The sequence below is a fragment of the Segatella baroniae DSM 16972 = JCM 13447 genome, from assembly GCF_000426585.1.
GTDB lineage: Bacteria > Bacteroidota > Bacteroidia > Bacteroidales > Bacteroidaceae > Prevotella > Prevotella baroniae.
Genome location: NZ_AUFQ01000001.1, coordinates 57,672 through 173,014 on the forward strand (window position 1 = coordinate 57,672; position 115,343 = coordinate 173,014).

Annotated in this window: 104 protein-coding genes and 2 tRNA genes (2 of these 106 cut by a window edge); 53 read left to right on the forward strand and 53 right to left on the reverse strand. The window is 50.6% G+C overall.

All coding sequences use genetic code 11. From position 1 onward, the window contains the following. Nucleotides 1-751: the 3' portion of a serine hydroxymethyltransferase gene (glyA, locus tag K334_RS0100290; protein ID WP_021590624.1), read on the forward strand. 530 nt of this gene lie to the left of the window's left edge; 751 of the gene's 1,281 nt are visible here — the last part of the coding sequence; its start codon lies beyond the left edge, outside the window; its stop codon occupies nt 749-751. A gap of 32 nt (nt 752-783) precedes the next feature. Continuing rightward, nucleotides 784-942 (forward strand): FeoB-associated Cys-rich membrane protein, encoded by a 159-nt coding sequence (locus K334_RS14260; protein ID WP_021590580.1) that lies wholly within the window; start codon nt 784-786, stop codon nt 940-942. Nucleotides 943-988: 46 nt separating this feature from the next. Here K334_RS14260 and K334_RS0100300 read toward each other — a convergent pair whose 3' ends face one another. From K334_RS0100300 to aspS, 12 genes are all read right to left on the reverse strand, one after another. Continuing rightward, nucleotides 989-1,435, reverse strand: a complete 447-nt coding sequence (locus tag K334_RS0100300) for a hypothetical protein (RefSeq protein ID WP_025881091.1) — start codon at nt 1,433-1,435, stop codon at nt 989-991. Between the two features lie 268 nt (nt 1,436-1,703). Continuing rightward, nucleotides 1,704-2,765: a 3-isopropylmalate dehydrogenase gene (gene leuB, locus K334_RS0100305; RefSeq protein WP_027444348.1), complete on the reverse strand. Its 1,062-nt coding sequence runs from the start codon at nt 2,763-2,765 to the stop codon at nt 1,704-1,706. A gap of 341 nt (nt 2,766-3,106) precedes the next feature. Further along, nucleotides 3,107-4,666 carry a hydroxymethylglutaryl-CoA lyase-like TIM-barrel protein gene (locus K334_RS0100310; protein WP_027444349.1) on the reverse strand — a complete coding sequence of 520 codons (1,560 nt, stop codon included), beginning with the start codon at nt 4,664-4,666 and terminating at the stop codon, nt 3,107-3,109. After that, nucleotides 4,645-5,235, reverse strand: coding sequence for a 3-isopropylmalate dehydratase small subunit (gene leuD / locus K334_RS0100315; RefSeq protein WP_025881089.1), 591 nt, complete (start codon nt 5,233-5,235; stop codon nt 4,645-4,647). The genes K334_RS0100310 and leuD overlap by 22 nt, the downstream gene beginning before the upstream one ends. A 10-nt stretch (nt 5,236-5,245) precedes the next feature. Next, a complete protein-coding gene (leuC, locus tag K334_RS0100320) occupies nt 5,246-6,637 on the reverse strand; it encodes a 3-isopropylmalate dehydratase large subunit (protein WP_027444350.1) in 1,392 nt (463 codons plus the stop codon). 25 nt (nt 6,638-6,662) lie between these two features. After that, complete coding sequence (locus K334_RS0100325) at nt 6,663-8,162, reverse strand: 2-isopropylmalate synthase (protein ID WP_021590660.1); 1,500 nt, start codon at nt 8,160-8,162, stop codon at nt 6,663-6,665. A gap of 303 nt (nt 8,163-8,465) precedes the next feature. After that, on the reverse strand, nt 8,466-9,980 hold the full coding sequence (dnaB, locus tag K334_RS0100330; RefSeq protein ID WP_025881087.1) for a replicative DNA helicase: 1,515 nt from the start codon (nt 9,978-9,980) through the stop codon (nt 8,466-8,468). Between the two features lie 225 nt (nt 9,981-10,205). Continuing rightward, complete coding sequence (xylA, locus tag K334_RS0100335) at nt 10,206-11,525, reverse strand: xylose isomerase (protein WP_025881085.1); 1,320 nt, start codon at nt 11,523-11,525, stop codon at nt 10,206-10,208. A gap of 37 nt (nt 11,526-11,562) precedes the next feature. Beyond that, a complete protein-coding gene (locus tag K334_RS0100340; RefSeq protein WP_025881083.1) occupies nt 11,563-13,062 on the reverse strand; it encodes a xylulokinase in 1,500 nt (499 codons plus the stop codon). 53 nt (nt 13,063-13,115) lie between these two features. Continuing rightward, on the reverse strand, nt 13,116-13,448 hold the full coding sequence (locus K334_RS0100345; protein ID WP_036889695.1) for a hypothetical protein: 333 nt from the start codon (nt 13,446-13,448) through the stop codon (nt 13,116-13,118). A gap of 80 nt (nt 13,449-13,528) precedes the next feature. Continuing rightward, on the reverse strand, nt 13,529-13,819 hold the full coding sequence (locus K334_RS0100350; RefSeq protein WP_021590620.1) for a winged helix-turn-helix domain-containing protein: 291 nt from the start codon (nt 13,817-13,819) through the stop codon (nt 13,529-13,531). Between the two features lie 134 nt (nt 13,820-13,953). Then, on the reverse strand, nt 13,954-15,720 hold the full coding sequence (gene aspS / locus K334_RS0100355) for an aspartate--tRNA ligase (protein WP_027444352.1): 1,767 nt from the start codon (nt 15,718-15,720) through the stop codon (nt 13,954-13,956). Nucleotides 15,721-15,892: 172 nt separating this feature from the next. Between aspS and K334_RS0100360 the strand changes: the two genes are divergently transcribed. From K334_RS0100360 to K334_RS0100370, 3 genes are all read left to right on the forward strand, one after another. After that, nucleotides 15,893-16,288, forward strand: a complete 396-nt coding sequence (locus tag K334_RS0100360; protein ID WP_021590600.1) for a DUF1573 domain-containing protein — start codon at nt 15,893-15,895, stop codon at nt 16,286-16,288. Between the two features lie 13 nt (nt 16,289-16,301). Next, nucleotides 16,302-17,078 (forward strand): EFR1 family ferrodoxin, encoded by a 777-nt coding sequence (locus K334_RS0100365; RefSeq protein WP_025881076.1) that lies wholly within the window; start codon nt 16,302-16,304, stop codon nt 17,076-17,078. A 189-nt stretch (nt 17,079-17,267) separates the two neighbouring features. Then, nucleotides 17,268-18,758 (forward strand): M6 family metalloprotease domain-containing protein, encoded by a 1,491-nt coding sequence (locus tag K334_RS0100370; RefSeq protein WP_238318998.1) that lies wholly within the window; start codon nt 17,268-17,270, stop codon nt 18,756-18,758. A 113-nt stretch (nt 18,759-18,871) separates the two neighbouring features. On the opposite strand, the gene K334_RS0100375 is transcribed toward K334_RS0100370, so the two are convergent. From K334_RS0100375 to K334_RS0100425, 11 genes are all read right to left on the reverse strand, one after another. After that, a tRNA-Lys gene (locus K334_RS0100375) sits at nt 18,872-18,944 on the reverse strand. A 28-nt stretch (nt 18,945-18,972) separates the two neighbouring features. Further along, nucleotides 18,973-19,045: transfer RNA gene (locus tag K334_RS0100380), tRNA-Lys, on the reverse strand. Between the two features lie 1,751 nt (nt 19,046-20,796). Continuing rightward, complete coding sequence (locus tag K334_RS14650; RefSeq protein ID WP_154655509.1) at nt 20,797-20,934, reverse strand: hypothetical protein; 138 nt, start codon at nt 20,932-20,934, stop codon at nt 20,797-20,799. Between the two features lie 112 nt (nt 20,935-21,046). After that, nucleotides 21,047-22,102 (reverse strand): mannose-1-phosphate guanylyltransferase, encoded by a 1,056-nt coding sequence (locus K334_RS0100390; RefSeq protein ID WP_025880673.1) that lies wholly within the window; start codon nt 22,100-22,102, stop codon nt 21,047-21,049. A 420-nt stretch (nt 22,103-22,522) separates the two neighbouring features. After that, complete coding sequence (locus K334_RS0100395) at nt 22,523-24,058, reverse strand: calcineurin-like phosphoesterase C-terminal domain-containing protein (RefSeq protein ID WP_027444354.1); 1,536 nt, start codon at nt 24,056-24,058, stop codon at nt 22,523-22,525. Between the two features lie 8 nt (nt 24,059-24,066). Further along, nucleotides 24,067-25,314, reverse strand: a complete 1,248-nt coding sequence (locus tag K334_RS0100400; protein ID WP_025880675.1) for a BACON domain-containing protein — start codon at nt 25,312-25,314, stop codon at nt 24,067-24,069. Nucleotides 25,315-25,385: 71 nt separating this feature from the next. Next, nucleotides 25,386-27,161 (reverse strand): RagB/SusD family nutrient uptake outer membrane protein, encoded by a 1,776-nt coding sequence (locus K334_RS0100405; protein ID WP_025880677.1) that lies wholly within the window; start codon nt 27,159-27,161, stop codon nt 25,386-25,388. A 26-nt stretch (nt 27,162-27,187) separates the two neighbouring features. Then, nucleotides 27,188-30,445, reverse strand: coding sequence for a SusC/RagA family TonB-linked outer membrane protein (locus K334_RS0100410; RefSeq protein WP_238318955.1), 3,258 nt, complete (start codon nt 30,443-30,445; stop codon nt 27,188-27,190). An 81-nt stretch (nt 30,446-30,526) separates the two neighbouring features. Then, a complete protein-coding gene (locus K334_RS0100415) occupies nt 30,527-31,885 on the reverse strand; it encodes a sn-glycerol-1-phosphate dehydrogenase (RefSeq protein ID WP_025880679.1) in 1,359 nt (452 codons plus the stop codon). A 65-nt stretch (nt 31,886-31,950) separates the two neighbouring features. Further along, nucleotides 31,951-32,961 (reverse strand): hypothetical protein, encoded by a 1,011-nt coding sequence (locus K334_RS13170; RefSeq protein ID WP_238318956.1) that lies wholly within the window; start codon nt 32,959-32,961, stop codon nt 31,951-31,953. Nucleotides 32,962-33,695: 734 nt separating this feature from the next. Beyond that, complete coding sequence (locus tag K334_RS0100425; RefSeq protein ID WP_051218607.1) at nt 33,696-34,514, reverse strand: DUF4738 domain-containing protein; 819 nt, start codon at nt 34,512-34,514, stop codon at nt 33,696-33,698. Nucleotides 34,515-34,872: 358 nt separating this feature from the next. Here K334_RS0100425 and K334_RS0100430 point away from each other — a divergent pair, with 358 nt between their 5' ends. The 13 genes from K334_RS0100430 to K334_RS13180 all read left to right on the forward strand — a co-directional run bounded on the left by K334_RS0100430 (nt 34,873) and on the right by K334_RS13180 (nt 47,766). Further along, entirely contained in the window at nt 34,873-35,907 is a 1,035-nt protein-coding gene (locus tag K334_RS0100430) for an HU domain-containing protein (protein WP_154655510.1), read from the forward strand. 26 nt (nt 35,908-35,933) lie between these two features. Next, a complete protein-coding gene (locus tag K334_RS0100435) occupies nt 35,934-36,461 on the forward strand; it encodes an FHA domain-containing protein (RefSeq protein ID WP_021590605.1) in 528 nt (175 codons plus the stop codon). A 93-nt stretch (nt 36,462-36,554) separates the two neighbouring features. Continuing rightward, on the forward strand, nt 36,555-37,145 hold the full coding sequence (gene hisH / locus K334_RS0100440; RefSeq protein WP_021590558.1) for an imidazole glycerol phosphate synthase subunit HisH: 591 nt from the start codon (nt 36,555-36,557) through the stop codon (nt 37,143-37,145). Further along, nucleotides 37,142-37,858, forward strand: coding sequence for a 1-(5-phosphoribosyl)-5-[(5-phosphoribosylamino)methylideneamino]imidazole-4-carboxamide isomerase (hisA, locus tag K334_RS0100445; RefSeq protein WP_027444355.1), 717 nt, complete (start codon nt 37,142-37,144; stop codon nt 37,856-37,858). Before hisH ends, hisA begins: the two co-directional genes overlap by 4 nt. Next, nucleotides 37,855-38,622 (forward strand): imidazole glycerol phosphate synthase subunit HisF, encoded by a 768-nt coding sequence (hisF, locus tag K334_RS0100450; RefSeq protein ID WP_027444356.1) that lies wholly within the window; start codon nt 37,855-37,857, stop codon nt 38,620-38,622. Before hisA ends, hisF begins: the two co-directional genes overlap by 4 nt. 22 nt (nt 38,623-38,644) lie before the next feature. Beyond that, the gene (hisIE, locus tag K334_RS0100455; RefSeq protein WP_025880686.1) at nt 38,645-39,292 is read left to right on the forward strand and encodes a bifunctional phosphoribosyl-AMP cyclohydrolase/phosphoribosyl-ATP diphosphatase HisIE; all 648 of its coding nucleotides are present in this window, start codon (nt 38,645-38,647) and stop codon (nt 39,290-39,292) included. 19 nt (nt 39,293-39,311) lie between these two features. After that, nucleotides 39,312-40,031 carry a cell division ATP-binding protein FtsE gene (locus K334_RS0100460; RefSeq protein ID WP_027444357.1) on the forward strand — a complete coding sequence of 240 codons (720 nt, stop codon included), beginning with the start codon at nt 39,312-39,314 and terminating at the stop codon, nt 40,029-40,031. A 31-nt stretch (nt 40,032-40,062) separates the two neighbouring features. After that, nucleotides 40,063-41,397 carry an aspartate kinase gene (locus K334_RS0100465; RefSeq protein WP_025880688.1) on the forward strand — a complete coding sequence of 445 codons (1,335 nt, stop codon included), beginning with the start codon at nt 40,063-40,065 and terminating at the stop codon, nt 41,395-41,397. Continuing rightward, a complete protein-coding gene (lysA, locus tag K334_RS0100470) occupies nt 41,387-42,544 on the forward strand; it encodes a diaminopimelate decarboxylase (RefSeq protein WP_021590689.1) in 1,158 nt (385 codons plus the stop codon). Before K334_RS0100465 ends, lysA begins: the two co-directional genes overlap by 11 nt. After that, nucleotides 42,541-43,683, forward strand: coding sequence for a glycosyltransferase (locus K334_RS13175; RefSeq protein WP_081657994.1), 1,143 nt, complete (start codon nt 42,541-42,543; stop codon nt 43,681-43,683). Before lysA ends, K334_RS13175 begins: the two co-directional genes overlap by 4 nt. Before the next feature lie 73 nt (nt 43,684-43,756). Continuing rightward, complete coding sequence (locus K334_RS0100480; RefSeq protein ID WP_025880692.1) at nt 43,757-44,530, forward strand: glycosyltransferase; 774 nt, start codon at nt 43,757-43,759, stop codon at nt 44,528-44,530. 59 nt (nt 44,531-44,589) lie between these two features. Beyond that, nucleotides 44,590-46,569, forward strand: coding sequence for a fructose-bisphosphatase class III (locus tag K334_RS0100485; protein WP_025880694.1), 1,980 nt, complete (start codon nt 44,590-44,592; stop codon nt 46,567-46,569). An 81-nt stretch (nt 46,570-46,650) separates the two neighbouring features. Further along, nucleotides 46,651-47,766: a helix-turn-helix transcriptional regulator gene (locus K334_RS13180; RefSeq protein WP_021590655.1), complete on the forward strand. Its 1,116-nt coding sequence runs from the start codon at nt 46,651-46,653 to the stop codon at nt 47,764-47,766. A 1,488-nt stretch (nt 47,767-49,254) separates the two neighbouring features. Here K334_RS13180 and K334_RS0100495 read toward each other — a convergent pair. From K334_RS0100495 to K334_RS13185, 12 genes are all read right to left on the reverse strand, one after another. Next, nucleotides 49,255-50,712, reverse strand: a complete 1,458-nt coding sequence (locus tag K334_RS0100495; protein WP_025880697.1) for an NADH-quinone oxidoreductase subunit N — start codon at nt 50,710-50,712, stop codon at nt 49,255-49,257. A 26-nt stretch (nt 50,713-50,738) separates the two neighbouring features. Next, nucleotides 50,739-52,247, reverse strand: coding sequence for a complex I subunit 4 family protein (locus tag K334_RS0100500; RefSeq protein ID WP_025880699.1), 1,509 nt, complete (start codon nt 52,245-52,247; stop codon nt 50,739-50,741). A gap of 30 nt (nt 52,248-52,277) precedes the next feature. Further along, the gene (gene nuoL / locus K334_RS0100505) at nt 52,278-54,245 is read right to left on the reverse strand and encodes an NADH-quinone oxidoreductase subunit L (RefSeq protein ID WP_025880701.1); all 1,968 of its coding nucleotides are present in this window, start codon (nt 54,243-54,245) and stop codon (nt 52,278-52,280) included. Between the two features lie 6 nt (nt 54,246-54,251). Beyond that, the gene (gene nuoK / locus K334_RS0100510; RefSeq protein ID WP_021590574.1) at nt 54,252-54,563 is read right to left on the reverse strand and encodes an NADH-quinone oxidoreductase subunit NuoK; all 312 of its coding nucleotides are present in this window, start codon (nt 54,561-54,563) and stop codon (nt 54,252-54,254) included. Next, nucleotides 54,560-55,081 (reverse strand): NADH-quinone oxidoreductase subunit J family protein, encoded by a 522-nt coding sequence (locus K334_RS0100515; protein WP_027444358.1) that lies wholly within the window; start codon nt 55,079-55,081, stop codon nt 54,560-54,562. Before K334_RS0100515 ends, nuoK begins: the two co-directional genes overlap by 4 nt. Nucleotides 55,082-55,087: 6 nt before the next feature. Next, nucleotides 55,088-55,621 carry a NuoI/complex I 23 kDa subunit family protein gene (locus tag K334_RS0100520; RefSeq protein WP_025880704.1) on the reverse strand — a complete coding sequence of 178 codons (534 nt, stop codon included), beginning with the start codon at nt 55,619-55,621 and terminating at the stop codon, nt 55,088-55,090. A gap of 24 nt (nt 55,622-55,645) precedes the next feature. Then, nucleotides 55,646-56,719, reverse strand: coding sequence for an NADH-quinone oxidoreductase subunit NuoH (gene nuoH / locus K334_RS0100525; RefSeq protein ID WP_025880707.1), 1,074 nt, complete (start codon nt 56,717-56,719; stop codon nt 55,646-55,648). Nucleotides 56,720-56,755: 36 nt separating this feature from the next. Then, nucleotides 56,756-58,327: an NADH-quinone oxidoreductase subunit D-related protein gene (locus tag K334_RS0100530; protein ID WP_027444359.1), complete on the reverse strand. Its 1,572-nt coding sequence runs from the start codon at nt 58,325-58,327 to the stop codon at nt 56,756-56,758. A 19-nt stretch (nt 58,328-58,346) separates the two neighbouring features. After that, the gene (locus tag K334_RS0100535; RefSeq protein WP_027444360.1) at nt 58,347-59,069 is read right to left on the reverse strand and encodes an NADH-quinone oxidoreductase subunit B; all 723 of its coding nucleotides are present in this window, start codon (nt 59,067-59,069) and stop codon (nt 58,347-58,349) included. After that, nucleotides 59,060-59,410, reverse strand: a complete 351-nt coding sequence (locus K334_RS0100540) for an NADH-quinone oxidoreductase subunit A (protein WP_021590634.1) — start codon at nt 59,408-59,410, stop codon at nt 59,060-59,062. Before K334_RS0100540 ends, K334_RS0100535 begins: the two co-directional genes overlap by 10 nt. A gap of 182 nt (nt 59,411-59,592) precedes the next feature. Next, nucleotides 59,593-60,774: an AGE family epimerase/isomerase gene (locus K334_RS0100545; RefSeq protein WP_025880708.1), complete on the reverse strand. Its 1,182-nt coding sequence runs from the start codon at nt 60,772-60,774 to the stop codon at nt 59,593-59,595. 6 nt (nt 60,775-60,780) lie between these two features. Next, a complete protein-coding gene (locus tag K334_RS13185; protein WP_025880709.1) occupies nt 60,781-62,130 on the reverse strand; it encodes an MFS transporter in 1,350 nt (449 codons plus the stop codon). Nucleotides 62,131-62,490: 360 nt separating this feature from the next. On the opposite strand from K334_RS13185, the gene K334_RS0100555 reads away from it, so the two are divergent. After that, nucleotides 62,491-63,726: a site-specific integrase gene (locus tag K334_RS0100555; RefSeq protein WP_002561011.1), complete on the forward strand. Its 1,236-nt coding sequence runs from the start codon at nt 62,491-62,493 to the stop codon at nt 63,724-63,726. Between the two features lie 12 nt (nt 63,727-63,738). Continuing rightward, entirely contained in the window at nt 63,739-64,101 is a 363-nt protein-coding gene (locus K334_RS0100560; RefSeq protein WP_002561010.1) for a hypothetical protein, read from the forward strand. 102 nt (nt 64,102-64,203) lie between these two features. Here K334_RS0100560 and K334_RS0100565 read toward each other — a convergent pair whose 3' ends face one another. The 5 genes from K334_RS0100565 to K334_RS0100585 all read right to left on the reverse strand — a co-directional run bounded on the left by K334_RS0100565 (nt 64,204) and on the right by K334_RS0100585 (nt 68,335). Continuing rightward, nucleotides 64,204-66,327, reverse strand: coding sequence for a DEAD/DEAH box helicase (locus K334_RS0100565; protein WP_004355287.1), 2,124 nt, complete (start codon nt 66,325-66,327; stop codon nt 64,204-64,206). Further along, nucleotides 66,311-67,252 (reverse strand): HamA C-terminal domain-containing protein, encoded by a 942-nt coding sequence (locus K334_RS0100570; RefSeq protein ID WP_002561007.1) that lies wholly within the window; start codon nt 67,250-67,252, stop codon nt 66,311-66,313. Before K334_RS0100570 ends, K334_RS0100565 begins: the two co-directional genes overlap by 17 nt. Nucleotides 67,253-67,304: 52 nt before the next feature. Next, nucleotides 67,305-67,508, reverse strand: coding sequence for a helix-turn-helix transcriptional regulator (locus K334_RS14265; protein ID WP_002561006.1), 204 nt, complete (start codon nt 67,506-67,508; stop codon nt 67,305-67,307). Nucleotides 67,509-67,698: 190 nt separating this feature from the next. Beyond that, complete coding sequence (locus K334_RS0100580) at nt 67,699-68,004, reverse strand: helix-turn-helix domain-containing protein (RefSeq protein WP_002561005.1); 306 nt, start codon at nt 68,002-68,004, stop codon at nt 67,699-67,701. 31 nt (nt 68,005-68,035) lie between these two features. Continuing rightward, nucleotides 68,036-68,335: a helix-turn-helix domain-containing protein gene (locus tag K334_RS0100585; RefSeq protein ID WP_019131010.1), complete on the reverse strand. Its 300-nt coding sequence runs from the start codon at nt 68,333-68,335 to the stop codon at nt 68,036-68,038. 280 nt (nt 68,336-68,615) lie between these two features. Between K334_RS0100585 and K334_RS0100590 the strand changes: the two genes are divergently transcribed. The 14 genes from K334_RS0100590 (at nt 68,616) to K334_RS0100655 (ending at nt 90,695) form a co-directional block, all read left to right on the forward strand. Further along, complete coding sequence (locus K334_RS0100590; RefSeq protein ID WP_002561004.1) at nt 68,616-68,972, forward strand: helix-turn-helix domain-containing protein; 357 nt, start codon at nt 68,616-68,618, stop codon at nt 68,970-68,972. A 3-nt stretch (nt 68,973-68,975) separates the two neighbouring features. Next, nucleotides 68,976-69,326, forward strand: coding sequence for a helix-turn-helix domain-containing protein (locus K334_RS0100595; RefSeq protein ID WP_004291454.1), 351 nt, complete (start codon nt 68,976-68,978; stop codon nt 69,324-69,326). A 20-nt stretch (nt 69,327-69,346) separates the two neighbouring features. Further along, nucleotides 69,347-70,915 carry a DUF3945 domain-containing protein gene (locus K334_RS0100600; RefSeq protein WP_002561002.1) on the forward strand — a complete coding sequence of 523 codons (1,569 nt, stop codon included), beginning with the start codon at nt 69,347-69,349 and terminating at the stop codon, nt 70,913-70,915. A 61-nt stretch (nt 70,916-70,976) separates the two neighbouring features. Further along, the gene (gene topB / locus K334_RS0100605) at nt 70,977-73,064 is read left to right on the forward strand and encodes a type IA DNA topoisomerase (protein ID WP_002561001.1); all 2,088 of its coding nucleotides are present in this window, start codon (nt 70,977-70,979) and stop codon (nt 73,062-73,064) included. A gap of 239 nt (nt 73,065-73,303) precedes the next feature. Next, nucleotides 73,304-73,756, forward strand: coding sequence for a DUF1896 domain-containing protein (locus K334_RS0100610; RefSeq protein ID WP_002561000.1), 453 nt, complete (start codon nt 73,304-73,306; stop codon nt 73,754-73,756). After that, on the forward strand, nt 73,746-79,586 hold the full coding sequence (locus K334_RS0100615; protein WP_002560999.1) for a helicase-like domain-containing protein: 5,841 nt from the start codon (nt 73,746-73,748) through the stop codon (nt 79,584-79,586). The genes K334_RS0100610 and K334_RS0100615 overlap by 11 nt, the downstream gene beginning before the upstream one ends. 659 nt (nt 79,587-80,245) lie before the next feature. Then, the gene (gene tet(Q) / locus K334_RS0100620; RefSeq protein ID WP_002560998.1) at nt 80,246-82,171 is read left to right on the forward strand and encodes a tetracycline resistance ribosomal protection protein Tet(Q); all 1,926 of its coding nucleotides are present in this window, start codon (nt 80,246-80,248) and stop codon (nt 82,169-82,171) included. After that, on the forward strand, nt 82,171-84,489 hold the full coding sequence (locus tag K334_RS0100625; protein ID WP_002560997.1) for a hybrid sensor histidine kinase/response regulator: 2,319 nt from the start codon (nt 82,171-82,173) through the stop codon (nt 84,487-84,489). Before tet(Q) ends, K334_RS0100625 begins: the two co-directional genes overlap by 1 nt. Beyond that, nucleotides 84,482-85,804, forward strand: a complete 1,323-nt coding sequence (locus K334_RS0100630) for a sigma-54-dependent transcriptional regulator (protein ID WP_002560996.1) — start codon at nt 84,482-84,484, stop codon at nt 85,802-85,804. The genes K334_RS0100625 and K334_RS0100630 overlap by 8 nt, the downstream gene beginning before the upstream one ends. A gap of 279 nt (nt 85,805-86,083) precedes the next feature. After that, nucleotides 86,084-86,506 carry a dihydrofolate reductase family protein gene (locus tag K334_RS0100635; protein WP_002560995.1) on the forward strand — a complete coding sequence of 141 codons (423 nt, stop codon included), beginning with the start codon at nt 86,084-86,086 and terminating at the stop codon, nt 86,504-86,506. A 238-nt stretch (nt 86,507-86,744) separates the two neighbouring features. Further along, entirely contained in the window at nt 86,745-87,347 is a 603-nt protein-coding gene (locus K334_RS0100640; protein ID WP_002560994.1) for an RteC domain-containing protein, read from the forward strand. A 140-nt stretch (nt 87,348-87,487) separates the two neighbouring features. After that, nucleotides 87,488-88,939, forward strand: a complete 1,452-nt coding sequence (locus tag K334_RS0100645) for an ATP-binding protein (RefSeq protein ID WP_002560993.1) — start codon at nt 87,488-87,490, stop codon at nt 88,937-88,939. Nucleotides 88,940-88,948: 9 nt separating this feature from the next. Continuing rightward, complete coding sequence (locus tag K334_RS14275) at nt 88,949-90,112, forward strand: GNAT family N-acetyltransferase (protein WP_002560992.1); 1,164 nt, start codon at nt 88,949-88,951, stop codon at nt 90,110-90,112. 16 nt (nt 90,113-90,128) lie between these two features. Further along, on the forward strand, nt 90,129-90,695 hold the full coding sequence (locus K334_RS0100655; RefSeq protein WP_002560991.1) for a hypothetical protein: 567 nt from the start codon (nt 90,129-90,131) through the stop codon (nt 90,693-90,695). 41 nt (nt 90,696-90,736) lie between these two features. Here the strand turns inward: K334_RS0100655 and mobC are convergent, their stop codons facing one another. Genes mobC through mobA form a run of 3 tightly spaced genes read right to left on the reverse strand, consistent with a single transcriptional unit; the run spans nt 90,737 to nt 94,431 of the window. Beyond that, on the reverse strand, nt 90,737-92,746 hold the full coding sequence (gene mobC, locus K334_RS0100660) for a conjugal transfer protein MobC (protein WP_002560990.1): 2,010 nt from the start codon (nt 92,744-92,746) through the stop codon (nt 90,737-90,739). Nucleotides 92,747-92,776: 30 nt separating this feature from the next. Beyond that, entirely contained in the window at nt 92,777-94,024 is a 1,248-nt protein-coding gene (gene mobB, locus K334_RS0100665) for a conjugal transfer protein MobB (RefSeq protein WP_002560989.1), read from the reverse strand. Next, nucleotides 94,003-94,431: a conjugal transfer protein MobA gene (gene mobA, locus K334_RS0100670; protein WP_002560988.1), complete on the reverse strand. Its 429-nt coding sequence runs from the start codon at nt 94,429-94,431 to the stop codon at nt 94,003-94,005. Before mobA ends, mobB begins: the two co-directional genes overlap by 22 nt. 709 nt (nt 94,432-95,140) lie before the next feature. Here mobA and K334_RS0100675 point away from each other — a divergent pair. From K334_RS0100675 to K334_RS0100765, 19 genes are all read left to right on the forward strand, one after another. Next, the gene (locus K334_RS0100675) at nt 95,141-95,902 is read left to right on the forward strand and encodes a ParA family protein (RefSeq protein ID WP_002560987.1); all 762 of its coding nucleotides are present in this window, start codon (nt 95,141-95,143) and stop codon (nt 95,900-95,902) included. Between the two features lie 2 nt (nt 95,903-95,904). Then, nucleotides 95,905-96,345, forward strand: coding sequence for a DUF3408 domain-containing protein (locus K334_RS0100680; protein ID WP_002560986.1), 441 nt, complete (start codon nt 95,905-95,907; stop codon nt 96,343-96,345). Nucleotides 96,346-96,347: 2 nt separating this feature from the next. Next, nucleotides 96,348-96,701 (forward strand): DUF3408 domain-containing protein, encoded by a 354-nt coding sequence (locus tag K334_RS0100685; protein ID WP_025880727.1) that lies wholly within the window; start codon nt 96,348-96,350, stop codon nt 96,699-96,701. Nucleotides 96,702-96,717: 16 nt separating this feature from the next. Beyond that, nucleotides 96,718-97,446: a hypothetical protein gene (locus K334_RS0100690; RefSeq protein ID WP_008764732.1), complete on the forward strand. Its 729-nt coding sequence runs from the start codon at nt 96,718-96,720 to the stop codon at nt 97,444-97,446. A 201-nt stretch (nt 97,447-97,647) separates the two neighbouring features. Further along, nucleotides 97,648-97,965: a DUF4134 domain-containing protein gene (locus K334_RS0100695; protein WP_002560983.1), complete on the forward strand. Its 318-nt coding sequence runs from the start codon at nt 97,648-97,650 to the stop codon at nt 97,963-97,965. A gap of 10 nt (nt 97,966-97,975) precedes the next feature. Then, nucleotides 97,976-98,308, forward strand: coding sequence for a DUF4133 domain-containing protein (locus K334_RS0100700; RefSeq protein ID WP_008764731.1), 333 nt, complete (start codon nt 97,976-97,978; stop codon nt 98,306-98,308). Beyond that, nucleotides 98,305-100,809, forward strand: coding sequence for a TraG family conjugative transposon ATPase (locus K334_RS0100705; RefSeq protein WP_004356142.1), 2,505 nt, complete (start codon nt 98,305-98,307; stop codon nt 100,807-100,809). The genes K334_RS0100700 and K334_RS0100705 overlap by 4 nt, the downstream gene beginning before the upstream one ends. 34 nt (nt 100,810-100,843) lie before the next feature. Further along, complete coding sequence (locus tag K334_RS0100710) at nt 100,844-101,224, forward strand: DUF3876 domain-containing protein (protein WP_002560979.1); 381 nt, start codon at nt 100,844-100,846, stop codon at nt 101,222-101,224. Nucleotides 101,225-101,247: 23 nt separating this feature from the next. After that, on the forward strand, nt 101,248-101,877 hold the full coding sequence (locus K334_RS0100715) for a DUF4141 domain-containing protein (protein ID WP_002560978.1): 630 nt from the start codon (nt 101,248-101,250) through the stop codon (nt 101,875-101,877). A gap of 4 nt (nt 101,878-101,881) precedes the next feature. Continuing rightward, on the forward strand, nt 101,882-102,886 hold the full coding sequence (traJ, locus tag K334_RS0100720; RefSeq protein ID WP_002560977.1) for a conjugative transposon protein TraJ: 1,005 nt from the start codon (nt 101,882-101,884) through the stop codon (nt 102,884-102,886). Nucleotides 102,887-102,917: 31 nt separating this feature from the next. After that, nucleotides 102,918-103,541: a conjugative transposon protein TraK gene (gene traK, locus K334_RS0100725; protein WP_002560976.1), complete on the forward strand. Its 624-nt coding sequence runs from the start codon at nt 102,918-102,920 to the stop codon at nt 103,539-103,541. A 39-nt stretch (nt 103,542-103,580) separates the two neighbouring features. Next, complete coding sequence (locus K334_RS0100730; protein WP_002560975.1) at nt 103,581-103,868, forward strand: TraL conjugative transposon family protein; 288 nt, start codon at nt 103,581-103,583, stop codon at nt 103,866-103,868. Further along, nucleotides 103,849-105,195, forward strand: a complete 1,347-nt coding sequence (gene traM / locus K334_RS0100735) for a conjugative transposon protein TraM (protein ID WP_002560974.1) — start codon at nt 103,849-103,851, stop codon at nt 105,193-105,195. Before K334_RS0100730 ends, traM begins: the two co-directional genes overlap by 20 nt. Before the next feature lie 47 nt (nt 105,196-105,242). Further along, the gene (gene traN / locus K334_RS0100740) at nt 105,243-106,229 is read left to right on the forward strand and encodes a conjugative transposon protein TraN (RefSeq protein WP_002560973.1); all 987 of its coding nucleotides are present in this window, start codon (nt 105,243-105,245) and stop codon (nt 106,227-106,229) included. A 2-nt stretch (nt 106,230-106,231) separates the two neighbouring features. Beyond that, entirely contained in the window at nt 106,232-106,807 is a 576-nt protein-coding gene (locus K334_RS0100745; RefSeq protein ID WP_008764729.1) for a conjugal transfer protein TraO, read from the forward strand. A gap of 7 nt (nt 106,808-106,814) precedes the next feature. Beyond that, nucleotides 106,815-107,717 carry a DUF8464 domain-containing protein gene (locus K334_RS0100750; RefSeq protein WP_002560971.1) on the forward strand — a complete coding sequence of 301 codons (903 nt, stop codon included), beginning with the start codon at nt 106,815-106,817 and terminating at the stop codon, nt 107,715-107,717. Further along, on the forward strand, nt 107,714-108,217 hold the full coding sequence (locus tag K334_RS0100755; RefSeq protein WP_002560970.1) for a DUF3872 domain-containing protein: 504 nt from the start codon (nt 107,714-107,716) through the stop codon (nt 108,215-108,217). The genes K334_RS0100750 and K334_RS0100755 overlap by 4 nt, the downstream gene beginning before the upstream one ends. Further along, complete coding sequence (locus K334_RS0100760; RefSeq protein ID WP_002560969.1) at nt 108,214-108,741, forward strand: glycoside hydrolase family protein; 528 nt, start codon at nt 108,214-108,216, stop codon at nt 108,739-108,741. The genes K334_RS0100755 and K334_RS0100760 overlap by 4 nt, the downstream gene beginning before the upstream one ends. 161 nt (nt 108,742-108,902) lie before the next feature. After that, entirely contained in the window at nt 108,903-110,360 is a 1,458-nt protein-coding gene (locus tag K334_RS0100765) for an ATP-dependent nuclease (RefSeq protein ID WP_002560968.1), read from the forward strand. Between the two features lie 64 nt (nt 110,361-110,424). Here K334_RS0100765 and K334_RS0100770 read toward each other — a convergent pair whose 3' ends face one another. From K334_RS0100770 to K334_RS0100820, 10 genes are all read right to left on the reverse strand, one after another. Continuing rightward, a complete protein-coding gene (locus K334_RS0100770; RefSeq protein ID WP_004356138.1) occupies nt 110,425-110,646 on the reverse strand; it encodes a DUF7688 family protein in 222 nt (73 codons plus the stop codon). A gap of 122 nt (nt 110,647-110,768) precedes the next feature. Next, the gene (locus K334_RS0100775; protein WP_002560966.1) at nt 110,769-111,077 is read right to left on the reverse strand and encodes a hypothetical protein; all 309 of its coding nucleotides are present in this window, start codon (nt 111,075-111,077) and stop codon (nt 110,769-110,771) included. Between the two features lie 53 nt (nt 111,078-111,130). After that, the gene (locus K334_RS0100780) at nt 111,131-111,376 is read right to left on the reverse strand and encodes a DUF6956 domain-containing protein (protein ID WP_002560965.1); all 246 of its coding nucleotides are present in this window, start codon (nt 111,374-111,376) and stop codon (nt 111,131-111,133) included. Continuing rightward, complete coding sequence (locus tag K334_RS0100785; protein WP_002560964.1) at nt 111,373-111,603, reverse strand: DUF3873 domain-containing protein; 231 nt, start codon at nt 111,601-111,603, stop codon at nt 111,373-111,375. Before K334_RS0100785 ends, K334_RS0100780 begins: the two co-directional genes overlap by 4 nt. Nucleotides 111,604-111,622: 19 nt before the next feature. Next, entirely contained in the window at nt 111,623-111,880 is a 258-nt protein-coding gene (locus K334_RS0100790; protein WP_002560963.1) for a DUF8466 domain-containing protein, read from the reverse strand. Nucleotides 111,881-111,904: 24 nt separating this feature from the next. Next, entirely contained in the window at nt 111,905-113,236 is a 1,332-nt protein-coding gene (locus K334_RS0100795; RefSeq protein WP_002560962.1) for a PcfJ domain-containing protein, read from the reverse strand. Further along, nucleotides 113,233-113,649, reverse strand: coding sequence for a PcfK-like family protein (locus K334_RS0100800; RefSeq protein WP_002560961.1), 417 nt, complete (start codon nt 113,647-113,649; stop codon nt 113,233-113,235). The genes K334_RS0100795 and K334_RS0100800 overlap by 4 nt, the downstream gene beginning before the upstream one ends. A gap of 13 nt (nt 113,650-113,662) precedes the next feature. Next, complete coding sequence (locus tag K334_RS0100805; RefSeq protein WP_002560960.1) at nt 113,663-113,884, reverse strand: hypothetical protein; 222 nt, start codon at nt 113,882-113,884, stop codon at nt 113,663-113,665. Between the two features lie 11 nt (nt 113,885-113,895). Continuing rightward, nucleotides 113,896-114,111: a hypothetical protein gene (locus tag K334_RS0100810; protein WP_002560959.1), complete on the reverse strand. Its 216-nt coding sequence runs from the start codon at nt 114,109-114,111 to the stop codon at nt 113,896-113,898. A 1,061-nt stretch (nt 114,112-115,172) separates the two neighbouring features. After that, nucleotides 115,173-115,343, reverse strand: the 3' portion of a protein-coding gene (locus K334_RS0100820) for a glycoside hydrolase family 130 protein (RefSeq protein WP_025880737.1). It continues 993 nt past the right edge of the window; the window shows 171 of its 1,164 coding nt (coding positions 994-1,164); the start codon falls outside the window, past its right edge — the gene reads right to left on this strand; it ends in the stop codon at nt 115,173-115,175.

Below are 115,343 nucleotides of genomic sequence, written 5' to 3' on the forward strand. Positions count from 1 at the left end.
GAGAATGCGCAAAATCGCCGACGAAGTGGGAGCCTTGCTGATGATCGACATGGCCCACCCCGCAGGATTGATTGCGGCCGGTCTGCTCGACAATCCGCTGAAATACGCCCATGTCGTGACGACAACCACCCACAAGACGTTGCGCGGCCCGCGCGGTGGCGTGATTCTCATGGGCAAAGACTTCGACAACCCGTGGGGATATGTGACGAAAAAGGGCGTCGTCAAGAAAATGAGCATGCTCCTCAACTCGGCTGTATTCCCTGGCAACCAAGGTGGCCCGCTTGAGCATGTCATCGCCGCCAAAGCCGTCGCCTTTGGAGAGAACTTGACTCCTTCGTGGGTAGAATACGCGACACAGGTGAAGACCAACGCCGCCGTTCTGGCCGACGCGCTCATCGACCACGGCTTCAGCATTGTCAGTGGCGGCACGGACAACCATTCCATGTTGCTGGACTTGCGACAGAAATATCCCGACCTGACCGGAAAGGTGGCTGAAAACGCCCTCGTCGCCGCAGACATCACCGTGAACAAGAACAAGGTTCCCTACGACGAGCGGTCGGCTTTCCAGACTTCAGGCATTCGACTCGGCACCGCTGCCATGACAACGCGCGGCGCCAAGGAAGACATGATGCGACTGATAGCTGATTTGATAGACGAAGTGTTGGCCGATCCTGAGAACGAGCAGGTCATCTCCAAGGTTCGCCAGAAGGTGAACGACACGATGAAGGCCTATCCGTTGTTTGCCTACTAATCTTTTGCAAGACCATACTTCAAAAGCAGCTTATGCAGACCTTCATCATCGCCGTCATTCTATTGCTTTGCCTTTTGTATGTGGGCTATCGGACAAGAGAAGCCATCAAGCATGCAAATGACAAGTGCCATGGGTGCTCGGGCTGTGCCTTGAAGGATTTGAAAGACCTGAAAAACTGCAAAAAGAAGTAGCCGGCAGACGGTCAGCAACCATCTGCCATCATAAAAAGCCATATCATTACGCAACGTAACGATATGGCTTTTTTCCATCCATTTGGCGACTGCTGTTCCCCGATAGGTGTTTTTTATCGAAAAGCATGCCGTTATGCCGTTTGTTTTTATCTCCCGACAGCCTTGCCGGACTGGTTTTGCGCAATTTTGCGTAGCTTTTTTTGCCTTCAACACCATTTTGCGCAATTTTGCGTAGCCTCTTGATTTGCATTTTTCTTGCTTTTGGTGTAAGTTTGCATCCAATTCTTCGTACAATCAGACATCTCATAAACAGACAGAGATAGGATGAAGTACGAACAATTGCTTTCGCGTCTGCATCGGCAACGGCAAGAAGATTGCGCATCGACGTGCATGGCAACGACATCAAACAACCATTAAAATTATAAAAGGATTCTTTGATGACGACGATGATGAAAGCGTGTGAGACGATTAACCGTCGGGCTACAGGCACCATCAACCGCTTCTGTTGAATCCACTTATAAAAAGGTATTCAGTAAATGTAAAATGTTTATGTAGAAAAGCTTCGTGAGAAGCCGAACTTGACGGGAGGGCCAAAGCGTTGGCCCTCCTTTATTTTCATGGAGCCGCATAGCATCCGTATGGACAGCATTCGCCCCAAACCAGTCATAGGGGCTTCCCCGCGCCGTGGGGCGGCGAGAAAGCCTGACGACCAATCTGGGGTTGTTCTGTCGCGGGCCCACAGACCTACTACAGAACAGCAATCAATGGGCGGCTATCCAATTGACAATCCACTCTCCCACCTCTTTCGTTCCGTAAGTCTCGCCGCCTTCCACCTGGATTTCCGGCGTTCTGACATTCGTCCGCAGGCTGGCCTCCACAGCTTCCCTGACGAGTGCCCCCTCGACGGTCAGGCCGAAATGCTCCAACAGCATGGCCGCGGAAAGTATCTGGGCCACGGGATTGGCCACATTCTTCCCGGCTGCCTGCGGCCACGAGCCGTGTACAGGTTCGAACAAAGGCGTGTGCTCGCCCAAGGAGGACGACGGTTGCAGGCCCATGGAGCCGGTGATGCACGACGTTTCGTCCGTCAGGATGTCGCCGAAGGTGTTTTCCGTGACGATGACATCGAAGAAGCGCGGCTCTGTCAGCACCCGCATGGCCGCGTTGTCGATGAACATATAATCCGTGGTCACATCCGGATAGCGCGGCTCCATCTCCTTGGCTATCTGGCGCCACAGGCGCGAACTGGCCAGCACGTTCGCCTTGTCCACGACCGTGAGGTGCTTCTTCCTTTTCCTGGCGCACTCGAACGCGACCTTGAGAATGCGCTCTATCTCCGGGCGGGTGTAGATGTCCGTATCATAGGCCTTGTCGTTGTCTTGGTATTTTTCGCCAAAATACATCCCACCCGTCAGTTCGCGAATCACGATGAAGTCGGCGCCTTTCAGCAGTTCCTCCTTGAGCGGACTCTTGTGGAGCAGACTTTCGAATGTCGCCACAGGCCTGATGTTGGCGAAAAGGCCCAACTTCTTGCGCATGGCCAAGAGTCCCTGCTCCGGTCTGACTTTGGCCGTCGGGTCGTTGTCGAACTCCGGGTCGCCGACGGCCGCAAACAACACGGCGTCAGCCTCCATGCACACTTGGAAAGTCTGCTCGGGGAAAGGGTCTCCCACAGTCCTGATGGCGTGAGCGCCACAAATGGCTTCGCGATAAGTGAATCGGTGGTTGTACTTTTCAGCCACCGCACTGAGGACATTCAGTCCCTGCTTCATGATCTCCGGTCCGATACCGTCACCAGATAAGACGGCGATTTTCAATTCCATATCATCCAATCATTGTGATTGCGCCCGCCGAACCCAAGCCCGAAGCCCCACATGCCTCCATTTTCCAGCATGCACAGAAGCACAGGTCTGCGCCTGCTCTGCAACACTCACCTACAGCCGACCAAAAGAGGCTTTTTCGAGACCTCATCAGGCCGCGGTTACACTGTAAACAGGCCATGATTACATTGTAAACAGGCTGCGGTTACACCGTAAACAGGCTCCGGTTATCCGATAACCGGCACGTGATAATATCATTACCGCACATCGATTATAGTCCATTAAAACGTGAACACCGGCCTTGTTTTCAACAGGGGAGCAATCATTTGGTTACTATTTTGTATTTAAACATTTCTCAAGTTTGGTGGGAGACTGTCGTTTTCGACCTGGTTCAACATCTTGAACGTGGCCTTGATTGCGGCCTCCGTCTGGTCTGCGTCCAGGCCTCTGGTTCGCCAAATCCTATTTCCGTCACGCCAGGTGATGATTGTTTGGACGAGCGCGTCCGTCCGTCCGCCGGGCGGAATGCTGACAGCATAGTTGTCCAAGAGCGGAAACTCCTTGTTCAGCTTCTCACGATAGATCTTGCGGAGCGCCTTCACGAAGGCGTCATACTGGCCATCGCCGGTGGAATCGGCTTCATACTCCACGCCTCGGATGTTGACCTTGATACTGGCAAGGGGCTTCAGTCCATACGACGTGAGGACCATGTAGCTGACCAACTTCACCTTGTCTTCCAGGATGTTGTGCTTCAGCACGTCGTTGACGATGTAGGGCAAGTCCTCCTGCGTGACCAGTTCCTTCTTGTCTCCCAGCTCCGTGATACGCTTGGTGACGGCCTTGGTCTGCTCTGAAGTCAATTCCAAGCCAAGGTCTTCCAGGTTCTTGACGATGTTCGCCTTGCCCGAATTTTTGCCCAAAGCATATTCCCGGTGCCTTCCAAAACGCTCCGGCAACAGTCTGTTGCAATATAGATTGTCCTTGTTGTCGCCATCCGCGTGAACCCCCGCAACCTGGGTGAACACATAGTCCCCCACAACGGGCGTGTTGGGCGCGACGGGGATTCCGCTATAGCCCTCCACAAGATGGCTGATTTCGTTCAGCCTGTCCTCATGGATGTTTGTGACCGCATGGTACATGTCTTTCAGAATGACCTGGACGGACGCCAACGGAGCGTTGCCACACCGCTCGCCCAAGCCATTGACGGTGACATGGATTCCCTTGACGCCGCACAAGACCGCCGCAAGCGAATTGCTGACGGCCAGGTCGTAATCGTTGTGGGCATGGAAATCGAAATGGGTGTCGGGATAGCGCTTGATCATTTTCCTCAGAAACTCGACACATTGCAGCGGATGCAATATGCCCAATGTGTCGGGAAGCAGGAACCTTCGGATTCCGGCATTCGCCAGATGGTCCATCATGTAATATACATATTCCGGTGAATCCTGCATGCCCGAAGACCAATCCTCCAAATACAGATTGACCGTCATCCCCCGGGAGCGTGCATATTCCACCTCTTCCAAGATGTCGGCGACATGCTCGTCCGCAGTTTTGTGCAGCTGCTGCGTGCAATGCTTCAACGACCCTTTGGCCAAAAGGTTGACCACCTTGCACCCACATTCATGAATCCAGTCGACAGATTGATGGCCGTCGACGAACCCGAGCACTTCCACCCGTTCGAGAATGCCACGCGATGCGGCGTATCGGCAAATCATCTTCACCGCGTCCTTCTCACCGGCGGACACCCGTGCGGAAGCCACTTCCACTCTGTCTACGTTCACGTCGGACAGGAGTTTGCGGGCGATCACCAGCTTCTCATGCGGCAAGAAGGACACTCCGCTCGTCTGTTCTCCGTCACGGAGGGTGCTGTCCATGATCTCTACTACGACCTTCTCTTCTCCCATGCGACTACCTTCTCTTTGTTTTCCACCAAGAAATCGACGTCGTCCAGGCCATTCATCAGGCAGTGTTTCTTGTAGGAATTGATTTCAAAATGTTCACTCTCACCCGTCGCCAGATTGGTGATGGTCTGATTGGGCAAGTCCACTTTGACCTGCGTTTGATGGTCGTTCTCAATGCTCTCGAACAGCTTCTGAAGGAACGGTTCGGTCACGACGACGGGCAAAACGAAATTGTTCAATTCGTTGTTCTTGTGTATGTCGGCGAAGAAAGAGCTGACAACCACCCTGAAACCGGCACCGGCAATGGCCCATGCAGCATGCTCGCGGGACGAGCCCGAGCCGAAGTTCTTTCCCGCAACCAGTATGACGCCCGAATAGGAGGGGTCGTTCATCACGAAACTCTTGTTCGGCTTTCCATCCGCGTCATACCGCCAATCCCGAAACAGGTTGTCTCCCATCCCCTTCTTGTCGGTTGCCTTCAGGAAGCGGGCCGGTATGATCTGGTCGGTGTCGATGTTCTCGAAAGGTAGTGGAACACATGTGGAGACTATGATGTCAAATTTTTGTTTCATTGTTTCAATATTATAAAGTTCGTGGATCCGTGATTCTGCCCGTCAGGGCACAGGCTGCCGCCACCAATGGGCTGGCTAGTATCGTTCTCGCGCCAGGCCCTTGCCGTCCCTCGAAGTTTCTGTTGCTGGTCGAAACGGCATACTTGCCCGCCGGAATCTTGTCGTCGTTCATGGCAAGGCAGGCCGAACAACCCGGCTGGCGAATCTCGAAGCCGGCATCGGCCAAGACTTTGTCCAGCCCTTCCTCGTGAATCTGCTCCTGGACTTTCCATGAGCCTGGAACCAACCACGCCGTCACGCCGGCAGCTTTCTTCTTGCCGCTTACGACAGAGGCAAAAGCCCTGAAGTCTTCTATGCGGCCGTTGGTGCAGGCTCCCAAGAAAACATAGTCCACAGGATGGCCCAAGAGACATTGCCCCGGTTCGAACCCCATATACTGAAGGCTCTTGAGAAAACTGTCGCGCCCCGTCTCGGCGACCTCATCGACCGCCGGTATGCTTTCCGTTATTCCGATTCCCATGCCGGGATTCGTTCCATAAGTGATTCTCGGCTCGATGTCTTCAGACTTGAAATGCAACTCCTTGTCGAACACCGCGTCGTCATCGCTCCACAATGTTTTCCAATAGGCCATCGCCTTGTCCCACGCCTCGCCCACAGGAGCATACTCGCGACCTTTGAGATATTCGAAAGTCGTCTCGTCAGGAGCGACGAAGCCTCCCCTTGCTCCCATTTCTATGCTGAGGTTGCACAAGGTCAGACGGCCTTCCATGGACAGATGGCGCACCACTTCGCCCGCATATTCGATGAAATAGCCGGTCGCCCCGCTGGTGGTCAGCTGGCTCATCAGATATAAAGCCACGTCTTTCGCCGTCATGCCTGCGGCCAATTCCCCATCTATGTTGATGCGCATGGACTTGGGCTTGGACTGTAGAATGCACTGCGAGGCCAGCACCATCTCCACTTCCGACGTCCCTATGCCGAAGGCGATGGCACCCACCGCGCCATGGGTGGACGTGTGGGAGTCGCCACACACGATGGTCATCCCTGGCAACGACAACCCCTTCTCCGGTCCGACGACATGGATGATTCCATTGTCTTTGGAGTTCATCTTGAACTCCGTAAGCCCAAACTGACGGCAGTTGGCGCTCAGCGTTTCCACCTGCTTTCTTCCGACCGAGTCTTCAATCGGCTTGTCTTGGTCATGGGTTGGAATGTTGTGGTCGGGCATGCAGAAGACCTGATTGGGCCGGAAGACCGGCAAATTGCGCTCCCTCAGCCCGTTGAAAGCCTGGGGTGAGGTCACTTCATGGCAATACAACCGGTCTATATATAGCTGGGTAGGCCCGTCTTCAACGACTTGGACAACATGCTCGTCCCAGATTTTGTCAAATAAGGTGTTCATGATTACAGAATGATAATATAGTAAATTACAATTTGAATTTGTTTATACAGTCGATGTATGCCTCGACAGAAGCCGTTACAATATCCGTATTGGCGCCGAAGCCGTAATAGACATGCCCGTCATATTCCACCTGCATGTGGACTTTGCCCACATCGTCAGAACCTTTGTCAATCGCTTGTATCGTAAATTCCTTCAAGACCATCTCCTTGCGGATGATGCGCTTCAACGCTTTTATGGCCGCATCCACCGGACCGTTGCCCGAAGAAGCCTCTTCAAACATCTGTCCGCTGATATTCAGCCCTATGCTCGCTACGCTCTTGACGCCCTTGCCGGTGGTCACTTGCAGGTAATCGAGCTTGACATTGCGCGTTTCTGCGCAATCCGCTCCCGCCAAAACCAAGATGTCCGCGTCCGAAACTTCTTTTTTCTTATCCGCCAACTCCAGGAACTTCTTGTAGAGACTGTCCAACTTGTCTTCGTCATCCACGTCAATGCCGTTCACATGCAGCCTGTATTTAAGGGCAGCACGCCCCGACCTGGCTGTCAGCACGATGGAATTGTCGTCCAGTCCGACGTCTTTGGGATTGATGATTTCGTAGGTTTGCACATTCTTCAGCACCCCGTCCTGGTGGATTCCGCTGGAATGGGCGAACGCGTTTCTGCCGACGATGGCCTTGTTGGGCTGGACAGGCATGTTCATCAGGCTCGAAACCATTCGACTGGTGGGGCATATCTTTTCCGTATTGATGTTCGTGTCGATTCCCAGCCCTTTGTGGCACTTCAGAATCATGGCAATCTCTTCCAAGGAAGTGTTGCCTGCCCGCTCGCCAATGCCGTTGACCGTGACCTCCACTTGCCTGGCCCCGTTCAGCACTCCCTGGAAGGTGTTGGCCGTGGCCATTCCCAAATCGTTGTGGCAATGGGTCGAGATGACGGCCCGGTCTATGCCGTCCACATGGTCTTTCAGATACTTGATTTTCGCTCCATATTCTTCCGGCAAACAATAACCGGTCGTATCCGGAATGTTCACGACGGTGGCTCCGGCCTTGATGACGGCCTCTACGATTCGAGTCAGGAAGGCGTTGTCCGTCCGTCCGGCGTCTTCCGCGTAGAACTCCACGTCTTCCACATACTTCTTCGCGTATTTGACAGCTTCCACCGCACGCTCAAGTATTTCTTCCCTTGTCGAGTTGAACTTGTATTTTATATGCGAATCACTTGTACCGATACCCGTATGTATTCTTTTACGCTTTGCGTATTTCAACGCTTCGGCCGCGCAATCTATATCCTTCTGCACTGCCCTGGTCAGCGCGCAGATCGTCGGCCACGTCACAGCCTTGGATATTTCTATCACGGAATTGAAGTCGCCGGGACTGCTTATGGGAAACCCCGCTTCTATCACGTCGACTCCCAACGTCTCAAGCGCCTTGGCTACTTGAATCTTCTCCACCGTGTTCAACTGGCACCCCGGCACTTGTTCCCCGTCTCTCAAGGTCGTGTCGAAAATAAATAATCTTTCATCCATATTTGTATTCTTAAATTCTCTGTTTTAAAACAACGAGTATCCGGACAATGAAAAAGCCTTTCACACTCTCTTGGAAAGTGGAAAGGCTCTTCAATGATAATTGAAATATTCGACATGTACACCTTTACACTCTACCATATATGTAGAAGAATAGAAGATATAATATGTAGAATACTCAGCGTTATCATATAACTTCAATTATAATTCGACTGCAAAGTTATAAATTTACACGAACACAAACAAAATAATCGTAAGTATTTTGTTGTTTTTATTGCAAATCTGCAACATCACGGCAACATATTACTAAAAAGGAACCGTATTGTCGACCATCGGGACGGGTGGAATGTCGAACGGGGCGTCGCTGTTCATCTTGGAACCGATGATTTCACCCTCCGGATTCCCCGCCATTGGAGACATGCTGCTCTCCTCTGGATTCTGGAAACGGGTGAACTCCCCTTTGAAGGTCAACAGAACATCTCCCGTCGCTCCCTTTCTATGCTTGGCGATGATGATTTGGGCCATGCCATGAAGATCGTTTCCACGTTCATCCGTAAATATGTGGTAATACTCCGGCCTATGGACGAACAACACCATGTCCGCATCCTGCTCTATCGCCCCCGACTCGCGCAAGTCCGAAAGCTGCGGACGCTTCCCTTCAAGTCCCTCACGGTTCTCCACCGTTCTGTTCAGCTGCGACAGGGCCAGGATAGGGATGTCCAATTCCTTGGCCAAGCCCTTCAACGACCGCGAAATCGTCGAGACCTCCTCCTGGCGGCTCCCGAACTTCATGCCGTTCGCGTTCATCAGCTGCAAATAGTCTATCATGATGATCTTGACCCCCTTTTCCCTTACCAACCGGCGGGCCTTGGTTCGCAATTCAAACACGGACAATCCCGGGGTGTCATCAACATACAACGGTGCTCCTATCAGTCTTCGCAGGTTCTTATCCAACCTTTCCCACTCGTCAGGGGTCAATTGCCCATTGAGAATCTTGCTTCCCGCAATTTCACAAGTGTTGGAAATCAGACGGTTGACCAACTGCACATTGTTCATTTCCAAGGAAAAAAATGCAATCGGTTCATGATAATCCACCGCTATGTTCTTGGCCACACTCAACGCAAACGAGGTCTTTCCCATGGCCGGGCGTCCGGCTATAATGACCAAATCGCTTTTCTGCCAGCCCGAAGTCTTTTCGTCCAATCCCGTGTAACCGGTAGGAATGCCGGTCATGCCACCTGAATTTTGTGCGGCATTTTGCAATATCTCGACAGCTTGCTGAATGACGGGGTCAATCTGGGTGTAATCCTGCTTCATGTTCCGCTGGGAGATTTCAAACAGGCTTCCCTCCGCTTCCTGCATCAACTCGTCGACATCGACCGTTTCGTCAAAAGCCTTCGTCTCGACTCTGCTGGAGAAACTGATGAGCTGGCGGGCCAGATACTTTTGCGCCAAAATGTGGGCGTGGTATTCGATATGGGCAGAACTCGCAACATGCGAGGACAACTCGACCAGATAAGCCGGGCCACCCACGTCTTCCAACGTTCCGTTTTTTTGAAGCTGATTAATGACCGTGGCCACGTCGACAGGGTTTTCATTCATGTTAAGCGTCCTTATCGCTTCGTATATCTTCTGATTGCGAGGCTCATAGAACGTTTCTGGAACCAGCAGTTCCGAAACGATGGAAAAGGCGTCCTTGTCAATCATCAACGCACCCAGCACAATCCTTTCTATCTCTGGTGCCTGGGGTTGAAGGTGCCCATAGGTCGAATCAATCTTTATCTCACGTTTACTATTTGGTTTTGTATTGTTTTCTGCCATTTCTGCTTTTCTTTTCTGCAAAAATATGAAGAAATAACCGAACATCAAAGTATCGGATGGAAAATAAGCAGGTTATCAAACTCATTGCGGCCTGGCACAACCGCAATTCATCAAAAGATACGGTAGGAAAAAGGGCTGAATCCCTTCCATGGAATTCAGCCCTGACTTCGCTTGTCCCCATAAAGAATTGGCGGACATCCGTTTCCGGCAATAGACTTCGAACAACTATTTCGTGTACCAGGCCACTATTGTCTCATAAAGTTCCTGTTTTCCTGAAGTTTGCTTCGGCTCGCCCTGTTTTTTGGCGTAGTCGACAATCTGCTCCAGTGAAAGTCTCCCCTCTTCAAACTCCTTGCCGATTCCAGAGTCAAAGCTTGCATAGCGACTTTTCAGCATGCCGGGGATTTCACTTTCTGTAAGGATTGCGGCTGCATTTTCCAAGGCACGGGCCATTGCGTCCATTCCACTGATATGAGCGATGAAGATGTCTTCGGGATCCGTAGAGTTTCTTCTCAGCTTGGCGTCAAAATTCGAACCGCCATTGCCTAACCCACCATTGCGGATAACCTGCATCATGGCTTGTGTCAGTTCAAAATTATCAATCGGGAATTGGTCGGTGTCCCATCCGTTCTGTGCATCGCCTCGATTGGCGTCGATGGAACCGAGCATGTTGTTGTCGACGGCGACACAAAGTTCGTGTTCAAACGTATGCCCGGCGAGGGTGGCGTGATTGACTTCGATATTCACCTTGAAATCCTTGTCCAAACCATGCGCCTTCAAGAATCCAATGACAGTCTCCGTATCGACATCATATTGATGCTTCGTCGGCTCCATGGGCTTGGGTTCGATGAGGAATGTTCCTGTGAAGCCTTTTGAACGGGCGTAGTCGCGGGCGGCGGTGAGCATTGTTGCCAAATGTTCCTTTTCCCTTTTCTGGTCAGTATTCAACAAAGACATATAGCCTTCACGGCCACCCCAAAACACATAGTTGGTTCCACCCAATGCGATTGTCGCGTCGATTGCATTCTTTATCTGCACACAAGCCCGTGCAACCACATCGAAATCAGGATTGGTAGCGGCACCGTTCATGTAGCGCTTGTTCCCGAAGACGTTCGCAGTGCCCCACAGTAAGTGTTTTTCAGGGTTTTGCGCGAGTTTTTCCTTCAAATATTCTGTAATCGCTTGCATGCGCGCCTCGTACTCCTCAATCGTAGAAGCCTCATCGACAAGATCTGTATCGTGGAAGCAGAAATAGTCTATTCCAAGCTTCTCCATGATTTCAAATCCTGCGTCGGCTTTATCCTTGGCTCTCTGTATGGCGTCGGAAGCTGCGTCCCACTCGTAGTGCCGTGTCTGTCCACCAAACTGATCGCTCGAAGCCTGCCCCAAGGTATGCCACCAGGCTATTGCAAACTTCAACCAGTCTTTCATTTTCTTGCCAAGAATCTCTTTCTCTGCATCATAATAATGGAATGTCAGTGGATTCTTACTTTCCATGCCCTCAAAAGGTATCTTACCTATTTGAGGAAAAAATTCTTTTGCCATAGTTTGTAATTAAATAGGTTTTAATAATATGTTAATTTTATTGCTTGATAAGCCTTTCCAATATGTCTTTCCATTCAGAATATGCCTCCAGATAGCGTCCGCGCAAAGAGTCGTCAGGGGTGATCTCATCGATTTTCCGCAAAGTGGAGAATGCTTCTTCACAATTCTTATATATCCCGGCACCAACCCCTGCACCTCTGGCTGCTCCAATGCTGCCATCCGTATTGTATAATTCTATGCTGGCACCACTTACACCCACCAACGTACTGCGAAAGAGAGGACTGAGAAACATATTCGCGTCACCTGCATGAATCCGACGTATGTCCATGCCCATCTGTCGCATGACCTCCATACCATAGCAAAAGCTAAAAGCTACGCCCTCCTGGGCTGCCCGCAGCAAATGAGGTAGGCCGTGAACATTGAAATTCAAGCCATGAACAGAACAACCGAGTTCTCTGTTTTGGACAACTCTTTCCGCCCCATTCCCAAAAGGAACGATCTTCAAGCCTTCACTACCGATGGGTGCTTGTTCCGCCTGTTCATTCATCTGGTCGTAACTGAGCGCGGGAACAATGTTTCTATGTACCCATGAGTTGAGAATCCCGGTGCCATTGATACACAACAAGACGCCCAACCTGGTCAAATCCGGCTGATAATTGACATGCGCAAACGTATTGACTCTTCCCTTTTCGTCATAATTGTTCTGGCCCAAAATACCATAAACGACGCCTGAAGTCCCTGCCGTTCCGGCTATTTCTCCCGGATTGAGCACATTAAGGCTCAACGCGTTATTCGGCTGGTCGCCTGCCCTGTAGGAAATGGGCGTGCCCGCTTTCAATCCCAACTCTGCCGCAGCAGCGTCGGACACGACACTTTGTATTGAAAAAGTCGAAACAATATCAGGAATGACGGAGTGAGGAAATCCAAAGTAGTCCATCAAAAAAGTTGCAGGAGCCTTTTCCTTGAAATCCCAAAGCATTCCCTCCGACAACCCGCTGATGGTCGTATTGGCAACACCGCTCAATTTCATGGCAATGTAATCGCCTGGAAGCAATATCTTGTCGATTTTTTCAAAAAGTTCCGGCTCGTTTTCTTTCACCCATTTCAATTTGGATGCCGTAAAATTGCCAGGAGAGTTCAAGAGATGGGCAAGGCATTTTTGAGTCCCAATGTCATGAAAAGCCTGGTCGCCGTATGGCACGGCCCGCGAGTCACACCAGATAATGGAAGGGCGCAAAACATTCTGTTGCTTGTCAACGCATACGAGACCGTGCATTTGATAAGAAATTCCAATGGCCAAAATGTCATTTCCCTTTACTCCAGAGTCGTGCATGACTTGAGCCAACCCCTGTTTTAAGCTTTCCAACCATGTCTGTGGGTCCTGCTCCGCCCATCCCATTTTCGGTGAGATGATTACAGCCTCTGACTTTGGAAAAAACGTAGAGCCTGCAACGGCTCCACTTTCGACGTCGACCAGTGAGGTTTTAACGGAACTGCTACCGATGTCAAACCCTAAAATATAATTATGTGCAGCCATATAGATAGATAGTTGATTAATTAGTTCGTTCGTTTTTTAAGGTATCAATGTCCTTAGAAGAGAGACAATTCTGTGGTTGTCGATTCCTTCGGCGTAGAAGGCTCATCGGTGTCATGCTTGCCGAAAATTATCATCAGCTGTTGCCCGGCATCAATTTCCGCATTAATCTTATAAACGCCCCGCCCTTTTCCATGCACGATGACGGACGTCTTGGATTTGGCGTTGGACTTCAAATACTGCGACACGCTCGAATAGATATCCGTGTACGAAACGCTGCAAAACAAACTGTTCACCGCATTATATACATGCTGAGCAATTTTCTTCACACTCAATCCCTTGTCACCGGCTTCCACCAAGATTTTGATTATCTCGTTCTCGTAAGTCATTATTCATAAAGAAAAAAGAGTCGTAATTCGTTTTGCGAATCACAACTCTTTCCGTAGTTTCTATTAATAAGGGTTAGCTCTTATGCAAGAGCGATAAGTCCATTTTCGTCTTTTACTTTTCCCTCTTTGAAAAGCCATCCTATTCCAAGATAAGCTTCTTCCAAAGTAATGCCAGCCGACTTTGCAATTTCGGCTACGCTCAAAGCCTTTTCTGCCGCAGCGAGAGCTTGGTAGACATCGCCTGCGCGGAAGCCGACGCTCTCCGCATTCACTACAGTTTCAACCTTTTTCGTCGCAGCTTTCTTTGGTGCAGCTTTCTTTGAAGTGGACTTTGTAGCCACAGCCTTCGTTGTTACTTTTTTTTCTGCCATAATTCAGTAATATATTAATCAATCTAATGTTATTAGAATATTCCTCTATTACGGCTACAAAATTACCACATAAATTCTTAAATGTTAGCTTTTTTGTTTAAAAAGTAATGGTTTAAAAGACCGATTGGCACGTTTTAAGCGTTTTCTTGACTTAAATCAACCTTTATTTGTAACTCGTCGAGTTGTTTCTGATCCAATGTTCCTGGTGCATCGAGCATGACGTCGCGCCCATTGTTGTTCTTCGGGAAAGCAATGCAATCACGAATGCTGTCAAGCCCAGCCATAATGCTGACGAAACGATCCAGGCCGAAAGCCAGCCCTGCGTGGGGTGGCGCCCCATATTTAAAAGCATTCATCAGGAAGCCAAATTGCGCTTCGGCACGCTCTTTGGTGAAACCAAGAACCTCAAACATTCGCTCTTGCAACTGCGTGTCGTGGATTCGGAGCGAACCGCCACCGACTTCTATGCCGTTGCATACGAAATCATAGGCTTTAGCCCTGACTTTCTCCGGATGGTCATCCAGCAAGGGGAGGTCATCCATGTTAGGCATGGTGAAGGGATGATGCGTCGCCATCAAGCGGTTTTCCTCTTCGCTCCATTCAAACAACGGAAAGTCGACTATCCAAAGACATTTGAATGTGTTTTTATCACGGAGCCCAAGCCTGTCACCCATTTCCAAACGAAGAGAACAAAGCTGTCCCCTTGTTTTGTTGACATTGTCGCCACTCAAAACCAACACCAAATCGCCGTCCTTCGCATTCATGGCCTGCTTGACAGCCAAGAGGTCGTCCTGCGTATAGAACTTGTCCAAACTACTCTTGACGGTACCGTCGGCATTGTACTTAATATAGACAAGTCCCTTGGCACCAATTTGAGGACGTTTTACGAAATCGGTCAATTCATTGAGTTGCTTTCTGCTGTATTCGGCACATCCGGGGACGCAGATACCGCCAATATACTTGGCTTCATCGAATACAGAGAAAGAGCCACGACCGGCAAAGGTTTCTTTCAATTCGACAAATTCCATGCCGAAACGCAAATCGGGCTTGTCACTTCCGAAGCGTTTCATAGCCTCGACCCATGTCATCTGCTGCAACTTCGGCAATTCCACTCCCCTGATTTCCTTGAAGAGATGTCGTGCCATATCCTCAAACAAGTCAATGACGTCATCCTGGTCAACAAAGCTCATTTCGCAATCGATCTGCGTAAACTCAGGTTGCCTGTCGGCACGCAAGTCCTCATCCCTAAAGCACTTGGCAATCTGGAAGTAACGATCGAAGCCCGCCACCATCAGAAGTTGCTTCAAAGTTTGTGGACTCTGGGGCAAAGCGTAGAATTGACCCGGATTCATTCTGCTGGGCACCACGAAATCACGGGCCCCCTCGGGCGTACTGCCTATAAGAATAGGTGTTTCCACCTCCATGAAGTGACGAGTGTCAAGGAAATTACGTATAAGGATTGTCATGCGATGGCGCAACTCCAGATTCTTTCTTACGGGCGAGCGGCGCAAATCCAGATAACGATACTTCATCCTGATATCGTCGCCACCATCGGAATCGTCTTCTATTGTGAAAGGAGGCGTCAAGCTACTTGAAAGAACAACCAGTTTGTCCACAATAATTTCAATATCACCGGTAGGGAGCTTGGCATTCTTGTTAGACCGTTCGTTCACCTGTCCCGTAACTTGGACGCAAAACTCCCGACCCAATCTATTCGCCTTGTCACAAAGCTCTTTGTCCACCGCTTCATTGAAGACCAATTGCGTAATGCCGTACCTATCGCGTAAATCGACAAAAGTCATGCCCCCCATCTTTCTGGTGCGCTGGACCCACCCTGCCAATGTAACGGTCTTGCCGTTGTCGGAGAGGCGCAACTCACCACAAGTATTCGTTCTATACATTATTCCATTTAAATTGATTTAACGCAAAAGTAATATAAAATTCCCGAACGGTAAAAGAATGCCGTGGAAATAATACAAAATAATGTTAAGCCTTAACAATGCTTTTAAATTAAATATTATCTTTGCAATCAAATACTTACGAGAACATTGTGTAAAATAAATTGAATTGATTATGAAAAAGGTAATTATATTTATTGTCGTTTTTTGCGCATCCATCGTTTATGGTTTTGCCCAGCAGCCACAAGCAGAGATTAAGTTTGACAAACTTGTCATCAACTTGGGAACATTCTCTGAAACCAATCCCGTACAGAAATGCACCTTTACGTTCACAAACGTTGGAACCGCCCCGCTGGTCATCAACCAGGCCATGGCCAGTTGCGGCTGTACAATCCCCTCTTATACAAAGTCACCGATAAAGCCGGGGGAGAAAGGCAAGATTGATGTCACATACAATGGGAAAGGGAAATTCCCCGGACATTTCAAGAAGAGCATTACAATCCGCACGAACGGCGCTACCGAAATGACCAGGATTTATATAGAAGGCACGATGAACGAAGCTGCCAAATAAAGCAAATCCAATAATGATATTTTATTTTTCAGCCACAGGAAACTCTCGTTGGGCGGCTAATAAACTATCACAACTCCTGCACGACACCAATATCATATCGATACCTGCAGCCCTCAAAGGAGACTGTAGGTTTCATGTTTCAGAGGGTGAACCCATAGGTTTCATATTCCCAGTGCATGGTTGGCGGCCGCCTAAGATTGTTAGAGGTTTTATAGAAAGGTTCCAAATCATATCCGAAGAGAAGTCCTTTCGCTACACCTACTCTGTCATTACGGCAGGAGATGATATCGGCATGACTGTCAACTATCTACAGAAAGACATTTCACGCAAAGGTTTGAAGCTTGACAGTGCTTTTTCGCTGATTATGCCGGAGTCATACGTCGGTCTTCCCTTCATGGATGTGGACACCAAAGAAACGGCGAATCGAAAGAAACGCGAAGCCTTGAAACAGCTGGTTGCCGCCGCCGAATCCATATCAAGCCATCAGAATGTATTCCATGTCAAGCGAGGCCGCTGTCCCCGACTCAAGAGTCATGTCATAGGCTGGTTCTTCGTGAAGCAACTGATTACCGACAAACGTTTTTGGGTAGACAAGGACAAATGTGTCAAATGCGGAATCTGTGCCAATGTCTGCCCTGTCGACGACATCCAAGGAGGGCATGGCAAAATGCCCACATGGTTGCACAACCAGGCTTGCCTCACTTGCTTCAACTGCTATCACCATTGTCCGCATCACGCTATCGAGTTTGGACGGTTCACCAAAAACAAAGGACAATATTATTTCACCTAACCTTATTATATATCACACATGCGCAGACTTCTTTTCCTCGCCTTCCTTTGCTCCGTAGCATTGTCCGCCTTTGCCAATCACCCACTGAAGGTTGTTGACAAATATAACAAAACGGTACTCCCCCCAGTATTGGGAACAAAAGATTGTGGAGACATTCTCCCCAGAAGATGTCTGACCGGCAGTCAACTCATGTCTACAAGGGCCATAAAAACAGACGGAACAGCATGTATACCAACCGGCCTGGGTAGCGGCAAAGTGATTCGCATCCCTGTTGTATTAGCCGAATTTACCGATCGTAAATTCACAGTCAAGCAAACTCGAAAGGCTTTTGCCCAATTTTTCAACGCACAGACAGCATTGGAAGACCTGGGCAACGGCAACCACAAGAACCATGGCAGCGTGAAGACTTATTTTCACGACATGAGCCAAGGCGAGTTTGTGCTGCAATTCGACATTTACGGTACGGTGGAACTGCCTCACACAATGGGCTACTATGGTGGCCAGCACCCAAATGACAACAAAGATGAAAGAAGCGCAGAGATGGTGCTTGACGCCACAAGGCTCATCAAAGACTCGATTTCAGACGCTTCCATCTACGACGCCAACGGCGACGGCTTCATAGATTGCGTCTACGTGATTTATGCAGGATTGGGACAAAACCACGGAGGCGAAGCCAACACGGTGTGGGCATGCACTTCTCGGGTAAGCGGAGAACTCGGAAACAGGAAACTGGGCTATTACAGCGTCGGCTCGGAGCTACAGCCTTTCAAAGTGTCCAAAACGTCCGACGACATGTGCATTGCCGGGATTGGGGTCACATGCCATGAGTTGTCACATGCCATGGGCTTGCCCGACATTTACCCTTTAACCAACACTTCCGGTTTTGGCAACCACAATCAAAACATGGAGTATTGGGACTTGATGGATGGTGGAGAATACAGGTCGAACGGCTGGCGCCCCACGCCTTATACGGCTTGGGAAAAGTCTCAATTCGGATGGCCGGTGGCTATAAAAGAACTTGACGAGTCGCAGCATGTCACTATGCCCGCACCCAGCAAAGGAGATGAAATCGTGTATAAAATACCCAACCACAACGACCCAAACGAGTATTTCCTGTTGGAAAACATCCAAGAGAACGGGTGGAACCAGGGAGCCCAAGGACATGGACTGCTGATGTATCATGTATATTTCAGTTCGCCGGATGTAAATCCCTTCCTGTCTGTCAATGCGACGAAGGGCAAACCCAACATGGCAATTGTACCTGCCGACGGCCGTTGCTATTCCTACGATATCCTGCCAAACAATTCTTCCGCAAAGAACATATACTTCACCGAGCTGGCAGGAGACCCGTTCCCCGGGCGTGCAAACGCGACCGAACTCACAGACCTTTCCAACGTGCCCAACTTCCATTGGTATACGCAGGATGCGACCGCCATGAAATCCACACTCAATCCGGAATACTTCAAAACCGATTTCGCTCTTAAAAACATCGTGGAAGCCGACGGAGCAATCTCGTTCGATTTTTACAAGAACATCTCCACAGCCCTCTCCCCCGTTCTCAAGTCCAACGGTCTAAAAACTTTCATTTACGACTTGAACGGATTGTACATGGGTGAAGACCTTCGCAAACTTCCGCAAGGAATCTATATCGTAAACAGAAAGAAAGTAGTGGTTCTGTAGGCTTCGTCCCCCTGACCAAAGCACCACGAGAATGTCGACAGAACCCGCGTTTCTTTTGACAAACGCCCCCGCTCAATAAACGAAAAAATCCAAAGTCGTGCTTTGGATAGGCGTGCGCCCTTAGGGACTCGAACCCTAGACCCACTGATTAAGAGTCAGTTGCTCTACCAACTGAGCTAAGGGCGCATGTTTTGCCGTTTAAAACTCGAAAGTGTGCGCCCTTAGGGACTCGAACCCTAGACCCACTGATTAAGAGTCAGTTGCTCTACCAACTGAGCTAAGGGCGCAACACGTACAATCGAAAAGTTTGCTTTCAGCTCCTTTTTTCTAAATTGCGAGTGCAAAGGTAACATCTTTTTAACGAACAGCCAAATAAATCTTTCTTTTTTTGTCAATAATACTGCAACAAAAGTTTGATGACATCATCAGCAGCAGCCAATGATTCCGCACGCTTTCACCCGCGCTTCGTGCCGATTCCATATCGACAACTACACGGGCGAAGCCTCGTTTCCATCGAGAGTGTAAAATAAACTGTGTCAGGCCGGTTCATAGGGGCATAGCCATGGTGCACTGCGCCTGCAACCGCATGTACTGTGCATACAACCGTCTGTACTCCACCTGCAACCGCCTTGGCGGTTGGTTCTTTTGTAGGGAAGGGTTGTGAGCGAAGCGAGCTACCCTGCCTGGCCAGTGACAGAGAAAGCTAGGCAGAAGGTCTTGGTCTTTTTAAGTTTGTGGTGGATATTGCTGGGTATAAAGGGTGAGCCGTCGGAATTGTCAATTGGTTTTTGAAGCATGAGGAGGCACAAGCTGCAAGGTCGATAGGATGGCCATGGTTGCCGCTGACTGCCCCTCCATAGCGGGCGGGCAGGCTTGCATGACGGCACCCGAGGCTTTCCTGCGGGTGTTGAAGCCGGCGGCTTCACCTCTCCGTAACCTCCGGTCATGCCGCAGGATGACCGGGGGGAGGTGTGTCCGCCACCCATCCGCCGACCCTGGAGGGGTCGCCCATCATCATCACGGCTGTCTTTGGGCGACCCTTCCAGGGTCGATTTCCGCCCGGTCTTTTATCCCCTGGTCACTCCGCTTCGCAGAGATGACCAGGGGTTACTGAGCGATGAAGCCTCCGGCTTCATCTCCTGCGCAGCCTGCGACAGGCATTTCTTGCCGCCGGCTGCCCCTGGATGGCGGGCGGGTAGGCTTGCGTGCCGGCCCCCGAGGCTTTCCTGCGGGTGTTGAAGCCGGAGGCTTCACCTCTACCTACTCCCCGGTCATGCCGCAGGATGACCGGGGGAGGTGTGCCCGCCATCCATCCGCCGACCCTGGAGGGGGTCGCCCACCATCATCACGTCAGTCTTTGGACGACCCTTCCAGGGTCGATTTCCGCCTGGTCTTCTATCCCCTGGTCACTCCGCTTCGCAGAGATGACCAGGGGGTATTGAGCGATGAAGCCTCCGGCTTCATCTCCTGCGCAGCCTGCGACAGGCTTTTCTTGGTACCCAATCGGTTGAGGGACATAGTCATGGTGTATTGCGCATGCAATCGCCTGTACTGTACCTGCAGCCGCATGTACTGTGTACACTACCGCATGTACTCCGCCTGCTACCGCCTTGGCGGTTGATTCGTTTGTAGGGCGGGGGTGCGAGCGCAGCGAGCTACCCTGCCTGGGAGGACGTGGTGACAAGAAGCTAGGCCGAAGGTCTTGGTCTTTTTAGAGGGCAGAGGTTGTGAGCGAAGCGAGCTACCCTGCCTGGCTAGTGACAGAGAAAGCTAGGCCGAAGGTCTTGGTCTTTTTAAGTTTGTGGTGGATGTTGCTGGGTATAAAGGGTGAGCCATCGGAATTGTCAAAGGCTTTTGAAGCATGCAAAGGTATGAGCGACAAGGGCGATATGATGGCATGTGTATTGATTGAAAACGGACTTTCCTGCAAAAAGCGATGGTTCAAATATAAAAAGACCAAGACCTTCGGCCTAGCTCTCCACCACCAAAGCTTAGGCAGGGTAGCTCGCTGCGCTCGCACCCCTGCCCTACAAACGAATCAACCGCCAAGGCGGTAGCAGGCGGAGTACATGCGGTAGTGTACACAGTACATGCGGTTGCAGGTGGAGTACAGACGGTTGTATGCACAGTACATGCGGTTGCAGGTGGAGTACAGACGGTTGTATGCACAGTACATGCGGTTGCATGCGCTGTGCACCAAGGCTATGCCCCTATGAACCGACCTGACACAGTTTACTTTACACTCTCTTTCCCTCCGCTTAATGGATGACAATGCGCACGCTGTCGACTTATTCGGACGCAAACTGTTTGATACGCTGCTCCTCGCTCAAACGGCAAATCAGCAGCGTTCCGTCTTTCTCCGCCACAATGAATCCCTCCAAGCCTTCCACCACGACCCTTTTTGCCTGCGTCGCGTGAACGATACAATTATGGCTGTCATGAAATTCTATGTTCGGACCGATGGCACAGTTTCCATACAAGTCTTTATGGGAGTGCATCATAAGGCTCCCCCACGTACCCAAATCGCTCCATCCAAAGTTTGCGGGACACACAAAGATTTCTTCCGCCTTCTCCATGATGGCGTAATCGACCGAAATGTTCTCGCATTCCGGATACTGTTCGTCGATGAGAACCTGCTCTTCCGGAGTACCATAGACGGGAAGCAGGCGTTCAAAGACTTTAGATATGGAAGGCTGGTACACCCTAAACGCATTCACAATCGTCTCGACACTCCAAATGAAAATGCCCGCGTTCCAGAAATAATTGTTTTGTTTTATATAGCGATTGGCTGTTTCCAAATCCGGTTTTTCCCTGAAAGAATCAACCCTGAACACCTCCTTGTTTCTCGGAGAACGTGCGGACAAGTCAGCTTGTATGTAGCCAAATCCTGTTTCGGGACGTGTCGGGCGCATTCCCAAAGTTATGATGGCGTCGGTTTCCGACGTAAAATTCAGGCATGAAGAAACAACCCGTCTGAACTCCACCTCGTCGGTCACGATGTGGTCGCTCGGCGTAACTACGACGTTGGCATTGGGGTCTTGTGACTTGATTTTCCAACTGACGTAGGCAATGCAGGGAGCGGTGTTGCGCCTACAGGGTTCCAACAGAATGTGGTCTTCCCGCACTTCGGGGAGCTGTTTTCTGACGATGTCGAAATACTTCTTGTTCGTGACAATCCAAACATTGGACGAATCGCAAATGCCCTTGAATCTGGAGAGTGTCAGTTGGAGCAATGTCTTTCCTACTCCCAAAACGTCTATAAACTGTTTTGGCTTATCAGAAGAGCTCATCGGCCAGAAACGACTCCCTACTCCCCCAGCCATAATTACCAAGTGGTTGTTCATATCAAAATAAATAATAATTAGGCCAAAGATAGCAAATTTTGTTTGACAAACCTAATTTCTGCCAATTAAATTGAAACAATGGGCTTCTATAGCCTCCAAATGCTTGAAAAAGCGATATGGAATGTGGCACGAGTGGCCTTTGACAAGCACTTGGCTTTTTGCAACCGTCCTGCGCCGCTTTTCCCAAAGCAGTCCTTTTATCGAGTAAAAGCACTGCGATGATGCGGTGAAAAGGCAGCTTTTGCAATGTAAAAGGACAGCGGTTGATTTCTAACAGGCACGCCATTGTATCACCACAAGTGGGCGATGTCGAAAAAGTCGAGCGGAAATCGTATAAAAAAGTACAAGCCTGTGCAGACTCATACGGTTGAGTTGCACAGGCTTGCGCCTTGTTGTTGCGGTCGCCTATAGGCGTTTTACCTATTTATAGACATGTGCCGACTCCAGGTCTTCGGTGAAAGTCGTCTGCTCATACTGGTTGCCATAGTTGTCGATGGCCACCACGCGCACCTTGGCGTTGGGATTCTTCAGCTTGTAGACGAAATCATGGGTGGACTTCTGGCTATAGTTGGTGGGATTGCGATTGACGACACCGATGTGATAGGCCTGCGACCATGCGTCGGTATTGAAATAGTCGGCATACGACAAGGTCATGTCGCCACTGAAGACGCCATCTTCATACACCTGTATCTTCCAGTTCGTGTCGTAGTTCCATACATTGGCGACGACGAAGTCCTTGCTCAGCCCATAGCCGAACATGCCGTGTTCACCGCCCCAAGAGCCGTCTCCACGATGCAGCCTGATTTGGAAACTCTGGTCGTACTTGGTGCTTTTGTAGTAGTTGTTGACGACTTTGCTGCCTTTTATCTCATACACTTGATAGCCGTTTGGCGTGCCTTCTCCGCAGATGTTGGAGTGCCACCATGCGCCACATGCCGCTCCGTGAATGCGCTCCGCGAAGGTGTAGGGCTGATTGCCATGGAAATTCTCCTGATAGTGGGTGTGCCCCGAGAGCATGAGCAGATTGGCGTAGCCCTTGAGAAGCTCCATCATCTGCGTGCGGTTCTTGTGGTTCGTCTCCCGCCATGGTATGTGGTAATAGACGATGACCATCTTGTCTTTCGACACATGCTTCAAGTCGCTTTTCATCCATGCCAACACCTCGTCGGTGATACCGCCCTTGTAGTCCTTGGTGGAGTTGTAGAGGATGTTGTCCAGGCAGACGAAGTGGACGTCGCCGCGGTTGAACGAGTAATTGAGGGGGCCGAAATTCTCACGGTAGGTTTTCGTGATGTCGTTTCCAGTCTTGCCCGTCTCCTTGTCGTGGTTGCCTATGGCCACAAACATGGGCATGGAAGTCGACTGCATGAGCACCCGCATGGAGTTCATCAATTCAACATGGCCTTCGTCCACGATGTCGCCGAGACAGAGTCCGTAGATGGGCAGCTTGCTGTTGTCCACGGTCTGCTTGACGTCGGGCATAGTCTCCGTGCGGAACCGCTCCGCGTCGCGGTTGCTTTTCACCTGCGGGTCGGCCATGACGAGCAGGTTGAAATGGTTCTCGTCGTCATTCAGTTTGGTCAGTTTGAAGTCATATCGTTGCTCACCGCTCTTCAGCGTTTTGTAGAAAGCCGTGGAACTGGCCTTGTATCCCTTTGGAATGGAATAGTTCACATACAGCGCTCCGCCGTGGCGTTTCATCTGATACCAGCCTTTGGCATTGGTGACGACGCTCTGAAAGCCGTCGCTCACCACCACACCGGCCACCCCCTGTCCCTTGTCGTCGACAAGCTGCCCGTAGAGGTCGTTGCCGGCGTCCGGCTTGAAGGTTTCAGAGCCACCGCCATTGGGTGGCGTGGGAGACGGCGTGTCGTTGGGTGAGCCGCATGAAACGAGCGGAAAAGCCAGCATGACCAGCAGCGACAGCACGAGAAGATTCTTGAATTTGATTTTCATATCCTTGATTATTTTTTTGAAATGACAATGTCGTCGATGGCAAACCGCTTGTTGCCCTTGGTCGTAAAGACGAGGCGCGTGTCGGCAGAAGCGTCGCGAATCGTGAACTTCACGTCCTCCCATTCGCTGCCGCCCTTGGTTTTCTTGTGCTTGTAGACATACTTCGTGACGGAAAGAGTGCCTGAACCTTCCAGACTGATGGCAAGGCTTCCACCCTCTTCCTCGAACCACTCGGCCACTCTGAGCGAAACCTCTACGTCGCTCTTGCCCGTGCCAAGCGCTTCGAGGGCGGGAGTCGTGACCTTTCCGACTGCACTTGCAGTCCCAAGCTTGATGTATCCCGGGCGCTCATAGACCTTGGAGCCTTCCCATCCCTCAAGCCCCTTGGAGACAAGATAGGAGTGGGCCATGGTGGCAAAGAGGTCGTTGGAACCGTCCTGGTTGGCCGTGCGCTTCTGCAACTCGCCGAGCGGATCGGGCAAGATGTTCTTTCCTTCGTCGTCCTTGGCCCACTTCGGCATGGTTCCGGGGTGTCCCGCAACGAAATCTCCACCATAGATGCAAAGGTCGAAATGCTGCTCAAGGATAATCCAATCGCTGACCTTGGCGTCCAAGCTTACTGCCGCAACGTCGGCCTGGTCGGCCTGAATCGTGATGGTCAGCTGGCCCGACTTGACCGGTGTCCCGCCAAGAGGCAGGGAAAGAATGCCGGTGGCCGCGTCGAGCGTGACGATTTCGTCTTCCATGCTCAGTCCCTCGGAGGCTTCACCGCTGAAACTGGCGTGGAGCGTGAACTTCATCCCCTTGTAACCATACTCATAAGGAATGTTGACTGTCAGGCCGGTGGCAGGATGTCCCACCTGTAGTGAAGAGGAAAGGCTGGGCGCCCCCCAGGTGAAAGGCCGTCCTTCCTCCTGGTCGCAGGTCACGGTGAGCGTCTTCCCCGCGGCGGTCAGCTGGAAGGAAGCCTGTCGTGCCGTTCCCGTGTTGCGGGCGGCGGTGATGACAATCTGCTCACGCGTCTGTCCGTCGCCTTCCCCGTTGCTCTTGCTGAACGATAGCCATTGGGCGTCGGTCGTTATCTGCCATGCGCCCGTTGCACATACGGTGAAGTTGCGGCCGTCTTCCGCACTGGAGAAATGCAGCTGGTCGTCACTTCCAAGAAGAATCGACTCGCTGCTGTCGCTGCACGACACCAGGACAGCCATGAGTGTCATGACGCACACTACATATTTGAATATGCTGTATTTTTTCATACTGATTTGCTGCTAAAGTGTTTTATCAAAAGTTTTCTTTGATTCCAAAGCGTCGGATGGGAGCCATGGGCTCATTCCCATCCGTCGTTCTGTTTGAGATTGAGATTCTTGACCCGCGCCGCCGTTGGAATGGGATGCAAGTATTTCCTGTTTTCCCAGACGTTGTTGTTGGCGACGTACAGACGACCGTCCTCAAAAGTATAGAAACGGGTCTTGCTCAAGTCGATGTAGGTGATGTTCTTGTCTTTCTTGCCCGGGGCCTTGTCCACGACCATGAGGTCGGGCTTGCCATCCCCGTCGGAGTCTACCGCACGGCCTTTCTCACCTATATAGATGGAGCTTTGGCTCTTGACCAGCATCTCACCTTCTTTCCATCGCATGAGATCGTCGTAGCGCATTCCCGCAGCTTCGAAGAAAAGCTCTATGGCCCGCTCCCTTCTGATTTCCAAAATCCACTTGTCGCTCACCATATTGTTATAATAGTTCACGAGATAAGGGTCTGCCGTTGCAGGCGCACCGCCATTGACACCGGCGCGTTCGCGGATTGGCCGTATGGTTTGATTCCAGACCTTCTCCGTCATTTGCCCCAGTTCGGCCTTGGCCTCGGCCACGTTCAGGAGGATTTCCGCGTAGCGGATGATGGGTATCGCGTTGCTGCAATGATTGGTCACCTCATAATATGTCCCGTCCATATTGTACTTGATCACCTGATACCCGGTCATCGTTACACTCCAATTGGGGCTGGTTGGGATTTGCACACCATTGTTGCTGGCCTTCGAATAGCCTGGGGCCATGATTTCCTGCGCCAACCGGCAGTCGCGGTTGCTACAGTTTTGCGCGAATGTCTTGGTGGCATAGTCGGACGCGTCGGTGAATCGGCTGCCGTCTCGATTGAGATAGGTGTTGACAAACTCCTGGGTGGGCGACCAACGGTTCGACAGGTTGCCCGACGACACAAAGATTTGAGTAAGGTTGTGGAGCGAACTGAGGTCTGCGCTATACTCCTTTGCCCAAATCACCTCTTGCCTGACGGGTGTCTCCTGCTGGAAGACGTGCCGGTAATCGCTTTCCGGGTTTCCCGTATTATAGAGACTGAACTGCCCGGAGTTGATGATCTTTTCCGACGCGTCGATGCAGTCCTTGAGATACCTTTGGGATGCGTCCTGCTCCTTCCAGGGTTGCCCGGTGGAGGGATTCACGGCGTGGTACTTCCGATAAGTGCCCTCAAAGAGACATATACGAGACTTTACGGCGAGAGCCATCCATGGCGTGACGGTCGTCTCACTGCGGTTGACGATATGGTCACAGGCGTAGTTTATGTCCCGCAACACGCTGTCCATCACGACTTCACGGTCGTCGCGAAGCTTGTAGAGAGCCGTCGTGTCCTTCGCGTCTATCGTATGGTTGTACCAAGGCACGTCGCCATAAGTCTTCACTTTATCGAAATAGAAGAGGGCACGCCAGAACCGGGCGATACCACGGTAGTGGTTGACCACCTCGGGGGGGCATGCGGCCTTGTCCATGTGCTCCAGAAAATAGTTGACACGGAAGAGGTCTTTCCATGCGCCTATCGTCCAACCGGACATCTGGCTTGCAGTGAAGTTCTTTTGAAGGAGGGCGGTGGTGGTGTTGCGAGCCAAGTAGTCGCACGTAGACCCGCCTGTTGTCAGCTCCTCGGCCCCAGGTGTCATATTGAGATACAGCCCGTTGGCATACAGCTGGAGTTGCTCTTCATTGGCAAAAAACTTCTCGGAATCCATTCTGGCGATGGGCCGCTTGTCCAAGTAGTCGTCACAAGAACTGCAGAACAACGCGGCAAGCGCCAAACATATATATATCTTTTTCATAAGATTTGATTTCTATGTGTTAGTGATTAGAAAGCGATATTGAGACCCAAGGACAGACTCTTGAGCATGGGATAGCTGTAGCCGTCTCCCGCCACACCGGTCTGTCCGTTCCATCCCGAGGCGTCACCAGCACTGATGACCTCCGGGTCAAAATTCTTGGCCCACTTGTGCAAGGGCGTGATGGTAAGCAGGTTCTCGCCGGAGACGTAGACCATCAGGTTGCTGAGCCCTATCTTTGAAACAAAAGCTTTCGGGAAAGTGTAGGACAAGCTGACAGTCTTCAGGCGCAGGTAGGCCGCGTTCTGCAGATAGCGGTTGTTCGTGCGGGCAAGCGTCCCCTTGCTGTCCTCTGCTATGTAACCACGCAAGCGGGGCCAATAAGCCGTTGGGTTGGTGATATTGCCGTCCTCGTCGACTCCCGCACGGTTGGCGGAATTGTGCCAAGGCAGGTCGTAACCATAGACGCGACCATAGTTGCCCCAGAAGAGGCCGGCCTCGGTGTTGGGATACCAGTCGCGTTTGCCCACACCCTGCCAGAACATGGAAAGCCCGATTCCCTTCCACTCTGCCCCATAGCTGAAGCTGTAGCAATAGCGGGGGGTGGTGTTGCCTATCTTGACAAGGTCGCCGTGGTCTTCCAGCGTGTTGTTGCCAATATCTATCTTATTGTCCTTCTTGACATCTCTGAACTTCAAGTCGCCGGCTTCCCACACCTGACCCGACCGGTTGTAGTTGTGCAGCCAGCTCTGGTCGGGAGAGTTCTGCACATCCTCTTTGCTCTGGAAGAAGCCAAGGCAGTCGAAGCCCCATATTTCGCCAACTTCCTTACCTTTATAATATGAGGTGATGGTATTCGTCGTAGCCGTGTATTTGGTGATTTTGCTGCTGGCGTTCCACAAGGCCGCCTTGACATGGTAGCTGAGGGGGCTTCCGGCCACCATGACACGGTCTCTCCACCCAAGACTGATTTCCCATCCGTCGGTACGCATGTCCGCATTGTTGCCCTTGGGGGCGCTGTTGCCATACACCGCGGGGAGTTCGTCGCCGACGACATACATGTCTTTCGTGTTCTTGCGATATATATCAAAGGAGAAGGTGAAGCGATTCTTGAACATGTCGATGTCGACACCCAGATTGTAGGTGATGACCTTTTCCCAGGTAAGCCCACTTGGCACAGGTGCCGGAGCCTGCGTGTAGTTGGCAAGTTTCCCATTGATGATGCTGGTGCCGCGGCTGACGCTCATGGTCGACAGATACTGATAGGGAGACACAAGCCCATTGCCGGCCTCTCCTATCGAGACACGCAGCTTGAGATTGTCGAGGAAGCGCTTGCGCAAAGACTCCATCCAAGGTTCTTCGCTGATGCGCCATCCCAAAGAGGCGGAAGGAAAGAATCCCCACTGCTGGTTGGTCGGGAATTTGGAACTGCCGTCGTAGCGGCCGCTTGTCTCAAACAGATAACGACCTTTCCAGTTGTAGTTCAAGCGATAGAAAAGGCCTACGAAAGCCCAGTCGTAGGAGCCATTGTCGTTGATGTAATAAGCGTCTCCATCCGTGAAATTGAAGTTAGGCATGTCGGGCATAAGCAATCCCTGACGCATGACACGTGTGGAACGATACATCTCCTGTTCGAGGTTCCAGCCTCCCATCGCCTTGAAATTATGACCGCCGAGAAGTTTCGGAGTGTAGGTAAGGGTGGCGCTTCCAGCCATGTACTCCGTATCATAGTAACGATGCTCCAGATGACTGTAGTTGTACCAAGACCATTTTTCGGTGGGCGAGATCATGGCGTCGTAGATATTGCCGACTTGCTCGCGTCGCTGGTGACTGCGTTTGTAGGTGAAGTCCGCTTTGGCGACGAGCACGTCTTTCATGATATCGGCATAGAGAGACGTCGTATTCGTGACGTTGGCCCATTTGTTTTGCCGCCATGAAGTGCCTTCGGCAAATCCCGCATAGCCCGTGTACACGGCAGCCTGCGTCCAAGTGCCGTCAGTGTTGCGGAGAGTGGCGACGGGGAATCCCTGCGTCTCTATCTGCCGCTGGATGGGTATTCGAGTGTCCAGGTTGTTGCGGTCGTAGGCGTACATGACGATAGGCTCATGATAGTCCTGCAAGAATATGTCGGTGTTGTTCTCCAGGCGGAGCCAGCGATTGATCTTCAACATGCCTTTCGCACGGACGTTGTAGCGGTTGAACTTTTCGTTGCCGACCTTGTAGATACCATTGTTGCCGTTGTATCTGCCACTGACGTAATAGGTTGCACGGTCCGAACCGCCACTGATGGAGACATTGTGCTGGGTGGCGAAATTGTTGTTGCGATAAACGGCGCCAAACCAGTCAGTGTTGCCGTAATACTCGTAGTAGCCGTTGTCATTGGTGCGCTGCTTTTCTAGCAGGGGATTGGCATTGCGCCGCTGCAATTCCGAATACCATTCGCTCCAACTCCTGTTATGGGCATTGAACACATTGTTGATCGTACTGGGCTCGGTTCCCCGATAGCCCATGTAGGATTCATAGAAGTCATTGGTCCACTGCAGTCCATTGGTGACGACGTCATACTTTACCGTGCGCTGCACGAGCGACACTTGTCCGGAATATTTCACAACCGTCTTGCCTGCCTTTGCACTTTTCGTGGTGACGAGAATGACGCCGAAAGCTCCACGTGCTCCGTAGACGGCTGCCGACGACGCGTCTTTCAACACCGACACGCTCTCTACATCATCGGGATTGACTTGGGAGAGACTTCCTTCCACGCCATCGACAAGCACCAGCGCAGAGCCACCGGCTCCAATGGAGTTCACGTTGCCGCGAATGTGAATGCCGCCTCCTCGGGTGGAGCGTCCGTCTGTCTGGGTGATGGTGAGCCCGGGAATCTGTCCTTGCAGCGAGCGCGTTATGTTGGCATTGGCGCGGTTCTCCACCACGTCGCCCGAGACTTTGTCTATGGCACCCACGATGTCTCTCTTCTTTTGGACGCCATAGCCCACCACGACAAGCTCGTCGAGCGAGCTGACATTCTCCTTCAGCGTAACGGCCATACGGCCTCCCGAGACACGCAGGCTCTGCGCCAAATATCCCACATACGACACGCGCAGCAGGTCTCCCCGCTTGGCCTGGACCGAAAAGTTTCCGTCGATGTCGGTGACGGCTCCCTGCTTTGTAGAAGTGTTTTGCACGGTGACGCCGATGAGCGGATTGCCATTGGAGTCAGTTACTGTACCTTTAATCATGGACTGGGCCTGAACGGCCATCGCACTAATCAATAATGCCAAAAGAGCCATGAATCGGAAGCATTTTGCATTCCTTACCGCATTTTTATATATCTTCATTGCGTATTCAGTTAAATTGATGTGATAGGATATTTAGCGACAATCTTCTTTTATTTCCCATATTCCGTCCTTGCCGAACAGCGCTTCCGTCCATTTGTCGAGCAGACACGTGCGAAGTCCCAGGTCGAGAATGGTATAACGCCGCCGAATCTTCTGGGCGAGAATGACGCTGTCGCGCATGCGCCGACGCGTGAGCCCGATATCTTCCGGCCGGGTCGGCGCGCCAACAAGCTGCAAACGGCGCATCGCCTCTTCCACGGGAATGAGTTGGCGTTCGAGCCGCTGTCGGGTCGCCGGCCACTTCTCCTTGAATGCGGTCAGCTCGCGCCGCAGGCCTTCATGGTCTACATACTTGGCTTTCACTTCCGTGGCACCAAGCATGGGGAAGTCTGTGCCTTGAAACATGCGGACAGCTTCCTGTTCCTGTTCTTCCAGGCCGGGCCAATTCCTCACGCAAGCTTCCACGTCTATGGCCTCGACATCGGTCTTGAGCAACTCACGATAGAAGAAAAGCGACGCCAAGGTGCCCAACGCGACTTGAAAGCCGTGCGAAGGGGCCTTGCCGTCGGCCATCACATAATGCTGCATGTTGAGCAGATGGGAAAACTGATGATCGGCTCCGCTGGCCGGTCTGCTCGATTTGGGATAGGCCTGCATGGCAAATCCGCCGAGCAAAAGCCCTTCCACGAGCTTGGCGATTTCTTCAGGACGGCCTTCGCGGTCGCCTTGCGGATTGGAAAGCGCATCGTGCAATCCGTCCTGCGCGATGGAGAACGACACCGGATCGACAGGCTCCACGCCTATGGCGTCGGCGACAATCCAGTCGGCACCCGCAGGCACCTTGGCAAAAAGGTCCGCATAGCCGCTGGCCGTCATGTCGGCAGGAGCCTTGGAGATGACATCAATGTCGGCTACGATGGCGATGGGGGCCGTGCATGGGAATGTGGTCTTGCATCCATCCTTCGTGATGGAAGCCCCGAATGCGACATATCCGTCCATGGAAGCGGCCGTGGCAACGACCATGTAGCGGCGGTTGCTATGGAATGACGACAGCTTCACAAGGTCGTTGATGGTTCCGGAGCCGACAGCTATCGGAATTGCGTTGGTTTCGGCAAGAATGCCATCGAGGATTTCAATGTACTTCCACTCTGCGTGCATGTCGGGATAATCGAGGATGACAGGGGCGTCCGTCAAGACTCCTTCCGCGCGCAGCATGGTGTCGACAGCGTTGCCTGCGACACCGAAGGTGGTCTTGTCGGCTATCACGACGGCTCTCTTGTCGGGAAAGAATCTCCGGAAGACATCCGCCGCCTCTTCGATCGCCCCTTGTCTGAGGACGAGGGCATGGGTCTGAGTAGCCTTTTCAAGGGCCAAGTCCAAGCTTTTACTCATGATTTTTGTCTTTATTTAAGGTTTTATATTGATGATTGTTCTGTATTTTCCTATAAAAAGATGTATCAAGGCCGCACGCTGACAAAAGGTTTCCGCGTGTCAGGCGCGTAGCGGTAAAGTTCAAGCCAGCCACTATGCCCTACTTTGCCATTCTTGTCAGGATGGAAAAAATAGAAATGGCCGTCGCCCATGGACTGCATGCCCATGCTTCCATAGGGGAACCGCCATCCATACACGCCCGTGGCAGCGTCGTACAGGCCTGCCTTGCTGAGTTTCACGACAAGTCCGCGTTCGCCGCCATGCCCCACAAGCTGTTGCCGATGGGGTTTCACGGTGTTGTCGATGGCAAAGAGCTGATAATTTGGGAACTGATTCTTCTTACCTTTATATACGGCCATGAACCACTGGTCGGACCCGGGGTCGTATTCCAGGTTCTGCACGCCGTAGGTCGTGTTGCCCGTATAGGCGAAATAAGTGGCCGCAGGCTTTGCCGGCCCATCCGTGTGCATGCGCTCCTGATTGAGCGGACGGGCGTGGCGCATGGCGGCGGGCCAGGGATACTGCAACAGCACCTGATAATCGTTGTCGGTGCGCTGTATGTCGCCATAGATTCCCAACGCCACCGTAAGAAATGTCGCGCCACCCTTCCTGCCGAATCGAGGTCCGAAGGTTATGCCGTCGATTCCACTGCAACCATATATATGCTTGTGCTCCGTCCCATCGACGGTGGCGGAGCCTTCGTAAAGTTTCTTCACCGTGGGGAGACATATCGTGCGCATGACGCTGTCGCGCAAGCCGTCCATTCCCGCATGCGTGATTTTGTCCACATCGAAAACCGCCACATAAAACCGGGTGGCCGACTCTCGACTGCCGACACTTCTGTCGTTGATGTCGCGCCCGATCTCGTCGTTCTTGTATTCCAGCGAACCATAGACCTTGCCGTCCTGCGGATTGTAGGCAATACATCCCAGATGGCCCAACAGGCCGCTGACCGAGCCGACGACACGCCCGTCCATATCCATTTTCACGAGTTGCGTGGTGTAGGAAAGATAGAAATAACGATGTTCCTTATCCATGGCAAGCCCCTGGATGTGGAAGTTTCCTTGCCTTTTGACGGGAATGCTGTCCGGCAGAAATCCAGTGCCGGGCCCGGCCGCTGCGGGAAGAGAGTATGCCAACAAGAGTCCCAACACGACTCCACAAATAAAAAAAAGCCAAAGCGGACTTCTTTCCACATTTAGATTAGATTCAGCTTTCATACACATATTCTTTTTTCACAAACGAAGTAATTGCTGTTTCATAAGCGAGACAAACAAAACGGATAATCTTTCATTGCGAAACAAAGTTATATATTCGTCATGGAAAAAGCAAATTAATTTAACCCAGTTATTTATTTTTAACATAGTCGCTTGTCAAATAGGTCGGCAACGCCCGGCTTTGCCCGCAAGCGGCCTGTCCGTCATACCCTGCAAGCAGGCCGGCAGGACGACGTCCGGCCTGTATGGACAGTCCGGCTGTGGAGCCATGCCACGCCCATCTCCGCCTGGTGCCGGACGGCCGCGCCGCGATTGTTTTTCAAAAGCACAGCCATTGCTCTGCCAAAGCAGGCCTTTCACGTTCCAAAAGCAGGCCTTTCGCCAAGCCAAAGCTGCCTTATTGAAACGTCAAAGCTGCCCTTTTGGAAAACCGTTTCCGACCTTTTGCGACATGACCGGCCACCGATTCCCAACCAACGATGGACAACCGCCCTGTCTTCCTTCACGAAGACAAGGCACAAAAGCCGTTTTTCACAAGCAACATGCCTGTAGAGTCAGACCTTCATCTGCATTTCGCCGGAGAACGAGACCGTTATTTCAATCAGATAACTTGTGGGACTGTCAGGCACCACGACATAGGCCATGAAGTGAAAGCCCGAAGTGTCGGTGCGCCGATAGCGCAAGTCGCTCAACAAGCTTTGACGCAGAGTGCCCGAAGGCACGAGCCTGGAAAAGTCCTGCGTGCGGAAATCCTTTGAAAACAACTGCCTGGCGCCACGGAACAGGCTCAAGTGGACGATGTTGTCGAAATAAACATTCCCCACTTCCACCCCATCACTGTTGTAGGTGTCCTTCACCACCTTGTAAGAAGTAGGGTTCACCTGGATATAATAATGATAGCGGTCTGTACCATATATGATGACCGAATCCCTCTTGATCAGCTTGTTTTGGTTGATCGAAAGACTCTTGGCCTGCTCGAACTGCGCCAGGTAGGAGCGGTCTTCCGTCTTCACGAGCCGCACGACATCACCATTCTGATTTTTAAACGCGAAGAGATGGGGCGTCTGCTGGACGATGGCATACGTCGCTGCGTCGTCGACGGGCCCCATGAGCAAGGTGTCGCCCAAAATCCTGAAGTACACGGGGATGGAAGTCGAATCGGGATAATAAATGGTGTCGCCCTTGGCCCGGAAAGCCAGGCTTTCATCGTCTTCATTCATCCAAACACCTTGCAACATGGACTTGGCCTTTTGGTTCTCCCGAGGGTACTGCGCCGTGGAACTTGCACGTTCAGTACAAGAAAACAGGAGAGCCAGAAGGCATCCCAACAGCGGGAACGCCCACATTCCCTTCAAATGAACAAATCTCTTCATACGCAGTCCATTACTTTAAATCAATGCCATGACAATCGAATCCGCCCTCCGCAAGTTCATAACCGGCAAAACAAACGTCACGCACCCAACCGATACACATCGTACCAACAATTGTCATTTCCATTTTATAATAATGTAACCATAAATAAAAAACGCCACGAAACGCGACATTTCCTTTGTAAATGTTGCCTTATCATCGTTTAATTACGACAAAAATAATGGATAAAAACGAGTTTGCAAAATAATAAAATCAAAAAAAGACAAGCGCAGCTATTTTTTAAAGAAACGCTTGCCATTTCAGAAGAAAAAGCTTACTTTTGCATTCGTGATTGAGATTGACAAACACATAGAAATTCTTTTGCTCCATAATGAATGCGTCATCATTCCTGGTTTTGGAGGATTTACGACTCATTATGTGCCGGCAAGGTATGACGACAGAGACAATTCGTTTCTGCCGCCCATACGGACCATCGGTTTCAATCCTCAACTGAGAATCAACGATTCGCTTTTGGTGCAGTCTTATGTGGAATGCTACGACATCAGCTATCCCGAAGCGCTCAAGCGCATAGAGACGGAAGTGAACCAACTCAAGAAAAAGCTCAACACGGAAGGCGAATGTGATTTTTCGGACATTGGCAAGATTACGTTGAACTACGACGGCAATTATGAATTCATACCTTGTGAATCCGGATTACTGACCCCCGGACTCTATGGACTGTCGTCGTTCGAGTTCCCCCCATTGAGCCTTTCCCTACAGAAAGAAGTCGGAAAAGCGAACGCCAGCCCTGTCGAAAGCAGTGCAGGCAGCCTCCTAAAGTCTACTTCCATAGCCACGCCCCAAGCTGCCGTCACAGACGACTCGGACACAGAGGAAGTGGGCGAAGGCCGAAACAAGGCGACGAACCTTGCCTTCCATGTGTTGCGCAATGTGGCTGCGGCCTGCATAGCCGTTGTCGTAATGATTCTCGTTTCCACCCCGCTTGACAACAACAAACAGACCGCCATGAGACGCGGGGGGATTGACACCCGACTGCTCTATCAGATTTTGCCACAGAGCGTTAGCACGACGCCCACCGACATGAAGCTTTCCGCGCCCAAGCCGGAGAAGCAAACGACGAGTTCGAAACAGCCGAAGCCCGCAGTGCAAGAAGCCGCCATGCCGTCACCTTATTTCACCTTGGTCTTGGCCAGCAAAGTGAGCAAGGGCAACGCGTCTGCCTTTGCCGAACGTCTACGCGACAAAGGCTATCACGACACACAGGTGATTGTCACCAAAAACAACGTGAAAGTTGTATATGGACACTTCTCCACAGAGAATGAAGCATATCGGATGGCGAACAAGATGCGTGAGACCAAAGACTTTGAGGACTGCTGGGTGACATGTATCAAATAGACTGATTCTTTTACATCTTTAGCGACATGAAACGAGTACGCTGCCCCAAATGTGACAACTTCATAACTTTTGATGAAACGAAATATAATGACGGCCAGTCGCTGGTCTTTCAATGTCCGGATTGTGGCAAACAGTTTGGCATTCGACTGGGAGTCTCCAAGTTGAGGAACATCCAGAGAGAGGACACTCCGGACGAACAAGCCAACGAAGGCGGCTACGGCTCCATCGTCGTCATCGAAAACGTCTTCCACTACAAACAGGTAATCCCTCTGCATTTGGGAGACAACGGCATTGGGAGATACATGAAGGGGCAAAAAATCAACTGCCCGATAGAGACCAATGACCCGAGCATTGACATAACGCACTGCTTCATCAACGTGAGCCACGACAAAAAGGGGAAATTACGCTATGTGCTGCGCGACGGTCCCAGCTACACAGGCACCTTTGTCGACAATGAAATCCTGGCCGACAAAGAACGGAGGGTCATTGAGGACGGAACATTGTTTACGATTGGGGCTACGAGCGTCATTCTCAGAGGAGTTGGGGAAGAATAAACCCCGGCTCCATGTTGCTTTTATACACATCACTTTCCAAACGTACACAAAAAGGAGCAATCTTTCTTTAATCTAAAAGTTATCTTTAGCTCAATGAATATTGCTGTTGTAAAATACAATGCCGGCAACATCTACTCCGTAACGAATGCACTACGACGGCTTGGAATAGAGCCGACGCTCACAGACAATCCGGAGTTGCTGGGCAAGGCCGACAAAATCATCTTCCCGGGACAGGGCAATGCCAAAGAAGCGATGGCCTGTCTCAGGCGGAACCGTTTGGACGTAGTTTTAAAGAACCTAAGACAGCCCGTACTGGGGATTTGCGTCGGCCAGCAGTTGCTTTGCAGACATTCGGAAGAAGGCGACGCCGAGTGCATCGGCGTTTTTGACGCCGTGGTGAAGAAATTCCATCCACTCCGCCATGAGGACAAAGTTCCGGCCATGGGGTGGCAGGAAATCACAACCACAGAGAATCCACTGCTTGCAAATCTGGGTGCCCATCCCTATGTCTACTTTGTGCACAGCTATTATGTGCCGCTCTGCGAACACACCATCGCGACGGCAGAGTACATACTCCCCTACTCTGCGTGCATGCACAAAGATAATTTTTACACTTGCCAATTCCATCCCGAGAAAAGCGGAAAGACGGGGGAATTGATTTTACAAAACTTTGTCGAGTTATGAAAATAGAGCTGATTCCGGCAATAGACATCATCGGGGGCCGCTGTGTACGCCTCATGCAAGGGGATTACGAGCGGCAGAAGGTCTATGACGAAGATCCCGTCGCCGTGGCTCTTCGATTAGAGACGTTGGGATTCAGCAGGCTGCATGTCGTAGACTTGGACGGTGCCAAGTCAAAACATGTCGTAAACAACGGCATTCTAAAGGAGATAACCCGCGCCACTCGTCTGAAAGTGGATTTCGGAGGAGGCGTCAAGACATCCGAAGACATGGAAAAGGTCTTTGAAGCCGGCGCGCAAATGGTGACGGTTGGCAGCGTCGCCGTCACGAACCCCGACCTACTGCGCCAATGGGGCGACCGATATGGAGCCGACAGATGTATATTGGGTGCCGATGTCAGAAACGGCAAGGTTGCCATCAACGGCTGGACAGAAGACTCCGAACAGGAGCTTATTCCTTTCCTACGCCCATTTGTAAAATGGGGATTCACCAACATTCTCTGCACGGACATTGACAAAGACGGTACACTCCAAGGGCCGGCTGTCAAACTATACAAGGAAATCATGAACGAGTTCCCTCACATTCACCTGATTGCCAGTGGAGGAATCTCCGGCAATGCAGACATTGAATTGCTGGAGAGCGAAGGTATTCCGGCCGTCGTCTTTGGCAAGGCTTTCTATGAGGGAAAGATAAATGTAAAAGGATTGGGACTATGAAGGGATTGGTCAAACGCATTATACCCTGTCTGGACGTGAAGGATGGGGACACCGTCAAGGGAACGAACTTCATCCACTTGCGCCGTGTCGGCAATCCCGTGGCTCTCGGCAAAGCCTACAGCGAGGCCGGAGCCGACGAATTGGTGTTCTTGGACATTACGGCCAGTGCCGAAGGCCGCAAGACTTTCAAAGAGATGGTGTCACGCGTGGCTGCTGAACTGAACATTCCTTTCACCGTTGGCGGAGGAATCAACGAACTGTATGACGTAGAAAGCCTTTTAAACGCGGGTGCCGATAAGGTAAGCGTCAACAGCGCGGCTCTCCTGCGCCCGCAACTGATCGACGAGATTGCCAGCCATTATGGTTCGCAGGTGTGTGTCTGCGCCATTGACGCCCGGCAGGAGCCGGACGGCTGGCGCTGCTATATAAAGGGCGGACGCGAGCGAACGGACAGAAGTTTGTTCGAGTGGGCCCGGGAAGCCGCAGACAGAGGTGCCGGTGAAATCCTCTTCACGAGCATGGATCACGATGGCGCCAAACAAGGATTCGCCAACGAGGCCTTGGCCGAGCTTGCCGAAATCGTGGACGTGCCGATCATCGCAAGTGGTGGCGCGGGGGACATGACGCATTTCAGAGACGTATTTACAAGGGGAAAGGCTGACGCGGCCCTGGCTGCCGGCACATTTCATCTGGGTGAAATAAAAATCCCCGAGCTCAAGCACTACCTCCACAAGGAAGGCATAAACGTGCGGACAACCATTTGATCAACTTGAACACATCGAAGACATGACAATAGATTTCGACAAGATGGGCGGCCTGGTTCCTGCCATCATACAGGACGCCACAACCAAGAACGTCCTGATGCTTGGTTTCATGAACGAGGCGGCATATCGCATGACGGTGGAGACCGGACGAGTTACGTTTTGGAGCCGCACGCGCCAATGCCTGTGGACCAAGGGAGAAACAAGTGGGCACTACTTGAAGCTGGTCGACATCAAAGCAGACTGCGACCACGACACTTTGCTCGTCAGCGTACATCCGAACGGTCCCGTCTGTCACAAGGGAACAGGTACTTGCTGGGGAGAGGACAACTCGTACAATCCCGTTTGGTTCCTGAAAGAATTACAGGACTTTATAGAAAAACGCCATGTCAAAATGCCGGAAGGAAGCTACACGACAAGTCTGTTCGACAAAGGAACGAACAGAATCGTCCAAAAAGTTGGCGAAGAAGCACTTGAAATGGTGATAGAGGCCGTTTCCGGAACGAACGACAAGATGATATACGAAGCTTCGGACATGCTCTACCACCTCCTCGTCCTGCTGACGGACAAGGGATTGCGGATTGAAGATGTCGCCATGGAGCTTCGCAAGCGCCACGACCCCAATTGGGACAAGACGCGCCGAACAGCCAAGAGCAAAGGGGAAATTGATTAATCAAGAAATATATAAGTAAATGCTAATTGATTATAAGAAGGTAAACATTTACCAAGCAGACAATCTTGTGTTGAAAGATGTAAACTTCCAGTGTGCGGAAGGTGAATTCATATACATCATTGGGAAGGTCGGTTCCGGCAAAAGCAGTCTTCTGAAAACGTTCTATTGCGAGCTTGACTTGGCCGAAGGCGAAGCGGAACAAGCCGAAGTCCTCGGTAGAAGAATGCAGGAACTGAAACGCAAGGAGATACCTGCCCTGCGACGTGAGATGGGTGTCATCTTCCAGGACTTCCAACTGCTTCACGACCGCACCGTCCGCAAGAACTTGGAGTTCGTCCTGAAGGCGACCGATTGGAAGGACAAACAGGATATCGGCCGGCGCATAGAAGAAGTCCTGCAAGAAGTCGGGCTTGCCGACAAGATAGACAACATGCCCCACGAACTGTCCGGAGGCGAACAACAGCGTATCGCCATTGCCCGGGCGTTGCTCAACAAACCCAAAATCATCATCGCCGACGAGCCTACCGGAAATTTGGATCCCGAGACGGCAAGCAGCATCGTCGCGTTGTTGAAGAACGCAACCACAACGGGGACGGCCGTCGTCATGTCGACCCACAACATCCCAATGCTTGACAAATACCCGGGAATCGTATATCGATGCGAAGACGCGACGATAAGCGACATCACCCATCAATACAACAAGATGGATTTGACGGAAGATTCTTTCAAATCAGAATAAGAACAAACCAACAAAAAAAACGAAAAAGATGATGAAAGTAATGAAATTCGGAGGGACGTCAGTTGGTTCTCCCGAACGAATGAAGAGCGTGTCCGCATTGATCACGAAAAGCGGCGAACCTACATTTGTAGTTTTGTCGGCCATGAGCGGAACGACCAATTCCCTTGTGGAAATCAGCGACTATCTTTATAAAAAGAATCCGGAAGGCGCCAACGAGGTCATCAACGCCCTGGAAAAGAAGTATCTTGGCCATGTTGAAGAGTTATATTCAACGGAAGAATACAAGCAGAAAACCAGGGATTTCCTAAAGGAAGAGTTCTGTCTGCTGCGGTCTTCCACCAAAGACCTGTTCACTTCTTTCGAAGAAAAGTGCATCGTCGCGCAGGGAGAAATCATCAGCACCAACATGGTGGTCAACTATCTCCAGGAAATCGGCGTGAAAGCGATTCTTCTAAACGCCCTCGATTTCATGCGGACGGACAAGAACTCCGAACCCGACCCTCAATATATCAAGAAGAAGCTGACCGCAATCATGAGCCAAAACGAAGGTTGCCAAATCTATATAACCCAAGGATTCATCTGCCGAAACGCCTATGGCGAAATCGACAACCTCCTCCGGGGAGGCTCCGACTATACAGCTTCGCTGGTCGGCGCGGCCCTGCAAGCTGAAGAAATAGACATCTGGACAGACATCGACGGCATGCACAACAACGACCCGCGAATCGTGGAAAAGACGGAAGCTGTCGACCAGCTCAACTTTGAAGAGGCTGCCGAACTCGCATATTTTGGCGCAAAGATTCTTCATCCGACCTGCGTGCAACCCGCCAAATACGCCGGCATACCCGTAAGGCTGAAGAATACGATGGCTCCCGACGCCGCAGGAACCATCATCGACAATGTCCTTGTCAGGGGAAAGATAAAGGCCGTCGCCGCCAAAGACAACATCACGGCCATCAAGATCAAGTCCAGCCGCATGTTGCTTGCCACCGGCTTTCTGCGCAAAGTCTTCGAAATATTTGAAAGCTACCAGACGCCCATCGACATGATTACGACGAGTGAGGTCGGTGTGTCGATGAGTATCGACAACGCATCACATGTAACGGAGATTGTCGACGAACTCAAGAAATACGGTACCGTGACGGTAGACTCCGACATGTGCATCATCTGCGTCGTAGGCGATCTGGACTGGGCCAATCTCGGATTTGAAACCATCGTGTTGGAGGCGTTGAAGGACATCCCCGTCAGAATGATTTCCTACGGAGGCAGCAATTACAACATCTCCTTTCTGATAAGGGAAGCCGACAAGAAGCGGGCGCTCCAGAATCTAAGCCGTGTGCTGTTCCAAAATAAAACAAATGAAAGGTGATTTTCCTGTAGAGAAGTTTCAAGACATCGAGACCCCGTTCTACTATTATGACACGAAGCTCTTGCGCCAGACGCTCCATGCCATTCATGAAGAGCTGGAGCGACACCCCGGATATTGCGTGCATTATGCCGTCAAGGCCAATGCCAATCCCAAGATTCTTCGCATCATCCGCCAATCCGGTCTGGGCGCAGACTGCGTCAGCGGCGGGGAGATTCAAGCCGCACTCGCCGCAGGATTCCAGGCTGACAGAATCGTTTATGCAGGCGTAGGCAAGAGCGATTGGGAAATCAACCTCGGCCTTGACCGAGACATTTCCTGCTTCAACGTGGAGAGCGCGGTCGAACTGGAAGTCATCAACCAGCTGGCCGCACGACGGAACAAGACCGCCCGTGTCGCCTTAAGGATAAACCCCGACGTCGGTGCCCACACGCACGAGAACATCACCACAGGCCTGGCCGAAAACAAATTTGGGATTGCCATGAAGGACATGGAGCCTATCATCGCAAGAATCCGAACGATGGAGCATGTCAAATTTGTCGGCCTCCATTTCCACATTGGCAGCCAAATACGGGATATGGAGGATTTCAAGGCATTGTGCTTTCGCGTCAACGAACTTCAAGACAGGCTTGAGTCACAGCACATTGTCATAGAGAACATCAACGTGGGAGGTGGCTTGGGTATCAATTACGACTCTCCCGACGAAGAACCCATCCCTGATTTTAAAAGTTATTTTGCCACTTACGCCCGCCACCTGCGGCTCCGCCCCGGGCAGAAGTTGCATTTCGAATTGGGAAGAGCTGTCGTAGGACAGATGGGAAGCTTGATCGCCCGCACGTTGTATGTCAAACAAGGGGCCTCCAAGCAATTCGTCATTTTGGACGCGGGCATGACCGACCTCATCCGCCCCGCGCTCTACCATGCCCGCCATAAGATAGAGAATCTGTCCAGCAACGCCCCCGGGGAGGTCTACGATGTTGTCGGACCCATCTGCGAGTCCAGTGATGTCTTCGCCAAATCCATCACGCTCGACGGAACCAAACGAGGCGACTTGATTGCACTCCGCTCCGCAGGCGCTTATGGCGAAATCATGGCAAGCCAATACAATTGCCGTCGTTTACCCATCGCCCATCTATCCGAAGAGTTATGACTTTTGACTTATTTACAATCATCGGTGGTGCAACAGCCTTCCTGTTGACCCTTCTTTCCGTTCTCGCCACACCCTTCCTGCGCTTTTCAAGGGGCCGGGCCGGCATGAAGAAGCAGGAGGAAGGGGCCGCTCCGGCCATTTCCATCGTCTTGTACGCGCACGATCTGGCCCGGGAACTGGAGCGCAACCTCCCCGCTTTCCTGCATCAGGACTATCATGGCGAGTACAAGGTGATCGTCGTTGTCGACAAAGGCGACGCGGAAACGGAAGACGTCCTGAAGCGAAACGCGGCCGAACCCCGTCTTTACACCACCTATATCCCCAGCACATCACGCTACATGAGCCGAAAGAAGCTGGCCATCACCGTTGGCGTGAAAGCGGCCAAGACCGATTGGGTGGTCGTGACCGAGCCCACCTGCCGCCCCGCAGACGCCCATTGGCTGTCGGGAATGGCCAGAATGTGCAAGCCGGAAAAGAACCTGGTCACCACGTTCACGCAATATGCAGGTGCTTCCACCTTCCGTCACTTTTACCATCTGCTGATGGAAAGCCAACTGCTCAGATTGGCCCATCGGCATACGGCCTTCAGCACAGACAGTCCTTGTGTGGCCTTTCGCAAGGCGGAGTTTATCAGCCGCAACGGTTTCTTGGGCAACCTACAGTTCAATTGCGGTGAATACGACTTTCTTGTCAACAAATACGCCGCTGCGGAAAAGACTTCGATAGCCCTCGACCCCGCCCATCCGCTCATCGAAGAATTTCCAAGCGACAAGTCCTGGAAGCGCAAACGGCTGAACGACAGAGCCATCCGGAAGTCCATGCTGCGCCGACATGCCTGTCGCGCCCTGTTCCGCTACGACATGTTCACGCTGCATCTGGCCTTCGTCGTCAACCTCTCCCTCACGACCGTCTCCATCATCACGCGCCACTGGCTCTTGGCGGGAGCCACCGCCGTCCTGCTTCTCAGCTGGGCGGTCGCCCATTCGCTGTCGGGCAAGAGAGTCGCAAACGCATTGAACGTCCCCATCGGGACTTTCAGCATGCTTCCGATGTTGCTGTCTGTCGGCTGGTACAGGCTCCTTCTGTTCATCCGCTTTCAAGCGACGGACAAGAATGAGTTCACCACTCACAAACTGTAAGTCCGGAATGGAAAAGCGTGGGATTGAGAATGGAAATCCAACCGGCCTGCTTCTACATAGAGAAAGATAAGGAATGAAAATCAAGATTGTCAGCTTTTACACGAAGAAAGACCAGATAAGTCCGTCGCTGGTGTCGGCCGTCACCCGGCAACTGGCCCAGGAAGCCGATGTCGATACCGAAGCGGTGCCGGACATCGTGCATGTCTGGGGAGCATGGGACACCCATGTTTTCCGTGCCGTCAGGCATTACGCCAATCTCAAGATTCCCGTTGTCTATTCGCCTTTGGGCGGCCTCACCCCCTGGCAGATGAAGAGGAGACGGGGCGGTTTGCTTGGTTTGGCACGATACCGAAGCCAGAAGCAGGCCATCCGTGGGGCCGACCACATCGTCACTTTCAGCAAGGCGGAAACCGAGAACGTGAGCCGATGGGTCGCCACAGAGAAGATAACGGAACTCCGCAACCCCATCATCACGAACAAATACCCCCTCCCCACCCTCGCGGCCGACATGCGCAAGCGATACGAAGTGGTGATTTCCACACACGACGCGGCCATCCGCAAGGAGATTGCCGACAGGGTTGCAAAGGTGGAGACCGAGGACGACAACGTCCGCACCTTGCTTCGGAGCGTTCTCTATGCCCACTATCAACAACACCAAGGGGCCATTTCCCACAAGGTGCTGCAAGAGTTGACAAGTCAACTTCTGGCCTTGAACTTCGACGAAGACCATTTCCTGAGACTTTTAAGCAAAATGAATCTTCTGAAGTTCATGGCCCTACTCCAAACCCGAATGGCGGAAGACTGCGGTCTCACCGAGGGGTTCATGCCCGTCCCGCTCAAGGAATAGGCCTTTCTTTCGAGCTTTTCACCACATTCAACAACCATTTTCCTTCACCACATCAGCCTATGTACGATATAGAAAAAGACTTGCACTATCTGGAACTGCTTTCCCAATCGTTTCCCACGATAGCTGACGCCAGTACCGAAATCATCAATCTTTCCGCCATCCTGAACCTTCCGAAAGGCACAGAACACTTCCTGGCCGATATCCACGGCGAACACCAGGCCTTCCAGCATGTGCTGAAGAACGCTTCCGGAAACATCAAACGCAAGGTCAACGACCTGTTCGGCAACACGTTGAGGGAGCAGGACAAGCGCGAACTGTGCACGCTCATCTATTATCCCGAGCAGAAATTGGAACTGGTGAAGGCCAATGAGCCTTATCTCAAGGACTGGTATCACATCACGCTCCACCAACTGGTGGCAGTCTGCCGCGACGTCTCCAGCAAATACACCCGCAGCAAGGTGCGCAAGTCGCTGCCCGCGGAGTTCAGCTACATCATCCAGGAGCTGTTGCACGAGCGCACCGAGGACAGCAACAAGACCGCCTATGTCAACGGAATCATCGACACCATCATCTCGACGGGGCGCGCCGACGACTTCATCATCGCCATAGCCAACGTCATCCAGCGGCTGGCCATCGACCAACTCCACATCCTCGGCGACATCTACGACCGTGGTCCGGGCGCGCACATCATCATGGATACGCTGCGCCACTACCACAGTTGGGACATCCAATGGGGCAACCACGACATGCTCTGGATGGGGGCCTGCGCCGGAAACGACGCCTGCATCTGCAATGTCATCCGTCTGTCGCTCCGCTATGCCAACCTGACGACGCTCGAAGAGGGCTACGGTATCAACCTCGTGCCGCTGGCCACGTTCGCCATGGAGACCTACGGCGACGACCCTTGTGAAGAGTTCGTGCCCCGACTGAGTGGCGGCGCCAAGGAAATCGACGAGAAGACGCTGCGCCTCTCGGCCCTCATGCACAAGGCCATCGCCGTCATCCAGTTCAAGGAAGAGGCCAAGATATTCGACCGCCATCCCGAATGGGGCATGGAAAACAGGGAGCTATTCAACGCCATCGACTATGCGAAAGGCAGCATTATGCTCGACGGAACCGAATATCCGCTCAGCAGCAACAGCTTCCCTACCATAGATCCGAAGCACCCAAACGAACTCACCTTCGAGGAAAAGCAGCTCATGGGCAAGCTCCACCACTCTTTCAAGGCTTGCGAAAAACTGCACAAGCACATCAATGTATTGCTCAGTCATGGCTGCATGTATGCCGTCTACAACAACAACCTGCTCTTCCACGCGTCGGTTCCGCTGAACGCCGACGGCACGTTGAAGGAAGTTGAGATCTATCCGGGACGCCGCTATTCGGGCCGCTCGCTCATGTATCACACCGGCATGATGATTCGGACGGCCTTCCAGAACGATTCCGACCCGCAGGAAAAGGAGTATGCCATCGACTATTTCCTCTATCTCTGGTGCGGCCCCGACAGTCCGCTCTTCGACAAGAGCAAGATGGCCACCTTCGAACGCTACTTCATCAAGGACAAAACCACCCACAAGGAAGAGAAAGGTTGCTATTTCAAGCTCCGCGACAACGAGGCCGTCGTCGATGGAATCCTGGACGCTTTCGGCCTAACCGGCCCCAACCGCCACATCATCAACGGCCATGTGCCCGTACATGCCATGGACGGCGAGAATCCCATCAAGGCCAACGGCAAGCTCATGGTCATCGACGGCGGCTTCTCGCAGGCCTATCACAAGGAGACGGGCATTGCCGGCTATACGCTCGTCTATCACAGCCGGGGCTTCCAGCTCGTGCAACACGAACCGTTCACCAACACGAAGGACGCCATCCTGCGCGGCACAGACATCAAGAGCACCACGGTCATCGTTGAAATGAGCGCCCACCGCATGCTCGTCGCCGATACCGACAAGGGAACGGAGCTGCGGCGGCAGGTGGCCGACTTGCAGGAACTGCTCTATGCCTACCGCCACGGATTCATCAAAGAGCGTTCGACAAAATAGTTTTGTCGATATTTCGATTAAAATACGTATTTTTGCGGCAGCTGACGGATGGCGTCAGTCTTCCAAACCGGCTTAAACCGAATGAAAAAAACACATTCCCTTGCCCTCCGCTTTCGGAAATTCACCCAAGAGCGCGGCCACAATAGTGAAGAACGCATACGCCTGCGCGTCTATATCGTCGGCATTTCACTGCTTGTTTTGCTGATGGTGCTGCATCTCGTCGGCGGCATAGGGCTGCACGACATCTTCCTTCAATCCATTTCATGGGCCATGCTGCTCATCACACTGGGGTCGCTCTTGCTGTTCCTGTATCGCCGACTGACGCTGGTGCAGGCCATTTCGTCCTATGCCCTATTGGCCCAGACGCTGCAATCGACCCGCATCGTCTACCTCGCCGTGACCAAGCCCGACGGCTATCAGGCCATGATACTGGGCAATCAGATAGGCTCCTACACCATTCTGCTCTATCTCGTGATGGCCTTCATCCCCCGCACACCCATCTATGTGACCGCCATCAGCCTCGGCACGCTCGCATTCGCGAGCCTATACGAAGGCGGCGCCATGCACCTGCAGTTTGTCGCGCTCTTCGTGGTGCTCCATGTCTTCACCTGCATTCTGGCACATATCTGCCGGCGGGGCGTACACGACATCCAACGGGAGAGCAGCAACTATCAGTCCACGCAGGAAGCCCTGCTCAAGGCGTTCCGGCTCAACGAGGACGAGCTGATGGCCTACCTGCAACTCTGCCGCGCAAAGAATCCCGACGAACAAGACATATACCTCTTCTTCGACAAGCTGGATGACCAGTCGAAATTCAATCTCATCAACGCGGTGAAGACCCTCAAGGCCAATCGCGATGCCGCCATGCTGCAACTCTCCCGGTCCTTCCCCATGCTCAGCGAATCCGAACTGACGATATGCCGGCTCGTTGCGGCGGGCAAAACGCTGAGCGCGATAGCCCGCATCACCGGCAAGTCGTCGAGCAACGTCAGCACGGTGAGGTGCAACATCCGCAAGAAGCTGGGGCTGAAGACCGAGGATGACCTGCAGGCGTTCCTGCTCAAACAGGCAGAGAGGCCGCCCCACCTCCCACAATCGCCCTCTGCCATCATACAGGAAGCCTCCCCCTCGTTTTCAACGGCCACCCTTTCAGCCGCCAAAAGGACAGATTTCACCGAGCAAAAGGACAACGGTTGAAAAACAAAAGCACAGCGGTTGAAAAGCAAAAGCACAGCGGTTGAAAAGCAAAAGCACGGCGGTTGAAAAGCAAAAGCACGGCGGTTGAAAAACAAAAGCACAGCGGTTAAAAACAAAAGCACAGCGGAAGGAAGCCCAAAGGGCCGCTTTGGGAAAATTGAAAAGCGACGGCATTCAAGAAAGAGCGTACAAGATGCAAAAAGGAGAGTGTAAAGTAAACAGTGCCAGGTCGGTTCATGGGAGCACAGCCATGGTGCACTGCGCACTACCGCCTTGGCGGTTGGTCTTTTTAGAGGGCAGAGGTTGCGAGCGCAGCGAGCTACCCTGTCCAGGCTGTGGTGGTGGGGAACTAGGCCGAAGGTCTTGGTCTTTTTACGTTTGTGGTGGATGTTGCTGGGTATAAAGGGTGAGCCGTCGGAATTGTCAATTGGTTTTTGAAGCATGCGGGACACATGCGACAAGGGCGATATGATGGCATGTGTATTGATTGAAAATAAGCTTTCCCGCAAAAAGCGATGGTTCAAATGTAAAAAGACCAAGACCTTCGGCCTAGTTCCCCACCACCACAGCCTGGACAGGGTAGCTCGCTGCGCTCGCAACCTCTGCCCTCTAAAAAGACCAACTGCTACGCGGTAGCCACACACAGTACAGCCGATTGCATGCGCAATGCACTATGATTATCGTCCAACGACCGCTTTGGGATAAAAAGACCAAGACCTTCGGCCTGGCTTTCTCTGTCATAGGCCAGGCTGTCTTCGTTTTTCCGTCCCGTCGTTTGTTTTAGCGTTTCCCGAACCTCGGAAAGTCCGCCGTCGTTTGTTTTGGCGTTTCCCGAACCTCGGAAAGTCCGCCGTCGTTTGTTTTGGCGTTTCCCGAACCTCGGAAAGTCCGCCGTCGTTTGTTTTGGCGTTTCCCGAACCTCGGAAAGTCCGCCGTCGTTTGTTTTGGCGTTTCCCGAGCCGCGGAATTTTACAAATGTTTTGTTTTGGCGTTTCCCGAGCCGCGGAATTTTACAAATGTTTTGTTTTGGCGTTTTCCGAATCTCGGGACTTAACTTTCGTTATGTTTTGAGGTTTTCCGAATCTTGGGACTTAACTTTCGTTATGTTTTGAGGTTTTCCGAACTTCGGAGTTTAACATTCGTTATGTTTTGACGTTTCCCGAACCTCGGAATTTTACAAATGTTTTGTTTTGACGTTTTCCGAGCCACGATTTTCCTTCTCCGCGAATGGCGTGGGCCGTAGGGGCGTGAGGAATCACGCTGCGCCTTGGCGGTTGGTCCTTTTAGAGGGCAGGGTTGCGAGCGCAGCGAGCTACCCTGCCTGGCCGGTGACAGAGAAAGCTACCGCCAAGGCGGTAGTGCGCAGTGGGCCTTGGCCATGCTCCCATGCACCGACCTGACACTGCCTGCTTTACACGCTCGCAAAAAAAAGAGGATGCGTTCCGCCACTGGGAACGCATCCTCTTTTTGTATTTTCCGTTGGATGAACTACATCAAGGAAGCCGTGTCGATCCATTCATAGACACCGGAACATACGCCGAAGGCGACGATTCCGGCAATGCACAAGGCCAAGGCCAACTTGGTGTTCACACTGCTGGTGAAGGTCGGCAACGGGTTGTCATTGCGCTTGATGTACATGGCTTTCACGATGAGCAGGTAGTAGTAAAGGCTGACCACCGTGTTGACCAACGCGACGAAGACCACTCCATAGGCCAAGGCGCCGCTCGTCGCCGTCACGTCGGTACCCTTGACGGCCGCCATGAACACGAAGAACTTTGAGAACATGCCCGCAAACGGAGGAATGCCGCCCAAGGAGAACAGGGCCAGCGTCATCAGAAAAGACAGACGGGGATTGGTCTTGTAGAGACCGTCGTAGCTGTTCATGTCGACGGTGCCGCCATTATGCTCTTCCACCGCGCTGATGATGGAGAAGACGGCCATGTTGGCCGCAACGTAAATCAGCACGTAGAAAGACAAGGCGGTGACGCTCATGGCACTGTTGCCCACGACGGCCAACATGATATAGCCGGCCTGCGAGATGGAACTGAAGGCCATGAACCGCTTCAAGTCGGTCTGACGGATGGCAAAAAGGTTGGCGACCGTGATGGAAAGCACGATGACAATATAAAGCAGATACTGCCAATACTCCACCACCGGGGCGAAGACCTTCATGAGGATGGCGCACAACGTGAAGGCCGCGGCACCCTTTGAAACGACCGACAGATAGCCTGTGACGGTGGTGGGAGCACCCTGGTAGGAGTCGGCCGTCCAGAAGTGGAAGGGAACAAGGGATATCTTGAAGCCCAGACCGCTGAAGAAGAAGACGAGGCCCATGATGGTCAACGGACTTGTTGTCATGACGGCAGCGACGTCATCGAAGTAGAGTGTCCCCGCCGCGCCATAGAGGAAAGAGATACCGAAGAGCATGACACCGCTTGAGAAGGTGGCGGTGAGAATGAACTTGGCACCGGCTTCGGCCGAATTGTGGCGATACTTGTCGAACGCAACCAGGCAGGCCATGGGCACGGAAGCCATCTCCAGACCCAGGAAGAACAAGAGGAAGTGATTGGCACTGACCATCATGTTCATACCCAAGAGTGTCGAGAAGACCAACATGTAGAACTCGCCCTCCTTGAAAGCGGTGTCCTCGCGGGACAACCACTCCCTGGCCTGGATGAGCACGATGAGCGTCCCGAATGCCAGTATCGACTTGATGACACCGATGGAGGGGCCTGTAATATACATGCCGCCGAACGTGGTGGCGGCTTCGGTCGGCCCGAGATTGACCAATACGTGCGCCAACATCAGCACAAACATCAATGGATTGAACCATTTGCGGAGCGTATGCTTCGCGCTGCAAAAGTCTGCAATAAAGGCTATGACCAAAAGCAACGTCAAAGTCACCTCCGGCACCATATTGAGAAATTGACTATAATCTATATTCATGATTCTAAATAGCTATTAAAAGGACATTACAAACCTGCAACTGCTAATTGACTGATATGGTTGATGACAGGTGCCACGGCGCCGTTGATCACTTCGTCGGCCCAGAGCGGGAACATGCCGAGACCGGCGACACAGGCGATGAGGCCTATCACCGCAACCCGCTCGTCCCAAGTGGCGTCATGCAGCTTGTAGAACTCCTGGTTGGGTATCTTCTGGTAAAGAATCTTGCCCACGACACGGAGAATATAGACGGCGGTGATGACGATGGAGGTGCAAGCGACGATGGTGCAAACACGGTGGAAGGTGTCGGCGTTCTGGAAAGAACCTACAAAGATGGTCATTTCAGCCACGAAACCGGAGAAGCCCGGCAAGCCGAGGTTGGCCAAACCGGCCACCACATAGCCTACGGAAAGGAAGGGAACAACCTTCATCAAACCGCCCAGATAACGCACGTCACGGGTTCCGGCACGATGATAGATCATACCGATGACGGCAAAGAAGAGGGCTGTCATCAAACCATGCGAGAGCATTTGAAGCACAGCTCCTGTGATGGCGGTCTGCGTCATCATGAGCAATGCGAAGAGCACCATGCCGCAGTGGGACACCGAAGAATAGGCGTTGATATACTTCAAGTCGGTCTGCACGCAGGCGGAGAGCGCGCCGTAAACGACGGAAATGGTGGTCAGCACGAGGAAGACGGGGGCCCAGGTGTCGAGCGCGCCGGGCAACAGGTACATGGCAATGCGGAAACAACCGTAGCCACCCAGCTTCATCAACACACCCGCATGCAACATCGACACGGCAGTCGGGGCCGAAGCGTGACCGTCGGGCGACCATGTGTGGAACGGGAACAATGCGCCGAGAATGCCGAAGCCGATGAACAGGAAGGGGAAGAATATCTTCTGAACCTCAACCGGGATGTTGGCCATCTCTGCAATCTCATTGATATTCATGGTGGTCGCGCCACTGAAGTAATAAATTCCAAGTATGCCGATGATCAACAAGGCCGACCCTCCCATCAACATCAGGGTGAGTTTCATGGCCGCATACTCCTTCGGGCCGGTTCCCCAGACGCCAATGAGCAGATACATCGGAATCAAAGCCACCTCATAGAACATGAACATGGTGAAGAGGTCTACGGAAATGAAGAATCCGAATACGCCGGAACTCAACAGAACAAACCAAAGGAAGTACTCCTTCTTCATCGGTTCCATCTGCCAAGAGGCGAAAGTTCCGGTAAAGACGATGATGGCGGAGAGCAATATCATGACGACGGAGATTCCGTCGACGCCGATGGCATACTCGATGTTGAGTGCCTTGAACCAAGGGGCGCTGTAAGTGAACAGCATGGGGTATTGGTCGGCCGGCATCGTCTCACGCATCTCCAGGAAGGCGAATACCAAATAGATGGCCAAGCCCAGAAGAGCCGTGGCTCCGGTGACCATGACGCCGCGCACCTGGTTGTCGTTCTTGCTCAACCAGAGGCCTATCAACATCAAGACCGGAATTACTACGAATAAAGTTAATATATTCATCTTATCATTGATTCTATTAATTGTGAGACATTACAGGGCGATGGCCAACAACACCAATGTCAGCGCCACGGTACCCGTCAAGAACCATACGGCATAGGAGCGCACGTCGCCACTCTGCCAAGGACGGATTGTCTCGCCCGCTTCCTGCGTTCCCCAAGCCATGAAGTTGAACGTGCCGTCGATGACACGGCGGTCGAACCACGCAATCGGCTTTGAGAACAAGCCGAACACAATCTTGTGGGTGACGAACTGCCAGGCGTCGTCAATGTAGAAGCGGTTGAGGGCCGCCTTGTGGAGACGCGGCATTCTGCGCTGAAGCATGTCGGGCACGGGATTGGTGCCCTTGGCATACATCCAAGTGGCCAGACCGAAACCGATAAAGGCCACGCAAAGGCTCATCCAAGCGGTCGGACCGAAGTGAAGGCTCTGAAGGGCGATGTCTTCGGAATGACCGTCGGCACTCACGAAGTGGCCGAACGGAATCCAGCCGGCAAAGCAGGACACGACGGCAAGAAAGACGAGTGGCCCCCACATGATGAAAGGAACCTCGGCAGGCTTGCGACGATGTTCGGGATCGGCTTCATAATAGGAATTGCCCCAGAAGATGACGTAGTAAAGACGGAACATGTAGAATGCCGTCATTCCCGAAACCAGCGTCATGAAATAGCCCATGAACGGCGAGTAATGGAAGCATGCGTCGACGATTTCATCCTTGGAAAAGAATCCCGCCAACGGGAAGAAACCGCTGATGGCGATGGTTCCGATCAGGAAACAGATGTTGGTGATGGGCATGTACTTGTGCAGACCGCCCATGTATTCCTTGAAATTGCTCCCGATAATCACGATGATGGCACCGGAGCAGAGGAACAGCAACGCCTTGAACATGGCATGGGTGAAGAGATGGAACATGCTGGCCATGTAGCCGACGCCCCCCTCGCCTTCAACAGCCGTGCAGACGCCCAAGGCAACGAGCATGTAGGCAATCTGCGAGATGGTTGAGAAGGCAAGACCGCGCTTGATGTCGCGCTGGCAGCAGGCCACCGCGGCTGCATAGAATGCGGTGAAAGCCGCAATGTAAGCCACCCAATGCAACTGGTTGGGAGCATATTCAACCCAAATGGGGAAAAGGCTGGCAACCTGATAGACACCTGCGACAACCATGGTTGCGGCATGAATGAGCGCGCTGACAGGCGTCGGCCCCTCCATGGCGTCGGGCAACCAGATGTGCAATGGGAACATCGCACTCTTGCCGGCACCACCGATGAACATCATGAACAGGGCCATGGGCAGCACCCATGCCGCACCGGCCAAGTTGGACTGCAACCCCGGCGTAGCGGACAGGTCGTAATTGAACGTCCCTACATAGAAGCTGTAGAACAGAATGCCGATGAGGAAGAACAAATCGGCGAAACGCGTCACGATGAAAGCCTTCTTGGAAGCATGCACGGCGGCGTGCTTGGGATAGTAGAAACCGATAAGAAGATAAGAACAAACACCTACAAGTTCCCAAAAGAGGTACATCTGGAAGATGTTTGTGGCCACAACCAAGCCCAACATGCTCATGGTGAAGAGGGAAAGATAGGCGTAGAAGCGCTGGAAACCAGGCTCATACTCTTCTTTCTTGTAGTTTTCATCCCGCTCTGCCATGTAGCCGAACGAATAGATGTGTACCATGAAGCTGACGGTGGTGATCACAATCAACATCATCACGCTGATGGGAGTCAGCCTGAAACCGATGTTGAAGGTGAGCAGCTCGGTAAACTTCAGCCAAGTCAGGTTAAATACGGTAACCGTCGGGTACAATCCAGTTGCGGCATCTCTGCCAACGGCGAAGAAATATTCGTATGCCGTGAACACCGACATGGCGAATACACTGCCAATAACCAATGTCCCGATAAGGCCGGCCACCGGCTTTTTCATCTTCATCCCCGCAAGTCCAAGCACCAAAAAGCTCAAAAACGGGAGAAGAAGTATCAAAAATGAATAACTGTATTCCATTTGTTTTTATAATTTCATGTTTTCGATACTGTTCACCTGGTCACTGTGGAAGTTGCGGTAAACATTGATGATGATGGCAATGGCGACAGCCGTCTCCGCAGCCGCCACTCCCATGGAGAACAGCGTAAAGAAGAACCCCTCCAGCTGTCCGGGGAAAAGAATACGGTTGAAGACTGCAAAGTTCAAGTCGGCAGCGTTCAACACCAATTCTATCGAAATAAGCATTGCTATCAGATTACGACGAGTGACAAAACCAAATACGCCGATGAAAAACAGCAATGAGCTAAGCACCAAATAACATTCTACGGGAATATTCATTTCTCTTCCTCCTTTCTTGCCATCATGATACCACCTACAATACAAGCCAACAGGAAGAGCGAGATGAACTCAAAAGGAAGCACGTATTCATACTTTCCCGACCCAACGAGGGCCTTGCCTATCTGCTCCATGGGGACTTCCGTGTCGCTGGTAGCGATTGCGGCATTGATAAATTGGTTTTTCAACAAAACAGCGACCACCATGACAAGGCCTGCCAACGACGCAAGGACACCGCCAACAACGCGGCTTCCCTTGAAACGCTCGACAAGACCTTGCAGCGTGCGCTTGGATACAAGCTGAATCGCAAAGATATACAACATCGTGATACCCCCGGCATAGACAGAAATCTGTGCGGCTCCCAGGAACGTATAGTCCAGCAGGAAATAAATCCCCGCAACACCAAAGAGAACAAAGAGCAGGAATGTCGCCGCCCGCATGATTCTCTTGGTGGCTACGCACATCAGGGCTGACCCAAGAATGACTACAGCCAAGATGCAAAACATAATAATATTTGCCATAATCTATTACTTGGTTTTGGTGTTAAACTTGCCTATCGTCAGTGGTGCGCCACCCTCAATAAGGTTGGGCAGCGAACCGCCTTGATAAACTTCCTTGTCAAGATGCAGCACCAACTTGTTGCGGTCGAACACCGAGTTTTCAAAATCATTCGTAAACTCGATTGCGTCGAAGTTGCAGGCATTGACGCAAAGCTGGCAGAACATGCAGTCGCCCAAATCATATTGATAATCGTCAAGCTTTTTCTTTTTACGTCCTGTTTCAGGATTTTCCTCCATGTGGGACGTTATCTTGATGGTATCATTTGGACAGGCTTTCTCGCACATCAGACAACTCGTACACTTGTAGCTGCCGTCTTCATTGCGTTTGAAGACAAGGCGACCACGGTGACGCTTGGCCACATGCAGTGTTGTCTTGCGGTTTTCCGGATACTGCTCGGTGGACTTTGGCGTGAAATACTCCTTCATGGTAACCTTCAAACCGGTACCAAGCGTCTTCAAGGCGGATCCTATTTCACCGAAATATGATTTATTATTTTCCATTTCCTTCATTAAAATATCAAAGAATTAGACGAGTGCTACCCAAGCGGTGGTCAGAACCAGGACAAGCAACATCAAAGGCATTAGATATTTCCACTCCAGCTTCAGTATCTGGTCGATACGCAAACGAGGGAATGTCCAACGCACCCACATCAGAATCCAGACCACCATGAAGGTCTTGCCCAAGAACCAGAAGATTCCGGGAATCAGGTTCATCACGTTGTCAAAGGCTTCCAATCCGATGTTCACAGGTGCCCAGCCACCAAGGAAGATGGCAGAAGCCAAACCTGAGATGACGAAAAGGTTAAGATATTCGGCCAGATAATAGAAACCGAAGCCCATGCCGGAATACTCCGTATGATAGCCGGCGGTCAACTCGCTCTCTGCTTCCGCAAGGTCAAAAGGCCCGCGGTTGGCTTCCGCATTTCCTGAAACGAGGAAAACAAGGAAGGCGATGATTGCCGTTGGGCTTTGGAAGATGAGCCATCGCCAAGGGCCGGTCTGTGCCTCCACGATACCACTCATCTGCATCGTCCCTGTAAGGATGACCGCGCAAATGAGACAAAGTCCCAATGACATTTCATACGAAATCATCTGAACGGCTCCGCGCATGGCACTCACCACCGAATATTTATTGTTACTACCCCAACCTGCCATGAAGATACCGACAACGCCGATAGAGCTGATGGCTGTCACCATGAAGATACCGACATTAAAGTCGAGAACACTCATGCCCTTGTTCCAAGGAAGGAAGGAGAAAGTGCCTACCGACGCGGCTATCACAAGGAATGGGGCCACATAGTAGAGCAGGAGGTCGGCCTTGTCGATAGCGAAAATCTCCTTTATCAACATCTTCAACACGTCGGCAAACACCTGGAAGATTCCCCAGGGGCCTACACGCATAGGGCCGATACGACATTGAAAATAAGCGCAGACCTTACGTTCCATGAAAATCAGCACAATGGCCAGCAACGCATAGCCGACCAAAATGCCCAGTCCAACAAGAACGCACTCAATCAATATTGTCCAAAAATCTCCCAAGCCAAGCGTCTGACGCAGGAGCTGGTCGACAAATGAAGTTACTATACTAAAATCAAACATATCTTTTTCGTTTATTTGTCATTATTAATTTTAGTATCATCTATCAAGATCAGGGATTACGAAGTCTATCGTGGCACCGGTCGTAACCAAGTCGGCCACCTTCTGTCCACGCAACATCTTGTCGAAAGCCCCTGTCAGGGTTAGTCCCATGGGGCGCATCTTCAAGCGATAAGGACTCTTGTCGCCACGGCTGTCCAAGTAGACGCCAAATTCTCCGGCACCACCTTCCACCGAGAAATACCATTGTCCTTCGGGAACCTTGATGATGGGTTTCTGCTTGATGTAGAACTCCCCTTCGGGAATGTTGTCTATCAGCTGCTCGATGATGTCCAGACTCTGGTAGAGTTCTTCTATATGAACCATGTAACGAGTCATTGCGTCTGCTCCGTCAAGGGTGATTTCCTTGAAGTTCACCTGGCCGTAGCAGGCATACGGATGATTCTTGCGGACATCATTATGCCATCCGGCAGCCCTTCCGGCAGGGCCGGTCAGAGCGTAGTTGATACTATCTTCAAGTCCCATGGGGCCAACACCCTCGAAACGATTATGCGTAATCACATTATCGCCAAACACATCCATGTACTCCTGAATCATCGGGCGGAGGTATTTGCAGAGGGTTTTGGTGTTTTCAACAAAGTTGGGATCGATGTCATCCTGCAAGCCACCGATTCTATAATAGTTCTGAATCAGTCGGCCACCGGTTGTCTCCTCCATCACGTTGAGCACATGTTCGCGGTCACGCATGCAATAGAGGAATGCCGTGAGGGCACCCAAGTCCTGTGCCGCGGTTCCCAGATAAAGCAAGTGGTTGTCGATACGCTGCAACTCATCCATGATGGTACGGATGTATTGGATGCGTTCCGACAACTCTATGCCCATGCCTTCCTCGATTACGCCGACAAGCGCATGCCGGTGCATCATTGCGCAAAGGTAGTTCAAGCGGTCTGTCATCGCCAACGTCTGCGGATAGGTCATGCTCTCCATCATCTTCTCCATGCCGCGGTGGATATACCCGAGATGCGGATAGATGTGCTTCACGGTCTCCCCGTCCAGTACGGCTTGCAGGCGCAACACGCCGTGCATACTCGGATGATTGGGGCCGAAGTTCACGACGAAATCATCCTCGTCGAACAAGCGGTGCCGCGTTGCGACAAGATTGCCGTTCTTATCCAGATTCCACTCTGTGGTAAAGTCTGTTTCTGGTTCATCGGTGGTCGGGAAACGATTGGCATCGGGACTCTCGTCGAAGTCCTTTCGCAACGGATAGCGCGTAAAATCATTACGCATGAACAGCCTCCGCATGTCCGGATGGCCCAAGAACTTGATTCCAAGGAAATCAAAAACCTCACGCTCCAGCAAGTTGGCTGCGTTCCAAAGCTTCAGCACGGAGGGAATCACATAGTCCTCTCCCACTTGCTTGGCGATGACTCTTGTCGAACAACGCTCATGATTCTGCGTATTTTCCAGAATATAGATACATCCCAATCCTTCTTCGCCGAAGTCTTCACCGATGATGGTAACAAGGTAATCAAAATGTTTCTCGCTCTTCAACTTGGCCATTTCACCGGCAAAGTTGTCAAAATTGAGTTCTATGTTATTTAGTTTCATATTCCTATACCTTATTATATTAGTCCTCCAATCCCTTTTGCGGATCAAAATCAGACGGAACGTCCATCACGATAATAGGCTCGCGGTGTCCCAGCTTCTGCTTGTCGGAGAGATTCTCGTTTGAAAGACCATGCAAGCCACCCTTGTTCATGGAGCGTTCACGCTCTTCCGCGGTCATCTTGTGATTGGCGCCGCCAAAGAATTTCTCCACCTTCACCTTGCGTTGCAACTGCATCATGCCATAGAGGATGGCCTCCGGACGCGGCGGGCAACCGGGAATATACACATCCACAGGCACCAGCTCGTCGATACCACGCACCACATTGTAGCTCTTCTTGAAAGGGCCGCCGCTAATGGTGCAGCCGCCGACAGCCACCACATACTTCGGTTCGGCTATCTCGTCATACAGGCGCTTGAACACCGGTGCCATCTTGTTGGTGATTGTACCGGCACACATGATCAAGTCGGCCTGGCGTGGAGAGTTGCGGGTCACCTCAAAGCCGAAGCGCGAGAAGTCGTAGCGGGCACAGCCCACAGCCATGAACTCGATACCACAGCATGACGTTCCGAATGTCAACGACCACAACGAATTGCTGCGTCCCCAGTTGATAGCCTGGTCCAACGACCCCACTATCACATTGGCACCGCCTTCATTCAATTGCCGGGTCATTTCCTCCAGCGTATCATTATCCTTAAACTCGTCGTAAGGAATGCTTTTGATTTTCGGTTTTCTTATTTCCATTCCAAAGCTCCTTTCCGCCAAGCATAAGCCAGACCAAATACCAATACCAACAGAAAGAATCCGATGCTCACCAAGGCAAGGGGACCAAACTGCTTGACGACAACCGCCCATGGGTAAAGCAGAACGGTCTCTATGTCAAACACCAGAAAAAGGATGGCGAAGAGATAATACCCTACGTGCATGGGCAGCCAGCTGCTTCCCCGTGTAGGAATACCACATTCAAATGGCTCTCCTTTCACCGGATTGTAAGAACGGGGACCAATCAGCTTAGCGATGGCGTAAGCGCCAACCACCAAGACAATAGCCGTCAACAAAACGGTAATAAATAAAGTAAAGTACATAAAAATATAACGTTATTAATAATAAGCTAACCGAACGGCAGAGGCCTATCTGCCAATTAGCGGTGCAAAGGTAAAAAATATTTTTGGTATTATTACTCTATTTAACCAAAAAACTGCCATCTGTAGATTACAAAAACAAGACATCCCCATTGTTATCACTAACAAGTGGGGATGTTCTATCCTTAATATTCACGTTCCAACAATTCCAAGCACATTCTCGCATTGTGATAGGGACACTTCCAGAAACCGGCTTTGTCATCTTCCATATTGACGGTTCCGTCCTCCAACACGGCCCAATGCCATTCGCCATGCCGACGATCCACCAAGTGTCGGTCTACATATTGCCAACAACGCCATGCCTTTTCCATGTCTTCCTGATGATGGAAATGCTGATAAAGGTTCACATGTCCGATGATATTCTCGCATTGAACCCACCATTGCCGCTGGCTGTCGAGCAGCTGCCGGTCTTTCCAATACTCATAGACCATACTGCCGTCAGGCCGCAATCCTTCGTCGGCCGCCGTGGCAATCGCCCTGACCACGGGTTCCATCTCTGCCAATATTTCATCCTCTCCCAACACCAGCGCCGTCTCATGCAACAGCCAACTGGCTTCTATGTCATGGCCATAACTCTCTATATTGCGCCGTCCTTGCCAGCAGTCGTCGAAGAAAAGATCCAGATGGTGCGTTTCAGGATTCAACAGCCGGTCTGTAAAGATATGCAACAAGTTGACAAGCCGCTCCTTCAGATCCTCATTCTTCCACACCCGATACAGATTGGTATAAGGCTCGATGACATGCAGATGGGTGTTCATCGTGCGGCTGCCGTTCTCGTCCTTGTCACTGAGCCGCATGTCGGCTATGGGCTGCCAGTCGCGCGTCAAGGCCTCGACATATCCGTTATGCTCCTTGTCAAAAGCATGACGTTCCAAGTCATGGTACAATGAAATGGCCGCTGCCAAGGTATCCTTGTCGCCCGTGGCCCGCGCGTATTCGCTCAACCCGTAAATCGCGAACCCGATGGCATAGGTCTGTTTCTTCGTGTCGAGCGGACTCCCATCCGCCTTCAGGCTCCAATATACGCCTCCATAAACAGGGTCAACGAAATGGGTCAACACGTAGTCGCGGGCCCGTGTGGCCATAGCCAAATAGGCTTTGTCGCCCAGCACCCGATAGGCCGCCGAGAAAGCCCACAGAATGCGGGCGTTCATCACAGCCCCTTTCTCCGCGTCGGGGTGCGGCATGTCCCTGCCGTCGACCCGTCCGAGAAAGCCTCCATGCACAGGGTCGACCACCTTTTCCATCCAATAAGGAAGAATGTTCGTGGTCAGAACATCCTTCATCTGCCGTTTCAAGTCTGTCATTGCCGTCTACTTTTTGATGGGATATTTATAGATGAGGAAGAGCATGAGGAAAGCGATGGCAGCCGGGAACAGCGAGAAGAGCGACCATACCATCGTCAACACGGAGTCTGTAATGGACGAAGGGTCGATGACGGCATTGCCGAAGCGGTCGGGCACCATGCGTGCGCCCGCCAAACCGAGCAATAAGGCTATCAGGGAGCCAGAGATGGCCGTACCGAACTTCTGCGACATCGTGCCCGAGGAGAAGATAAGTCCTGTGGAAGAAGCCCCATTCTTCTGAGTTGCGTAATCGGCCACGTCGGCATACATCGACCACAAGAGGGGCGAATAGATTCCCACACCGGCCGAAGTGATGATGACAATGCCTATCAACAGCCAAATGCTCGACGGCCGCATCGGCACGAAGAAGAAGATGACGGAAGTCACCAGGCACACCAGCACGGCCACCATGAAGGTCTTGCGCTTCGAGCCTATCCATTCCGTCACCTTTGGCGACAGGCCGCCGAAAATCATACAGGTGACCTCACCAAAGGCCATGAACACCGTATAGTTGATAATCAGTCCACTCATCGTGATGTCGCCGCCCAGACAATACTGAAACAGATAGCCGGCCACGGCATAGCGGAAGCCGTTGAAGAAATTGGTGCCAACGGCAATCAGGGTCATGTAAATCCAAGGCTTGTTCCTGAACAAGTCCGTAAATTGCTTGCCCGAGAACTTCTCCGCCCGCACAGGCTTCAGCCGTTCCTTGGTCAGCAGGCCGCATCCCAGTGTCATTCCTGCGGCAAGCACGCCGAAGAAGACGCCCAAGACGGCATACTGATGGGCGTCGGTTCCACCCACGAACTTCTGCAAATATGGGAAAGAGAGCAGCGTGACGAAGCCCATGGCATAGGCGCCCACCATCCTGTACGACGAGAACTCGTTTTTCTCCTTGTCGTCGTCTGTCATCACGCCGAGCAGCGAGCCGTAGGGCACGTTCACCATCGTGTAGACGGCCATCATCAGCAAGTAGAACGTATAGGCATACACCCGCTTGGCCGTAGGTCCGAAGTCCGGGGTGTAGAGCAGCAAGGCGAATATCAGCCCCAAGGGAATCGATCCGAATATGATCCAGGGCCGATAGGTTCCCCAGCGCGACTGCGTGCGGTCGGCCAGACTTCCCATCAGCGGGTCTGTCACCACGTCGAACATGCGGGCCAACAACATGAGCAAAGCCGCGTCGGCAAATGTCAGGCCGAAGATATTGGTAAAGAACAGCGGGAAAGCTATCGACATGATCTTCCACGTAATGCCGCCGGCCGCCGCGTCTCCCAGCGCATAGCCTATCTTCTCAGAGATTTTTATTTTAGACATAAGGTGCTTGTTTTAATAGATTTATTAATTGCAAAGTTACTACAAAAAAGTGAAATGCGGAAAGATATAGTGATAGAATTGAGTTACAAGGGTTTTAGTTAAAGTGGCGATAATTCGTGAAGCCATTACAATCCTTGCCGAAGCCAAATCTTGACGCCGCAACGTTACTTGTTCGTAACCATGTCCGAAAATGCGACAAACGGGTACGAATGGCGAAACAAGACACTATGTTATAGTGAGTTACCCACAACTCACGTAACAAATACGGTTACGGAAAAAAGATTGCGCCGTTCCTCCCCGTTTTGCGTACCGACACCGGACTCTTCACCAACTAATTTTGAAATCCAAAAATTAAGAACGATGAAGAGTACATTTTCAGTAATCTACTACCTCAAGCGTCAGGTAGTGAAAAAGGACGGGACGGTTCCCGTCATGGGACGCATCACGGTGGACGGCAGCCAGACGCAGTTCAGTTGCAAGTTGAGTGTCGATCCGAAGCTGTGGGACACCAAAGGGGGACGTGTCACGGGCAGAAGCGCGGCGGCACTCGAAACGAACCGTATGCTTGACAAGATGCGGGTGCGCATCAACAGACACTATCAGGAAATCATGGAGCGTGACAACTTCGTCACGGCGGAGAAGGTAAAGAACGCCTTTCTCGGACTGGAACACCGCTACCACACGCTGATGCAGGTGTTCCGTCGGCACAACGAGAACTATGAGAAACAGGTGGAAGCAGGCATGAAAGCAAAAGGTACACTGGAAAAGTACCGTGTCGTTTACAAGCACCTGCAAGAGTTCCTCGACATCCGCTACCATGTGAAGGACATCGCCCTAAAAGAGCTTACTCCCGCTTTCATCTCCGACTTCGAGATGTTCCTGCGCACGGACAAGCACTGCTGCACCAATACCGTGTGGCTGTACGTCTGCCCGCTACGGACAATGGTGTTCATAGCCATCAACAACGAGTGGCTGACACGCGACCCGTTCCGCGAGTATGAAATCAAGAAGGAGGAAACGACACGCAGTTTCCTGACCAAAGACGAAATACGCCTGCTGATGGAGGGGAAACTGAAAAACGCCAAACAGGAACTGTACCGCGACCTCTACCTGTTCTGTGCGTTCACCGGATTGTCGTTCGCGGATATGCGCAACCTCACGGAAGAGAATATCCGTACCTATTTCGACGAACACGAGTGGATAAACATCAACCGCAAGAAAACGGGCGTGGTGTCCAACATCCGCCTGCTTGACATCGCCAACCGCATAATCGGCAAATACCGTGGGCTATGCGAGAACGGCAGGATATTCCCCGTTCCGCATTATAACACGTGCCTTGCCGGTATCCGTGCCGTCGCCAAGCGTTGCGGCATCACCAAGCATATCACGTGGCATCAAAGCCGCCACACGGCAGCCACGACAGTTTTCCTTTCCAACGGCGTACCCATCGAAACGGTCAGCTCCATGCTTGGACACAAGAGCATAAAGACGACGCAGATTTACGCGAAGATAACCAAAGAAAAACTCAATCAGGATATGGAAAACCTTGCCGCAAGGTTAAACAACGTCGAGGAATTTGCAGGTTGCACCATCTAAAAAAGAGGAGCCATGAAACGTGACATAATCATCATAGAGGACAAGGCGGTCAGCGTAACCGGTAACGATGTGTGGATGACCGCCACCGAAATAGCCGGACTGTTCCATACGACCGTCCCGGCAGTGAACGCCGTCATCAAAGCCGTCCGCAAGTCTGACGTGCTGAACGACTACAAGGTGTGCCGCTACATGCAGCTTGAAAACGGGCTGTACGCGGACGTGTACGCGCCTGAAATCATTATTCTGATTGCTTTTCGGCTGAACACCTACAACACCTACCTGTTCCGCATGTGGCTGGTAGGAAAGGTTCTCTCACAAGAGAAGCGGCAAACATACGTGATGTTTATACAGAACGGAAAAACTGCGTACTGTTGAAGATATCAAATGAAAATTATACGAAAGAATTTCTATATGGATCCTTATCTAAATAGCCATATCATATCTCAAAAAATATAGAGGTAATAATATGGCTATTATTTAATTCTTTTGATTTGTCGTTATGCAACGAATTCCGTTCATAAAATGTTTTAATATATATTTGTCAAATGAATGGAGATTAGGTATTTTTTGTTCAAGGTATTCAATTCCTATCGTGTTAAATTCCTGTATAACGATTGTAATCTCTTTAGAATCGTCTTCAAGATTTATAAGACCTGCATTTTGTATCTTTTTACTAATCATCCTCGGTAATCCGTATTCTTCAAGTTGAAATACAATTTTAGGTAAAAAGGCATTTGATGCTTTATATACAAAATTGGCGATATTTGAGGAATTAGGATAAAGTTCTTGACGTATAATATTAATTACCGCAATAATAGATGAGAGATTAAAGGATACATATCTTTCAAATGTAAATATATCCTCATATGTAATACCATAATCTTTTACTGTGTTATATAGCTCTTTTATAGTCATTTTCCATCCATTACTACATGCACATGCATAATACCGTAAATGTCCTTTTCGATGATATTCCAAAATTTCTATGATATCTCCTAAAGCATCCCTCCATTCCCATGTATTATTGTTTTGTAAAGCATCGCAATTTGTTGGCCAATTGGAATCAGTTTTCAATTTTTCCGCAATTATCTTTAACATTGATGGTTTACAACTTCTGATTTGTGGTATTCTTTCAATTCTATGCCAAATATCCGTTCCAAGAAGTTCTATCATTTCATCTTGATATCGTTGAATTTTTACATATTGTTCATTATTCAATTTTATACCGGGGTCATTTCCATCAAGTTTTTTTACTACATCATCAGGAAACTCTAATCTCAATTTAGTATTTTCTTGACTTGGTGGCTCTTCAAGCATATAGACACGACCTACAAAATAACGAAACATTCTGCCTGCGCGTCCAATGATGTTGCGAAAGGTAAAATAATCAATCTTATGAGCCCCGTTCTTATTTGACCATAAAACGACACTCTCTGCTTGAGTATTTACTCCTTCAATTATAGACGAGGTCGATACCAAATAATCTAACCCATTCTGTTCTTCAAATAGTTTTATTTGAATTTGACTAAGAGAACGATGTAGCTGACCATTATGAATACCAATACCATGTTTGACTAAATCTTTAAGAATATACTTTTCTCCATAATTGCATTCCAGCCAATCAGAAAAATTAGCAAGCAGTTCAGAGTCTTTATTATATAAATTTCTGTTAAGAATTGTTGTTACTTCTTCAATTCCCTTATATGTGCCGGTATATATCAAAGCTTTACCTATACCTGTATTTATTAATTCAATAAGTTTACGTGTCTTAAAACTCTGTTTATCTTCATTCTTTGGTCTGCTTTTATATAACCGCCATGCATGCGTTACAACGGTCTTAAAATCCATACGCAGAAATGTCATCCCTTCAGTGAATACATTTTCTTCTATTTCATGGATATTTGGGGCAAGATAATATCTTTGTTTAGCTTTCTTTCCGAGTTCTACCATTGAACTGAGTAAAGTGGAGCTTCTTTCAAGATCAAAATTTGTACTTGCCTTATAAAACTCATCAACGATTAGAATATCAATTGAAGGAAGTTTATCTATATAGGCAAAAGCTCTTTCTTGCGGAAATACCAATATGTTTTTCTCCGCAAGTTCTACATCTGTTGTTGTAATTATTTTATATTGATGAGAGAATTTTCGGCAAATTCGTCTTCTTGTTTCATCTGCAAGAGCAACCGTAGGTACTAATATTACAACATTAATTGGTTGTTTAATCGCAATAAATGCATCAATAACAAAACTTTTACCAAAACTTGTAGGAGCACTCACCGCAACGCTTTTCCCTTCTAATAACTTCTTTAATACCTGTGATTGAGCAGTATGTAAGACACAAGGTTTTCTTTCTCCAATATTAACTTTAAAAACTTCACATACAAACCGATCTTCCCAAGATGCAGTATATGTATCAATATACGGTAAAAGCCCCACTTCACGAATAAGATGGTTGACTAATTCCATATATGAATTATTGTTAGTACCATTAATCTCATGAAGTAATGTAATTACTTTGGATCTTGCATTACTTATATCACCAGCATTTAGAACATTACTTATATCTAAACATGTATTATATATATCATTCGTCTGCATCATTTTTGAGATTTTTTGCTTGTGAAATAAACCAGTTTACTATTTTTGTTTTATCAGGAACAGGAAAAAGAATCAAATGAAAGTTTATTTCCGAATACTTATGAACAGAACTAAGCTTGTTGATCTGCTTCTTAAAAAACGAATGAGCACGATCTCTATGAAAAGAAATAATACTATTTTTATACTCATCACTCATTTCAGTAGTACTTGCTGTTATCTGGCATTCATGTAATAAAAGAATAGGTATATGTAGTTTGGGTTTTATTTCGTCAATGGAAGTATTCTCATCGAAACATTCTTTTATCTTTTTAAGTAATGTTTGGTTTTCAATTTGTTTATCAAGTTCATTGAGATTGGTCATTATTCCGCATTCCTTTTTCATAATAGGTTTGCGCAACATTTGTTCAACAGAATTTATTGGTTCGTATAATCGCGCATCCTCAAGAGAATTATAAAATTTAGCTTCTCCTAACCAAAGTTGAAAGCCTCCATTTGGGTCAATTACAATGTGTACAGAATCAGAGCCCTTTGCATTATCATTATCATTCTGTTTATAAAAAATTTTAGGTATTGCAGATAAGGCTTTATAATGGTTCTTCATTATGCCATATAGAATAATTTCCGCTATTTCACTTCCCTTTCCATTCTGCTCTTTGTCAACAAGTCGTAAATGTTTGGCAGCCTCAATAAGCCTACCGTAATCATTATCTATTAATTTCTCTCGTTCTTGTGCAGACAAAGCTGTTTCTGCAATATTACTGAAAACAAATTCTTTGAATTGACGATATCTCCAACTGCCATCTTCAAAGCCATTAGCAACTGATAATAACCTGTCATTATGATCTGGATTTATTTCTTGCTTTTTTGTATTAAAATTAACAAAACAATCATCAACTAATATATCAAAATTCCAAATTTTATTGCTCATACACTTTATTTACATGCTTAAAAATGGTGAAACATCTATATTCCTTTAGATACTATTTTTTTGTATGACAAATAAGTTCATGAACATCAACATCAAGCAAATTTGCAATACGAACAAATGTGTACAAATCAGGTTGAGAATGATTATTACACCATTTAGATACTGTTGCAGGATCTTTCTGTAATTGTTTTGCCAACCATTTGCTCATAACTCCTTTTTCTGATAGTACATTTTTAATGTTGTTTAAAATTGCCATTACAATTAATTTTTAGATTGCGTTAAATGCAAAGTTACAACTTTTTATTAACTATATGAATTTCTAACGATAGAAATTGGTTGGATCAATCAAAAAACTGGTTTTAAGGTCATTAAAACACCCAAGTATATAAAAAGTAAACGGGCAGCACCACAAAATGTCGCCCGTTTCCTTTTTCATGTTGGCCGCCTCACTCCAGCGGCTTGCGGTAGTTCGCTTCCAGCACCTCGCGCAGCCCCGTTTCCGGGTAAAGCACCTTCCCTCCCAAAAGTATGAAGGACAACACGCGGTTGTTGCGGTATTCCTGCAAGGTGCGTCGGCTGACACGGAGCAGTTCCGCCACCTCACCGTCAGTCAGGTAACGTTCCCCGTCCAGCGGAGGGCGGTAACTTTCCAGAAATACAGACAGCCATTTCGAGCCTTTGCGCATATCCTGCATCACAGAGGCTATCGGCTCGTCTTCCATCGTAAAAACATCGTTGGTCTCGTTCATCATAACTTCGGATTCAGTGGGTGAATAAATCAAATCATCTGCCGTGCGAATAGAGCGTGCCGATAAGCGGTATCAACCTCTTAACCTCCTCCGGCTTGTAATAGAACCTGCGGTTTATCTGCGAGTAGCCGATAAGCCGCCTGTCGCGCAGCGTCTGCAACGTGCGCGGGCTTATTCTCAACTGCCCGCAGACCTCCTCGCCCGTGAGCCATCTTTCCATGCGCCCCGTGTCGCTTTTGCGCCTTAGGGCGGCGACCTTCTCCGAGAGTGCGCCGAATGCCGCCACCATCATCTCGAAAGTCTTTTTCTCGATAGATACTATTTCCATATTCATGCAATTATCGGTTTGCCCGCAAAGGTAACGATGCAGCCCTTAACACGTACCGTTTTCCGCTGAAAGGCTGCCTGTTGCACCGTTTGACCGGGTTACGGAGCCATCTTCCGTAAAAATCTTACGTGAGTCACGTAGTGAGTTGTTAAAGCCCCTTTTGTTTATTGCCGAATTTTGTCGCAGAAACATAGAGCAAGCCGAGTGTAGAGCGTCAAACTTGCTTGAACGGTATGCCGAGGCGCAGCCTATGTTCATGAAAATAAACAAAAATAAAGGACTGAATATGAAAGTGATAACGATGGAAAGTTCTGCCTTCCGGTCATTGACGGAACAGATAGCGGAGATTGCGGCACACGTCCGTGCCGCCTCCGGCGACAAGAAAGCGGCATCGCCCGACAGGTTGCTCACCACACGCGAGGCGGCGCACCTGCTTAACGTGAGTACCCGCACCCTCCAGCGTATGCGCAGCGAGCAACGCATCGGTTATGTCGTGCTTCGCGGTAAATGCCGCTACCGGCAGTCGGAAATAGACCGCCTGCTTGAAGCGTGTGCCGTCAACGAGGACGCGGCGACACCGCAGGAATTGAAACGCAACCACACGCTGCGCACTGGCGGCAAACCAAAAGGAAGGAGGACATAGGTCATGGAACTGCTCACACGAAACAACTTCGAGGGCTGGATGCAGAAGCTGATGGAACGGCTCGACCGTCAGGACGAACTGCTGCTGGCGATGAAGGCTGAGGGGAAACAGCCTACTATCACGGAAAGCATCCGCCTTTTCGACAATCAGGATTTGTGCATGCTGCTCCAGATAAGCAAGCGCACACTGCAACGCTACCGCAGTGTCGGCGCATTGCCCTACAAGACACTGGGCAAGAAAACCTATTACAGCGAGGAGGATGTGCTGACATTCCTTTCCAACCATATCAAGGACTTCAAAAAAGAAGATATAGCCTTCTACAAGGCTCGTATCCATAATTTCTTTCATAAATAACCCATTAAAACATTTTTCAAATGGCAAAGAAAAAAGACGAAAAGGACGTGCTGGTAGTCCGTGACGAGAAGACGGGCGAGATCAGCGTGGTAGCCGGGCTGAATGCAGACGACACACCCAAGCGTACCCCTGCGAAAGCTGAGAACGCGCAGAGTTTCCTGCAATTCGACCGACACGGCGACGTGCTGGACAACTTCTTCAAGAACTTCTTCCGGCAGTGCAAGGAACCCAGCCGCTTCGGTTTCTACCGCATCGCGGCAGACCAAGTGGATTCCATGCTTGGCGTGATGAAAGACCTGCTTCAGCATCCGTACCAGAACAAACAAATCCTTGCACCGCACAAAATCGACACCTTCCCTTATCAACAGCAGGTGCAGGAAGAGATGGCGGCACAAAAGACAGAGAAACAAGAACCTCAAAAACAGGAAAACATGGAACAACAGAAAGAACAGCAGGAAAGCCCGCAACAGACGCAGGGCAGACAGGGCTACCAACCCATCAACGAGAGCAAAATCAACTGGCAGGAGCTGGAGGACAGATGGGGCGTGAAGCGTGACGACCTTGAAAAGTCCGGAGACCTTACGAAGATGCTCCACTACGGCAAGTCCGACTTGGTAAAGGTCAAGCCCACCTTCGGCGGCGAATCATTCGAGCTGGACGCCCGCCTCTCCTTCAAGAAGGACGGCGAGGGAAATGTCAGCCTCGTGCCGCACTTCATCCGCAAGGAGCAGAAGTTAGATGAGTACAAGGAACACAAATTCTCCGACGATGACCGGAAGAACCTGCGCGAAACGGGCAACCTCGGCAGGGTCGTGGACATTGTGGACAGGGAAACGGGCGAAATCATCCCCTCCTACATCAGCATCGACCGCAAGACGAATGAAATCACGGACATTCCGGCAAACAAGGTGCGCATCCCGGAGCGCATCGGCAAGACGGAAATCACCAAACAGGAGCAGGACATGCTCCGCGCCGGACTGCCCGTGCGCGACAAGCTCATCGAGCGCAACGACGGCAGGAAGTTCGTCACCACCCTTCAAGTGAACGTGGAGCAGCGCGGCGTGGAGTTCGTGCCGGGAACCGGAAGGTCGCCCCGTACCGCACAGACGCAGGAAGCCAAAGGTGACACCTCGAAAAGTCAGGCGCAAGGCGGGGAAAATGCCGCACAGACCAAGAAGGAGCAACGCCGCAACACGTGGATGAACGAGGACGGCAGCATCCGCCCCATCAGCAAATGGAGCGGCGTGAACTTCACCGACAAGCAGAAAGCCGACTACGTGGCGGGTAAAGCCGTGAAACTGGAGAACGTGACCGACAAGCAGGGCTTCCATGCCACGATGTATATCAAGTTCAACCCGGAGAAGGGCCGCCCGTACCGCTACGAAACGAACCCCGACAACGCCCAGCAGGTCGCCCCGTCCAACGAGAGCCGCACACAGGTGGCGGTGAACAACGAGGGCAAAACCAACGAGGCGACAAAGAACCTGAAAGAGCCTTTGCAGAAAGGTCAGACCGCCCCAAAGGACGACCGCCAGCAACAGCAGCAGGAGAAGCCGAAAAAGAAGAACAACAAAGGCATGAAAATGTAATCCCGTGTCCGCCACTGAATCCAAAATAAAATCCAAAGTATCAACAAAAAAGCAAGAAAACATGAAGACAATCATTGCAGAAAAGCCCTCCGTGGCACGTGAAATCGCCCGCATCGTGGGCGCGACAAAGAGAGAGGAAGGATATTTCGAAGGAGGCGGCTATGCCGTGACATGGGCATTCGGACACCTCGTTCAGCTTGCCATGCCCGACGGCTACGGCGTGCGCGGATTTGTCCGTGACAACCTCCCGATTATTCCCGACACATTCACGCTCGTCCCCCGTCAGGTCAGGACGGAGAAAGGTTACAAGCCCGACAGCGGCGTGGTGTCGCAGATAAAAGTCATCAAAAGACTGTTCGACACAAGCGAACAAATCATCGTGGCGACCGATGCCGGACGCGAGGGAGAGCTTATCTTCCGCTACCTCTACCACTATACGGGTTGCACCACTCCTTTCGTGCGTCTGTGGATCAGCTCGCTCACCGACAAGGCTATCCGTGAGGGACTGCGCAACCTCGAAGACGGCAGCAGGTACGACAACCTATACCTCGCCGCCAAAGCGCGGAGCGAATCCGACTGGCTCGTGGGCATCAACGGCACTCAGGCGTTATCCATAGCCGCCGGACATGGCACGTATTCGGTGGGGCGTGTGCAGACACCCACGCTGGCGATGGTGTGTGAACGCTATTGGGAGAACCGCCGTTTTACGTCCGAAGCATTCTGGCAGCTCCATATCGCAACAGACGGTTGCGACGGCGAGGTCGTGAAACTCTCATCCTCCGAGAAATGGAAGTCGAAAGAACCGGCAACGGAGCTATATAATAAGGTAAAGGCGGCAGGCAGCGCAACGGTAACGAAAGCAGAGCGTAAGGAGAAGACGGAGGAAACTCCCTTGCTGTACGACCTGACCACGCTCCAAAAAGAAGCCAACGCCAAGCACGGCTTCACGGCGGAACAGACGCTTGAAATCGCGCAGAAGCTCTACGAGAAGAAGTTGATAACCTATCCGAGAACGGGAAGCCGCTACATCCCCGAAGACGTGTTCGCTGAAATCCCCAAGCTACTCGCCTTTATCGGCACGCAGCCCGAATGGAAAGACAAGGTGCGGGCAAAAGCCATCCCGACACGCCGTAGCGTGGATGACGGCAAGGTAACAGACCACCATGCCCTGCTCGTCACGGGAGAGAAACCGCTCTTCCTCTCCAAAGAGGACAGCACCATTTATCAGATGATTGCCGGACGAATGATAGAGGCATTCTCCGAAAAATGCGTCAAGGACGTGACTGCTGTCACGGCAGAATGTGCCGGAGTGGAGTTCACCGTGAAAGGCAGTGTCGTGAAGCAAGCCGGATGGCGTGCCGTCTATGGCGAGGAAAAGGAGGAAACTACCATCCCCGGCTGGCAGGATGGCGACACGCTCACGCTGAAAGCCACCTCCATCACCGAAGGAAAGACCAAACCCAAGCCGCTGCATACCGAAGCCACCCTGCTCTCGGCAATGGAAACAGCGGGCAAGGAAATTGAGGACGACGCGCTGCGGCAGGCGATGAAGGACTGCGGCATCGGCACTCCCGCCACACGAGCGTCCATCATCGAAACGCTTTTCAAGCGCGGTTACATGGAACGCTGCAAGAAGTCGCTTGTTCCCACCGAAAAGGGACTCGCCCTCAATTCCGTGGTGAAGACGATGCGCATCGCCGATGTAGCCATGACGGGCGAATGGGAAAAGGAACTGGCACGTATCGAGCGCGGGGAACTGCCCGCCGACACTTTCCGCAAGGAGATAGAGGCGTACACACGGGAAATCACCTCCGAACTGCTCTCGTGCGACAAGCTCTTCGGCAGCCGTGATTCCGGCTGCGCGTGTCCCAAGTGCGGCACGGGCAGGATGCGGTTCTACGGCAAGGTGGTACGTTGCGACAACACGGAGTGCGGACTGCCCGTGTTCCGGCAGAAAGCGGGACGCACCCTGTCCGACGACGAAATCAAAGACCTGCTCACCGACGGGCACACCAAGCCGCTCAAAGGCTTCAAGAGCAAGCAGGGCAAGAACTTCGATGCCATAGTCGCCTTTGACGGGGAATATAACACGACGTTCGTGTTCCCGGAAAAGAAATGCAAGTCTTCCTATCCGAAAAAAAGGAAATAATCACTAACTTTTGATAAGTTAGGCTGCATCTCAACAATAGAAACAAACAAGTTTTTTTCGTATTGTCTTCGATTTGCACTAACTTTGCCACTTGTTCAGAGTAATGAATTGTTCTTCGATACCGGATTACACTCATACTTTGGATTTAGTGGTGGCACTCGGAGGGATACCGAGTGCCTTTTTCTTCCTTTTTCCAATCAATTATCCCGTTAAATATCAATCCACTAAACTCCAAAGTAATGAACAACAAGAAGAAAAACGAGGGTCAGACCGACTTTTCCTATTACGGTCTGTACCTGCTGGACTACCTCCGCACGAACAAGTTTGAACAGGCGACTGACACCGCTTTCATACGGGAACGGGCCGACCGTGCCGCCGAAACGTATGAAAAGGCGCGGCTCGAAGGCTATCCCGCCGATGGCGCGCAAGAGCAGGCGATGGACACGCTGCTGCGCGGGCTGCGCTATTCCCGGTACGCCATTCTCCGTGAAGTCGTGGAGAGCGAGTTTTTCGACGAAGTGCCGGAAGAGAAACAAGAAGCCTTTATTCTGAAACTCATGCCGCTTGTCGGCAACGTGTTCTCCGTCTATGACCTTTCGGACGACAACTTCGCCCTGTCTTCCGATTACGACCTGCTCTACACGGAGCTGACGGGGGCAACCGTCCTTTACATCGGGGAATATGGCGTTTAACCGCAAACAGAAACTGCGGGACAACATCGAGGCGATACGGACGGCATTCATCCTTGACAGGGAAAACAGGACAGCGACAACCGAAGAGCGTGCCATACTTCAAAGGTACTGCGGTTTCGGCGGTCTGAAATGTATCCTCAACCCTGCAAAGGAACTGACGGATGCCGTCCGGTGGGCGAAATCCGACCTCGAACTGTTCGCCCCGACAGTGGAGTTGCACAGGCTTATCCGTGAGAACAGCAAGGACGAAACAGAGTACAAGCGGTTTGTGGATTCGCTGAAAGCGTCCGTGCTGACCGCTTTCTACACCCCCAAAGAGATAACCGACACCATCGCGGACGTGCTGGCAGATTACAGCGTCCGCCCCGCCCGTATGCTCGAACCGTCGGCGGGGGTTGGCGTGTTCGTGGATTCCATGCTGCGGCACAACCCCAATGCGGATGTGATGGCTTTCGAGAAGGATCTGCTCACGGGTACAATCCTGAGGCATCTCTATCCCGGCAAGAAAACGCGCACCTGCGGTTTTGAGAAAATCGAAAGACCGTTCAACAATTATTTCGACTTGGCGGTGTCCAACATTCCGTTCGGAGACATAGCCGTGTTCGACCCTGAGTTTCAGCGGAGCGACTCATTCGGCAGACGCTCCGCCCAGAAAGCCATCCACAACTATTTCTTTCTCAAAGGACTGGATGCCGTGCGTGACGGCGGTATCGTGGCGTTCATCACCTCGCAAGGGGTATTGAACAGCACCAAGACCTCCGTGCGTAACGAGCTGTTCAGTAAGGCTGATCTGGTATCCGCGATACGCCTGCCCAACAACCTGTTCACGGACAACGCGGGGACAGAAGTGGGCAGTGACCTGATTGTCCTGCAAAAGAACCTCAGCAAGAAGGAAATGTCGCAGGACGAGCGGCTGATGACCGTAATACAGACGGACACGAAAACCGACCTGACCGACAACGCCTATTTCATCCACCACCCGGAACGCATCGTGCATACGACGGCGAAACTTGACACCGACCCATACGGGAAGCCCGCTATGGTCTATCTGCACGAGGGCAAGGCAGCAGGCATCGCCGGGGATTTGCACCGTATGCTCGACGAGGATTTCCATTACAGGCTCGCCATGCGTCTGTATTCGGGTTCAATCCGGCAGTCGGGAACGGAAGAAAAAGTTACCGTTCAAAAGGAGGTGGAGCGTACTGCCATAAAGATGGAAACAACATCTTCGATGCAGGCGGTGGAAACTCCGACGGAGAAACCGCAACCCACAGAGGAAAAGCCGGAGATAGAGCCACGTCCGAAATATTCTGACGGTGTGCAGCTATCCTTGCTCGATCTCTGGGGGATGACGGAAGAAGTCAGCCAACAACCGAAAACCGCCAAAAAGAAAAAGGAGGCGAAAAAGGAAAGCTCGGCAAGGCGCGTTCTACCCAAGCCACAGGTGCATGTCACACAAAATGTTACGGCTGTGCCGACGGCTACCACCCCTAAGACTGTAACAGAGAACAAGGAGGCTAAAACGGAGAACACCGCCAAGCCTGCCGACCCGGACGACATCTATGCCACGTTGGACTGGGATACCAATCCTCCCATCAACGGCTTCTACGAGATGATGATGGATTTGACGCCGGAACGCAGGAAGGAACTTCGGGAACTGGCAAGGCAGCATAACGAGAAACAAGCGGCGGCGGAAAAGATGGAAGTGAAAGCCGTGCCGGACACTCCCCGTGAGCAACCACGGCAGGAGGAAACACAGCCGGAAGCAGTCACCGCACCTGCCGTTACAGATACCCCACCGGAAGCGGTGGCGACCTCCCTTTTCCCCGACATCGAAGCGGAGAAGCCGAAGGAAGAAGTCGTGGACCTTTCGCCGCGTGCCTACCACCGCACGCCGGAGATGCACCTGCGCGAAGGGTCGCTGGTGGCTGACAGGGGGCGTCATAACATCGGCTACCTGAAGGACATCACGCCATACGGGGCGACATTCCAGCCGCTCGACCTGAAAGGCTACCAGAAGGAGAAGGCGTTACAGTATGTTTTACTCCGTGACGCCTACGAGCGGCTGTACCGCTATGAATCGAACCTGCATGAAGCAAATGTCCCGTGGCGAGAGCATCTAAACACCTGTTACGATGAGTTTGTCATGCGCTACGGCAACCTCAACGCCAAGCAGAACGTGAAGTTAGTGATGATGGACGCGGGCGGGCGTGACATCCTTTCGCTGGAACGGGCGGAGAACGGGAAGTTTGTCAAGGCGGACATCTTCGAGCGTCCCGTTTCCTTCTCCGTGGAGAGCCATGCCAACGTCGGCTCACCCGAAGAAGCACTGTCCGCGTCGCTCAACAAGTTCGGCACTGTCGATCTCGACTATATGCGGGAGATAACCGACAGTACGGCGGAGGATTTGCTCACAGCCCTGCAAGGGCGCATCTATTACAATCCGCTCGTAACCGGTTACGAGATTAAGGACCGCTTTATTGCCGGAAACGTGATAGAGAAAGCGGAACGCATAGAGGCTTGGATGGGCGAAAACCCCGAAAGTGAACGTATGCCGGAGGTGAAGCAGGCGTTGGAGGCTCTGAAAGATGCCGAACCGCCGCGCATCGCTTTTGAAGACCTTGATTTCAATTTCGGGGAACGCTGGATTCCGACGGGTGTCTATGCCGCCTACATGAGCCGGCTGTTCGACACGGAGGTGAAAATCGCCTACTCTGCAAGCATGGACGAGTTTTCGGTGGCGTGCGGCTACCGCACCATGAAAATCACGGACGAGTTTCTGGTGAAGGGGTATTACCGTAACTATGACGGCATGCACCTTCTGAAACACGCCCTGCACAACACCTGTCCCGACATGATGAAGTCCATCGGCAGGGACGAGCATGGCAACGACATCAAGGTGCGCGACAGCGAGGGAATACAGCTCGCCAACGCCAAGATTGACGAGATACGAAACGGCTTCTCCGAATGGCTCGAAGAGCAGTCGCCACAGTTCAAGGAGCGGCTGACGACGATGTATAACCGCAAGTTCAACTGTTTCGTGCGCCCGAAGTATGACGGCTCGCATCAGACTTTTCCCGACCTCAATCTGAAAGGGCTGGCAAGCCGGGGCATCAGGAGCGTCTATCCCTCGCAGATGGATTGCGTCTGGATGCTGAAACAGAACGGCGGCGGAATTTGTGACCACGAGGTTGGAACCGGCAAGACGCTGATAATGTGCATCGCCGCGCATGAAATGAAGCGTCTGAACTTGGCGCACAAGCCGATGATTATCGGGCTGAAAGCCAATGTTGCGGAGATTGCCGCCACCTATCAAGCGGCATATCCCAACGCGAGGATTCTGTACGCTTCGGAGAAAGACTTTTCGACCGCCAACCGCGTGCGTTTCTTCAACAACATCAAGAACAACGACTACGATTGTGTCATTATGTCGCACGACCAGTTCGGCAAGATACCGCAGTCGCCGGAGTTGCAGCAGCGCATCCTGCAAGCGGAGCTTGACACGGTGGAGGAAAACCTCGAAGTGCTGCGCCAGCAGGGAAAGAACGTATCGCGGGCGATGCTGAAAGGTCTGGAGAAGCGCAAGCATAACCTTGAAGCGAAATTGGAGAAGGTGGAACACGCCATAAAGTCACGCACGGACGACGTGGTGGACTTCAAGCAGATGGGCATCGACCACATTTTCATTGATGAATCGCACCAGTTCAAGAATCTGACTTTCAACACGCGCCACGACCGTGTGGCGGGATTGGGGAACAGCGAGGGAAGCCAGAAGGCACTGAACATGCTCTTTGCTATCCGCACCATACAGGAGCGCACGGGCAAGGACTTGGGGGCGACCTTCCTCTCCGGCACGACTATCAGCAACTCGCTGACTGAGCTGTACCTGCTGTTCAAGTACCTGCGCCCGAAGGAGCTGGAACGGCAGGACATTCGATGTTTTGATGCGTGGTCGGCGATATTTGCCAAGAAGACAACGGATTTTGAGTTCAACGTGACGAACAACGTGGTGCAGAAGGAGCGTTTCCGCTACTTCATCAAAGTGCCGGAGCTTGCCGCCTTCTATAATGAAATCACGGACTACCGCACGGCGGAGGATGTGGGCGTGGACCGTCCCAACAAAAACGAGATACTGCACCACATACCGCCCACGCCGGAGCAGGAGGACTTCATACAGAAGCTGATGCAATTCGCCAAGACGGGCGACGCCACCCTGTTGGGCAGACTGCCGCTTTCGGAAACGGAGGAAAAGGCGAAGATGCTTATCGCCACGGACTATGCCCGGAAGATGGCACTCGACATGCGCATGATAGACCCGCATTACGAAGACCACCCCGACAACAAGGCGAGCCACTGTGCCAAAATAATCGCGGAGTATTATCAAAAATACGACGCGCAGAAAGGCACGCAGTTCGTTTTCTCTGACTTGGGGACTTACCAGCCGGGCGATGGGTGGAACGTCTATTCGGAAATCAAGCGCAAACTGACGGAGGACTACGGCATACCGCCAAGCGAGGTGCGCTTCATTCAGGAGTGCAAGACCGACAAGGCTCGGAAGGCGGTGATAGATGCCATGAACGCCGGGACGGTGCGTGTGCTGTTCGGCTCCACCTCCATGCTCGGAACGGGTGTGAACGCACAGAAACGGTGTGTGGCAATTCATCATCTTGATACGCCGTGGCGACCGTCCGACCTGCAACAGCGTGACGGACGGGGAGTTAGAGCAGGCAACGAGATAGCCAAGCATTTCGCCGGGAACAACGTGGACGTAATAATCTACGCGGTGGAAAAATCACTGGACAGTTACAAGTTCAACCTCCTGCACTGCAAGCAGACTTTCATCAGCCAGCTTAAAAGCGGTGCTATGGAAGCGCGTACCATCGACGAGGGGGCAATGGACGAGAAATCGGGCATGAACTTCTCGGAATATATGGCGTTGCTATCCGGCAACACCGACCTGCTGGACAAGGCGAAACTGGAAAAACGTATCGCCTCGCTCGAAGGGGAACGCAAGTCGTTCAACAAGGGCAAGCGTGATTCGGAGTTCAAGCTGGAATCGAAGACCCGCGAGCTGGGCAACAACACAGCTTTCATAGATGCCATGACGGAGGACTGGAACCGCTTCCTCTCTGTGGTGCAGACCGACAAGGAGGGCAATCACCTTAATATAATAAAGGTGGACGGAGTGGATTCCGCCGATGAGAAAGTCATCGGAAAGCGTTTGCAGGAGATAGCCAAGAATGCCACGACCGGAGGGTTGTACACGCAGGTTGGAGAGTTTTACGGTTTCCCGATAAAGGTGGTCAGCGAAAGGATACTCAAAGAGGGATTGGAGTTTACCGACAACCGCTTCGTGGTCGAGGGGAACTACAAGTACACCTACAACAACGGGCATCTGGCGCTGGCTGACCCGTTGGCCGCCGCCCGCAACTTCCTCAACGCGATTGAGAGAATCCCCTCCATCATCGACCAGTATAAAGCGAAGAATGAGGTCTTGGAACGTGAGATACCGCAGTTGCAGGAGATAGCAGGCAAGGTGTGGAAGAAGGAGGAAGAACTGAAACAGTTGAAGTCCGAACTTGCCGCCCTTGACCGCAAGATACAGCTGGAACTTGCGCCGCCTACACCCGAAATCACCGAAAAGGAGCATGAAGGGCAACAGGTCAAACCGGAAGCGAAAGGTGTGCGAAACGGTATCAGGCAATATCCCGAAGATACATCACCGCAAATACGCAATCCATCGGAAAGTATTATCGCCAATCACACCATAACTGGGCATCCGGGGCTGTATGCCAAGGAGGAAACCCGGTCCAAAGGATTGAAAATATAACCTTAGGAATTTTATCTGAAGTATTAATAAGGGCTATCCCAAAAGGTCTAAAAGTAAATTTTATCCTTTCTGCAAGTATCTGTAGGATGGCAACTGCATTTTTTTTCTTTTTGGGCAGCCCTTATTAAAATTTATTCTTATTTTAGGTTATATACATTCATGTCCATTTATGTAAAAAATCCTGCTGACCTTGTTTATGTCTTGTCAGTCACCATTTGCAAAACCATATTTGACCCTCAAAGAGGCTGAATTTGATAAGCAACTTGCTACATACTCATAATAAGGAGCTAAATAGAACACGAATGGGAAATACTCAAATGCCAAACTAAAGAAGATATTGGCCAAAATAAACGTTATACCGAGAGAGAAACTTGATTTTTTTCAACTTCCTAAAACGTTGTTGTTCAAACATTTCTACTTATTTGTACTTACCAGTTGAACCTACGCTTCCCTAATAAAATGTCTATGGTAAAAAGTTAAAAAATCCTCCCACTTTTGTTAGATATATTTTTTTGTGTAATTTTGTAATCGTTATGCGGCAGTAATAATATACATATTAATACGAGTTAGTAATCCTGTAGTTCTCACATGCTACGAGGAGGTATTAAAAGGTGCGTTTCGACAATGCATCTATTGTAGTATATTATTGCTTAATCCAAATGAATATTATAAATTTAGGAATTCTTGCTCACATTGATGCAGGAAAAACTTCCGTAACCGAGAATCTGCTGTTTGCCAGTGGAGCAACGGAAAAGTGCGGCCGTGTGGATAATGGTGACACCATAACAGACTCTATGGATATAGAGAAACGTAGAGGAATTACTGTTCGGGCTTCTACGACATCTATTATCTGGAATGGAGTGAAATGCAATATCATTGACACTCCGGGACACATGGATTTTATTGCGGAAGTGGAGCGGACATTCAAAATGCTTGATGGAGCAGTCCTCATCTTATCCGCAAAGGAAGGCATACAAGCGCAAACAAAGTTGCTGTTCAATACTTTACAAAAACTGCAAATCCCGACAATTATATTTATCAATAAAATTGACCGTGACGGTGTGAATTTAGAGCGTTTGTATCTGGATATAAAAACAAATCTGTCTCAAGATGTCCTGTTTATGCAAACTGTTGTCGATGGATTGGTTTATCCGATTTGCTCCCAAACATATATAAAGGAAGAATACAAAGAATTTGTATGCAACCATGACGACAATATATTAGAACGATATTTGGCGGATAGCGAAATTTCACCGGCTGATTATTGGAATACGATAATCGATCTTGTGGCAAAAGCCAAAGTCTATCCGGTACTACATGGATCAGCAATGTTCAATATCGGTATCAATGAGTTGTTGGACGCCATCTCTTCTTTTATACTTCCTCCAGAATCAGTCTCAAACAGACTTTCAGCTTATCTCTATAAGATAGAGCATGACCCCAAAGGACATAAAAGAAGTTTTCTAAAAATAATTGACGGAAGTCTGAGACTTCGAGACATTGTAAGAATCAACGATTCGGAAAAATTCATCAAGATTAAAAATCTAAAGACTATTTATCAGGGCAGAGAGATAAATGTTGATGAAGTGGGGGCCAATGATATCGCGATTGTAGAAGATATGGAAGATTTTCGAATCGGAGATTATTTAGGTACTAAACCTTGTTTGATTCAAGGGTTATCTCATCAGCATCCCGCTCTCAAATCCTCCGTCCGGCCAGACAGGTCCGAAGAGAGAAGCAAGGTGATATCCGCTCTGAATACATTGTGGATTGAAGACCCGTCTTTGTCCTTTTCCATAAACTCATATAGTGATGAATTGGAAATCTCGTTATATGGTTTGACACAAAAGGAAATCATACAGACATTGCTGGAAGAACGATTTTCCGTAAAGGTCCATTTTGATGAGATCAAGACTATCTACAAAGAACGACCTGTAAAAAAGGTCAATAAGATTATTCAGATCGAAGTGCCACCCAACCCTTACTGGGCCACAATAGGGCTGACGCTTGAACCCTTGCCGTTAGGGACAGGGTTGCAAATCGAAAGTGACATCTCCTATGGTTATCTGAACCATTCTTTTCAAAATGCCGTTTTTGAAGGGATTCGTATGTCTTGCCAATCTGGTTTACATGGATGGGAAGTGACTGATCTGAAAGTAACTTTTACTCAAGCCGAGTATTATAGCCCGGTAAGTACACCTGCTGATTTCAGACAGCTGACCCCTTATGTCTTCAGGCTGGCCTTGCAACAGTCAGGTGTGGACATTCTCGAACCGATGCTCTATTTTGAGTTGCAGATACCCCAAGCGGCAAGTTCCAAAGCTATTACAGATTTGCAAAAAATGATGTCTGAGATTGAAGACATCAGTTGCAATAATGAGTGGTGTCATATTAAAGGGAAAGTTCCATTAAATACAAGTAAAGACTACGCCTCAGAAGTAAGTTCATACACTAAGGGCTTAGGCGTTTTTATGGTCAAGCCATGCGGGTATCAAATAACAAAAGGCGATTATTCTGATAATATCCGCATGAACGAAAAAGATAAACTTTTATTCATGTTCCAAAAATCAATGTCATCAAAATAATGGAGCGGTCAGGAAATTTCTATAAGGCAATACAGTTGGGATATATACTTATCTCCATTCTTATCGGATGTATGGCATATAATAGCCTCTATGAATGGCAGGAGATAGAAGCATTAGAACTTGGCAATAAAAAAATAGACGAGCTCCGAAAAGAAATAAACAATATCAATATTCAAATGATAAAATTTTCTCTATTGGGTGAAACAATACTGGAATGGAACGATAAAGATATCGAGCATTACCATGCACGGCGTATGGCAATGGACAGTATGCTCTGCCGTTTCAAGGCCACCTATCCAGCAGAGCGCATCGATAGTGTGCGCAGTCTTTTAGAGGATAAGGAACGACAGATGTTCCAGATAGTCCGGTTAATGGATGAACAACAATCTATTAACAAGAAGATAGCCAATCAAATTCCGGTTATTGTGCAGAAAAGTGTGCAGGAACAGTCCAAAAAGCCAAAACGAAAAGGTTTCTTGGGCATCTTTGGCAAAAAAGAGGGAACGAAGCCAACGACAACAACGACTACGCTCCGTTCATCCAATAGAAACATGGTCAACGAACAGAAAGCGCAGAGCCGTCGATTGTCAGAACAAGCCGATAGTCTTGCTGCCCGTAATGCAGAACTTAACAGACAACTGCAAGGATTGATTTGCCAAATCGAAAAGAAGGTACAATCTGATTTACAAAATAGAGAAAGCGAGATAACAGCGATGCGTAAAAAATCATTTATGCAGATAGGCGGCTTGATGGGATTTGTTCTTTTGCTGTTGGTCATTTCCTATATCATCATACACCGTGATGCAAAGAACATTAAACGATACAAACGCAAGACAACGGATTTGATCGAGCAATTGGAACAGTCCGTGCAACAAAATGAGGTACTCATAACCTCCCGAAAGAAAGCGGTACATACTATTACCCATGAGTTGCGTACACCACTGACGGCAATAACTGGCTATACCGAACTTTTGCGGAAAGAATGCAATAGCGGTAATAATGGGCAATATATCCGAAATATACTGCAATCCTCCGACCGTATGCGGGATATGCTCAACACTTTGCTTGACTTCTTCCGCCTGGACAACGGCAAGGAACAGCCCCGTCTGTCACCCTGCCGGATTTCTGCAATCACGCACACACTTGAAACGGAGTTCATTCCTGTTGCAGTGAACAAAGGGTTGTCCTTGTCCGTGAAGACTGGACACGATGCCATTGTATTGACCGACAAAGAGCGAATAATACAAATCGGGAATAACCTGCTGTCAAACGCAGTCAAGTTCACAGAAGAAGGCGGTGTTTCTTTGATTACTGAATATGATAATGGAGTTCTGACACTGGTCGTTGAAGATACAGGTACAGGCATGACAGAAGAGGAACAGAAACAAGCGTTCGGTGCGTTTGAACGTCTATCAAATGCCGCCGCAAAGGAGGGTTTCGGGCTTGGGCTTGCCATAATGCGTAATATTGTGTCGATGCTTGGCGGAACAATCCGTTTGGACAGCAAGAAAGGGAAAGGCAGTCGTTTCACAGTTGAAATTTCTATGCAGGAAGCTGAAGAACAGCTTGGATATACAAGCAATACACCTGTTTATCATAACAATAAATTCCATGATGTTGTCGCCATTGACAATGATGAGGTATTACTTCTGATGCTGAAAGAGATGTACTCCCAAGAAGGAATACACTGCGACACTTGCACCGATGCTGCGGAACTGATGGAAATGATACGCCAGAAAGAATACAGCCTGTTGCTGACAGACTTGAATATGCCCGGTATAAACGGTTTCGAATTACTGGAACTGTTGCGTTCGTCCAACGTGGGCAATTCACCAACAATCCCGGTGGTTGTGGCAACCGCTTCGGGCAGTTGTAACAAAGGGGAACTATTGGCAAAAGGCTTTGCCGGATGCCTGTTCAAGCCGTTCTCCATATCGGAGTTGATGGAGGTTTCCGACAGGTGTGCCATAAAAGAAACACCGGACGGGAAACCGGATTTTTCAGCTTTGCTGTCTTACGGCAATGAAGCCGTTATGCTGGAAAAGTTGATGACGGAAACTGAAAAAGAGATGCAGACAATACGGGAAGCGGCAACAGAAAAAGACCTGCAAAAGCTGGATTCCCTGACACACCACCTGCGCAGCTCGTGGGAGGTGCTACGTGCCGACCAACCGCTAAATGTACTTTACAGATTGCTTCATGGCGATGTACTCCCGGATGGTGAAGCGTTAAGCCATGCCGTGACTGCCGTGCTGGATAAGGGAGCGGAAATAATCCGGTTGGCAGAAGAGGAAAGGAGAAAATACGAAGATGGATAAGACAACAATAATTGTGGTAGAAGACAATATCGTGTACTGCGAGTTTGTCTGCAACATGCTGGCGCGGGAGGGCTACCGCACCGTGAAGGCTTACCACCTCTCAACCGCGAAGAAACATCTACAACAGGCGACAGATAATGACATCGTGGTTGCCGACCTGCGCCTGCCTGACGGTAACGGCATTGACCTTTTGCGCTGGATGCGAAAGGAGGGAAAGATGCAGCCCTTCATCATTATGACCGACTACGCCGAAGTTAATACCGCCGTGGAAAGCATGAAACTCGGCTCGATAGACTATATTCCCAAACAGCTTGTGGAGGATAAACTTGTCCCCCTGATCCGTTCCATACTGAAAGAACGTCAGGCAGGACAACGCCGTATGCCTGTGTTCGCCCGTGACGGTTCCGCATTTCAGAAAATCATGCACCGTATAAGGCTGGTAGCCGCTACCGATATGAGCGTGATGATATTCGGAGAGAACGGCACGGGTAAGGAACATATTGCCCACCACCTGCACGACAAGAGCAAGCGGGCAGTCAAGCCATTCGTGGCGGTGGACTGCGGTTCACTCACCAAAGAGCTTGCGCCCTCGGCCTTCTTCGGACACGTCAAGGGAGCGTTTACAGGAGCAGATTGTGCCAAGAAAGGATATTTCCATGAGGCGGAAGGCGGCACGCTGTTTCTGGACGAGGTAGGAAACCTCGCGTTGGAAACCCAACAGATGTTGCTCCGCGCCATACAGGAGAGGCGGTATCGCCCGGTCGGAGACAAGGCAGACAGGAGTTTCAATGTCCGCATCATCGCCGCCACCAACGAGGATCTGGAAGCGGCAGTGAGTGAAAAGCGTTTTCGGCAGGATCTTCTGTACCGCCTGCACGACTTCGGGATAACCGTTCCTCCGTTGCGTGACTGTCAGGAAGACATCATGCCGCTGGCAGAGTTCTTCCGTGATATGGCAAACAGAGAGCTGGAGTGTAGCGTGAGCGGGTTCAGTTCCGAAGCACGTAAAGCGTTGCTGACACACGCATGGCCGGGCAACGTGCGGGAACTTCGGCAGAAAGTTATGGGTGCTGTATTGCAGGCGCAGGAAGGTGTTGTCATGAAAGAGCATCTGGAACTTGCCGTGACGAAACCGACCTCTACTGTCAACTTCGCCCTGCGCAATGACGCGGAGGATAAGGAGCGGATATTGCGTGCGTTGAAACAGGCAAACGGCAACCGGAGTGTCGCCGCCGAACTGCTCGGAATAGGCAGGACAACACTATACAGCAAACTTGAAGAGTATGGACTTAAATATAAATTCAAGCAATCATAGCCTGTAATTCACTGAATTTGGCTATCTTTGCATAACATTTGAGAAAAACGGCGATTGGCAGGAGCTTTTCGCCGCCAACATATAGGATAAGACCGCAAGGCGTTTCAAGCGAAAATCTGGTAAATTGGAACTACGGAGACGATTGCGTGATGCTTATGCTATGCTTACGCATAGCGTGCATTCACGTACTCTCCGTAAAGGCTTTACCAGAGCCATCGCTTGAAGGTAGTGTGAATTGCACGCTACTTTTTTGCCCTTGCCTAATGAAAGGTAACGATTATGGGTAAAGTTCAGATTCTCGCCGTACTGACGATGGACGGATGTCTTTCTTCAGAGTTATATTATAAAGCACATCAGGATTTGTGCCTTGACCGTTGCGGTCTTGATGAAATCAGGAAGAACGCCCTTTACCGCGTGACACCAGACTATTCCATTTCAATGCTGCACGAATGGAGAAAAGACGGCACAAACATCCGTTACCTCGCGGAAGCCACACCGGACACGGCAGACTATATAAACGGACTACTGCGTATGCACGCTGTGGATGAAATCATACTATACACCGTTCCTTTCATATCCGGAAGCGGACGACATTTTTTTAAGTCGGCTCTGCCAGAGCAACACTGGACGCTTTCCTCTTTGAAAAGTTTTCCCAACGGTGTATGCCGCATTATCTACATCCTTGATAAAAAAGCAAGATAGCCAAAATGTGCGGCAAGCATACATTTTTATTTTCAAGAATAGAATAAATGTTCTGATTACAAACAATTTAAGTCGGAGATAATTTGTCCCTGTGAAAAAATATTGAATTTTATACCACTGAAATACAACACTTTGTAAAATTGAGCGTTGGATTTTTTGTTTTCTGCCGCGTTTTTTGCCAATTATATTCATGTGCGCATACCGAAAACAGAGTGTAAAATTTCAAAATTGACAGGACATGAATTATTTTTTATTGGCGGAAACCGAGTTCTTCCGCCGGATAAACGAAGCCGGAGACTGCAATATGGAAAAAGCATACACGGCTTTCGCCACCCAAGTAATAGAACTGTGCAACGGCGGCATGGACATGAACCTTACCGTCATCGCGCTTGCCTACATCGAAATCGAGTTGCAGCACCATCCGGTGCGTAATCTGTCAGAAGAAAGAAGAGAGATTGCCGCCTACGTCAGCAAGGCTCTGTCTTTCGTAAGAAAGATGCAGAAATTCCTTGCCACGCCCCAAGTGCCACCACTAATATCCGCCAACAACGCAACAGAAACCACCGCCAGCCTTCTTTGGACGGGCAACGCCATCGACCTCGTGGAACTTATCTACGGCATAGACGAGATGGGCTGTATCAACAACGGCAATATGCCGCTAAAACAGCTCGCCCCGATTCTCTACAAGATATTCGGTATTGAGTCGAAGGATTGCTACCGCTTCTATACCGACATCAAACGTCGGAAAAACGAAAGCCGTACCTATTTCCTCGACAAGATGCAGGAGAAACTGAACGAGAGAATGCTGCGCGATGAAGAGCTGGAACGTATGAGAAGATAAAATCAGGTATAAGCGGGAGAATGGTATCATGCTGTTCTCCCGTTTGAGTAAAATCTATACGAAAAAGGGCGTTTTCGGCGCGCTATTGCCCCGAATTTCAGCGAAAAACGCTATCTTTGTACAATTGTTACGAATTGAATATGAACATAGACAACCTCGATATAGTAAAACAACTGATAGCCGAAAAGGAAAACGGGCAGGTGGAGTTCAAGGAAACCACCGGGCAGTTGGAGCGCGGCATGGAAACGCTCTGCGCTTTCCTTAACAGCGAAGGTGGCACGGTGTTGTTCGGTGTGACCGACAAAGGAAAGATCATCGGGCAGGAAGTGAGCGACAAGACGAAGCGTGATATTGCGGAAGCCATCCGGCGTTTTGAACCATTTGCCACACTCGAAGTTTCGTATATCAGTATCCAAAATACAGACAAGAGTGTGATAGCCTTGTCTGCGGACAGCCAACGTTATATGCGTCCGTTCTCCTATAAGGGACGGGCTTATCTTCGATTGGAGAGCGTGACATCCTCCATGCCGCAAGACGTATATAACCAACTGCTTATGCAGCGAGGTGGGAAATACGCTTGGGAGGCGATGACGAATCCCGACATCAAAGTTACTGACCTTGATGAACATGCCATTATGGGAGCGGTACGTGGAGGCATCCGGTGCGGTCGCCTACCCGAAGCCACCATAAGGGAGGATTTGCCGACCATACTCGAAAAATTCAACCTGTTACATGACGGAAAACTGAATAATGCTTCCGCAGTCTTGTTCGGTCGTGATTTTTACTTCTATCCCCAGTGCCTGCTTCGGTTGGCGCGTTTCAAAGGAACTACAAAAGACGAGTTTATAGACAATCAGCGTACCACTGGCAATATCTACACACTGCTGGACACTGCAATGTCGTTCTTTTTCAAGCATCTTTCCCTTTCGGGCAAAGTTGAAGGCTTGTATCGGGAGGAAGAGCTTGAGATTCCTTACAAGGCATTGAGGGAATGCTGCACAAATGCCCTTTGCCACCGCTCATACCACCGTCCCGGCAGTTCGGTAGGAATTGCCATCTATGATGACCGTGTGGAGATTGAGAACAGTGGAACTTTTCCGCCGGATATAACAATGGAAAAGTTATTGAGCGGGCATAATTCAGAACCTCAAAACCTGATTATTGCGAATGTTCTGTATAAAAGCGAGGTTCTGGAAAGCTGGGGACGAGGCATCGGGCTTATGATAAGCGAATGCCGGCGTGTCGGCATTCCCGATCCGGAGTTTCATACAGATGGAAATAGTGTATGGGTTATTTTCCGCTATACCCGAAAAACTGTGGGGCACGACCCGACAATTACCCGACAGTTACCCCACAGTCACCCCACAGTTACCCCACAGGTGGAAAAGGTGTTGTCTGCAATCGGCACACAGACACTTTCAACCAAAGAGATTATGTGTGTGATAGGATTAAAGGACAAAAGTAATTTTTTAGAACTATATCTGTATCCAGCCATAAGGCAGAATTTGGTAGAGCCTATTTACCCGGAAAATCCGAAACATCCCCGGCAGAAATATCGTCTTACCGATAAAGGAAAAGAACTGTTGATATAATAACGGGGTATGGTGGCGAAAAAGAAGAAACAACAGGGGCATTACTGTCGGATTTGTAGCGAGTACAAAGCCAACGAGCAATTCAGCGGCAAAGGACACTCGCGGCATATCTGCAAGGAATGCCGGTCGCTTCCCGATGATGTGAAGGCGGACATGGTGCGCTGTAACGAGGTGGAACGAGCCGTTTTCAAATGCCCGATGAGCCGTCAGGACTGGGAACTGCTGGAAAAATATGCCAAGAAGTACAAGGACAAGGAATCCGGGCAGTTCGCGCAGGATATGTTGGACATGAAACGGGGCAATCAGACACCGGACGAGGATATGGAAGAGGATGATGTTTTAATAGAAGGCATCTATGAAGAGGAAACCATACCATTTGCCGAACTGGAGGATGACATCCGTTATCAGTTGGAAGAATTGTTGGCGGACAACATCAACGAGTTCATGATACACAAGAATTACATTCCCGAAGGCAAGGAACTGAAAGACATCAACGAATGGGTCATGAAAGAAACCCGTGACACCTTTTTTATAAAGGTTATTCCCGATGCCGCTTATGACAGTCTGGTGGAAGAAACGATCAACAGGCTTGTGAAGGAATGGAAAGAGGACGGATTTGAGATAAAGACCTATTCCGCATCGCTGGTCGTCATGGAAACGGAACGGCTGCTTATCCGCAGGATAACCCGTAAGGATATGGACGCACTCCTTGCCATAATGGGAAAGCCGGAAGTCATGTACGCTTGGGAACACGGCTTTACCAAAAAGGACGTGCGCAAATGGATAAACAGGCAACTCATCCGATACCGCAAGGACGGGTTCGGATATTTTGCCGTCATACTGAAAGAAAGCGGCGCATTGATAGGACAAGCCGGTCTGATGAATAGTACCCTAAACGGGAACGAGACTGTCGAGCTTGGCTATATACTCGATAACACATACTGGCATAACGGTTACGGTACGGAAGCCGCCCGCGCGTGTTTGGAATACGCCTTTGGAGAGCTGGAACTGAAAACTGTCTGTTGCAGTATCCGACCGGAAAACGTGGCATCCATCCGTGTGGTTGAAAGGCTGGGAATGACCTTGTGCGACAACCATACAATAATATACAACGAAAAAGAAATGCCGCATCAGATATATGTGGCAACCAATAGTAAATCCTATATCTTATAAGCGAAATCACTCAACAATGAAAACAAATAATATTAATTTATTTTGCGATATAGTTACTCAAAGGTCAGGAGAACATTCTTGCGCTATAAATATTTTGTTGCAACAACAATTATATGGGCAGGTAATATCTATTCTGCGTCAAGAATTAGATTCTATGGTAAGAGTTATGTTTTTGTTGTCAATTAGCGACTTAAACCTTAGAGAGCATTTTATAAACCAAACTTTGGAGGGAATAAAATGGTCTTATCCCAATACAAAGAAAGTCGTGACCGATAAACAAATGGTGGATTTAGCTGATAAATTTTATGGCTGGCCTTTTTTTGTTTATAAATTAGGATGCGCTTTTATTCATCTTTCAGCAATGGTATATTATAAAAACAGTAATCCATTTTTGCTTTTATCTGTTTCAGAAAGAAATGACATCACAAGGTTTTTACATCAATATCATAGTTTCCCGTTAGAGTTGGAATTGAATTTGGAAAATATCATCCCATATCTTGATAAAGTATTTAATAAAGTTTCAAGTAACTTAGCATGTTACATTGAAGATTTACGTCAAAATAAACTTTTGGAGGAATATTAAAATAAGGGAGGATTTTAGCTATCCTCCCTTATTTTAATAGGTTACTTCTGCTGCAACAGATGCTTCAGGTTGTCATCGCCCGCGATGCGCTCCAATTCCTCCTGAACAATCTGCTTCACCTCCTCCTTGATGCGCCGGTAATTTGCCTGCACCGTTTCCTTCATGCGGTCGTTGCCGTCTGCGTCAGTGAAATCGGTAATAACGGGGATTTTCTTGTAGGCACTTTCCTCCCGTTTTACCTTATCGGCATCCACCACAATCTCGCAGTGGAAAATCTTCTGTTCGATACGCTCGTTGAAGTTGTCGGACACCGAACCGACAAACATTCCCTGCGTCAAACCGGAAATCTTGCTGGGCGGGATAAGCGCGTCCATCTGCGTGTTAATGGAGGTGGAAACATCCTGCCGGTTGATGGAGATAGACTGCCGTTTCTGCAACACCTTACCGAATCGTTCCGATAGTGTCTTTGCCGTTTCACCTACCACCTGCCCGGAGAAAATGTTACCGACCGTATTCATCACCACTTTCGCCTCCTTATCACCGTAGTCGCGCACCAGCTGGCTGAAATCCTGAAATCCCAGACACACGGCAACCTTGTTGCTTCGGGCGGTAGCTATAAGATTGTCCAACCCTTTGAAATATATCGTCGGCAGCTCGTCTATGATGACCGACGACTTCAGCATCCCCTTCTTATTGATGAGCTTCACGATGCGGGAGTTATACAATCCGAGAGCCGCCCCGTAGATATTCTGACGGTCGGGATTGTTGCCCACGCATAGGATTTTCGGCTCTTCGGGATTGTTGATGTCCAGCGTAAACTCGCTGTCCGACATCACCCAATAGAGCTGCGGTGAAATCATCCTCGAAAGCGGAATTTTTGCCGACGCTATCTGCCCCATGAGCTGCTCCGCAGCCCCTCCGAGCCACGCATCCATGAACGGGGAAAGGTAGTTCTCCAGTTCGGGATAGGAAGTCAGTATCGGAAAAATATCCTCGTAGCGGCGGTTCAAAAATTCGATGGCATGGGGAAACGTGCAATATTTCCCGTTCTGATAGATTTTAAGATACCATATAATACTGGCGAACAAAATGATAGGTGATTCCACAAAGAAGTCACCCTGCTTTTGCACCCACGTTTTATTGAGGTTGAGCATTATTGTATAGGCACTCTCGTAGGCGTCCGTAATATCTTCCATAAAATCCGGGTGAATGGGATTGCACCGATGAGAGCGTCGCGGGTCGTCGAAGTTGATCACATAGAACTTCGGCTTCACCTTGTAGCCGTCAGGGTGGTTCAGCAGATGATTGTAGGCAATGGTGGACAAGTCGCTGAATTTGAAGTCATACACGTACATCAAGAAGCCCTTTTCAATCTGTTGCTTGATAAAATTGTTTACCACGGCGTATGACTTGCCGCTGCCCGGCGTACCCAACACGATGGACGCACGGAAGGGATTCACCACATTGATCCAACCGTTGTTCCAACGCTTTTTGTAATAGAAGCGTGTCGGCAAATTGACCGAATACTCGCTTTCGATGAGTCTTGTTTCCTGCATGAAACTCTCGTTCTCGTTGTTGAAAACATCCTCCATCAAATTGTGTTTCAACAGACGGCTCATCCACAGACCTCCCATCAACAGGCAGACATAGCCCGTACCGATGGTAAGGACATACAGCCCCATCACCGCCTCAATCGGAAGCGGCAGAGCCAGTATCCACCAGTTTAGGAAAAACAGCACGGACCCGGCGGCGAGTGCCGTCCATATTCTTCCCCAAGTGATTTTCTCTCCCTTGACCCCCTTTGTACCCAGACAGGACAGGGCAAGCAGCAGGACGGCAAACAGCTTTGTGTACAGTATGGAATGGAACAGCCCCGCCGTGCGGTCGAAGTTCAGAAGGATTCTGTCCACCACACCGATGTTCACGCCCCACAGCCGGATGACTTCGTAACAGAACCAGTACACGTTCATAACCACTAAAATAATACTCACGGCACGCAGAAAATCCATGATTTTCGCCAATGCCCTCAAATCGTCTTCTTGTTGTGACATACATTGATTTTTTAATTGTTGATACTCCGATTACAAACCCAAGCCCTTGCGCTTTTTCTTCTTTTTGCGCTTCATCGCCCGGATGAAAGCCTTTTCCTCAGCATCTACCGCCGGACCTTCGGGAGTGAGCAAGCCCATTCCGCCCGATACGTCTTCACGGTCGTATGCGGTCTGTCCGTATGCCTTGTCCGCAGCATCCATAGGGATGGATAACGGTATCGGCGGTTGTCCGGCGTATGGCAGGGTGAAGTGTTCCTGCAAGGCATTCGCCGAAAGCTCCTTGCCCATGCGAGAGCCGTTCAGTACACATCCTGTGCGGTGGTCGATAAACGTCGCTCCATAGATACGCCCTTCATCCGTGTAGCGCAGTACGGTGTCGATGCCCTTCTCTTTGAGTTGGGATACAAATTTGTCCTTGTCATAAGTGCCTTGCAGCACGGAAAGAACGGTGCGTTTCGTCATGTCGGCGAGCTTCCTGTCCTTAATCTCTGATTTGGAACGGATAAATTTTCTCTGTACGGCTTCATAACCTGCGGACTTCCCGAAAAGCGAGGACTTGAACGGGTTGCCCACCTTGTTACCCTTGTCGTCCGTGACGGAATAAACCAGCCCGTGATACTCCCGTCCGCGCACGTTGCCTCTCGCTTCCTCCACCGTCATATTATATAAGGAAAGGAGCGCACGGTATTCGCCCATCGTCTGAAAACGGTACTGCCCGTTCAGAGCCTTCACAGTGCCAGCCACCTGCTTCTTCACATCACCTGCCGATGCGTCCACCTTGCTTAGCGGCGTGTCAAGCCGGCGGTTCCTGCGCTCCGCGCCGTGCAGCCCGTATTTCTTCTCCAGCTCACGGGTGATTTGTTTGCTACGATAGTAGTTGTTCTTGTCGCTGATACATTTCCCGTTATCGTCCACCCGCACCGTCACGATGTGCAGGTGGTGGCGGTCGATGTCCTCGTGCTTGAAAACAAGATAAGGCTGGTTGCCGAAACCGAGTTTTTCCAGATACTCGCGGGCTATATCCTGCAATTCCGCATCGGTCAACACATCCTCCGGATGTGGGTTGAGCGAAATATGCACCACCGGCTTCTCCACCTTCATCTGTGGCGGCATGAAGGTGAGAAAACCCTCCATCGCCTTGTTGATGTCCACCTTTCCCGAACCGTCATTGTAGATGCGGTTGGTCGTAAGCAACCGCCCCTGCGCCTCGTTAATCTTCTCCCCGTTATAGGCAATCGCGCCGTACAACGAGTTTCCTACACTGATTTTTGCGACCATTTCGCCTCCATTTCCCTTGAAAGTTCCACAATCCGGCGGCTCAGTTTCACGAGTTCGACGGTGTGTTGCTCTAATTTGTAGAGCAACGCCATCGCCTTTTTCTCTGAAAAATGCAGCCTCAGTTCCTTCACGACTTGGTTGTAATTCGTACCCACGGCGCGGAACTGCGCATGAAAATCCGATAGCTTGGTGTAATAGTCCACCAGCGTCTTGTCCACCTTCAGCACCTTGAACGGCTGTCCGAAGAAGTGCGCTTTGAGGAAAACCGACCGTGCATAGACACCCGATTTTCCGAACATGGCGAGGAAACGATTGTGTTCCTCCTCGTTGAAACGGACGGTGTAACGGTACACCGCCGGATCAAGTTTGGGATTTCTCCCTGCTTTGCTTTTCCTTTTCTCTTTCATATTACTTTGGATTTAGCGGATTGACGGCATAAGCCGCCGCTTCGGATCACAGCACCGCAGTTCTGAAAGGCTTTCCGACTTCGGAGGGAAAGCCCGCCCCCTGCAAGGGCAAGGCGTTTTCCGGGATGCTCAAAATATTTTGAGCGGCTGAAAACATACCTTGCTATGTTCAGGTGAACATAAAAATCCGTCAGGGGACGGATGGGAAGATACCTTTCAGGACTCCGGGCCGCGCACCATCGGCGAACCCTGCTGTCCGGGGGGCAAAGTTACGCCCTTAAAGCTGTATTGGACAGATGCTTGACCCGGTCAATGACTGCCAACCGGCGCAACGTGCTGCCACTTGCCGGAGAAGTGATACAGGTTCCAAAATATACTTGTTTATTTGCAGCATGATTCAAGAAACGAACGATTTGAAAATATGAGAAAAGGAACATTCAAATACCCGGACAATCGCTTCGGCGGATACTTGCCGAAGCGGATACCCGAACCGTCGGAACCCCGGTTATCCGACAATCTGGTGAAGTACAGATTCAATGACTTCATGACGCAGTGTCGTCATTCATCACTTGTTCGCCGCACCGCTTCACCACAGAACCGGATACGCGATGACCCGCCCATGTGTCTGTTCACTGAAGCGGATAATGTAGCAACCAAATCCGCATATAAATAGAAAAAGAAATCTTCAACAATTAAAATAAATGGAACTATGAGTAAGGAAATCTTCGTTGCATTCGCAACACAGAAAGGTGGCATCGGCAAATCCACTGTCACGGCACTTGCCGCCAGCTACCTGCACAACGTGAAAGGCTACAATGTCGCCGTCGTGGACTGCGACGACCCGCAGCACAGCATCCACGGGCTGCGCGAACACGAAATGGGGCTTATCGACAGCAGCACCTACTTCAAGGCTCTCGCTTGCGACCATTTCCGCCGGATGAAAAAGAACGCCTACACCATCGTCAAGAGCAATGCGGTGAACGCCCTCGACGATGCCGAGAGGATGATTGCCACTGAGGACGTGAAACCCGACGTGGTGTTCTTCGACATGCCCGGCACACTCCGTAGTAACGGCGTGATAAAGACGCTCTCGCAGATGGACTACATCTTCACTCCGCTGAGTGCCGACCGCTTTGTTGTGGAGAGTACCCTGAAATTCGTCACAATGTTCCGCGACAGGCTGATGACTACCGGACAGGCGAAAACAAAGGGGCTTTATCTGTTTTGGACGATGGTGGACGGCAGGGAGAGGAACGACCTGTACGGCATCTACGAGGAAGTGATAGCCGAAATGGGCTTTCCGGTACTTTCCACCCGCTTGCCCGACAGCAAGAAGTTCCGCCGTGACCTTTCGGAAGAGCGCAAGAGCGTTTTCCGCTCCACCATCTTCCCGATGGACACGGCACTGCTGAAAGGGAGTGGCATCCGGGAGTTTTCCGAAGAGATAAGCGACATCATCAGACCGCAGTGAGCATGGGCAGCAGGAAAGTGAACACGGAAGGCATCGACGAGGAACTGCTGTTAGCTTCCATCGGGCGGCGCACACAGGACGGGACACTGCGCCCCGCACAGGAAGTACCCGCAGCTGCACCGACCGAAGAGGACACCGCCGCACCGGAACCACCTCCTGTGCAACCAGTAACACGGGAAAAAGCGCAGAGGGAAAGTGGCCGCCGGAAAAGGCAGGATGAGGACTATAACGAGCTGTTCCTGCGCCGCAACGAGATAAAGACCCGCCAGTGTGTCTATATCAGCCGCGATGTCCACGGCAAAATCCTCAGAATCGTGAACGACATCGCCGGAGGTGAAATCTCGGTGGGCGGCTATGTGGATACCGTGCTGCGCCAACATCTGGAACAGCACAAGGAGAGAATCAACGAACTGTACAAGAAACAACGTGAAGATCTGATTTGAAAATGGAAAAAGAAATGACACCGAATGAAAAAAGACCACAGCAAGACTGCGGAGGTATGTTTGCCCAAGTGCAGGCGAGTGTGGAAATCCTGTCGCCTGTCCCGGTAAGCGGCAAATGCTGCGAGAAGGACTATGAACGTCTGTTCATCCGTGACTCGGAAGTAAAGGCACGTGAGGGGAAGATGGCGTATGTGCGCCCGGAGTACCACGAGCGTATCATGTGTATCACCCGTGTAATCGGGCATGACCGGCTTATGCTGTCCGCTTACATCGACCATGTGCTGACGCATCACTTCAACCAGTGCGAGGATGCGATAAAGAGCCTTTATGCCCGAAATTATAATTCAGTATTCTAACCAAAAACGGAAGGATATGAATTACACAATCAGCATGACAGACATTCTGCTGGCGGTATCGGTCGGCTGCAACCTCTGGTTCCTGTTCCTGCTCCTTTACGAGCGCATCATGGACACGCGGATTGTCCGCTTCTTCAAGGGCATTGTCGGATTATGGCGGTCACTGGACGGGAATGAGGCTAAACGCATAGCGGCACACGAGGAAGTCCCTGCGGAAAAGGCGGACATCATCGGCAAGAGCCGTTTCAGGATGGCATCCACCCGGACAACCGCTGCCATACCGACGCAAGAAGCCGCCACTATGGAAAAAGGCATTGAGCTGTCGGAGGAAGAGGCTACTTTTGACGACGGAAAAACGGGAAACGCATCCCGCCCGGCACAAGTTCCGGAGGAAAAACTCGATGAGACCTTCACGAGCATACCGCCGGAGGAACTGGGATACGGGGACGACGAACCGGAAGAGGACGCCTCGGACACGCCACGGGCTTCGGGCAGCAGCTTTGACGAGATTGACGACGCCTGCAAGACCGCCAAGAACCCGGACGCGACACAGGCGGAACGTGAAAAGGCGGCGAAGGTGTTCACCGACATGGAGGGCACGGAGTTGTACGAGAAAATGATGGAAGGCTCTTCGGAGATAGGCATCCGCATCAAGGGGCTTATCGAGATTCGGCTGAAGAAACCTGAAAAGGAGTTCGTCGTGCCGGACAACATCGAGGAGTTCGACATTCGCAACTATGTATGACAACAATAAAAGAAATGAACATGAAAGAATGACATCAACCCACGCGGCGAGGAAACGCAAGGCGCATCCCTATCCGCAACGGACACGCCCACGTCCGTGGAAACAAACGGGCATCCACTAAAACCAAAGTAAAGAAACAAAGTATCAACCGCCCGACAAAGGACCATCCACCCTTTTGACGGCAAAAAACAAGAACAGTTTATGAACAAGAACATCTTGAAAAACAGAAAAGCAATCCTCTCCGCGGCACTTGTCATCGCCGCAACCGCCTCCGCTTTCGCGCAGGGAAACGGCATCGCGGGCATCAACGAAGCCACCTCTATGGTGAGTTCTTATTTCGACCCCGGAACTAAACTGATATACGCCATCGGTGCAGTCGTCGGGCTTATCGGGGGCGTAAAAGTGTACGGCAAGTTTTCATCGGGCGACCCCGACACCAGCAAGACAGCCGCCTCGTGGTTCGGCGCGTGCATCTTCCTGATTGTTGCCGCCACCATCCTGCGCTCATTCTTCCTTTAATAAATAATGTATGGCTGAATACCCAATCAACAAGGGTATCGGCCGTCCGGTAGAGTTCAAGGGCTTGAAGGCACAGTACCTCTTCATCTTCTGCGGAGGTCTGCTGGCTCTCTTCGTCCTGTTCGTCATCCTCTACATGGTCGGTATCGACCAGTGGATATGTATCGGCTTCGGCGCGGCATCGTCCTCCCTCCTTGTATGGCAGACCTTCGCGCTGAACGCCCGGTACGGCGAACACGGGCTGATGAAATTAGGAGCGGCACGGAGCCATCCCCGATACCTTATCAACCGGCGGCGGATACCCCGTCTGTTCAAACGACAACGAAAGGAAGAAAGACAATGAGGAATACATCGAAAATGACAACACTGGAAAACAGGTTCCCACTTTTAGCGGTGGAGCATGGCTGCATCATCTCAAAGGACGCCGACATCACGGTGGCTTTCGAGGTGGAACTGCCGGAACTTTACACCGTGACGGGTGCGGAGTACGAGGCGATACACAGTTGCTGGTGCAAGGCTATCAAGGTGCTGCCGGACTACTCCGTCGTCCACAAACAGGACTGGTTCATCAAGGAACGCTACAAACCGGAGCTTCAGAAGGACGACATGAGCTTTTTAAGCCGCTCTTTCGAGCGTCACTTCAACGAGCGTCCGTACCTGAAACACACCTGCTACCTCTACCTGACCAAGACAACAAAGGAGCGTAACCGGATGCAGAGCAATTTCAGCACGCTGTGCCGGGGACATATCATCCCGAAGGAGCTGGACAGGGAAACCACGACCAAGTTCTTGGAAGCCTGCGAACAGTTCGAGCGCATCATGAACGACAGCGGGCTTGTCAGGCTGCGCCGCCTCTCCACCGATGAGATTGTGGGTACTGAGGGAAATACGGGACTTATTGAACGCTACTTCTCGCTCATGTCGGAAGGTGACACCACCTTGCAGGACATCGAGCTTTCGGCAAGGGAGATGCGCATCGGCGACAACCGCCTGTGTCTGCACACCCTCTCCGACGCGGAAGACCTGCCGGGCAAGGTGGCTACCGACACCCGTTACGAGAAGCTCTCCACCGACCGGAGTGACTGCCGACTGTCATTCGCCTCCCCGGTGGGGCTTCTGCTCTCCTGCAACCATATCTACAACCAGTATGTGCTGATAGACAACAGTGAGGAAACCTTGCATAAGTTCGAGAAGTCCGCCCGTAACATGCAGTCGCTATCTCGCTATTCAAGGAGCAACAGCATCAACCGCGAGTGGATAGACCAATACCTGAACGAAGCCCATTCCTACGGACTGACCTCGGTACGGGCACACTTCAACGTCATGGCGTGGAGCGACGATGCGGAGGAACTGAAGCATATCAAGAACGACGTGGGCAGCCAGTTGGCAAGCATGGAATGCGTGCCGCGCCACAACACCATCGACTGCCCGACACTCTACTGGGCGGCGATACCCGGCAATGCGGCGGACTTCCCGGCGGAAGAGAGTTTCCACACCTTCATCGAACAGGCGGTGTGCCTGTTCACAGAGGAAACCAACTACCGCAACTCGCTCTCGCCCTTCGGCATCAAGATGGTGGACAGGCTCACGGGAAAACCGCTGCACCTTGACATCTCCGACCTGCCCATGAAGCGGGGTATCACGACCAACCGCAACAAGTTCGTGCTGGGTCCTTCGGGCAGCGGCAAGTCTTTCTTCATGAACCACCTCGTGCGCCAATATTATGAGCAAGGCGCACATGTGGTATTGGTGGACACGGGAAACTCCTATCAGGGCTTGTGCGGCATGATCCGACGCAAGACAGGCGGAGCGGACGGCGTGTATTTCACCTACACGGAAGAGAAGCCCATATCGTTCAACCCGTTCTACACCGACGATTACATCTTCGACGTGGAGAAGAAGGACAGCATCAAGACCCTGCTGCTGACGCTCTGGAAGTCGGAGGACGACAAGGTGACAAAGACGGAGAGCGGCGAGCTGGGCAGTGCCGTGAGTGCCTATATTGAGCGCATCCAATCCGACCGTAGCATCGTGCCGTCGTTCAACACCTTCTACGAGTATATGCGTGACGACTACCGCAAGGAACTGGCACAGCGTGACATCAAGGTGGAGAAGTCCGACTTCAACATCGACAACATGCTCACCACCATGCGGCAGTATTACCGGGGCGGACGCTACGACTTCCTGCTCAACTCCACGGAGAACATCGACCTGCTCGGCAAGCGGTTCATTGTCTTCGAGATAGATTCGATTAAGGAAAACCGCGAACTGTTCCCCGTCGTGACCATCATCATCATGGAAGCCTTCATCAACAAGATGCGGCGACTAAAAGGGGTACGGAAACAGCTTATTGTGGAAGAGGCTTGGAAGGCTCTCTCTTCAGCGAACATGGCTGAATATCTGCGCTATATGTACAAGACGGTCAGAAAATATTACGGCGAGGCAATCGTGGTGACGCAGGAGGTGGACGACATCATTTCCTCTCCCGTGGTCAAGGAGAGCATCATCAACAACTCCGACTGCAAGATACTTCTCGACCAGCGCAAGTACATGAACAAGTTCGACCAGATACAGGCGTTGCTCGGACTGACGGAAAAGGAGAAAGGGCAGATACTCTCCATCAACATGGCGAACAACCCTTCACGGCTCTACAAGGAGGTGTGGATAGGCTTGGGTGGCACACAATCGGCGGTCTATGCCACCGAGGTCAGTGCAGAAGAATATCTGGCGTACACCACCGAGGAAACGGAGAAAGTGGAGGTTTACCGTCTGGCGGAGAAGTTGGGCGGCGACATCGAAGCCGCCATCCGGCAACTTGCCGAGAAGCGGAGAACCAAAAGTTAATCATTTAATCATCAGCTAAAAACAAGAAATGCGTATGAATTTATCAAAAGTTAAAATGCTGCAAGTCAGCAAGTGCCTGATCGGATTGGCGGTCATGATGCTGCAATCCTGCGATGTGGTCGATAACCGCCGTGATATGCTGTGCGGGAACTGGGAGAGCGTGGAGGGGAAGCCCGATGTGCTTATCTACAAGGAGGGCGAAGCCTACAAGGTGACGGTGTTCCGCCGGAGCGGTCTGCGCCGCAAGCTGAAACCGGAAACCTATCTCTTGCAGGAGGAAAACGACAACCTGTTCATGAACACCGGCTTCCGCATCGACGTGTCCTACAACGAGGCAACGGACGTGCTGACCTTCTCGCCGGGCGGCGACTATGTGCGGGTGAAACCGCAGCCGGGACACCCGACAGAAGAATAACAACCACTAAAATCCAAAGTAACATGAGAACAAGAATAACAATGATTATCTGCCTGTGCCTGCTTTTCGCAGGCAGGGCAAGCGCACAGTGGGTCGTAAGCGATCCGGGCAATCTGGCGCAGGGTATCATCAATGCCTCCAAAAACATCATCCATACCTCCAAGACTGCCACGAACATGGTGAGCAACTTTCAGGAAACGGTGAAAATCTATCAGCAGGGCAAAAAGTATTACGATGCCCTCAAATCGGTGAACAATCTCGTCAAGGACGCCCGCAAGGTGCAGCAGACCATCCTGATGGTAGGCGACATCACCGACATTTATGTAAACAGTTTCCAAAGGATGCTCCGTGATGGAAATTTCAGACCAGAAGAGCTGTCGGCAATCGCTTTCGGTTACACGAAACTGCTGGAAGAGAGCAACGAAGTATTGACGGAACTGAAGAATGTGGTGAACATCACCACGCTCTCCATGACCGACAAGGAGCGCATGGACGTGGTGGAACGCTGCTACTCCAAAATGAAGCGTTACCGCAACCTTGTGAGCTATTACACCAACAAGAACATCTCCGTGAGTTATCTGCGTGCGAAGAAAAAGAACGACCTCGACCGCATCATGGGGCTGTACGGGAACATGAACGAAAGATACTGGTAAGCCTATGGAGTTCGATAACCTTCATCAGATTTTACGCTCACTTTATGAGCAGATGATGCCGCTATGTGGGGACATGGCGGGTGTGGCGAAAGGCATCGCCGGGCTGGGTGCGCTGTTCTACGTCGCCTACCGGGTATGGCAGTCGCTGGCGAGAGCCGAACCGATAGACGTATTCCCGATGCTCCGTCCTTTTGCCATCGGTCTGTGCATCATGTTCTTCCCGACTGTGGTGCTGGGCACGATAAACAGCATCCTCTCACCCGTCGTACAGGGCACGGCAAAGATGCTGGAGGCGGAAACGCTGGACATGAACCGATACCGGGAGCAGAAGGACAAGCTGGAATACGAGGCGATGGTACGCAACCCCGAAACCGCCTACCTCGTGTCCAACGAGGAATTTGACAAGCAACTGGAGGAACTCGGCTGGTCGCCCTCCGACATGGTGACGATGGCGGGAATGTATATCGACCGGGGAATGTACAACATGAAGAAGAGTATCCGCGACTTCTTCCGCGAGATACTGGAACTGCTGTTCCAAGCCGCCGCCCTCGTGATAGACACCGTCCGCACCTTCTTTCTCGTGGTGCTGGCGATACTCGGTCCGATAGCCTTCGCCCTGTCGGTATGGGACGGTTTCCAAAGCACGCTCACGCAGTGGATATGCCGCTACATACAGGTCTATCTGTGGCTTCCGGTGTCGGACATGTTCAGCACCATACTGGCGAAGATACAGGTGCTGATGCTGCAAAGCGACATCGAGCGGATGCAGGCAGACCCGAACTTCTCGCTGGATTCGAGCGACGGGGTGTATATCGTGTTCCTCTGCATCGGCATCATCGGATACTTCACCATTCCCACCGTTGCCGGCTGGATTATCCAAGCCGGAGGCATGGGCGGTTACGGTCGCAACGTGAACCAGATGGCGGGACGAGCCGGAAGCATGGCGGGCAGCGTGGCGGGTGCAGCCGCAGGAAACGTGGTCGGACGTGCCGGGAAACTGCTGAAATAATCAACTGACAATTAAAAACGAATAAACAACAATGGAATTTAAGTCACTTAAAAACATCGAATCATCGTTCAGGCAGATACGCCTGTTCGGTATCGTCTTCCTCTCGCTGTGCACCGTGGTGACGGTGTGGAGCGTGTGGAACTCCTACCGTTTCGCGGAGAAGCAACGGGAGAAAATCTATGTGTTGGACAACGGCAAGTCGCTGATGCTTGCGCTGTCGCAGGATCTGTCGCAGAACCGTCCAGCGGAGGCACGGGAGCATGTGCGCCGCTTCCACGAGCTTTTCTTCACGCTGTCACCTGAAAAAAGCGCGATTGAACACAACGTAAAACGTGCCTTGCTGCTGGCAGACAAGAGCGTGTACCACTATTATTCGGACTTCGCCGAGAAGGGGTACTACAACCGCATCATCGCCGGAAACATCAACCAAGTGTTGAAGGTGGACAGCGTGGTGTGTGACTTCAACGCCTATCCCTACCGAGCCGTGACCTACGCCACGCAGAAAATCATCCGGCAAAGCAACGTCACCGAGCGCAGCCTCGTGACCACCTGCCGCCTGCTGAACGCATCACGGTCGGACGACAATCCCAACGGCTTCACCATCGAGGGTTTCACCATCATCGAGAATAAGGATTTACAGACTATCAAACGGTAACGGATTATGAAACGGAAAGTAAAAAGTATCAGAAAAACAATGTGGGGCGTGTACTGGAAGCTCCACGACAAACGGAAACGGCTGGTGGCAAGGCTCAAAGGGTATCTGGACGGTTTGCCGCCGGAAACACGCCGCCGCATCGTACTGGGGATGCTCGCCGCCTTCGCGGTGCTTGCCCTCTACACCTTCGGCAGAGCCGTCTATGACATCGGCAGGAACGACGGCTTACGCATGGAAACGGGACACGCCGGACGGGTGGAACTGCCGACCCCGGTGGAAACTGACAATCACTTAACACCTTATTTATATGGAACAGACGAAGAATGAACCGACGAAAGAGAACAAAGCCGCTCCCGACACGGGAAAGCCGAAAAAGGGGCGCGAACCGCTGACCGAGGCGCAGCGGCTGAAACGGCAGAAGATGATAGTCCTGCCCGCTATGGTGCTGGTGTTCATCGGGGCGATGTGGCTGATATTCGCCCCGTCCTCCGGCAAGGAGCAACAGCCGGGAACAGACGGATACAACACCGAGATGCCCGACGCGGACAAGGCGAACCGGCAGATTATCGGCGACAAGTTGAAAGCCTACGAGCATGGGGAGATGGAAGAGCGTCTGGAGAGCCGCAACCGTGCCATCGGGCAGCTGGGCGACATGTTCGACCGCGAGATAGCTGGAACGGAGGACGGGACGGACTTCGACCTCGCCAATCCGGGCGGCAAAGAGGAAAAGGCACAGCCCGCCACGCCGCAGACCATCCAATCCTCCGCAGCCGCCTACCGTGACCTGAACGCCACCCTCGGCAACTTCTACGAACAGCCGAAGAACGACAATGCCGAGATGGATGAGCTGTTGGAGCGCATCGCCTCGCTGGAGTCGGAACTGGAAAGCGAGAAGGGCAGGACTTCATCTATGGACGAACAGGTGGCACTTATGGAGAAGTCCTATGAGCTGGCGGCAAAGTACATGGGCGGTCAGAACGGAGGAAAGCCGGAACAGGCGGCAGAGCCTTCCACCGTGCAGAAGGGAAAGAAGAACACGGCGACACCCGTAAGGCAAGTGACCCGCCAAGTCGTTTCCTCCCTTGCACAGCCCATGAGCAACGCGGAGTTTGTCGCCACCTTCTCGCAGGAGCGCAACCGGGGGTTCAACACGGCTGTCGGCACTACAGAGGTATCGGACCGGAATACCATCCCGGCATGTGTGCATGGTGCGCAGAGCGTGACGGACGGACAGACGGTAAGGTTGCGCCTGCTGGAGCCTATGGCGGTGGCGGGCAGAACAATCCCACGCAATGCAGTGGTGGTCGGCACGGGCAAGATACAGGGTGAGCGGCTCGACATCGAGGTCACCTCGCTGGAATACGATGGCACGATTATCCCGGTGGAGCTTGCGGTCTATGACACGGACGGACAGCCCGGTATCTTCATCCCGAACTCGATGGAGATGAACGCCGTCAGGGAGGTCGCCGCCAACATGGGCGGCTCGTTAGGGAGCAGCATCAACATCTCCACCAATGCCGGGGCGCAGCTCGCCTCCGATTTGGGCAAGGGGCTGATACAAGGCACGAGCCAGTACATCGCCAAGAAGATGCGAACCGTAAAGGTGCATCTGAAAGCCGGGTACAGGGTCATGCTCTATCAGGAAAAGGACTGAAAACAACAATCAATCAAAAAAACATTTACCACTAAAATCCAAAAGTAATGAGAAAAGTAATCATCATGTTTGCCCTCGCTATGGGCATCGCAACTGCCAACGCGCAGGAGAATGTAACCGTTGAAACGACCAAAGGAAGTGAACAGCCGACCTTGACGAAGGAGGTCTATCCGCAGAAGGAGGCGGACGGCGACCTGTATCACGGTCTGTCGCGCAAGCTGACCTTCGACCGCATGATACCGCCGCACGGACTGGAAGTGACCTATGACAAGACCGTCCACGTCATTTTTCCGGCGGAGGTGCGCTATGTCGATTTAGGCTCGCCCGACCTGATTGCCGGGAAAGCCGACGGAGCGGAGAACGTCATCCGCGTGAAGGCTACCGTGAGAAATTTTCCCAACGAAACGAATATGTCCGTCATCACGGAGGACGGCAGTTTCTACACCTTCAACGTGAAGTACGCCGCCGAACCGCTGTTACTCAACGTGGAGATGTGCGATTTCATCCATGACGGCAGTACGGTGAACCGCCCGAACAATGCGCAGGAAATCTATCTGAAAGAGCTGGGCAGCGAAAGCCCGATGCTGGTGCGCCTTATCATGAAGTCCATCCACAAACAGAACAAGCGCGAGGTGAAGCATATCGGCTGCAAGCGTTTCGGCATCCAATACCTGTTGAAAGGCATCTACACGCACAACGGCTTACTCTACTTCCACACGGAGATAAAGAACCAGAGCAACGTGCCTTTCGATGTGGACTACATCACTTGGAAAATCGTGGACAAGAAGGTGGCGAAACGTACCGCCGTGCAGGAGCAGATCATTCTGCCGCTCCGTGCGCAGAACTACGCCACTCTCGTGCCGGGCAAAAAAAGTGAGCGCACGGTCTTCACGATGGCGAAGTTCACCATCCCCGACGACAAGTGCCTCGTGGTGGAGCTGAACGAGAAGAACGGCGGCCGTCACCAGTCCTTCGTGATTGAGAACGAGGATTTGGTACGAGCCAGCACCATTAACGAACTTCAAGTGCGCTGACCATGAGAAAATACATCGCAATAATCATCGCGTCGCTTGCCCTTTTCACGGGGCAGGCGCACGCCCAGCGGTGTCTGCCGAAGATGCATGGCATCGAGGTAAGGGCGGACATGGCGGACGGTTTCAATCCCGGTGGCAAGGACGGCGGCTACAGTTTCGGGGCGTCTCTTTCCACCTACACGAAGAGGGGAAACAAGTGGGTGTTCGGTGGCGAATACCTCCTGAAAAACAATCCTTACAAGAACACCAAGATACCCGTGGCGCAGTTCACGGCGGAGGGCGGCTATTACTTCAAGATACTGTCGGACGCTCGAAAAATCGTGTTCGTCTATGCCGGGGCTTCGGCTCTTGCCGGATATGAGTCGGTGAACTGGGGAACGAAGGTGCTGCATGACGGTTCTACGCTGCACGACCGGGACGCCTTCATCTACGGCGGCGCGCTGACGCTCGATGTGGAATGCTACGTGGCAGACCGTATAGCCCTGCTTGCCAATCTGCGGGAGCGTTGCCTTTGGGGTGGCGACACGCGGAAGTTTCACACGCAGTTCGGGGTCGGTATCAAGTTCATCATCAACTGACACGGGCATGGAAAGGACGGAAATAGATGCTGTCAGAAGGATGCCGCTTACGGATTTTCTCGCACGGCTGGGGCATGAGCCTGTTAGAAGGAGCAGTAACGAGCTGTGGTATCTTGCCCCGTACAGGGGCGAGCGCACACCCTCTTTCCGTGTGAACGTGGCGAAACAGCTCTGGTACGACTTCGGTTTGGGCAAGGGCGGCGACATCTTCACGCTTGCCGGGGAGTTTCTGCAAAGCGATGACTTCATGAAGCAAGCGAAGTTCATAGCGGAAGCCGCCAATATGACGGTTGCCGGATGGGAAAAGCCCGCCTATCTCCCGAAGCCGACCGAACCCGTCTTTGAGGATGTGGAGGTCGCTCCGTTACTTCGCTCACCGTTGACGGACTATCTGGCGGAACGTGGCATACCCATCGCCATCACATCCCGTCACTGTTGCCGTCTGAACTACAGTGTGCGTGGAAAACGGTATTTTGCTGTCGGTTTCCTGAATATGGCAGGTGGATATGAAGTCCGAAGCCGATTTTTCAAGGGGTGCATCCCGCCAAAAGATGTGTCTTTGGCAAGGACGAAGGAAATCCCGGCTGACGAGTGCCTCGTGTTTGAGGGCTTCATGGACTTTCTCTCCGCTGTGACGCTTGGCGTAACCGGTAACGCTGACTGCCTTGTTCTGAACTCTGTCGCCAACGTGGAGAAGGCGGCGGAATTGCTGGACGGCTACGGGCGCATCGGATGCTTCCTTGACCGTGACGAAGCCGGACGGCGGACGCTTGACGCTCTTGCCAAACGGTATGGGGCGCGTGTCGCCGACCGTTCCTCCCTCTATGACGGTTGCAAGGACTTGAATGAGTACCTGCAACGGACAACGAAAAAACAGAAAAACAATCATCTAAAAATCGAAGAACAATGAACATACTGAACAACAGAAACAAGAGTACAAACATCTTTAAGGTGGTGGCGTTATGCCTGATAGCCGCTGTGTCATTCACCCTCGTGTCGTGCGATGACGACATGGACATCCAACAGTCCTATCCCTTCACGGTGGAGGTCATGCCCGTGCCGAACAAGGTGACAAAGGGGCAGACGGTGGAAATCCGCTGTGAACTGAAAAAGGAGGGCGACTTCGCTAACACGCTTTATACCATCCGCTATTTTCAGTTTGAGGGAGAAGGAAAGTTGAAAATGGATAACGGCATCACCTTCCTGCCCAACGACCGCTACCTGCTGGAGAACGAAAAGTTCCGCCTGTACTACACGGCGGAGGGCGAAGAGGCGCACAACTTTATTGTGGTGGTGGAGGACAACTTCGGCAACTCCTTCGAGCTGGAATTTGACTTCAACAACCGGAATGTAAAGGATGACGGTTTGACCATCGTTCCCATCGGCAACTTCAGCCCCTTGCTGAAATGATGCGTGTATTCATGGTAATGCTCTGTTCGCTTATGGCGGTCTGTTCCGTGTCCGCACGGATCAGCCGCCGAGAGGGAATGGACGGGCAGGCGGCAATCTACCGTTTGCCACTTTTCGAGAGGGCGGTGTGCTGCACGAAATATTTTGAGGGCTGGCACTCGGAAAAACACCACCCATACGTGGGTTGGGGTCACAAAATTCTGCCGGACGAAAGATATTCGGCACGAACCATGACGAAGCGGCAGGCGGACGTGCTTCTGCGGAAAGACTTGCGGAAGTTCTGCGCGATGTTCCGGCAGTTCGGGAAAGACAGCCTTTTACTCGCCACGCTTGCCTACAACGTGGGTCCATACCGGCTTTTGGGTAGCAAGACAATCCCCAAAAGCACCTTGATAAAGAAGTTGGAGGCTGGCGACAGGAACATCTACCATGAATATATTGCTTTTTGCAGTTACAAGGGAAAACGCCATGCCATGCTGCTCACACGGAGAAAGGTGGAGTTTGCGCTGCTGTATATCCCGTGATTGATGCAAAATTCGTAAAAAAAATAATTACCTCTGTTTTATAATTCAAGAGCAGGGGTAATTATGTATCACCTCAATATTACTTTAGTTGTATTATTTTATGATAACATTTTGTCATTCAGTATAAAATGCCTAATTTTGCGTCCAAAGACAGAACAATTATGAATAATAAATTAAATATAAAAATAGAACAATTAAAGAACATCAATAATATTGAGTTAAATCTACCAATAGAAACAGGACTTTATGCTATAACTGGAGCTAATGGAACAGGCAAAAGTACTATCATGACAGTCATTTCTAAGGTTGTACGTAACTCTGCATTCAATGTTTTTCAACCTCATGATTATTCATCTAATAGTAAAATCACAATATCCTATGATGGAAAAGAAAATTCTTGGACAAAAGCCAGTAGAGGATGGAGTTGTAGTTCAACTGATATAATATCTCTAAAAGGTTTTTATGAAGGTAGCATAATACATGGAATGCGTTTTATAGATGCAAATTATGATACATTACTAAAAGCTGAAAGAGTTAATAATACAATTTTAACTGATGCAGATTCGTTTGTTTCGCGCAATTTAAGTTATATTTTGCATGGAAATTATGATTTCTATACAAATCTTAAACGCATTAAAAATAGAACATTAGCACAACTTAAAGCGTTCAAAGGAATTCCATATTTCATTGAAGGAACTAATGGAATAGTTAATCAGTTTTGTATGAGTGCAGGAGAAAATATGTTGATTAGCTTATTGCATATGTTGAATGTTGTCATTGTTCGCCCTGCAAAGTCTGAAGATGTACGGCTTATATTGATAGATGAAATTGAATTAGCATTGCATCCATCTGCAATCATGAGGTTAGTTGATTTTTTGCAAAAATTGGCTACAGAGTATAATCTTGCTATATATTTTTCAAGTCATTCAATAGAATTACTTAGGAAAATAAAGCCTTCAAATATTTTTCATTTACAAAAGGAGTTGGATAATATCGCTATTGTAAATCCATGTTATCCATCATATGCAACACGAGATATTTATCAACATTCGGGATACGATTTTCTTATTTTAGTAGAGGATGTGTTGGCTAAATATATATTGGAGAATATAATTGATGAAAATGCCTTGTATAAAAGTAAATTGATTAATATTCTACCAAGTGGTGGTTGGGAGAATGTGTTAAAAATGCAAGATGATATTTGTAAGTCAAATTTAGCAGGGGTTGGAACAAAAGTATTAAGTGTTCTTGATGGTGATGTAAAACCGGATTTTGAACAACTATATAAGCAAAAGGGATTATATACTAATTTAACAATAAATTTTCTGCCAATACATAGTTTGGAAAAATACCTACATGAAAAAATTATTGTAAATAAAGATGCTGATTTTTTCAAGGAAATAGGTGACCGTTTTTTCAAAGTTAAATCACTAAAAGAAGTGGTGGATAGTTTAATCAAAAAGAATGACGACAAGGCGTTTTATAATTACCTCATTAAAAACTTAAAAGAACAAGGAATAGAAGAAAATGTATTTGTTCAAAAAGTTTGTGAAATGATATATCGAAAGGAAGATATGTCTAAACTACTAACATTCTTACAAAAAACATTTCAAAATTAAAATACTTAATGATTATTTCGGAAAAATCCGATGAAGCCGCCAACTTCATTGGATTTTCCGCTTTTCATACATTCGGGATTGTTCCCGTGTCTATCACGCCACCGTCCCTGCAATGCTCAATGCTACCGGGCGTAAACCCCATGCTCCCAATTGCGATGTGGCTAATATAGTCCGCATACTCCTGACCTTGAAAATTCCTTCCCGTAAGGTTTCTGAAAATCATCTTTATGCTTATGCCGTCGTTGCTGTGCAAGATGATTTTTCCGTTCTGTCTGATTGCTTCCATGATTAAAACTTGTTTTTGTAAATTGTATCACAGATTGGAACTTGGGCTTTTTGCTACTTTTGTGCCGCCCACTGCTCACTGACAAAAGTAGCGGGCGGCGATTTTACCGCCCGTTCCTCTTCTTAAAAGCGTGTGTAAAGTCCCGTCACCATCGTGAACATTTCCTCCAGCATATCAAAATAGATACCCTCGTGTACGGCAATGTCCTTCGTCCTGCACTCGAATGTCTTTTTGCTGAATGTCCTGCGGTAGAAGCGCATATTGTAGAGATCTGCCCCCGCATCATAGATGATGTCAAGGCGGTTGGCACTTGTCTTGTTCCTTGCAAGGCTCATCCGTAAGCCGTTGCCCATATTGATGTAATCTCGGCTACCTGTCATGGCGGTAAAGCGTTTTCCACCTATCTGCTGTAATATCGTCTGTGCTATCATATTCGTTGTTTTTAGGGTTTTAAGTGCTGGCGGTGCGGACACCGCCAACTTGTTCAAAATTCTCGCATCTCGGCAATGGGTGTCTGCCGTTGCAGCCACTCCTTCACACACTCCATATTGTACTCGCTCGTGATGACTGCCGTATGGCTGTCGGTGGCGGTGAAACGTGTGCTTTCGTAATCATCTATCCACCCTTTGAGGGTGTCCGTTCCCCACGCTTGGGCATCGTCAAAGATACCGTCCAATGCCGCGATAGGTTCGCTGAATTTGACTATCAGCGTTTGATAGGTCGTGTTCATCGGTTGCCCTCCTTTCCCTGCTTTGCGTTCAGCCACTTGTTCCTTGCGGTTCGGCACTCGTCCAATGTGGGTTTGACACAAGTGAACAGTTCTCCGTCCGTATGGCGGTAGTCGTACTGCACAAGTGTCCGCTTGCGTCTGCCGATACCCGATTGGAAACGCTCATATTTCTCCGTCCCTGCTTCCGTACAGGTGCTTACTCCGTTGATGGTCATTCGTGTTGCCATAATGTTGCTTTTTAGATGATTAAAAATGTACTGACAGAACTCTGTTCTTCATCACTATTTCGGGGTTGCTCGTGTAGCGTTGGTGCAGGTAGAAATGGTGAGAGCCGAAGCCGTAAAGGAAAAACTTGTCAAGTTCGTGCTTCTCGGCAAACTCCTTTACGCTCTTTCTTAATCCCTCCTCACTTGTTGAGAGAGTGAGGAGATTTACAAATTCAAGGAACAAGGTGGGGATTTTATCGTCCCACACACAAATCATGCTTTCGATTCTTACTTCCATATCAATGTTGTTTTAGGGTTTATGCTATGCCGCTTTCATCCGCTCACGGATAAGGTTGGCGTTCTTGTTCACAAGGTCTATGATGCGCTCGTGGTATTCGGTGTCTTGGTTGTACTTGCCGTGGCACTGCACCACCTTGAGTGTCCGCAAATCCACCTCTACGGTTTCAATTATCTCACCGCCAATCCTTGCCGAGAGTATGAGGGTGTCGGCTTTCTTGTAGTATTCACTGCCGAACACGCAGATGTTCTGTGCCTTGCCCTCGCTGTAATACTCGTCTATGCTTTCAAGTACCTTGACGATTATTTCCTCGTCAGTGATTACCAATCCGAAGAATTTGGATTTGTTGGCAATGAAATCCTCCGCATCTTTTTCCCTTTGCAGTTGCCGCTGTTGTTCACGCTCACGCCTTTCAATCTCCCAGCGGCGGCGTTGTTCGGCCCGTTCCTTCTCGTGTATGGCTTCAATCTTTCGAGTTGCGTTGTCGTGTGCCGCCATGAAATCTTCGGGGCAGATGTTCTTCGGGTTGCGGAGGTCTTGACCGAGTTTGTTGAGCATACGCAGATAGTCGCACCACATGGAGAAGTTGTCTATCCGATACTTGTGACGCTTGGCAATCAGATATGATGCCCAGCATTCATCGGCAGTACGGGCATTGAAAAGAAAGTGTTTCATGACCTCAATCTCATCGCCTTTCATAAGGGTTTCAATTCTTGGGTCTGAAAGCAAGGCTTTGAAAAGACGCACGGGGGAAATGCCGTGGAAATCGCCCTTGAAGCCGTTGCGTCTGAGTTGGGGTAATACCCTCATCTTAGGATATGCACAGCTTCTTGCCACAACATCATCGTATAGGCTGTTGTGCGGTCTTATCTCCATCGCGCTGCACAATGCCCATACATCGCAGTAATAGAATGTGAAGCCACGGAGCAACGCCATGTCCGTAACCTTACCGTCGGGTGAAATCCAACGCTGCACAACCTCGTGGCAATAGAAGTGCATCGGCTCGCCTTTCCTGCTCTCGCATCTGACCTGCGCCACACGGATTACCTGATAGCCTTTGCAGGTGGTTATCACGCTGAAATACTGCGTTTCCTTGTAGATACGTTTGCGTGTGTCCTGCACTTTGAGTTTGGCATAGCATTTGGGGCAGGTACAGCCTTCAAGGGTGTCGCACAGTACGCTGTTGCTGTACCACTCGTGACCGCAGTCGGAGCAGGTAATGTTCCCTTTCTTGGTGCGGTAGCCGATATGTTCAATACAGTGGCGGTATGCCCAATCTATTTGTGTCGCTGATATGGGGCGAAGGTTGGCTGAAAGTCTTGCCACCTTTTTCTGTATCTTGGTCTTCGGTTTCATAAGCCTAAATCAAATAATGAGGGTTGGGATTGGGTTACTTTTCTCGCTGGCGGTCTGTTGCGGTTTTGCAACTTGCGGAGTTCCTCCTCTTGGTATCTGCGAGCTGCGTTCTGACGTGCCTCCGCCTTTTCCTCTTCCGTGAGTTCCACAACATGGTTCACCACCACTTGGCAGTTCATAGGTTTGCCCACCTCTATCTCGTTTTCCTCATAGTAGTGGATGGCTTGCCCGAATATCTCTCCGTCCGTGAAGCCGCTGCAACCGCTTTTCTGCACATAGTTCAGAATGTGGGTCACGCACTCGTCTATGTTTTTGGCAGGGTTGCGGTACTTCTTCGCAAAGAGCGTATCTTCCTCCGCCCGCTGTTCCAGATACATTTGTATCGTTCTTTTGAAATGGTCTGTTCCTTTCATATCGCTGTCGTTTTTAGATTGTCTGTTTAAGTCTCTCTCTCCAATAGGTCGGCTCTACCTCGCTGAGAAGGAAGTCCATGAAGTCCCTCCGTGTGTCCTTGTTCAGTTCGTGGTACAATCTTCGGAAAGTTTCAAAATTACCGTTGATGTACGTTTCCACCATATACACGAAGATGTTGTCCACCTCGTAATATCTGCACTGCTGCGCTACCGTCTTGCTGTTTCTCTTTGCCATGTCGGTAAGGGTTAAAGGGTGAATAACCAAAGGATGAAGCCGAAGTAGGCAATGGTGGAAAGGATAGCCACGATTACACCTATCGCCACTCGGAACACTCCGTTTATAATCTCTCTGATGATGTCCCAAAGGATGCCGAACACCCCGAAGGCGGTGCGCATCATCAAGCCGCATATCGCCAACCCGATGTATTGCGCCACTTGTCTGAAATTTGCCGTTGCCGTCATATCTTCGCTGTTTTTGATTTTTTTGTTTTTTATGCGGATTCAAGAGCTGAGGGAGTTGAGTTTCAAACTATCTTATCTGCCTCTCGTTTATCCGACATTTTTTTTATGCGTCTTTCTGTCGCATCGGTCGTTTTCGTTTCGGGTGCTTGAAAAGGTAGGGATTAGGGAATGCAAGGTTTTTCGGGGAAATACTACCCGAAGGGCTGGAGATTTCCGCAGAAAACAGGAGGCTTGACCTTGCTTTCCCGTCCAATCCCGGAATTACCTTTGCGCCCTGAACGAAAATGACTGACTGATGCGGCTCACTGAAAGGCGCAAAATGGAGGTAAACGAAACCAGAGGCAGATTGGGTAGAAAAAACTTCAGGGGAAAATCCGTAAAAAAGGAATCACCAAAAGGAAAAAGACATCACCGGAAGCGTGAAAAGGGCAAACCACAACAAAGGGAGTATGATTGTTTTCCGATCCGACGGGACTTGTCCAGCCGGGTGGCAACAATCATTCTTCCCGGATTGCCCGCTGTGTGTGGCCGCTTGTTTCATTTATGGGGCAGGCTGACACTCTCTGCATTCACTTTCCGCTTCCGGCACAAAAAACAGCTAAAAAAGAAAAATCATCTGGTAGCCCGTAAAAGCACCTCTTGGCATAGACGCAAAAGAAAGGGGCATTGCTTCATCAGTCTAAACATCGTTTAGGCGTGAGGCAATGCCCTTTTCTCTGGCTATGCGGTAGTCGGCACACGTTTGTTCTAAACTCGTTTTGGGCAATGGTGTTCCGACGAACAATACCGCTTTTACGGAAAAACTAATGAATGAGGTGATAAAAAATCCGGGAGTTTATATCAAAATCTCGGATAAAATAGCTACTTTTGCATACAAAGAGTTCTTTGAAGGTTACGCGACGCGCAGAAGGATAATGCAGTAGATAACTAACTAAATCGTAACCTATTACTATCAAGAGCAATTAACCTACGCTCATTTTCAATAAATTACACTCTTTTCGTAACTTCAACGGGCAAATATACTAAATTCATCCCAACCGCAAATCCTGCCCCATCAAATATTAATGTTTTTTATTCTTAGCCACAAGCTTCTTGATGGTCTCCACCGAAGCCGTGGTCGTAAATCCGTCGGCCGGCGTGTGCATGCAATAGTCCACCAGCCGGTCTATCGTCGACGTCGCCACGTGCATGCGGGTGTCGGACGACGCGTAATAGATGAACACGCGGCCGTC

Excerpts from the sequence above, each read along its gene's own strand:
- K334_RS14260 (WP_021590580.1), top strand. The coding sequence starts at position 784 with ATGCAGACCTTCATCATCGCCGTCATTCTATTGCTTTGCCTTTTGTAT.
- K334_RS0100300 (WP_025881091.1), bottom strand. The coding sequence starts at position 1,435 with ATGGTGCCTGTAGCCCGACGGTTAATCGTCTCACACGCTTTCATCATC.
- leuB (WP_027444348.1), bottom strand. The coding sequence starts at position 2,765 with ATGGAATTGAAAATCGCCGTCTTATCTGGTGACGGTATCGGACCGGAG.
- K334_RS0100310 (WP_027444349.1), bottom strand. The coding sequence starts at position 4,666 with ATGGGAGAAGAGAAGGTCGTAGTAGAGATCATGGACAGCACCCTCCGT.
- leuD (WP_025881089.1), bottom strand. The coding sequence starts at position 5,235 with ATGAAACAAAAATTTGACATCATAGTCTCCACATGTGTTCCACTACCT.
- leuC (WP_027444350.1), bottom strand. The coding sequence starts at position 6,637 with ATGAACACCTTATTTGACAAAATCTGGGACGAGCATGTTGTCCAAGTC.
- K334_RS0100325 (WP_021590660.1), bottom strand. The coding sequence starts at position 8,162 with ATGGATGAAAGATTATTTATTTTCGACACGACCTTGAGAGACGGGGAA.
- dnaB (WP_025881087.1), bottom strand. The coding sequence starts at position 9,980 with ATGGCAGAAAACAATACAAAACCAAATAGTAAACGTGAGATAAAGATT.
- xylA (WP_025881085.1), bottom strand. The coding sequence starts at position 11,525 with ATGGCAAAAGAATTTTTTCCTCAAATAGGTAAGATACCTTTTGAGGGC.
- K334_RS0100340 (WP_025881083.1), bottom strand. The coding sequence starts at position 13,062 with ATGGCTGCACATAATTATATTTTAGGGTTTGACATCGGTAGCAGTTCC.
- K334_RS0100345 (WP_036889695.1), bottom strand. The coding sequence starts at position 13,448 with ATGACTTACGAGAACGAGATAATCAAAATCTTGGTGGAAGCCGGTGAC.
- K334_RS0100350 (WP_021590620.1), bottom strand. The coding sequence starts at position 13,819 with ATGGCAGAAAAAAAAGTAACAACGAAGGCTGTGGCTACAAAGTCCACT.
- aspS (WP_027444352.1), bottom strand. The coding sequence starts at position 15,720 with ATGTATAGAACGAATACTTGTGGTGAGTTGCGCCTCTCCGACAACGGC.
- K334_RS0100360 (WP_021590600.1), top strand. The coding sequence starts at position 15,893 with ATGAAAAAGGTAATTATATTTATTGTCGTTTTTTGCGCATCCATCGTT.
- K334_RS0100365 (WP_025881076.1), top strand. The coding sequence starts at position 16,302 with ATGATATTTTATTTTTCAGCCACAGGAAACTCTCGTTGGGCGGCTAAT.
- K334_RS0100370 (WP_238318998.1), top strand. The coding sequence starts at position 17,268 with ATGTCTACAAGGGCCATAAAAACAGACGGAACAGCATGTATACCAACC.
- K334_RS14650 (WP_154655509.1), bottom strand. The coding sequence starts at position 20,934 with ATGTACTGTGCATACAACCGTCTGTACTCCACCTGCAACCGCATGTAC.
- K334_RS0100390 (WP_025880673.1), bottom strand. The coding sequence starts at position 22,102 with ATGAACAACCACTTGGTAATTATGGCTGGGGGAGTAGGGAGTCGTTTC.
- K334_RS0100395 (WP_027444354.1), bottom strand. The coding sequence starts at position 24,058 with ATGAAAATCAAATTCAAGAATCTTCTCGTGCTGTCGCTGCTGGTCATG.
- K334_RS0100400 (WP_025880675.1), bottom strand. The coding sequence starts at position 25,314 with ATGAAAAAATACAGCATATTCAAATATGTAGTGTGCGTCATGACACTC.
- K334_RS0100405 (WP_025880677.1), bottom strand. The coding sequence starts at position 27,161 with ATGAAAAAGATATATATATGTTTGGCGCTTGCCGCGTTGTTCTGCAGT.
- K334_RS0100410 (WP_238318955.1), bottom strand. The coding sequence starts at position 30,445 with ATGGCTCTTTTGGCATTATTGATTAGTGCGATGGCCGTTCAGGCCCAG.
- K334_RS0100415 (WP_025880679.1), bottom strand. The coding sequence starts at position 31,885 with ATGAGTAAAAGCTTGGACTTGGCCCTTGAAAAGGCTACTCAGACCCAT.
- K334_RS13170 (WP_238318956.1), bottom strand. The coding sequence starts at position 32,961 with ATGGATAAGGAACATCGTTATTTCTATCTTTCCTACACCACGCAACTC.
- K334_RS0100425 (WP_051218607.1), bottom strand. The coding sequence starts at position 34,514 with ATGAAGAGATTTGTTCATTTGAAGGGAATGTGGGCGTTCCCGCTGTTG.
- K334_RS0100435 (WP_021590605.1), top strand. The coding sequence starts at position 35,934 with ATGAAACGAGTACGCTGCCCCAAATGTGACAACTTCATAACTTTTGAT.
- hisH (WP_021590558.1), top strand. The coding sequence starts at position 36,555 with ATGAATATTGCTGTTGTAAAATACAATGCCGGCAACATCTACTCCGTA.
- hisA (WP_027444355.1), top strand. The coding sequence starts at position 37,142 with ATGAAAATAGAGCTGATTCCGGCAATAGACATCATCGGGGGCCGCTGT.
- hisF (WP_027444356.1), top strand. The coding sequence starts at position 37,855 with ATGAAGGGATTGGTCAAACGCATTATACCCTGTCTGGACGTGAAGGAT.
- hisIE (WP_025880686.1), top strand. The coding sequence starts at position 38,645 with ATGACAATAGATTTCGACAAGATGGGCGGCCTGGTTCCTGCCATCATA.
- K334_RS0100460 (WP_027444357.1), top strand. The coding sequence starts at position 39,312 with ATGCTAATTGATTATAAGAAGGTAAACATTTACCAAGCAGACAATCTT.
- K334_RS0100465 (WP_025880688.1), top strand. The coding sequence starts at position 40,063 with ATGAAAGTAATGAAATTCGGAGGGACGTCAGTTGGTTCTCCCGAACGA.
- lysA (WP_021590689.1), top strand. The coding sequence starts at position 41,387 with ATGAAAGGTGATTTTCCTGTAGAGAAGTTTCAAGACATCGAGACCCCG.
- K334_RS13175 (WP_081657994.1), top strand. The coding sequence starts at position 42,541 with ATGACTTTTGACTTATTTACAATCATCGGTGGTGCAACAGCCTTCCTG.
- K334_RS0100480 (WP_025880692.1), top strand. The coding sequence starts at position 43,757 with ATGAAAATCAAGATTGTCAGCTTTTACACGAAGAAAGACCAGATAAGT.
- K334_RS0100485 (WP_025880694.1), top strand. The coding sequence starts at position 44,590 with ATGTACGATATAGAAAAAGACTTGCACTATCTGGAACTGCTTTCCCAA.
- K334_RS13180 (WP_021590655.1), top strand. The coding sequence starts at position 46,651 with ATGAAAAAAACACATTCCCTTGCCCTCCGCTTTCGGAAATTCACCCAA.
- K334_RS0100495 (WP_025880697.1), bottom strand. The coding sequence starts at position 50,712 with ATGAATATAGATTATAGTCAATTTCTCAATATGGTGCCGGAGGTGACT.
- K334_RS0100500 (WP_025880699.1), bottom strand. The coding sequence starts at position 52,247 with ATGAATATATTAACTTTATTCGTAGTAATTCCGGTCTTGATGTTGATA.
- nuoL (WP_025880701.1), bottom strand. The coding sequence starts at position 54,245 with ATGGAATACAGTTATTCATTTTTGATACTTCTTCTCCCGTTTTTGAGC.
- nuoK (WP_021590574.1), bottom strand. The coding sequence starts at position 54,563 with ATGAATATTCCCGTAGAATGTTATTTGGTGCTTAGCTCATTGCTGTTT.
- K334_RS0100515 (WP_027444358.1), bottom strand. The coding sequence starts at position 55,081 with ATGGCAAATATTATTATGTTTTGCATCTTGGCTGTAGTCATTCTTGGG.
- K334_RS0100520 (WP_025880704.1), bottom strand. The coding sequence starts at position 55,621 with ATGGAAAATAATAAATCATATTTCGGTGAAATAGGATCCGCCTTGAAG.
- nuoH (WP_025880707.1), bottom strand. The coding sequence starts at position 56,719 with ATGTTTGATTTTAGTATAGTAACTTCATTTGTCGACCAGCTCCTGCGT.
- K334_RS0100530 (WP_027444359.1), bottom strand. The coding sequence starts at position 58,327 with ATGAAACTAAATAACATAGAACTCAATTTTGACAACTTTGCCGGTGAA.
- K334_RS0100535 (WP_027444360.1), bottom strand. The coding sequence starts at position 59,069 with ATGGAAATAAGAAAACCGAAAATCAAAAGCATTCCTTACGACGAGTTT.
- K334_RS0100540 (WP_021590634.1), bottom strand. The coding sequence starts at position 59,410 with ATGTACTTTACTTTATTTATTACCGTTTTGTTGACGGCTATTGTCTTG.
- K334_RS0100545 (WP_025880708.1), bottom strand. The coding sequence starts at position 60,774 with ATGACAGACTTGAAACGGCAGATGAAGGATGTTCTGACCACGAACATT.
- K334_RS13185 (WP_025880709.1), bottom strand. The coding sequence starts at position 62,130 with ATGTCTAAAATAAAAATCTCTGAGAAGATAGGCTATGCGCTGGGAGAC.
- K334_RS0100555 (WP_002561011.1), top strand. The coding sequence starts at position 62,491 with ATGAAGAGTACATTTTCAGTAATCTACTACCTCAAGCGTCAGGTAGTG.
- K334_RS0100560 (WP_002561010.1), top strand. The coding sequence starts at position 63,739 with ATGAAACGTGACATAATCATCATAGAGGACAAGGCGGTCAGCGTAACC.
- K334_RS0100565 (WP_004355287.1), bottom strand. The coding sequence starts at position 66,327 with ATGATGCAGACGAATGATATATATAATACATGTTTAGATATAAGTAAT.
- K334_RS0100570 (WP_002561007.1), bottom strand. The coding sequence starts at position 67,252 with ATGAGCAATAAAATTTGGAATTTTGATATATTAGTTGATGATTGTTTT.
- K334_RS14265 (WP_002561006.1), bottom strand. The coding sequence starts at position 67,508 with ATGGCAATTTTAAACAACATTAAAAATGTACTATCAGAAAAAGGAGTT.
- K334_RS0100580 (WP_002561005.1), bottom strand. The coding sequence starts at position 68,004 with ATGATGAACGAGACCAACGATGTTTTTACGATGGAAGACGAGCCGATA.
- K334_RS0100585 (WP_019131010.1), bottom strand. The coding sequence starts at position 68,335 with ATGAATATGGAAATAGTATCTATCGAGAAAAAGACTTTCGAGATGATG.
- K334_RS0100590 (WP_002561004.1), top strand. The coding sequence starts at position 68,616 with ATGAAAGTGATAACGATGGAAAGTTCTGCCTTCCGGTCATTGACGGAA.
- K334_RS0100595 (WP_004291454.1), top strand. The coding sequence starts at position 68,976 with ATGGAACTGCTCACACGAAACAACTTCGAGGGCTGGATGCAGAAGCTG.
- K334_RS0100600 (WP_002561002.1), top strand. The coding sequence starts at position 69,347 with ATGGCAAAGAAAAAAGACGAAAAGGACGTGCTGGTAGTCCGTGACGAG.
- topB (WP_002561001.1), top strand. The coding sequence starts at position 70,977 with ATGAAGACAATCATTGCAGAAAAGCCCTCCGTGGCACGTGAAATCGCC.
- K334_RS0100610 (WP_002561000.1), top strand. The coding sequence starts at position 73,304 with ATGAACAACAAGAAGAAAAACGAGGGTCAGACCGACTTTTCCTATTAC.
- K334_RS0100615 (WP_002560999.1), top strand. The coding sequence starts at position 73,746 with ATGGCGTTTAACCGCAAACAGAAACTGCGGGACAACATCGAGGCGATA.
- K334_RS0100625 (WP_002560997.1), top strand. The coding sequence starts at position 82,171 with ATGGAGCGGTCAGGAAATTTCTATAAGGCAATACAGTTGGGATATATA.
- K334_RS0100630 (WP_002560996.1), top strand. The coding sequence starts at position 84,482 with ATGGATAAGACAACAATAATTGTGGTAGAAGACAATATCGTGTACTGC.
- K334_RS0100635 (WP_002560995.1), top strand. The coding sequence starts at position 86,084 with ATGGGTAAAGTTCAGATTCTCGCCGTACTGACGATGGACGGATGTCTT.
- K334_RS0100640 (WP_002560994.1), top strand. The coding sequence starts at position 86,745 with ATGAATTATTTTTTATTGGCGGAAACCGAGTTCTTCCGCCGGATAAAC.
- K334_RS0100645 (WP_002560993.1), top strand. The coding sequence starts at position 87,488 with ATGAACATAGACAACCTCGATATAGTAAAACAACTGATAGCCGAAAAG.
- K334_RS14275 (WP_002560992.1), top strand. The coding sequence starts at position 88,949 with ATGGTGGCGAAAAAGAAGAAACAACAGGGGCATTACTGTCGGATTTGT.
- K334_RS0100655 (WP_002560991.1), top strand. The coding sequence starts at position 90,129 with ATGAAAACAAATAATATTAATTTATTTTGCGATATAGTTACTCAAAGG.
- mobC (WP_002560990.1), bottom strand. The coding sequence starts at position 92,746 with ATGTCACAACAAGAAGACGATTTGAGGGCATTGGCGAAAATCATGGAT.
- mobB (WP_002560989.1), bottom strand. The coding sequence starts at position 94,024 with ATGGTCGCAAAAATCAGTGTAGGAAACTCGTTGTACGGCGCGATTGCC.
- mobA (WP_002560988.1), bottom strand. The coding sequence starts at position 94,431 with ATGAAAGAGAAAAGGAAAAGCAAAGCAGGGAGAAATCCCAAACTTGAT.
- K334_RS0100675 (WP_002560987.1), top strand. The coding sequence starts at position 95,141 with ATGAGTAAGGAAATCTTCGTTGCATTCGCAACACAGAAAGGTGGCATC.
- K334_RS0100680 (WP_002560986.1), top strand. The coding sequence starts at position 95,905 with ATGGGCAGCAGGAAAGTGAACACGGAAGGCATCGACGAGGAACTGCTG.
- K334_RS0100685 (WP_025880727.1), top strand. The coding sequence starts at position 96,348 with ATGGAAAAAGAAATGACACCGAATGAAAAAAGACCACAGCAAGACTGC.
- K334_RS0100690 (WP_008764732.1), top strand. The coding sequence starts at position 96,718 with ATGAATTACACAATCAGCATGACAGACATTCTGCTGGCGGTATCGGTC.
- K334_RS0100695 (WP_002560983.1), top strand. The coding sequence starts at position 97,648 with ATGAACAAGAACATCTTGAAAAACAGAAAAGCAATCCTCTCCGCGGCA.
- K334_RS0100700 (WP_008764731.1), top strand. The coding sequence starts at position 97,976 with ATGGCTGAATACCCAATCAACAAGGGTATCGGCCGTCCGGTAGAGTTC.
- K334_RS0100705 (WP_004356142.1), top strand. The coding sequence starts at position 98,305 with ATGAGGAATACATCGAAAATGACAACACTGGAAAACAGGTTCCCACTT.
- K334_RS0100710 (WP_002560979.1), top strand. The coding sequence starts at position 100,844 with ATGAATTTATCAAAAGTTAAAATGCTGCAAGTCAGCAAGTGCCTGATC.
- K334_RS0100715 (WP_002560978.1), top strand. The coding sequence starts at position 101,248 with ATGAGAACAAGAATAACAATGATTATCTGCCTGTGCCTGCTTTTCGCA.
- traJ (WP_002560977.1), top strand. The coding sequence starts at position 101,882 with ATGGAGTTCGATAACCTTCATCAGATTTTACGCTCACTTTATGAGCAG.
- traK (WP_002560976.1), top strand. The coding sequence starts at position 102,918 with ATGGAATTTAAGTCACTTAAAAACATCGAATCATCGTTCAGGCAGATA.
- K334_RS0100730 (WP_002560975.1), top strand. The coding sequence starts at position 103,581 with ATGTGGGGCGTGTACTGGAAGCTCCACGACAAACGGAAACGGCTGGTG.
- traM (WP_002560974.1), top strand. The coding sequence starts at position 103,849 with ATGGAACAGACGAAGAATGAACCGACGAAAGAGAACAAAGCCGCTCCC.
- traN (WP_002560973.1), top strand. The coding sequence starts at position 105,243 with ATGAGAAAAGTAATCATCATGTTTGCCCTCGCTATGGGCATCGCAACT.
- K334_RS0100745 (WP_008764729.1), top strand. The coding sequence starts at position 106,232 with ATGAGAAAATACATCGCAATAATCATCGCGTCGCTTGCCCTTTTCACG.
- K334_RS0100750 (WP_002560971.1), top strand. The coding sequence starts at position 106,815 with ATGGAAAGGACGGAAATAGATGCTGTCAGAAGGATGCCGCTTACGGAT.
- K334_RS0100755 (WP_002560970.1), top strand. The coding sequence starts at position 107,714 with ATGAACATACTGAACAACAGAAACAAGAGTACAAACATCTTTAAGGTG.
- K334_RS0100760 (WP_002560969.1), top strand. The coding sequence starts at position 108,214 with ATGATGCGTGTATTCATGGTAATGCTCTGTTCGCTTATGGCGGTCTGT.
- K334_RS0100765 (WP_002560968.1), top strand. The coding sequence starts at position 108,903 with ATGAATAATAAATTAAATATAAAAATAGAACAATTAAAGAACATCAAT.
- K334_RS0100770 (WP_004356138.1), bottom strand. The coding sequence starts at position 110,646 with ATGGAAGCAATCAGACAGAACGGAAAAATCATCTTGCACAGCAACGAC.
- K334_RS0100775 (WP_002560966.1), bottom strand. The coding sequence starts at position 111,077 with ATGATAGCACAGACGATATTACAGCAGATAGGTGGAAAACGCTTTACC.
- K334_RS0100780 (WP_002560965.1), bottom strand. The coding sequence starts at position 111,376 with ATGAACACGACCTATCAAACGCTGATAGTCAAATTCAGCGAACCTATC.
- K334_RS0100785 (WP_002560964.1), bottom strand. The coding sequence starts at position 111,603 with ATGGCAACACGAATGACCATCAACGGAGTAAGCACCTGTACGGAAGCA.
- K334_RS0100790 (WP_002560963.1), bottom strand. The coding sequence starts at position 111,880 with ATGGAAGTAAGAATCGAAAGCATGATTTGTGTGTGGGACGATAAAATC.
- K334_RS0100795 (WP_002560962.1), bottom strand. The coding sequence starts at position 113,236 with ATGAAACCGAAGACCAAGATACAGAAAAAGGTGGCAAGACTTTCAGCC.
- K334_RS0100800 (WP_002560961.1), bottom strand. The coding sequence starts at position 113,649 with ATGAAAGGAACAGACCATTTCAAAAGAACGATACAAATGTATCTGGAA.
- K334_RS0100805 (WP_002560960.1), bottom strand. The coding sequence starts at position 113,884 with ATGGCAAAGAGAAACAGCAAGACGGTAGCGCAGCAGTGCAGATATTAC.
- K334_RS0100810 (WP_002560959.1), bottom strand. The coding sequence starts at position 114,111 with ATGACGGCAACGGCAAATTTCAGACAAGTGGCGCAATACATCGGGTTG.